Here is a 95,370-nt window from a genome sequence, read left to right on the forward strand (position 1 = left end):
AAGGTCGGCGTACCCCAAGCCGTGGCCGTCGGCGTGCCCGTGGCCGTCGGCATCGGTGTGCCCGCGCCCGTCACCGTAGGCGTGTCCGTCACCGTCGGCATGCTCGTGTCCGTCACCGTCGGCATGCTCCTGGTCGTCGGCGCCGGCGTGCTCCGCGGGCCGTCCGTGCTCCGCGGGCCGTCCGTGCTCCGCGGGCCGTCGGCCGGTGCGGGTGGTGGCCGCCGTCAGGGCGAGCAGCAGCAGGACCGCCCCGGACCCGATCAGCAGCGGGCGCAGTCCGGCCTTGACGTAGCGCAGGTAGAGGTCGGTGATCAGGGCCGCGTGCAGCAGCCCCGCCCCGGTCAGGGCCGGCAGCAGGATCCGGGCGGGGTATCTCACCACAGCGCTGCCCCGGTCAGGACGCCGGCGGCGACCGCCACGACGGTGGTCGCCGTGCAGAACCGCCAGGCGAAGGCGCGGCCGAAGGTGCCGGCTTGCAGCGCGAAGAGCTTCAGGTCGACCATCGGGCCGACCACCAGGAACGCGAGCCGGGCGGTCGGCGAGAACCCGGTGAGGGAGGCGGCGACGAACGCGTCCGCCTCCGAGCAGACGGCCAGCAGCACGGCCAGGCCCGCCAGGAACGGCACCGACAGCCACGGCGAGCCGGAGAAGGCGTCGAGGACGGCACCCGGCACGGTGACGTTGAAGGTGGCCGCGGCCATCGCGCCCAGCACCAGGAAGCCGCCGGCGTGCAGGAAGTCGTGCTGGAAGCCGAGCCGGAACTCGGTCCGGCGGCTGTGGCCGGGCCGGTGCCCGGTGGCGCGGTGGCGCAGCAGGGGGCGCAGCCATTCCTCTTTGCCGAGCCAGAGCCACAGCCAGCCCATCACGGCCGCCGTGGTGAGGGAGGCGAGCAGCCGGGCGGCGACCATCGCGGGGTTGTCGGGGAAGGCGACGGCGGTGGCCGTGAGCACCACGGGGTTGACGGCCGGCGCGGAGAGCAGGAAGGCGAAGGCGGCCGCCGGCGGCACGCCCCGGCGGATCAGGCTGCTCGCGACCGGTACGGAGGCGCACTCGCAGCCGGGCAGGACGGCGCCGGCGGCCCCGGCGACCGGTACGGCCAGGGCGGGCCGCTTCGGCAGCACCCTGGTGAACAGACCGGCCGGCACGAAGGCGTTGATCGCGCCGGACAGCGCGGTGCCGAGGAGCAGGAACGGCAGCGCCTGGAGGGTGATGGCCAGGCAGACGGTCCGCCAGGCCTGGACGGCCGGATGCTCCAGCCACCGGGTGCCGACGGCCACGAGTACGGCCGCGGACAAGAGGGCGGCGCCGGGCAGCCACGGCCGGACGCCGAACGGCCGGGACCGGATCCGGCGCACGGGCGGACCGGAGGATACGGCGGTCACGCACCGGGCCGCACCGGCCCGGTCATCCGTTGTCTCCATCGTCGTCGCTCCGGAGGTCGATGTCGGGGCGACGATAGGCGAGCGGGCGGGCCCGGCCGCGCGTACACGCCGCCGGGCAGGCGGGCCGGGCGGCACGATGCGCCCATCGGTGGCTCTTCTCACAATCCGCGCGAACAGGGCCGGAACGTGACGGCGGCCATGCCGCCGGACGCGCCGGTTGTCTACGTTCGTGACCCATGTCGTCCCGCCCCTCCCGCACCGCACGTACCATCGCCGGCGCCCTCGTGGCCTCGACGGCCGCCCTGCTGGCCGCCGGCCTTCCGCACCCGGCGGCGGCCGCGACCCCGCCCGCCCCGTCCGGGAAGCCCTCGGCGCACGCCACGGCGGCGGTGCTCGACCTGGACGGCACCGGCCGCACCACCGTGGTGCGCGGCGCGGACCGGGCCTACGACACCGCCAGCATCGTCAAGGTCGACATCCTCGCGGCGCTGCTGCTCCAGGCGCAGGACGCGGGCCGTCCGCTGAGCAAGACCGAGCGGGATCTCGCCGAGCCGATGATCCGGCGCAGTGACAACGCGGCGGCGGACGCCCTGTGGCGGCGGATCGGCCGCGCCTCCGGGCTGGCGGCGGCCAACGAGCGGCTGGGGCTGACCTCGACCACGGGCGGGCCCGGCGGCAGGTGGGGGCTGACCCGGACCACGGCGAGCGACCAGATACGGCTGCTGCGGGCCGTGTTCGACTCCGGCGGCACGGTGCGCCGGGGTTCCGGCGGGCTCGACGCCGAGTCCCGCGCCCGCATGCGTTCGCTGATGAGCCGGGTCGTGTCCGGGCAGACCTGGGGCGTCTCGGCGGCCGGGGACCCGGGCTCCCGGCCGGTGCTGAAGAACGGCTGGCTGCGGCGGAGCGCCACGGGCCGCTGGGACGTCAACAGCGTCGGCGAGATCACCGCGAGGGGCCACCGCTATCTCGTGGCGGTGCTGTCCGACGGGAACGCGTCCATGGGTGACGGCATATCCCTGGTGGAGCGCACGGCGCGGGCGGCGCTCTGACGCCTTGGGCCTCGGGTCCGCACCGCACGGCGCGGCACCGGCCCGGGGCCTTCGGTCCCCACGGTCGGCGGCGGGGGCTTTTCGGCCGCCGTGGAAGGGGCACGCGGTCGGGGTACGACTTCCGACCGGAAGGGGCGCTACCACGATGTCCGAGTACGAACGTTCCCGCACGTTGCCCGCGCAGCCCGAGCACGTCTTCGACCAGGCGGCCAACGTCGCCCAGCTCGACTCCTGGCTCCCGGACGCGCTGCACGTGCACGTCGAGGACCCGCCCGCCGTGACGGTGCACGAGGACCGGTCCGGCGAGGATATGCCCGCCCTGCTGCGCGCCGAGCCGGACCAGATGCGCCTGGAGTGGGGCACCCGTGAGCAGGGCGGTTACACCGGCTGGCTCCAGGTGGCGGGCATCGGCAGCGGCGCCAGCGAGGTGACCGTGCACCTGTCGTTCTTCGACGAGAGCCACGATCCGGGCGAGCGGGCGGTGGGTGACGCGCTGGACGGCAGTCTGCGGCGGCTGGAGCAGCAGGTGCGCATGCGGGTCGACAACGCGGCCGGCTGACCCGCGACGCGTACCGGCCGGGTACCGATCAGTCGGAGACCGCGGGCCTCCCCCCGGTGCGGCAGAGGCCCGCGGTGTGCGTGGACGGCACGGTTCCGGCGACGACCACGGCCCGCACTCGCCTTACGCCGTCGACACCCTGGTGGACGGCGACCGGCCGGGCGGTCACGCCGCGAGGGGCCGGTCCGGGGTGAGGCGGTCCAGGAGCTGGTCGTGGTGCAGTCCGGCCACGGGGGCCAGCAGGTCGGGGTGGCGGAGCAGGGTGGCGGCCCGGCGGTCGCTGTCGTCGGGGGCGAGCAGCCGGCGGTACTCGGCCGGGGCGTGGGCGGTGTGCTCGCCGTCGGCGAGCGCGGCGACGGCGAGGGCGGCCAGCCGGGGGTCGGTGAGCAGCGCGGCGGCCCAGCTGGCGACGACCTCGTCCACCCAGGTGCGCCAGGCCCACTCCTCGGCGGGGTGTTCGCCGGCCGGTTCCGCGCCGGCGATCCAGTCGAGGCGGGCGGCGCCGCCGGGGCCGGCCAGGGTGACCAGGCCCGCGTCGATCTCGGTGGGGTAGCGCAGCCGGGCGGCGACCGTCACCGCCTGCCGGGCCTGCGCCTCGCACAGCGCGGCGGCGAGCGCGCCGCCGCTGGGCGGGTAGGCGACCGTCAGCCAGCGCGCCGTGGCGGCGATCAGGGGGGACAGGTCAGTGAGCACAGCCGGGCCGTCCGAGGTGAGGGGTACAGGGGCTCCACGCCACGGTAGCCGGGCGCCCGGCACGCCCGGGAGGGGGTGCGAACCAGGTCATATGTGAGGTGACGCACGCCCGCCGGGCGCTGGTGTCAGGGTGTGCTGCTGGGGATGACGCAGTTCCTCGGCTGCGGTGCGCCGGTGGGCCAGCCCAGGCCGACGTACTTGAGCGTGCCCTCGCCCTTGCGGCCCGGGTCGAGTTCGACCACCGCCACCGGCTTGTCGTACGGGTTTCCGCCGCCGGTCAGGCAGATCAGGCCGCTGGTGCCCGGCACCCGGTGCTGGGCGTTCAGCCGGACCCACTCCTGGCCGACCTCCTCCAGGGCGGGCACCTTCTCGGCGGGGCCGCTCTGCACCTGGTGCAGTGCCGTGCCGATGGTGACCATGCCGTCGTACACGAGCATCGTGCGGGAGTCCTCCAGGCTGGGCGTGCCGCCGAGGTCGGCCCCCTGGCGCCGGGCGGTGTCGATCACGTTCCGCAGGCGGTCCAGGGCCGCCTTGGGCTCCGCGAGGTACTGGGGCAGTTCCTTCGCGGCAGGCTCCCGGCCGTGCCGCTCGCGCCACTCCTTCCGCCAGGCGGTCAGCTCGGTCTCCCAGGCCTCGGGGTGCGCGGGGGCGGCGTACTGCACCGTCACCTTCGCCTCGCCGTCCGTGCCGCGCAGCTCCTGCCAGTCGTCCTCGCTCATGTACTGCCGCAGCGAGGCGGCGTCGGAGCCGCTGATGATGGTGTAGTGCCGGTTCTGGCAGCCGACCTCGGCGAGCTTGAGCGCGAAGAGCCGCAGGTGCAGGGTGCGCCCCGCGAAGTAGACGGTGTCGGCCTCGGAGCTGCAGATGTTGTTGGCGATCTGGGTGAACTGGTTGCCGGTGGCGCCCGGCTCGTCGATCGCCGGGGAGGTGAAGGACATCTCGGCGGGGCCGGCCGGACCCTTCTCCTCGATGCTGTCGAAGGCCTTCGCCAGCGACTCGTTGTAACTGTCCTGACGGGTGTCGTGGACCAGCACCGTCCTGCGGTCCTCCCGGTCCTGTCCGCCGGTGAAGGCGGCCAGCGCCCGGGCCACCTGGTAGTTGGTGGGGATGATCCGGGCCAGGCCGGGGAACTTCGGCTTCGCCACCGCGTCCAGGCCCTCCTCGTTCGCGATGCCGTCGCCGGTGATCCGGGAGGCGAGGACGGGGATCTTGTTCGCGGTCAGGCGTCCGACGGCCTCCGTCGTGGCGTCGAGGCTGAGGTTGAAGCCGGTGACGGCGCGCAGCCGGTCCTCGGGTGAGCGGGCCATGCGCAGCAGGGTGTCCACGACCGGTGCCTGGTGCGCGTACTCCCGGCCGGGGTTGGCCAGCACCAAGCGGATCTTCGGCGGTTCGCCCTCGCCCTCGTTGGCCTGGAGCTGCCCCAGGTACGCCCCTTGGAGGTCGCTGCGTATCTGCCGGCGCAGCGCCTTGCTGTCGGACTCCAGCGGCAGCATCATCGCCACCGTCACATAAGGGTCCTTCTCGATCCTCTTGTTCTCCCGCGCGATGGCCTGGGCGACGCCGGCGATCTCCTCGGTGTCGAAGTCGTAGCCCTCGCCGTTGACGCCGACGCATTCGCCGCCGATCCGCTCGACGCCCTCGGCGCAGGTGTCCGGCCGGTGGAGGAAGGTCCAGCCGAACAGGCCTCCTGCCACCAGGGCCGCCGTGACCAGCAGGGTGTACAGGATCTTCTTCCACCTGGGCATCCGCGTTATCTCCTTCGCCCGAGCTGATCGGTGCAGGTGCAGCGCAGCAACGGCTGGTCGTTCTCCGCCAGGCCGCTCCACTCGGTGGCGGTCCGGCCCAGCTGCCCGGCGCCCTCGAACTCCATGATCGACAGGAGGTCCAGCAGTTTGGCCAGCGTGCGGGCGGTCTCCCGGCCGGTGGGCCTGGTCCGTTCCTCGCACAGCCAGACCGCGTGCAGCAGCTGGTCGACCGTGCGGCGCAGCGCCGGTCCGTCCACCGCGACCAGCCCCTGGGCGCGGTCCCGGCGGGTGTCCGCGCCCGACGGGTACGGCGCCTGGGCGATCTCCAGCAGCTCCGCGCACCACTGCCGGGGGCGGCCGGGCAGTGTGCCGGCCAGATGGCGGACCACGTCGTCGACCCCTCCGGAGACCAGGTGGTGGTTCATCCGGTGCGCCATGACCGAGTGGAAGGCGGCCCCGCTCGGCGCCGCGTCGTCCGCCGCGCGTCCGGTGTAGTGGTCGCGCAGCAGGTGGTGGTCGGCGTACCAGGCGGCGCCGTCGGGGCGTAACGCGTACAGCCGGTGCACCAGCAGCTGGCGCAGGCCGAAGTCCCCGATGAAGTGCCGTTCGCAGGCGGGCCATCCGGTGTCGGTGAGCAGCTGCGCGACATGATGGGCCGTCAGCCGGTGGACGCGGCCGCGCTGGTGGTGACGGAGCAGGACGTCCGCGCACTCCGTGTCGTGCGCCACCGACAGATGGGTGAGCAGGTCGAGCCAGTGGTCGTGGTGTTCGGCCGGCAGCCGCACGGGGAGCTGGTCCAGCACCAGTTCGCGCAGCAGCACCTCGGCCACGGGCCGCTCGGCGGTGCCGTCGCCCGCGAGGTTCAGCGGGGCGTCCAGGATGGCGCGGTCGTTGGCGTCGGCGGGCATGCGGAAGGCGGCGGCGGCCTCGGCCAGCCGGATCACCGTGTGCGGGCGTCCGCCGCTCAGCCGTGCCACGGCGGCGTCGATCCGGCGGCGGTTGGTGCCGCCCTCCGGCTCGGCGCGCCGCTGCCTGCGCTCGGTCTCCCGGCGCAGCTGGTCGCCGGTGAGCAGGGGCATCCGCAGCAGCAGGACCCCGTCGGCCAGCGGTGCCCGGCCCGCCGTCGCGTCGGTGCGCCGGGACCAGGCGGGCGGGGCGCCGTCGGCCGGCCGGAACTCCGCCGGGGACGGCACGCCCTGGGGCGGCAGGCCCTCGTACAGGAAGGCGCCGCCGTCCGCGCGGCGCGCGGTGCCGACGATCACCACCCGGTCGTGCCGGCCGCCGCGGCGGTCGATCAGCACCGCGCGCAGCAGTTGCTCGCCCAGCGGCGTCTCGGCGCGGTCCAGCAGCACCGCCGGGCGGCCGACCCGGCGCAGCCAGCCGACGGCGCCCGTGTAGGCGGCTTCCAGGTCCTCGCGCAGCGCCTGGAAGAGGAAGCGCTCGGCGACCTCCCGTCCCTCGCCGCCGGCCTTGAAGTCGGCGGCGAGGTCGCGCAGGCCGTGCTCGGGCTGGCCGGCCGCGCCGGGGTAGGCGCCGTAGATACGGGCCAGCTCCGCCTTGCCGCGGGGGGCCAGGCCGGAGACGAGGGCGTCCACGAGCGCGGTGCTCACCGCGGCCGAGTACGGGTCGAGGGCCTGTCCGGACAGGGTGGCGAGCAGGTTCCGGATGGCGCCGAGGAGGGCGCCGCGCCAGAAGTCGCCGGCGCCCAGGCCGCGGAAGCGCTGCCGCTGGGGTAACTCCGCGTACCGTTCGACCTCTGCCGCCACGGCCTCGGGGGTGCCGTCCGCGACACCGGTCGCGATCATCGCAAGGCCCGCGAAGAGGCGGGGGAAGGTGAAGGAGCCGCCGGTGCCCTGCCAGGTGGACAGCCGGCGGGCGGCCTCGACCAGGACCTCGGTGGCGGCCGAGCGGGCGCCGGGTTCCGGCTCGGCCCGGTCGGCGTAGACCGGTGAGCCGCAGTCCAGATAGATCACCGGCAGTTTGGTGGCGAAGCGGTCCCGTACCGCGCGCAGCAGTCGCCCTTTGCCCATGCCCGGGCCGCCGGTGAGCAGCACCACCGGGAGATCCGGTCCGTACAGCGGTTCCCGGCCGGCACCCGAGGGCGCCCGCCCGAGCATGCGTGCGAAGAAGCCTTCCTCGCCGAGGAGCCTCTCGAACCCCAGGTCATCACACACGGATCCCTCTGGTTGCTCTCCCGCCCGGGAGCGGGTGATCGTTGTGGCGGAAGGAGATTAGTGGAACACGGAGCCTTCCGCTCCGACAACGGTGCTTACAGGAAAGAAAGATGCCGGTGTCCCGGACCGAACGGACGGGCGTGGAGGGGCGGATGCGCCGGGACGGACGGCGAAGGCCTATTGGTGCTGTGGGTGCTGATGGGGCCTGAGAGGACTGTGAAAGCGGCAAGCCGACAAGCTCTGGCTGGTGCGCTTGCCGGCAGCTATTGCGCTTGTTGACGAGGAAGCGTGCCTTCTTCTCGCGGTTTCCGCATGTGTTCATGCCGCACCATTTCCGTGTGCCGGGCGCATCGGAGTCCCGTCGGGATTTTTCCATGCACGACTCACCGGCTCGACGAAAGCGACGGCTGTGCTGAATTACGCCGCGTCCGCCGTTTACGTTGCGCTGGGCATTGCGATCACCGTCGAGGTTTTCCTGGGGCAGGCTCAAGCGGGACGGCGGACCGCCTCCGTCGGGGGCCGCTCCCGCATGGCGCCGTAGGCGAGGAAGTACGCGGGGAGGCGGCGCAGCCAGGGGGCCGCGGTGACCAGGGCCGCGACGCGTCGGGCGCCGTCCGTGCCGCCCGGAGGCGGGCCGCCCCGCAGGACCGGCGCGACGAACCGGGCGTGGGCGGCACGCTGGAGCGCCTGCGTGGCGACCGTGGTGGGACGGCGCCGGCGCTGCACGGCGCGCACGTCCCGCAGCCGCACCCTCCCCCGCCGCAGCGGCCCGGCCAGGTGGCGGGCGGCGGCGACGGCGTCCTGGACGGCGAGGTTGATGCCGATGCCGAAGACCGGGGACATGGCGTGCGCCGCGTCACCGATGCACAGCAGGCCCGGACGGTGCCAGCGGCGCAGCCGGTCCAGGTGGACGTCGAGCAGCTTGACCTCGTCCCAGGACCCGAGGGCTCCGGCACGGCCGGCGAGCCAGGGGACGGCGGCGGTGTAGTCGGCCCGGAAGCGGTCCAGGCCGGCGGCGCGGCGCTCGGCGTCGGTGCCCTTGGGGATGAGCGCCGCGCACTGCCAGTAGTCACCGCGGTCGACCATCGCGGCCAGCAAGCCGTCACCGGCGCTGCCCACGAGCCCGGACGGGTCGCCGTCGCGCCGCGGCAGCCGGAACCACCAGGCGTCCATGGGGCAGTCGAAGCGGCGCAGCCGCAGTTCCGGCCGGGCGCGCGCCAGCGATCCGCGGCCGTCGCAGGCCACCGTGAGGACGGCGCGCAACGTGCCGGTGCGGCCGTCGGCGGTGCGGTAGCGCACCCCGGTGACCCGCCCGGACTCCACGAGGAATCCGGTCGCCTCGGTGTTCATCCGCAGCTCGAAGGACGGTTCGCGCCGGGCCTCCTCGGCCAGCAGGTCCAGCAGGTCCCACTGGGGCACCATCGCCACGTAGTCGTAGGGGCCGCGCAGGACCGAGAGGTCGGCGACCGTGACCGGCGCCCGTCCGGCCCCCACCGGCAGCCGGACGGTGCGGACCCGGCGCTGCGGCAGCCGGGCGAAGCGCTCGGCCAGGCCCAGGTCGTCCAGCAGGGCCAGGGTCGACGGGTGGACCGTGTCGCCGCGGAAGTCGCGCAGGAAGTCGGCGTGTTTCTCCAGCACCGTCACCCGGACCCCGGCGCGGGCCAGCAGCAGCCCGAGCACCATGCCCGCCGGGCCGCCGCCCACGACACAGCATGTGGTCTTGTCGTCCATCGCCGCGCCGCCCTTCTCAAGAGCCGTTATTCATCATGTGATGAATAATAGGTCCTACCGGCCGCCGCCACAAGGCCGCGTGTCGCCACCGGCCAGGAGGGCACTCGTCCCGCGCCCGGTACGGGGCCGCAGGACACCGGTGATCTGGGAGGTCTCGATGACGACGGAAGCCGAACGCTACGACGACGGGGACGGCCTGCCGCTGGGCGGGTACGCCACCCTTGCCTCCGTGTTCACGGCGGGCATCGGCTCCTTCGCACTGGTGGCCCGGCGCCGGGGCGTACGGCTGCCACCGGACGTGCCGCCCTGGGACGTGCTGCTCATGGGCACGGCGGCGTACAAGGCGTCCCGGGTGGTGACCAAGGACAAGATCACCAGCTTTATCCGGGTGCCGTTCACCCGCCGCGCCGACGAGGGCGAGGCCAGCGAGGTCATGGACGAGCCCAGGGGCTCCGGGCTCCGGCGGGCCGTCGGCGACCTGGTCTCCTGCCCGTTCTGCACCGCGGCCTGGGCCGCCGGCGCCCTGGCGTGCTCCTACGCAGCGTCGCCCCGGCTCACCCGGCTGGTGTGCGCCGGTTTCGGCGCGCTGACCGTGGCGGACTGGCTCCAGTACGCCTGGACCGCGACCCAGCAGACGGTCGAAGGCTGAGCCGGCGACTCCGCGGACGCGTCGGACGCCATGGACGCATCGGACGCCGGGGACGCATCGGACGCCGTGGGCGCCTGCCCCGGCGTCCGCGTGTGCGCGTGTGCGCGTGTGCGCGTGTCCGCGTCCGCGACCGCCGCGGGTCACTCCTCCTCCGACGCGGTGGACAGCTCCACGTCCAGCACACCGTCGTCCCGGAACAGCTCCGACGCCAGCCCGGAGGGGTCCGCGGTGCCCTCCAGTTGCAGCAGCACCCGCGCGGCGTCGTCGGTGCGGCCGGGCAGCCGTTCCACCTTGACCTGCACGATGCGGAAACCGCGCCGGGTGCACGTCTGCAACAGGCGGGGCAGCAGGGCCGTCCCGGTCCGGTAGGTCAGGCGCGCCTCGAACGCGGTGGCGGCCCGGCCCGGGACCAGCCGGGACGACAGCAGCGGGTACCCCCGGACCACCAGGAAGTGCAGTGCCGTCACCGCCAGCGCGAGCACGGGCAGCCCGCCGCCGCACGCCATGCCGACCGCGCAGGTCAGCCAGATGGTGGCGGCCGTGGTCAGACCGCGTACGGCGTCCCGTCGTACGAAGATCAGGCCGCCGCCGATGAAGCCGATCCCGGAGACGATCTGCGCCGCGACCCGCGAGGGGTCGAAGGACACGTTCGGCAGGCCGAGCACCGCGGTGAAGCCGTGCTGGGACACCTCCATCATCAGGGCGCTGGCGATGCCGACCAGCGTGTGGGTGCGCAGTCCCGCACTCTTCTGCTGGGCCTCGCGCTCCCAGCCGATCAGGCTCGACAGCAACAGCGCGAGCCCCAGTTCGGCCAGTTGCCGCGGCCCCTGCCCGCTCTGGAGGTCCCACAACGGTGCCGCCAGTCCCACAGCCGCCATGCGCACCTCCTGCCTCGGCGTTCACAGATGTCCCGCTGCCGACACGTACCCCGCGCCGGGCGGCCGACGCAACCGCAACGGCGGCCCGGTCGCCGGTGACCCGGGGCGGGCGCGGGGTACCCGGCGCACGGGCGCCACGCCCGCGGGACGGGCGTACGGCGAGCGCATCGGGCGGAAGGGACCGGTCTCATGCGGCACGACGAGATGATCGGCAAGGTGCAGGCGCTGGCCCAGTTGCCGGACCGGGGTACGGCCGAGCGGGCCACGCACGCGGTCGTCAGCACGCTGGCGGAACGGCTGCCGTCCGGGCTCGCCCGGCATGTGGCCGCCCAGCTGCCGCCGGACATGGCGGCGGCCATGCGGGAGGCGGCCGACGCCTCCGCCGGGCGGGACTCGGGTGCCGCGGGCGAACGGTTCGGGCTGACCACCTTCACCGGACGGGTCGCGGCCCGGGCCGGCACCGACGAGGACAGGGCGCTGCGGGACGCGGCCGCGGTGCTGGAGGTGCTGGACGCCGCGCTCGCCCCGGAGCTGACCGAGCGGATGGCGGGCGCGCTGCCCGCCGACATCAGGGAGCTGCTGCCAGTGGCCCGCGCGACCCAGGACACGGGACGGTTCGGCTGACACCGGCGGCTGCTCGCCGCCCGGCGCACCGCACCCCGTGGCCCGCTCCCACGTGACGGCGGGTCGCCAGACCGATTCGATTCGTGTGCGGGCGCCCGCCGGGGGCATGCGTAGGCCGTAACGCCCTCCACCCCGAAAAGGTGCTCCATGGCCTTCTTCGCCCTCTCCCGGATCCAGCCCTTGGCCCTGCACTCGGTGACCGACCTCGCCGTGGAGTACGACCGGCTCCTGGAGGAGAACCAGCACCTGCGGCGTGCCGTGACCTCCCACGCGGTGATCGACCAGGCGATCGGCGCCGTCGTGGTCCTGGGACAGATCGCCCCGGAGGAGGCCTGGCGGGCGCTGCGGGACGTGTCCCAGCGCACGAATGTCAAGCTGCGCACGGTGGCCGAGCACGTCCTCGGCTACGTTCAGGGCGGTCCCCTTCCCGAACCCGAGCGGATCGAGCTGGCGAAGGCGATCGTCCGCTACCGCCGGTGCGGCGGGCGGCCCGCGCCGCTCGGTGACGGCGCGGGAAGCGACGCGGCGCCGGACGGGGAACGGGGAGCGGCGGAACCGAGACGGTGATCACCGGCAGCTCTCCCGCCGCCTCCACCCTCCTCCCCCTCCCCGACGCCCCGCCGACGCTCCCGCCGGATGCCCTGACCCCCGTACGGCCCGCGCCCGCTGGAGCCCGCGCCTGCGTACCGGGGGGCGCCCGGGCGCAGCCGGGTACGGCCACACGCGCGCCGGGCGCGCCGCCCGCGTCCGGTGTGCTTACGGTGCTGGGGAGGTGACCGGCCGTCAGGCGGAGAGGAGCGGCGGCGATGGTGGGTGATGCGCGCCGGCCGAGGGGCGGGCGGTCCGGCCGGGCCCGGGGCACGGTCCTGGGCAGCCGGCCGGCGTACTCGGTACGGCTGCCGGGCCCGCCCCGTCCGGAGCCCGTGGCGGTGCCGGTGCGGGCGGCGGAGCGGACGGTGCCCTGGCTGCGGGTGGCCGCGGCGTACGCCTGGCGGCTGATCCTCGTCGGGGTCGCCGTCTACGGCGTGTTCAGCCTCCTGGGCAGTTTCCACCTGGTCGCCGTGGCGCTGTTCGTCGCGCTGGTGGTGACGTCCGTGCTGCGCCCGCCGACCGATCTCCTCGCCCGGTTCCTGCCCCGGCCGCTGTGCGTGGCCGTGACCCTGGTGGGCAGTGTGGTGCTGCTGCTGGGCCTGCTCGCGCTGGTGGGCAGCGCGGTGGCGGACGAGTCGGGGCGGCTGGCGGATGAGTTCCGCGGCGGGGTGGACCGCATCGAGCGATGGCTGCGACGGCCGCCGTTCCGGCTGGGTCCGGGCGCGCTGTCCCGGCTGCAGGAGCAGGTGACGCATTACGTGGCCACCCACCGGTCGGCGCTGATCGGCAGCGTGGTCGGCGAGCTGGGCCGGGTGGTGGAGCTGGTCACCGGTGCCGCGCTGGCGCTGTTCGCGTCGGTGTTCTTCCTGCACTCCGGGGAGCGTCTGTGGGCCTGGGCACGGGACCGGCTGCTGCCGAGCGGTGCCCGTCCGGTGTGGGACCGGGCGGGCGGGGCGGCCTGGCGGACCTTCGCGGGGTACACGCGCGGCATCATCATCGTGGCCGCCACCAACGCCGTACTGGTGGGTGTGGTGCTGCTGGTGCTGAAGGTGCCGCTGGCGCTGCCGCTGACGCTGCTGGAGTTCTTCGCCGCGTTCGTGCCGCTGGTGGGCTCCCCGGTGGCGCTCGGGGTGGCCACGGTGGTCGCCCTGGCCGGGCGGGGGCCGCTGACGGCGGCGGGGGTGCTGGTGCTGATCGTGGTGATCGGCCAGTTGGAGGGGCATGTGCTGCATCCGCTGGTGATGAGCTGGGCGGTGCGGCTGCATCCACTGGTCGTGGCCGTGTCGGTGATCGCGGGCAGCATCGTCGCGGGGGTGATCGGCGCGGTGGTGGCGGTGCCGTTGGTGTCGGTGGTGTGGTCGGTGCTGAACGCGCTGCGGGCGGCGCCGCCCTGAGCCGCCGGGCGCCCCGGACACCACCCCGTCGGACGACCCGAACAAGGGATCAGTTGTTCGCTGGAACAGGTGATCATCGCTCGTGTGACCACCGGGACCGGTGTGCCGGGACGACACTCGTGATGTGCGAACGGACGGGCTGCAGACCGGAGTTCACACGTGTCCCACTCGGAAACACCGCAAGGAGCAGCACGACATGAACCTTCTCACCGACATCCTCGCCGGCCTCGCCCACTTCCTCGGGTGGCTGATCTGACGCCGCGAGGCGTGTTCTGACGCCGCGAGGCGTGTGAGGAAGGCGGCGCCGTCTCCCCGTCCCAGGGAGGCGGCGCCGCCGTCGTGTGCGCCGCCCCGGGAAGGGGGTGCCGTCGTGTGCGCCATCTCAAGAGGGCGACGCCGGCATGGAATGGCGCGGGAGGTGGCACCCGGGCCCGCGTGCGTGGGATACGACTGACCTGGCAGGCTCTGCGGCGCGATCTGTCGGCCGCGGCGGGCGCGGCGCGGCGGGCCTGGGCGGGACCCGGGCGGGAGCGGGACCTGGCCGTGCAGGCCGTGAAGGCGGCGCTGGCCGCATGGGTGGCCTGGGCGGTGGCGGGTTGGTGGCTGAAGGCTCCGGTGGCGTTCGTCGCGCCGTGGGTCGCGGTGGTGCTGGTGGAGTCGACCGTGTACCGGTCGATCGCGCACGGGCTGCAACAGCTCGCGGCGATCGCGGCCGGCACGATCGCGGCCACGGCGGTCGGCCTGCTGCTGCCCAGCGAGGTTGCCGCGATGGCGGTGGTCCTGCCCCTGGCGATGTTGCTGGGCCAGTGGCGACGCCTGGGCAGCCAGGGGGTGTACGCGGCCACCGGCGCCCTGTTCGTGCTGACCAACGGATCGGTGTCCGTGACCACCTCGGCGGCCCGGCTCGCCGAGGCCCTGTTCGGGGCGGTGGTCGGCATCGCGGTCAACGCGCTCGTCCGGCCGCCGCTGTATCTGCGGGACACCCAGGCGGCCCTGCGGGACGCGGTGGCGGAAACGCACCGCATCCTGCGGGACGTGGCGGACGGGCTGGCGGCGGGCCGCTGGGACGCCGCGGAGGCCGGCGCCTGGCACGACCGTGCCCTGCGGCTGCCCCGGCTGGTGGAGCAGGCCCGCTCGGCGGTGGAGCGGAGCCGGGAGAGCCTGCGCGCCAACCCGCGCCGCCGCGGCGGTGCCGCCCCGCAGCCGGGGAAGGGGTACGAGGACGCGCTGGTGGTCCTGGACTACGCGGCCGTGCACACCGCCGAGGTGACCCGCACGGTGCTGGAGGCCGCCGCCGAGGACCGCTCGGCACCCCGGCCGGACCCCGCGCTCGCCCGGCGGTACGGGCAGTTCCTGTGCCGGACCGCCGACGCGCTGCGGCACTACAGTCACAGCCGGTTCGGCGACGACCGCGAGGAGGAGCTGCGCGAGGCCGTGGCGGACCTGCGCGACTCCCTGACGGTGCTGCGCCGGGACCTGGCCCGCGCCGCCTCGGACGATCCCGACGAGGTCGCCACCTACGGCGTGCTGCTGGCCCAGGCCCACCGGCTGGCCGAGCAGTTGCTCGCCTCGGGCACCCGGCGGCGGGGAGGAATGCGGCGACCGGAGAATCCCGGTGCGCGGCGCGCCTAGCCGATGGCGTCGGTCCCCGCCGGGCGGCCGCTCGGCTGCCACTCGAACATCAGGATCGTGGCGTCGTCGCGGAGCCGGCTGTCCTGGGAGTCCAGCAGCGAGTGGATCAGGCGTCTGAGCGTCTCGGGCGCGATCTCGCCGGTGGCGCTGGCCCGGATGACGTAGTCCGCGAACCGTTCCAGGCCGAGCAGTCTGCCGTCGGCCGTCCGCGCCTCGGTGACGCCGTCGGTGTAGAGCAGCACGCGGTCCCCGGGCCGGAGCCGCGTCTCGTGCACCTGGCGGTCCCGCGCGCTCAGCAGCGACCGCAGGCCCATGGGCGGATCGGCTTCGCGGGAGAGCTCGTCGGCGAACAGCCGGTGGTCGCGGATCAGCAGCGGCGCGGGGTGGCCGCAGTTGACCCATTGCAGGACGCCGTTGCAGAAGTCGAGGCGGGCGAGGATCCCGGTGCAGAACTGGTCCGGCAGCCACTGGCTGAGCGCCTCGTCGACGCCCTCCACCAGGGAGAGCAGGTCGGCGTCGACGCGCCGGGCGTTGCGGCAGGCGGCCAGGGCGACCGCGCTGGTCAGCCCGGACAGCAGGTTGTGCCCCATGGCGTCCAGCACGACGGCGTGCAGGGTGTCGGTGGTCAGGGCGTGGTCGAAGGCGTCGCCGCCGAGGTCGTAGGCGGGTTCGAGGACGGCCGTGGAGACGACGTGGGGGTTGCCGATGGTGCGCGGGGGCAGGAAGGCGCGCAGCATCTCGGCGGGCAGGTGCATCGCGCGGGTGCGGGTCCGGCGGACGAAGGTGTCCTTGTACGCCCGTTTGGAGGAGGTCATCATCGCGAGCAGGGCGGCCATGGCCCGGCCCTGGCGCAGGGACTCGGCGGTGAGCGTGTGGGTGTGAACGGCGAGGACGCCGAGCCGTTCGGCGCCGTCGATCAGCGGGAACCACGCGGTCATGCCGTCCCGCTCGGACTCCTCCACGCGCAGCGACTGGGTGCGGTAGCACCAGCCGGCGAGCGTTTCGTCGATGGGCAGGGCCGCGGTGACGTCGGTGAGCGGCACCAGGTGTCGCTGCTGGATGTCGGCGAGGTAGACCACGGCGTGCCGCAGGCCCAGCGCCTTCGCGCAGTGGGCGACCACGCTCGTCATGTCCAGGGTGCAGCTGGCGGGGTCGGCGAGGAAGTCCTCCAGCGGGGACCCGCCCGGTTCTGCGGTCACCTCTGCATCACCACCCAGGCAGCGGTCGTCTTCCCAGCAGTCTCGCCGCGGGGCACGCGTCCCGCAGGGCCGGTACGCCCGGCCGGGTCGGGCCGCTCCGCCCCCGGGTACCCCACCGGAGCGGGCCGGGCACACCCGTCCGGGCGGCGCGGCCACCCCGGCCACCGGTCCGCTCCCCCGCCGCCGGTGTACGGCAACCGCTCGGGGAACGCGGACGGTTCGGTGTCGAAGGCATCCGGGTTCTCCCTGTCCGAGTAGGGGATGGCGCCCGGGACGGTGACGCGGCGACCGTCCGGGACGGGGCCCGCGAGCGCGACCTGCCGTGCCGGGCCGGCGTCGGCGCCTGCCCGCGGGTGCTCGGCGCGGCGCCCCGTTCGACGACGTGGACGGGGACCGGACGCGGGCCGGAAGGCTCAGCCGGTGGCGAACTCCCGCAGCTTGTCCTGGGAGCCGTTGAAGCGGTCGTGGTCTCCGACCACCGGGCCGGAGGAGGTGTACTGCCACATGGTGTACGACGACCAGCCGGCCGGCAGCGTCCCCACGGTGGAGGCGTAGCGGGCGATCCACAGCGGGTTGACCGGTCCGAAGCCGGCGTAGTTCCCGGTGCACTCGGACCACCAGCTGGTGGCCGTGTACACGACCGCCGCCCGGCCGGTGCGGGACTTGTAGCGGTTCAGGAAGTCGCGGATCCAGGCGACCATGGCGCTCGCCGACTTGCCGTAGCAGGCGTCGCCGTACGGGTTCCACTCGATGTCGAGGACGCCCGGGAGGGTCTTGCCGTCGGCCGACCAGCCCCCGCCGTGCGCGAGGAAGTAGTCGGCCTGCGCGGCGCCGCCGGCCGTGTCCGGGGTGGCGAAGTGGTAGGCGCCGCGGACCATGCCGGCGTCGAAGGAGCCGTCGTACTGCTGGGTGAAGTAGGGGTTGGTGTAGTACGTCCCCTCGGTGGCCTTGGTGTACGCCCAGCGGACGCCGCTGTCCCACAGCGACCGCCAGTCGACCTCGCCCTGGTGGCTGGAGACGTCCACGCCCTCGGTCTGGGTCGCGCGGGAGGCCGGGGGGTCGGAGGCGCCGTCGTGGGCGAGGACGCCGATGCCCATGTAGGCGTTGCCGCGGGTGAGTGGGCCCCCGGTCGGGTCGGGTGTGGCCGACGCGGCCGGGGGGCCGGACAGGAACAGGAGGAGGCCGGTCAGGGCACCGGTGAGGCGGAGCCGGGACCGGCCGCGGAGTCGGTGTATGGGGGTCAGCACGAGTCCATCTGACCCGGGGCGGGCGCGCGCCGCACCCTGGGCTGGGCCGGGCGAAGCCGTCCGCGGCCGGGGATTGGTCCATGCGGGTGGCCGTCGTCCCCCGACGCGCTGCCGGGACCGGAGGAGTCCGGCGGGCGTGGTGGACGCGGGGTTCAGGCCGTGCGCAACGTCATGAGGACGGCCCACAGCCGGCCCTCGTCCGGGCCCGGCCAGCCGGTGGCGACATGGCCGAGCGCGTCCCGGGGCGCCGGCGGACGCTGTCCGGTGACGGGTTCGAGGACGCGGTGGACCCGGAGCACCGTGCCGTTCGGCGTGGGCAGCCGCGTGCCGTCGGCGTCGTCGGACGGCTCGGGCGCGAACCCGTCCAGGTGCAGCGGGGCACCGGTGTACGAGCGGGTCACCTCCCGGTCGGGGGTGTCGCTGACGCTCTGCGCCATCGCCGGGACCCGGCCCTCGATCAGCGCGAGCAGCTCGGTGACCAGCACCGGGTCGTGGCAGCCGTCGTAGACCCAGCGCGTGCCCAGCACCCCGTGCTCCGTGGTACCGACGAGGGCGTGCTCGGCGCCCTCCAGCGGCGCCCCGCGGTAGGTGAGCGGCGCCAGGTACGCCGTCCGCCCGGGGCTCGCGGTGTCCGTGGCGACGATGAACTCGATGCCGACCTCGCCCTCGGGGTCGTCCAGCCGGAAGCCGCCGGACTTCTCCGGCACCGGGGCGGGGCCCCCGCGGTACCACGGGCGGCCGGGCAGCCACGCGGCGAGCAGTTCGGTCTTGGTCGGCTTGAGGGTGGTGCGGTGGATGACGGCCATGCCGGTGTCGCTTCCTTGCGTGCGCGGATGCTGGTCGGCTCAGCCTTGCACACCGTTCCCGCCGGTCAGCGCGGGGGTCAACGCGGCCCAGGGGTTGGGGGGTTCGCCCGTCACCGGCCCGCACACCGCCGCGCCCCGCTCGTGCGCGGTGCGGACCGCGAGCGGGACCAGGACCCCGGGGACGCCGTAGACCAGGTGGCACAGCCGCTCGGGCGGCTGCCGGGCGGTCCAGGCCGGCCGGGTGAACGACGACACATAGGTGCTCCAGTGTCCCTCGAAGGTGACGGTGAGGTCGGCGAGGCGGACGTAGCCGGGCGCCGGATGGACGCCCGGGTTGAGCACGACGGTCCCGGTGCCCGACCGCCTGAGGTCCCGCACCAGCCGGCGGCAGGCGGGCAGGCCGTCCGGGCCGGCCGTCACCCGGTCCAGGAAACAGCCGTCGGTCGCGTACCACTCCCGGTGCCGGCGCACCTCCTCGGTGATACGGGCCCGCTCCCGCACCCCGTAGTCGGTGTCGACGTAGCCGAGCAGGCGGGCCCCGGCCGCGCGCAGCGCCCGGGCCGCCGCCCGGAACGCGGGGTCGGGGGCGGTGCCGGGCCCGCTCGCCGGGTTGAGGACGACCGCGTAGGTGCGGTCCGCCGCCGCGACCAGCCGGTGCCAGGCGCCCGGATCGTCGGCCGGATGCACATACAGCGGCACCAGCAGGCTCACGGCACCCGCTCCCCGGTGGCCGCCCACAGCGCGGCGAGGGCGTCGTCCAGGCTGTGCGCCGGCCGCCAGCCCAGGGCCCGGCCGGCGGCGGAGCTGTCCGAGCACTGCCAGGACACCCGCGCCGAGCGCGCCGAGCCGCCCGCGCTCTCCTCCAGCCGGCCCCGGAAGCCGGCGTGCCGGGCCAGGCCGTGCGCCAGCTCCCGTACCGGTACGGCCGTGCCGCCGCCGATGTTGAGCACCCTGGGCAGCGGGGCGGGGGCGGTGACGGCGCGCTCGACCGCCCGGGCCACGTCGCGTACGTCGACGAAGTCGCGGTGGGCGGACAGGTCCCCGAGGCGCAGCACCGCCTCGGGGTCGCGTCCGGCCGGGCGGAGCAGGGCGGCCAGCCGGCCGGGCAGGCTCGCGGCGGGCGCTCCGGGGCCGACCGGGTTGCCGATCCGCAGCACCACCGCGTCCAGGGCGGCGGAGGTCACCGCGAGGGTGCCCGCCAGCTTGGTCGCGCCGTACGGCGTGACCGGGCAGGCGGGTGCCGTCTCGGTGACCTTCACGTCCGGGGTGCCCGGCCCGTACTCGGCGGCCGAACCCAGGTGCACCAGGCGGGCGGTGGGAGCCGCCGCGCACAGTGCCGCGCACAGGGCGGCGGGGCCGCGGGCGTTGACCTCGGCCAGGGTCACGGGGTCGCCGCCGGTCGTGCCCGCGCAGTTGACGACGGCGTCGGGGGCCGCCGCCGCCAGGGTCTCGGCGAGGCGTTCCGGGCGGTCGCGGGCGAGGTCGGCGGCGAGTCCGGCGCCGGCCGAGCGGCCGGCGGCGAGGACGCGCGCGCCCGGCAGGGCGCGCAGCCGCTCGGCCACATGGCGGCCCAGGTATCCGGTGGAGCCGAGGACGAGGATGCGCATGCGGTACTCAGGCTCCCTTGAGCAGCAGGGACTTGCGGCTGGTGAACTCGGCGTTGGCCCGGTCGTAGTCGTCGGGGCGGCCGATGTCCAGCCAGTATCCGTCGAAGTCGTAGGCGTGCGGGGGATTTTCGGCCTTCAGCAGGTCGAGGACGAGTTCGTCGAAGCCGAGCGGCAGGCCGGGCGTGTAGCCGTCCAGGGTGGCGCGGCTGAGGCCGTAGACGCCCATGGAGACCCGGTAGTCCATGCTGGGCTTCTCGGTGAACGCCACGACCTTGCTGGCGTCGGTGGTGAGCACACCGAAGTCGATGTGCACCTTGCGGGCGTAGGTGGCGATGGTCAGCGGCGCGCCGGAGTCCCGGTGGCGGCGCAGCACGTCGGCGTAGTCGAGGTCGGTGAGGACGTCGCCGTTCATCACCAGGAAGGTCTCGGGCAGCCGGTCTCTGAGGCCCAGCAGCGGGCCCATGGTGCCGAGCGGGCTGTCCTCGGTGGCGTAGTCGACCGTCATGCCCCACTGGGAGCCGTCGCCGACGTAGGCGCGGATGATCTCGCCGAGGTGGCCGATCGCGAGGGTGCAGCGGGTGAAGCCCGCGGCCGACAGCTGGCGCAGCACGATCTCCAGGATGGCGTGCTGGTCGCCGATCGGGACCAGCGGCTTGGGCAGCGCGGTGGTGTAGGGCCGCAGCCGGACGCCCTTGCCTCCGGCCAGGATCACTGCGTGCATGGGGCTCCTCCTTGGTGGGGCGGTGCGTACCGGACGGGGTCAGATGTTGTAGATGCCGGTCTTGTAGCGGGCCAGGTTGGCCGGGTCGCGGAAGAACTCCACGGTGTGGCCGAGCCCTTGCTCCAGGGTGTGCGCGGGCTGCCAGCCGGTGGCCCGGGTGAGCCGGGTGGCGTCGCAGACCAGCCGCATCACCTCGGAGGTGGCGGGCCGGATCCGGGCGGGGTCGGCGCGGACGTCGAGGGCGGTGTCCATCACCTTGCCGATCAGCGCCACCAGGTCGCCGACGGAGATCTCGCCGCCGGTGCCGGCGTTGAAGGTGCGGCCCACGACCTGTTCGGCGGGCGCGGTGCCGACGGCGAGGAAGGCCCGCGCGGTGTCCTTGACGAAGGTGAAGTCCCGGGTGGGCCGCAGATCGCCGAGGGTGAGGGTGCGCTCCCCCGCCGCGACCTGGCCGATGACGGTGGGGATGACCGCGCGCATGGACTGCCGGGGTCCGAAGGTGTTGAACGGCCGCAGGGTGACGACGGGGGTGCCGAAGCTGGCGTGGTAGCTGTCGGCGAGCCGGTCCCCGCCGGCCTTCGAAGCGGCGTACGGGGACTGGGTGTTGATGGGATGGTCCTCGGTGATGGGCACCGTCCGCGCGGTGCCGTAGGTCTCGCTGGTGGAGGTGTGCACGAGCCGGGGTGTGCCGAGGGTGCGGACGGCCTCCAGGACGTTGAGGGTGCCGGTGACGTTGGTGTCCACGTAACTGTGCGGCGCCTGGTAGGAGTACGGGATCGCGATGAGGGCGGCCAGGTGGTAGGCGGTGTCGGCGCCGTCGAGCAGGGCGCGGACCGAGCCGGGGTCGCGGACGTCGCCGAGGACGATCTCCACCTGGTCCAGCACGTCCGGGGCGAGGGTCTCCAGCCAGCCGTAGGAGGAGAAGGAGTTGTACTGGGCCATGGCTCTGACCCGGTGTCCGGAGGCGACCAGGGCCTCGGTGAGGTGGGAGCCGATGAAGCCCTCGGCTCCGGTGACGGCGGCAAGCGGCAGGGAGGTCAACTGAGGTGTCCTTCCGGTGGGTCGGCGGGGCGGGGACGGGGTCACAGGTGCCGGGCGGGCCGGCCGAGCAGCAGCAGCGCGTACGTCACCAGGGCCAGGACCGCGGCGGCGCAGCACAAGGACAGGGCGGCGGGACCGGACGGCGGCCGGAGTACCGGGGCGAGGCCGGCCACCGTGGCGGCGGCCAGGCAGATGACGGCCGGCGGCCAGGCGGTCCCGAACGCCTGGAGGAGCAGCGCGGTCCACAGGGTGGCCGCGAGGAGCAGCAGGGGGGCCGGGGCGGCGCCGGTCAGCCGGGCGGCGGGCAGCAGCGGCAGCAGGTAGGCGCCCAGACAGCCGGCGAGGACGGCGGCGGAGCGCAGCAGGAAACCGGCCGGGGTGGCGGTGGCGCGCAGCGCGGCCACGGACAGGCCCCGGTAGCGGTACAGCAGCCATTCGGCGGGGCCCATGCTGACCGTCAGCACGATCAACGCGTACGGCTCGTGCCGTCCCTCCAGCAGCACCAGCACCCCGGCGGCCAGACCGAACAGGCCGTAGGGCAGGGACCACAGCGGCCGGGGGCGGGTGCCGCCCGCGGTGGCGGCCGGGGTCGCGAGGGCGCCGCGCAAGGCGTGGCCGGTGGCGGCGAGGGTGGCGGCGAGGGCCAGCAGCGGCAGCCCGGCGCGCACCCAGGTGCCGGGTTCCCACCAGGGCAGGACGGCGGCGCCCGCGATCAGCGGGGTCAGCGCGGCGAGCAGCAGCCGCTCGCGGGCCAGCACGAGCAGTACGCCGGCCGCCGCGAGATACAGCGACTGGGCCGCCGCCGCGAGCAGCACGGGGCCGGGGCCGGCGAGCGGGGCCGCGGCGGCGGTGGCGAGGGCGGCGCCGAGCGGGGCGCCGGTCAGCAGGGTGCGGGCGGCCTCCCGGCGACCGGTGACCAGCCGCAGGTGGGCGCGGTGGCCGAGGGCCTGGCCCCAGGCCCAGGAGACCAGGCCGGCGACGATCGGTGCGGCGGCGTGCCGGCCGGGGTGCCACAGCGGCGCGGTGAGCAGGTAGGCGAGGCCCGGCAGGGCGAACAGCACCCCGCGCAGCAGGCAGCGCAGGGTGTCCGGGCGCCAGGGGTCGGCGGCGGGCGGGGGCTCCGGGTAGCTGCGGGGCACCTGTTCGTACAGGGCGGTGGCGAGGGAGAAGAGGTTCGGATGGCCGTAGCGCTGCTTGATCTGCTCGGCGGTCAGGCCCTCGGCCTCCAGCAGGGCGGCGACCTCGTAGGGGTGGACGGCGGGGCCGATACGGTCGGCGAGGGCGGCGGCCAGCCGGCTCACCGCCTCCGGGTCGGGGACGTGGCCGGGCAGCCGCAGGGCGAGGGTGCGGTCGTCGCCGCGGACCGGTGCCTGGGCGAGTCGCAGGGCGAGGGTGTCCTGTTCGGTGCCGCCCGGTTCGAGCGCCATGGGCCCGCTCATCCGGCCAGGCTCCCCGCGGCGGCCCGCAGGCGCTGCCCGCGTGCGGCGGTCTCGGGCAACGGCCGGGCGTGGTAGGGAAGTTCGAGGTAGATGGAGCGGAAGGTGTCGATGGTCTGGCGCAGGGTGAACTGTTCGATCACCCGCTGCCGGGCGGCCTCACCCATCGCCCGGCGGCGCCCGGCGTCGCCGAGCAGTTCGAGCGCCGCCGCCGCCATGCGGTCCGGGTCGCGCGGCGGGACGACGAGGCCGGTGTCGCCGACGGCCTCGCGGACCCCGCCGACGTCGGTGGAGACGGTGGCCCGGCCGCAGGACATGGCCTCGATCAGGGTGAACGGGAAGCCCTCGCTGATGCTGGAGAGCATCACCACGTTCCCGGCCGCGTAGGCGTCCTTGATGTCGTCGACCCGGCCCTCGAAGGTGACGGCGTCGGCGTGGCCCAGGTCGGCGGCGAGCGCCTCGCAGCGTTCCCGGTACGCCTCGCCGCCGCGGGGGGTGCCGCCGAACAGGCGCAGCCGCGCCTCGGGTATCTCCTTGCGGACCAGGGCGAAGGCGCGGATGAGGGTCTCCAGGTCCTTGATGGGGTCGACCCGGCCGGCCCAGCTGAGGGTGGGCGCCTCGGGTTCGGGGCCGGCGGGCGGGAAGGCGGCCGGGTCCACGCCGTTGTAGACGGTGCGGATGGACCGGGGGTCGGCGCCGCCCTGTTCCTCCCACAGCCGGTTGTAGCGGTTGCCGGGGGTGATCAGGGCGGCCCGCCGGTAGCTCTCCTCGGCCAGCAGCCGGAAGAAGCCGAGGACGACGGCCTTGACCGGCCAGCGGTAGGGGGCGGTGCGATAGCCGAGGTAACGTTCCCGCAGGTAGACGCCGTGCTCGGTGAGCAGCAGCGGGACCTGGTGGCGCTCCAGGCCGGCCAGGCCGGGCAGGACGGCCACCCCGCCGCTGACCGCGTGGGCCACGCCGTGCCGGGGCGGGGGCGCGGCGAGCGGGCGCAGGGCGTGTTCCAGCAGGGTGGTGGCGGTGACCGCGTCGTGCAGGGTGGGCCGGGCCTCCCGGACGGCGAGGCCGGGGCGGTTCCACACCCCGGCGAGCAGGGAGATCGCCCGGTCGCCGCGCAGGAACGCGCTCAGCGTGCCCTCGGCGGCGGCCTGGGCCAGGGCGTACAGCGCGGCCGGGAACCGGTCCTCGGCCCGTGGGTCGAGCAGCGCGGTGAGGAAGCGTTCGTAGGCGTCGGCGAGCCGGGAAAGGGCCCGGCCCCGGGGCGGGCGGCCCTCGGGCGGGGCGCCCCACATGGGCACGGACAGCACGCTGTGGACGTGGCCGGGCAGTTCCCAGACGACGGGTTCGCGTCCGGTGCCGGTGACGGCGACGACGTCGAAGTCGAGGTCGGGCATGCCCTGGACGAGCTGGTCGCACCAGACGCTGACGCCGCCGTGGCTGTGCGGGTAGGTGCCTTCGGTGAGCAGGGTGACGTGCGCCGTGCCGGAGCGGCGTGCGCCGTGCTGAGCGTGCATCGATGGGGCTCCACGGCCGAGGTGTGGGGTGGTCGTGTGGTCCGGGGCCGCCGGTGGGCGGGCGGGACCGGGGCCCGTCCGCGCCGTGCGGGAGCGGACGGGCCCTGGGGTCGGTGCGCGTTCAGCTGTCCGGGGTGGAGGAGACCCGCTCGGTGACGCCCGCCGGGACCTCGGTGCGCGGGGCCGGGGCGGTGGTGGCGGCGGTGCCGCCCGGGTGCGCGGCGGGCGCGGCGGCGCCGGCGGGCAGGGTGAAGGTCAGCGGGGTGCCCGAGGAGGCGGTCCAGCCGGAGACCGCGCCCGCGTACGCGGTGCCGTAGGCGGTGTTGCCGAGGGTGGTGCCGGTGGGCAGGGTCGCCGGGACGGCGGTGCCGCCCGGACCCCGCACGGTGACGGTGGTGCCGACGCGGTAGGCGGTGACCCGGCCGGCCTGTACGGCGCTCTTCCAGGCGGCCCGGCGCTGGAGTTCGGCGCCGATGGCCTTCATCCGCAGGTTGACGACGGGGGTGTTGTCGGCGAACAGGGCGTCGTAGCCGTCGAGTACGCCGTTCAGGACCGGGTAGGCGATGCGGTCCTCGGCGAGGTTCGACTGGTGGATGAAGTGCGGCTTGGGGTCGTTGGAGAGCACGTGGCCGAGGGCGATGCGGGTCTCCAGCGGCACGATGTGGTCGGTGTAGCCGGTGGCGGGGTCCAGCGGGGCCGGCAGGCAGGTGGTGGTGGCCGGGTTGTCCTCGCAGATGCCGCTGCCGCCCTGGGCGCGGCTGGTGTAGAGCCAGTTGTACTCGTCGACCTGTTCGGCCGCCCGGCCCGCGTTGTAGAAGACGTTCATCGGGTAGCGGGAGACGGTGGTGGCCGGGCCGACCTTGCGCTGTTCGGGGTCGCGGGAGTTGTCGGAGGCGAGCCATGTGACGCCCTCGGCGGTGAGCGCGAGGCCCAGGTTGGGGTTGTCCTGCGGCTGCTGCGGCAGGATCCTCAGGCCGGAGTGCTCGCCCGTGACCAACTCGTCGGTCTCCAGCGGGAGTCCGGCGACCTGGCCCCAGGCGCGGTTGGTGGCGATCTCGTAGTCGATCGTGGCGAGGCTGACCCACTTGGTGCTGCCGTCGTAGTCGGTGGCGCAGGTCCAGGGCACGACGGTGACGTTCTGCTCGCAGCCGAGGAAGGCGTGCGTGTAGGTGTGGTTGATCCAGCGGAACTTGTTCCGGTCGGCGATCAGCTTGTCGGCGAGCTGGTCGACGCCGTTGTTGTCCTCGCGCTGGTCGACGCTGCCGGCGGCGTTGTAGGCCAGGTCGAGGGTGAAGCGGTGGCTGTTCTGCCAGGCGATGGCCTGGTCGACGTCCGCCGGGGTCATCCGGATCGGGTCGGGAGTGCCCTCGCCGTTCGCACAGTCGACGTCGCCGGGCGTGCAGTTCAGCTGGGTGTCCCAGCGGTCGTCGGCGGCGAACACGTCGTCCACGTGGACGGCGAAGTAGTTGCGGGAGGCGCCGAGGTGCACCCCGCCGGTCATCCATTCCACGATGCCGCGGGCCAGCAGCCGGAACTGCTGCTGGTACCGGTTGTAGACAAAGGTGACGACCAGTTCGCGCCGGCCGTCGTGCCGGTACTCGCCGACCAGCGAGCCCTGTTTCGTGGTGCCCGGGACGGCTGCCTGCACGTAGGGGGTGAAGTCGGCGCCGGCAACGGGTGTCGACAGGTAGGCGTAACTCTCGCCGACCGTAGGCAAGTTGTCCTCGAACGGGACCGCGCCGTCGAGGTAGCCGAAGGGGCCGGCCCGGCCGGCGGCGGTCACCTGGGCGCGGACGCCGTCGACGCTGCCCGAATAGCCGCCGAAGGCGGGGACCTGGAGGCCGACCTGGGGCCGGGCGTAGGTGTAGGCGTCGACCTGGGGGATCGCGTAGGTCTGTTCGTAGGCGGCGAGCGCGCTCATCTCGGCGCTGCCGGCCGCGAACGGGTTGTCGTTGGGCAGGACGACGGCCTGGTACTTGGCGCGCGGGCGGCCGTCGACGGTGTCGGCGAGGAAGGCCGCGTCGATGGTGGGCCGGTCGGCGCGGGTGAGATCGACCTCGGTGTACGGCGTCCCGGCGGTGTCGAGTTCGGCGGCGATGGCGTCGGTGGCCGGGCCACCGTCGCTCACCACCAGGACTCTGAGGTCGATGCGGGCTGTGGCGGTGGTATCGGCCTGGGCCGGACCGGCCGGCAGGGCGAGCGCGCCGATGAGCGCGCCCACCGTCAGGGCGGTGGTGCGTATGGTCCGCTTCATCGCGGTGAAGTCCCCTCCCCGGACAGGGGTGAGCACGGCTCCCATGGAGCGGACGCACCCCCTCGCGCGACGCCGGCGTCCCCCTCAGAAGCCGGTCGTCGACGCATCCGTCGCGTCACATGGTGATGTCTCTGTGGAGCTTTTGTGGTCGAGTTACGGAACATGACGGAAAAAAGCACATGTTGACCGCCGGTCGAGGCAACCCGGCGAGCCGTTTTCCCGTCGACGCCGCGCAGTGGTACAGGACGCGAGGCGGGTCCGGCTGGCTGGTCCGGCCGCTGGACGACGCACCGGCGGACCATGCGGTCCGCCGGGCGGTGTGTCGCGGCGCGCCCCGCGGAGGGCGCGCGGCCAGGGGTGTTTCCGGTCATCGGCGCACGGTCGCCGCCGCGCCCGTCAGGCGCAGAGCACCCGGGTCTCGGGGGTGTAGACGGGTCCGCCGTTGGTGTTGCTGCTGTCGCTGAACTCGGCGTAGTAGTACGAGTAGAAGCCGATGTTGCCGTTGCAGCCGGAGTCGGCGGCGACCTGGAGGGTCAGCGTGACGGTCCGGCTCTGGCCGGGCGGGATGGTGGCGCCGTAGTTCGCACCGAGGTTGCTCGGGCCGGTGCCGGAGCAGGGGGTGCTGCCGGCCACGGTGGCCAGGCTGCAGCCGGTGAAGCTGTACTTCAGGTCCGGGCGCTGGGTGGTCAGCCAGGTCGGGTCGATGGTCTGGTACACGAACCAGACGTCGTAGGTCTTGTTGTTGGTGAGCGTCATCGACAGCTTCACCGTGCCGCCGGGGGTGGTGGTGGCGGAGTCGGTGGCGAAGGTCAGGGTGGTCGGCGCGGGGTCGGCGCTCGCGCTCGGGGCCAGGCCGAAGACGGCGAGGAGGAAGGCGAGGACGGCGGTGAGACCGAGGCGTCTCGGCAGAGGTGATCGCATGGCCCGGGAGGCTAGGCACGGGCCCGGTGCGGCGTCTGCACCCGTGCACGGTCCCGGAGCCGGATCGGCCGAAAGTGATCGCTGTGTGAAGAAGTTGCGATGACGCCGTGATGGAACCCCGCCTTTCACATTCGCGCACGCCGGACGTGGTGGACACGAGGGCGGGGCGGAGCGCCGAGGCGCCGTGACGCACGGAATGCCGTTGGCGTGTACGCGCCGTCCTGGCGGCGCCGGAATAGCGGCTACCGCTTGTAAAGCGGGCCGTTTCCGGCCATCCAGCGGATTCCGGCCGTCGAACGTCACACGGGCCGGGGCATGTACCCGTGCCGCGGGGGTATCCGGCCTGCGAATTCGTTCGTTCGGCGGATCATCAGGAGGCAAAGCGCATGCTCATGGCACACCCCGCGGTACTGAAGGACCTCATCGCCCAGTACGAGACCCTGTCCCTGCTCGGGGCGGAGGAGAGCACCCCCGAGGCCCGGCAGCGACTCGCGGACATCTCCTACACGCTGTGCGTGGCCACCGGCACCCGGGATGTCGACATGGCCCTGATCGCCGCCCGCCACCGCCTGTCCGGGGCCCGCCCGGAGGACGACTCCCTGCTCCAGACGTCCGGGGCCTGATCCGCCCCTCCCCCGAACTCGTCGCCTCCCGCTTCTGGTCGGCGGGACGTATCGGACGGTATGCAGATCCGGTCGGACCGCGAGGGCGAGCACAGGGGGAGGGCGCATGGCGCGCGAGAGGCGACCGGCGAGGTGGCGGGTCGCCGCCGTGGCGGCGGTGCTGGGCGGCTGCGTCCCGGCCGCGGCCGGCACGGCAGCACCGGCCGGCGCGCACCCCGGCCCACACACCGACGCGTACTCCGGCTCGTCCACTATGACGTCGTTCGATAGTTGGCCATCTCGTTCGACAGTTGGCCGGCACTAGGTGCTCACGTCATCGGAGTCGGTAAGGCGCAGGCCGCGGCGCCATGTCGTCGGACACGACGGCAGGTCCGTCCGCTGCGCGGGCCAGGAGCCCGGCGTCGTGCAGGCCGGCGACGAGGGCCGCAGTCGGCTCCTCGCGGGCAGCCGACGCCTGGAACAGCGCGGCCCCGTCCTGTCGGCCGCCCTCCGGCCCCTGTGTCGCCGGGATAAGGGCCACGGCCACCACTAGTTGATCTTGCACGGTTTGCGGTCAATGACAGCCTCGGGATCAAGGCTGAGGCCCCCCTTGGCGGATGCACCGTTCTTGAAGAGCAGGACCCGCTCGAACGCGTCGCCCGGCCGGCCCTCGGGGCCGTAGCCGTGCACGCGGTCCACCTCGTCCTCTGCATACCATCGCCCCGGCAGTGGGGTGCGCGGACGCCAGGGCCAGCACAGTGAACGTGATCACAAAAGATGGTCGGCTCCCTCTCTACCGGCCGGACCCCGCATCATCCACAGCACCGAGGCGGCGGCGACCGCACCCAGGGCGATCGTGTGGAACGGTCCGCGGTGCGGCCACACCAGGACCGCCACGGCAGCAGCCATCCGCAGCCCGAACAGAACAAGGACCGCAGGGTAGGCGAACACCGCGTCTTCGAAGGCGGCCCGGCGGCGCCCGTGCAGGCGCAGCAGCGGCCGGCTGGCCAGCGACGTGTCGTTCGACAGCGCCGGCCGGGTGAGGAACTGCACCTGCGTGCCGGCCGCCGGCCCGGAGCCTGCGACGGCGGCGACAGCACGATTGAGAAGCAGCAGATAAGGAACAGACAGCACCGTCGAGGACGCCTCGCACCATGGGTCCGTTCTGGGCAGGTAGTCGGCGAGGTCGGCCATCTGCTTGTGCTCCCGGTGGCCCGGATTCCACACCCAGTCCCACCGCCTCCGTACCGGCTCACCGGTCAACTCCCGCCAAAGCCCGGGAACCTCTTCCGCAGAGCGAAGCCGCACCAGCAGGTGCGCGTCGCTGGTGCCCGGAACAGGGGCGAAAAAGTTGTAGGCAGGAAGCACAAGACGCAAAGGCCCCGCCGACAGCGCTTCACGCACCCCCGGCACCGCCGCACCGAGCTGGGCCACCGTCGTCAAGGCCAGCCACAGCCCCAGCACGGTGGCCAGCCCGGCCTCGTACACATCCATCGGCTCGAGACCCGCAGCGCTCAGCCCCGCAGCGCCCGCTCCCGGGCGGCCATCAGATCCGCCATTCCGGCGTGCATCCTTTCGCGCACTCGGTTCCTGGTGCCCTCCCAGCAGACGGCACCGGACAAGGCGGCAAGGAGGAGCGAGGGCACAGGATCCACGAGGGACACGAACGGCACCTTTGCGCGAAGCTATGCCCGCTCCTTGCTCGTCTCGCCCTCAGGCTGAAGTTGTCGTTTCGCACCCTCATGGGGGCAGACAGGCGGATCACACGGCTTAGACGTCGTTTTCCCCCGATGTCTCATCCCGGAATCGGTGTTCGGATCATGGCTTCGGAGCGGGCGGGCAGGGTCTCGTAGTCGCGGGCCAGGCGGCGGTGGAGCATCAGCCAGCCGTACGTGCGCTCGACCGCCCAGCGTTTCGGGATCGGGGTGAATTCAGTGGTGCCGGGGGTGCGTTGGACGACTTCCATGTCGATGCCGGGGCAGGCGGCGTGCTCGACGAGGTGGTGTCGGTAGCCGCCGTCGACCCAGACCTTGCGGATGGTGGGGTGAGCGGCCGCGACCTGGCCGATCAGGTCGGTGCCGACGACGGAGTCCTGCACGCTCGCCGCGGTGACCAGCACCGCGAGCAGCAGTCCGAGGGTGTCGGTGACGATGCTCCGCTTGCGGCCCACGATCTTCTTCGCCGCGTCCGTGCCCTGTCCGGCGGTCGGGACGCCGGTGGAGGTCTTGACGCTCTGCGCGTCGGTCACGCACGCGGATGGCTCCGCGCCCTTGCCCTCACAGTCCGACCAGCTGATCGACGCCCTCCTGCCCAACGCTGGGACGCGTGTGGTCGACGGGAGGGCCCGGGAGGTGATACGGCACGCGGCGACAATCCGCCCGGCGCGTCGATCTCCGGTCCAGCCCGGGCGGTTCGGGAAAAGGGCGGCCCGGCCCGGGTCGCGCGAGGGCCGGCAGAACGGCACCGGCTACGCCCGAGTTCGGCGTCCACCCACTTGGCGGCCGCCGTCAGGGCGAGGCTCCGCGGTATGGCAGGGAGCCGGTGCTGACGGCCCGGCTCCGCAAGGTGTCCGGGTACTCCCTGTACGACCTCATTTCCACCGCGGGGAGCCGACACGACGACGGGATAGTGCTGCGGTATCGCCTGCGAACCGGTGAAGCAGGGACTCGCAGCAAAGTGCGATCGGCCGGCCCGGCGCAGGGCGCTGTAGACGCAGTTCATGGAACTGGCGGATCAGGCAGCACCAGGGGTGGAACGGCATGTCAACAGGTCGCCGAGCCGGGGACGGGCAGTCGCCGAAGGGATCAGCGGCGTGCCAGGTGCGACCGGACGGTGTAGCTCCCGGGGGCGGGGACCGTCACCGTGTAGTCCGACACGTTGATGCAGGTGTAGATGTCTTCACCCGGCTCTTTCGTGGCCTTGTGCCGGTACGCCCTGAACGACAGCGGTCGTCCGTCGGCTTTCACACCGGTGTAGGAGACGGTCACCGCGGGGATGTCCGCGCAGGTGCGGATGCCGTCGAACTTCTCGATGAACGCGTTGGCCGAGTTCTTGAAGCCGGCGAAGTTCCGCGGGAGGCGCCAGGCTCCGATCGTCCGTAGCTTCCCCGTGGCGACGTCCTTGATCGTTCCGGTATAGACCGGCCCGGACGTGCTGTTCGTCTTCTTGGTGGTGATGGTGTACTTCCGCCCCACCACGTACTTCAGGTCGTCGATGCCGCAGGTGACACCGTCTTCGTCATCGGCGCCTTGGTGGCAGTTGGAACGGAGCGGGGTGGCGCCGGCGCCGAAGAAGGAGAATCTGACGCCCGCCTTGCCGTTGGGGTGCGGCTGGATGCCCGAGTAGAAGCCCCCGCCGTTCTTCGCGTACACGAAGTGCGCGTAGTAGATGGAGTCGGTGGCCAGGCGGGTGCCGACCCTGACGGTGTACGTGTAGGTACTGAAGTTCCCCGGGACGGCGAAGTCGAAGTTGATGAAGTGCTGAGGGTTCTCGGCGGGAATCGACCCGGGATCATCGGCTCGCGCCATAGTCGGGGAGAGGGCCAGCACGGCGGCGGCTGCGACGATCGCAGTCAGCCGGGCGCGCCGCGGCAGGAAACGCTGCACAACAGTCCTTTCGTGTCGTGATGCCCGCGGCAGAGCACGGGGCACCGTGGGTCCGCTTTCCGCCCCTGAGCTGCCGCGACCCCTGAACCCGGCAGGTGGCCGCATGCCGGACGTCACTCCTCAACAGGCCGGGCAACTCGGTACGCACCGCCGTCAGCAGCTGATGAGGGTCGGACAGCCCGGAACCGAAAGGAGGGTTTCCTCGTCCGCTGCGGGCTGCTCCATCTCGCCGGCCTGCCCGTCCAGCTCTTCGTCGAGAGTGTCCGGTTCGATAACGGGCATGGCTGCCTCCGTGGTGAAGACGGATCGGTGACGGGCTCCCGGCGAAGCCCGCCCAAGAGCGCGCCACCGAGCGGAAGACCGCTTGACGCTGACCGAGAACGGTCTCTGCGTCACCAGAGTCGGTGCCCTGCCAGCAGCCCGGCGAAAATAGTCCAAATGGCTACATAAGGCGCACAACCGCGCAAAAATTTCCCTCTCGTGCTCGTAGGCACTCCCGGCTGGGCGAATCACCCCGCCTGCGGTGTACGAACCTGCGAAACGGTTGTGCGAGCTGGTCGCATCACCGCTGCCCGCCCTTTCGCCGCCGAGGGCGCCATCATTTGACGACAGGAGGGGGTGCCGTCAACGAACGTCGGACGCGCCGGCTGGAGCGGGAGCGCGGGCGCGGCCGAGCCGGGGCGGCCCCGCCGGGAGCCGCCCCGTGAGCCCCGTCGGCCCGCCCGCCCCGTCAGCCGCCGAGCGCGCCCAGCACCACGGCCTGGGCCTCCTCCTGCACCCGGGCGAGGTGGTCCTGGCCGAGGAAGGACTCGGCGTACACCTTGTACACGTCCTCGGTGCCCGAGGGCCGGGCGGCGAACCAGGCGTTCTCGGTGGTGACCTTGATGCCGCCGATCGCGGCGCCGTTGCCGGGCGCCTCGGTGAGCACGGCCGTAACCGGCTCCCCGGCCAGCGTGTCCGCGGTGACCTGGGCCGGCGACAACTTGGCGAGCAGCGCCTTCTGTTCGCGGGTGGCGGGCGCGTCGATGCGGGCGTAGGCGGGGGCGCCGAAGCGGCCGGTGAGCCCGGCGTAGTGCTCCGACGGCGTCTTGTCGGTGACCGCCGTGATCTCGGCGGCGAGCAGGGCCAGGATGATGCCGTCCTTGTCGGTGGTCCACACCGAGCCGTCCCGGCGCAGGAAGGAGGCGCCGGCCGACTCCTCGCCGCCGAACCCGAGGTCGCCGCCGACGAGTCCGTCCACGAACCACTTGAACCCGACCGGCACCTCGACCAGCCGGCGGCCGAGATCGGCGGCGACCCGGTCGATCATGGAGGAGGAGACCAGGGTCTTGCCGATGCCCGTGGCGGCCGGCCACTGCTCGCGGTGCCGGTAGAGGTAGGAGATGGCGACCGCGAGGTAGTGGTTGGGGTTCATCAGGCCCGCGTCCGGGGTGACGATGCCGTGCCGGTCGGCGTCGGCGTCGTTGCCGGTGGCGATGCGGAAGCGGTCGCGCTGCTCGATGAGGGAGGCCATCGCGTACGGCGAGGAGCAGTCCATCCGGATCCGGCCGTCCCAGTCCAGGGTCATGAACCGCCAGGTCGGGTCGGTGTGCGGGTTGACCACCGTCAGGTCGATGCCGTGCTGTTCGGCGATCCGCCCCCAGTAGGCGACGGAGGCGCCGCCGAGCGGGTCGGCGCCGATGCGCACCCCGGCCGCGCGGACGGCGTCCAGGTCCAGCACGTTCGGCAGATCGCCGACGTAGGTGCCCAGGAAGTCGTAGCGCCCGGTGGTGTCCGCGGCGAGCGCGCGGGCGTACGGCACCCGGCGTACGGCCTTCAGGCCGCCCGCGATGATCTGGTTGGCGCGGTCCTGGATCCAGGCGGTGGCGTCGGAGGCGGCCGGGCCGCCGCTCGGCGGGTTGTACTTGAAGCCGCCGTCGGCGGGCGGGTTGTGCGAGGGGGTGACCACCACACCGTCGGCGAGGCCCGAGGTGCGGCCCCGGTTGTACGTCAGGATCGCGTGCGAGACGGCGGGGGTGGGGGTGTAGCCGTCCGCGTCGTCGATGAGCACGCTCACGCCGTTGGCCGCGAAGACCTCCAGCGCGGTGGCCTTCGCCGGCTCGGACAGGGCGTGGGTGTCGGCGCCCAGGAAGAGCGGGCCGTCCGTGCCCTGGACGGCACGGTATTCGCAGATGGCCTGGCTGGTGGCGGCGATGTGGTCCTCGTTGAAGGCGCTCGCCAGGGACGAGCCTCGGTGCCCCGAGGTGCCGAACGCCACCCGCTGTGCCGGGTCGGCCGGGTCGGGGTGCAGCGTGTAGTACGCCGTGACCAGCCGGGCCACGTCGACAAGGTCCTCGGGACGGGCCGGCCGGCCGGCTCGTTCGTGCGGCATGAGTACCGTTCCTCCGCATCGGTGGGTCGTTCGCTCACCGCACATCTTTCCTCGTGGCGGGCGCGCCGGGCGAGTGCGCCCCACCGACGGTGCGGCACGGCCGACGGGGCGCCCGGTGCGGAGCCGGGCGGGCGGCCCGTGCGAAGCCAGGCGAACGGCCGATGTGGAGCCGGGCGAACGGCCCGTGCAAGGCCCGGCGGACGGCCGATGCGAAGCCAGGCGAGCGACCAGCGCGAAGCCAGACGGACGGACAGCGCGAAACCCGGCGGACGGCCCCTGCGAAGCCCGGCGGACGGCCGATGCGAAGCCAGGCGAGCGACCAGCGCAAAGCCAGACGGACGGCCGGCGCGAAGCCAGACGGGCGGACGATGCGAAGCCGAACGGGCGACCAGCGCGAAGCCCGGCGAACGGCCGATGCGAAGCCAGGCGGACGGACAGCGTGAAGCCAGGCGGACAGCCGATGCGCAGCCCGGCGAGCGACCAGTGCGACGCCCGGTGGACGGCCGGTGCGGAACCGGGCGCGGCAGGTGGGCCGGCCCGGTTTCGGGCGGGCTCAGGATCCGGCGCGCACGCGGGCCGCGGCGCGTTCCGCTTCCCGCACCACCTCGGCCGTGTCGACGTCCACCAGTTTCCCGCGCAGCTTCCGTGCCCGCCCGTCGACGTACACCTGACTCACGTTGCCCGGCTGGCCGTTGAGCACGATCTGGCCGACCCAGTCGAAGCGGGGCGCGAAGTTGAGCGTGCCCGGGTCCAGGACGACCACGTCGGCGCGTTTGCCGGGGGTGAGCGAGCCCACCTGGTCGGCCATGTGGAGGCACTCGGCCCCGCCCAGCGTCGCCATCCGCAGCACGGCCGGGATCGTCGGGTGCACGTCGGCGTTCTGGTGGAGGGCGCGTTGCAGTCCGACGGCCGCCTTCATCACGCCGAACATGTCCGAGGTGTCGTTGGTGCCGCCGTCGTGGCCGAGTCCGGTGCGCACCCCGCGCCGCTCGAACTCGGGGAGCCGGATGATGCCGGAGGCCAGCCGCATGTTGCTCAGCGGGCAGTGCGCCACCCGCACATCGGCGTCGGCGACCTGCGCGATCTCGTCGTCGGTGAGGTGGATCGCGTGGTTCATCAGCAGGTCCGGCCCGAACGCGTCCGCGGTGCGCAGGGAGCGGATCGGCTCCTGCGCGCGGTCGCCGCGGTGCTCCAGCACATGCGAGTTGATCATCAGCCCCAGATCACGGGCGACCTCGCGGGATCTGCGCAGCAGGTCGAGCCCGTCCATGCCGGCGTGCACGGAGACCTGGGCGGAGGCCAGTGGCAGCGGGTCGAGGAGTTCCTTCTTCACCCGCGGGACGAGGTCGAGGTTCGCGGTGTTCTGCGCCATCGCGTACACGAAGCGCAGTCCGGTGTGGTCCAGCGCGCGGATGTACTGCTCGCTGGTGTCGAACGGAATAGGGTGCACCCAGTCGACGAGGGTGGTCACCCCGGCCTGGAGGGCGTCGAGCGCGGCGAGCCGTACGAACCGGTACATGTCCTGCGGGCCGATCTTCGGCAGAGTGGCCCGGTTGCACCCGGCCAGCCAGCCGTACAGGTCCTGGGTGGCGCAGCCGCCGCGGATGCTGGACTGCCACAGGTGGTTGTGGAGGTCCACGAAACCCGGCAGTACCAGCATGCCCGAGACGTCCACCACCCGGGCGCCGGCCGGTGCGGGCAGCCGCCGCCCCACCCCGGCGATCCGTCCGTCCCGCATGAGGACGTCGGCGTGCTCCAGCGTGCCGAGCTCGCCCGTACCGAGGGCGGGGTCCATGGTGAGGACGAGTTCGGCATCCCGGAGCAGGGTGGTGGGCGCGTGCCCGGCGGCCCGGTCCGGGCGCGGGGCCCCGGTGGACGCGCTGGCCGCGCCCGTCAGGGGGACGGCGCCGATTCCGGCCAGCACCGTCCGGCGGCGCGGTGGCCGGGGAGTCGCGGGGGAGCTCGTGGTGGGGGTCATTGCGGTGTTGTACCGCGGGTAACACCCGCACGACACGACCAATTTCAGCCAACGGAAAGGCTCTTCCGCATGACGGATGCTCCCGGGGTGTGCGGAGGCCGCCCACGACCGTGAACAGCCAGTGGGTGGCCAGGGGCGCGCTGCTTAGCCCCGCCGCGCCCGCTCCCGAGCCCGCTCCTGATCCCGCGCGAAGGCGTACAGCTCCTTGGAGGTGGCGATCAGTTCGCGCCGCTCCTCCCGCGAACCGACCATCGGCTGCGAGCCCTTGAGCGGCACCTGGGCGCTCTCCGGCAGGAACCGCACGGTGAGCAGACCGATGGCACCGGCCAGCATCAGGTAGTAGGCGGGCATGAGGTCGTCACCGCTCGCCTCGACCAGTGCGGCGGTGACCAGCGGGGTGGTGCCGCCGAACGCGGCGACCGCGACGTTGAAGCCGATGCCCATGGCCGCGTAGCGCACGGCGGTCGGGAACAGCGCGGGCAGGGTGGCCGCGCTGGGCGCGGCGAAGCAGGCCAGCAGCGTGGCCAGAAGCAGCACCCCGGCGATCGGCGGCCAGGTGCCGTCCGCCTTGATCAGCAGGAAGGCCGGCACGGCGAGCACGATCATCGCGGCGGCGCCGACGGCGTAGAGCGGCCGTCGGCCCACCCGGTCGCTGAGCCGGCCGAGAAAGGTGATCAGAAGGACGATCCACACCATGCCGACCAGCACCAGCAGATCGGCGGAGCCGCTGGAGCGGTGCAGCGTCTCGGTCTGATAGGTCGGCAGATAGCCGGTGACCATGTAGTTGGTGACGTTGTAGAGCAGCACCAGGCCCATGCAGACCAACAGGGCCCGCCAGTGGTTGCGGACGATGTCCTTGAACTCGCTGCCCGCCGACTCCTGCGCCAGGGCCTTCTCGTGCTCGTCCAGCTGCTGCTGGAAGGCCGGGGACTCCTCCAGCTTCATCCGCATGTAGAGGCCGATGACACCGAGCGGTCCGGCGATGAGGAACGGCACGCGCCAGCCCCAGGACAGCATCTGGTCGTCGGTCAGGGCCAGGTTCAGCGCGGTGACCAGGGCCGAGCCGAGGGCGTACCCGGCGAAGGTGCCGAAGTCCAGCCAACTGGAGAGGAAGCCGCGCCGGCGGTCCGGGGAGTACTCGGCGACGAAGGTGGTGGCCCCGCCGTACTCGCCGCCGGTGGAGAAGCCCTGGACCATACGGGCCAGCAGGAGCAGTACGGGCGCGGCGATGCCGATGGTGGCGTAGCCGGGGATGATGCCGATGGCGAAGGTGCCCACGGCCATCATGATCATGGTGGTGGCGAGCACCTTCTGCCGGCCGATCCGGTCGCCGAGCGGCCCGAAGACCAGTCCGCCGAGGGGCCGTACGACGAAGGCGGCGGCGAAGGTCGCGAACGAGGAGATGACCTGGGCGGCCGGGGAGGCGCCGGGGAAGAACACCTTGCCGATGGTGGCGGCGAGGTAGCTGTAGACACCGAAGTCGAACCACTCCATGCAGTTGCCGAGCGCCGAGGCGCCGACCGCGCGCCGCAGCAGCGGGGGCTCGACCACCTGGACGTCGTCGGCGCGGAAGGCCCGCCGGTTGCGGCGCAGCCTGCGGCTCAGCTCCTCGCGTACCTGGCGCGGCAGTCGTGCCACGGCCTTCGGCACCCGCCGCGCACCTCCCTCCCCGCCGGGTACGGGCTCCCCGCCGGACCTCTCATCGCTCATGAGCGCCTCCTTCCGCACGCCTTGTTGATCACCCGCCTGCCCGTCTCGCCGGGCCGGAAACGGAACGCCCCGCTCCCTGTCCCGGCGCCGGGATCCGGGCGCACGCCACAGGCGTAAGGAAAAAATAGGACATACTGGAGGTCGCCGGACGACGTTGTCAGCCCGGCCTTCGCGCGACCCGCGATCCCAAGGAGCCGTTTCCCGTATGGCGCACGGAGCCCACGGCAGCCCTCTGCTGCCGCCCCGACCCGACCCGGTCCTCGCCCGCGACTGCGATCAGTGCCTCGGCTGGGGCTCCGTCGTCACCCGCGACGGGCACCACGAACTGTGCCCCGCCTGCCAGCCGGGCCCCACCGGGCGACAGCCCGGCGACCCCCGCCCGTAGCACGGCTCCCGCCCCCCAACCCTCGCCCCACCCCGGAAGGATCATCTTCCGGATAAGCTCGGGTAACGGTTTCACCAAGAAACGTTCGAGGCCGAGGGGCAGGGGACCGCCATGAGTACCGCACGCACCAGCAGGACACCGTTGCCGGGCATCGGCGTCCGGTACGACCTGACGACCCGCGAGCACCGCCAGCTGTCGGTGGTCGCCCACCGGGACGGCTCGCGCACCCTGAGTGCGTACCGGAGCGACGACCCCGACGCCTGCGCGCTGTCGGTCCGGCTCACCGGGCAGGAGGCGGAGGCCCTGGTGGACGCCCTGAAGCCGACCCATCACAGCCCCACTCTGCTGTCCACCACGGAACTCGGCCTGGTGGCCGAACGGATCGAGCTGTCCGGGACCTCGCACTGGAACGGACGGCTGCTCGGCGACACCCGGATGCGCACGGAGACCGGTGTGTCGATCGTGGCCGTACTGCGCCGCGCCGAGGCGATCCCCTCCCCCGGCCCCGGCTTCCGGCTGGCCGGCGGGGACACACTGATCGTGATCGGCACCCGCGAGGGTGTGGACGCCGCCGCCGCCATACTCGGCCGGGAGTGATCGCCGATGCACTCCTCCGCGGTCTTCCTGATCGAGTTCGGCGCGATCATCCTCGGCCTCGGACTGCTCGGCCGGCTCGCCGCCCGCCTGCGGTTCTCGCCCATCCCGCTGTATCTGCTGGCCGGGCTGGCCTTCGGCGAGGGCGGGCTGCTGCCCCTCGGCACCAGCGAGGAGTTCGTGGCCATCGGCGCCGAGATCGGTGTCGTCCTGCTGCTGCTGATGCTGGGCCTCGAATACACCGCCGGCGATCTGGTCTCCAACCTGAAGACCCAGTACCCGGCGGGAATCGTCGACGCCACCCTCAACGCCCTGCCCGGCGCCGTCATGGCCCTACTGCTGGGCTGGGGCCCGATCGCCGCCGTCGTCCTGGCCGGCATCACCTGGATCTCCTCCTCCGGGGTCATCGCCAAGGTCCTCGGCGACCTGGGCCGGATCGGCAACCGGGAGACACCCGTGATCCTCAGCATCCTGGTGCTGGAGGACCTGTCCATGGCGGTCTACCTGCCCGTCGTCACCGCCCTGCTGGCCGGGACCGGGATCGCCGCGGGCAGCGTCACGCTGGCCATCGCGCTCGGCGTGGCGAGCGTGGTGCTGCTGGTGGCGGTGCGCTACGGCCGGCACATCTCCCGCTTCGTCTCCACCGACGACCCCGAGAAGCTGCTGCTGGTGGTGCTCGGCCTGACCCTGGTGGTGGCCGGGGTCGCCCAGCAGCTGCAGGTCTCCGCGGCGGTCGGCGCGTTCCTGGTGGGCATCGCCCTGTCCGGGGAGGTCGCCGAAGGCGCGCACAACCTGCTGGCACCGCTGCGGGACCTGTTCGCGGCGGTGTTCTTCGTCTTCTTCGGCCTGCACACCGATCCGGCGAGCATTCCGCCGGTGCTGCTGCCCGCGCTCGCCCTGGCCGCCGTCACCACCCTCACCAAGATCGCCACCGGCTGGTGGGCGGCCCGCCGCGCGGGCATCTCCGGCCGGGGCCGCTGGCGGGCCGGCGGCACCCTCGTGGCCCGGGGCGAGTTCTCCATCGTCATCGCGGGACTCGCCGTCACCTCCGGCATCGACTCCGACCTCGGCCCGCTGGCCACCGCCTATGTGCTGATCCTGGTCATCGCCGGCCCGCTCACCGCCCGCTACACCGAGCCGCTCGCCCTCCGGCTGACCGGCCTCCGGGGCGGCGCCCGCCCGGCACCGGACCCCGAGGCCGAAGCCGAGGCAGAGAGCGAGGGCGAGGGTGGCCCGGAGTCCGTCTCCCCGGGCCAGGAGACCCCGGTCAGCCGGTCCTGATCACCTCACGGCGGCACCGACGTACCGTGGGGGCATGTCGTCGCCTCCCCTTCCGGGGCCGCTGGCCCACCTGGAACCGCTGCTCGGCCACTACGGCTACTGGGCCGTGGGGGCCGTGGTCCTCGTGGAGGACTTCGGGGTCCCCGCGCCCGGAGAGACGATCCTCCTCGCCGCGGGCGTGTACGCGGGCGCGGGGCGGCTGAACGTGGCGGCCGTGGCACTCATCGCGTTCGCCGCGGCCGTCGCCGGGGACAACCTCGGCTATCTGATCGGCCGGTCCGGCGGACGGGCCTTCGTACACCGGTGGGGCCGGTACGTCTTCCTCACCCCGAAGCGGTTCGAGGCCGCCGAGGGGTTCTTCACCCGGCACGGCGGCAAGATCGTGACCGTCGCCCGGTTCGTGGAGGGGCTGCGCCAGGCCAACGGCATCATCGCGGGCACTACCGGCATGCGCTGGCACCGCTTCCTCGCGTTCAACGCCCTCGGCGCGGCCCTGTGGGTCGGCCTGTGGACCACCCTGGCCTACCTGGCCGGCAGCCACATCACCGCGATCTACGACGAGATCAGGCGCTACCAGCTGTACGTCGTCCTCGCCGTCGCCGTGGTGATCGCGGGGTTCGTCGTACGCCACCTCGTACGGCGGCGGCGCGCCCGCTGATCCGCCTCCGGGTTTGGACGGCCGCGCAGCGGCAATCCGGAGGAGGACCACAGACCGCGTCCGAAGTTGGGAAGTGACACACGATGGCCGGCAACCAGAAGGCGAAGGCCAAGGCGGAGCAGGCCAAGGGCAAGGCGAAGGAGGCCCTGGGCCGCGCCGTGGGCAACGAGCGCATGGAGGCCGAGGGCCGCGCGGAGGGCGCCAAGGGAGACGCCCGGCAGGCCAAGGAGAAGGGGAAGGACGTCTTCAAGCACTGAGGAGACGGCTTCGACCACCGAGGCGTGTGCCGGTCACCGAGATGTGTACCGGTCCGGCCACCGAACGGGCCCGGGAGTTCCAGCGGAAGCGGAGGTCCCGGGCCCGTTTACGCGCGGCGGAACGGGGCGTTCCTGCCCATCCGGGAGATTCCTCGCAAACGTCCCCTTGACCCGCCGCCCAGCGGGTAGCCGAGCAGGGACGGCACGGTACCCCTGTGCACAGGAAGGGCCCCTGACCCCAGAGGAAAAGGGCAACTAGGTATGGACATCCCGCTCAGGACCCACGCGACGACGACGCGGGACCGCCCGGCGGTCCTGCGGTACAGCCGCACCTGGGACGCCGGCGTCTCCAGCATCGCCGAGGCCAGAGACGCCGTCGCCGACCTGCTCGCGCGGGCGCGGCCGGCCCCCGCACGGCGTCCGGTGCAGGATGCCCAGCTGGTCGTCAGCGAACTCGTCACCAACGCGGCCAAGCACGCGCCCGGCCCCTGCGCGCTGGCCCTGGAGCTGCTGCCGGGCGCGCGGGCACTGCGCGTCACGGTCACGGACACCTCCCGGGAGCCACCCCGCAGGCGTCCCCCCGATCCCCGCCGGGTCGGCGGCCACGGCCTGCACCTGGTGGCGATGCTCGCCCGCGACCTGGAGGTGACCTGGCTGGCCCACGGCAAGCGGGTCACGGCGACCGTACCGCTGACCGCGGAAGCGATCGGCTGACCGACGGCGTCCCACCCGTACGCCGGCCCGGCGCCCCCGCGCAGGGCCGCCGACTAGGCCGGGCGGCCACCCGCAGCGGCTCCAGGCTTCCGGACGCGGCTGCCCCAGGCTTCCGGACACGGCTCCCCCGGCCCGGCCCGGCCGCGTCCCCACCCAGGAACCGCCACCGGCCGCGCACACGATCCGCCGCCCGACCGCGGCACCAGCCCCCCCCCCTGCACGGCAGCCACCCCTGCCCGCCCCCGTCGTCGGATTCAGCCGGCCAACCCCAGGAGCCAGGAGTCTGCCCAGGGCCTTCGGCCAGGGCGGTTACGTGCTCGCTCCGACCGCACAGCCCGGCGGCGCCCCACTGCCCACCATCAACCCCAGCGGCAGCCGAGCCCGCTCAGGCCGGCGCCACGCGGGGCGCCGTGGCCGACGAGAGATCACCCGGACGGTCAGGGACGCGGGGCGGCGAACCGGCGTCGACCGGTCAGCGGCGCGGGGGCGGCGAACCGCGTCGACGCCAGATCCGGTACGCCGTGCACCCGGCCCACCCCCGCTTTCCGCAGCCGGCCGGCGAGCCTGTCGGACACCCCTTCGGGCAGAGCAGGGCGGGGCGGGGCTGCCGGTGCGGGTGGTGGAGCTGCTGACGGCGGGCGGGCGGCCTTGGACCTGTGCTCCGCGCGGGACCGGTGTAGGGTCTCGAAAGCCTTGGCAGAATCTCACGGCAGTTGGCAGATGGATGGCAGAAATGCCCCTGTCGTGAGACTCGCAGTTGTCCTGTCGCACTGAAGCTGTCGGATTCTCACTGCTTCTCGTTCGCGCCGTCGGATTCTCATTGCGGGGGGTAGCGATGGATCTGGGTCTGGTCGATGTCGGGTGGGCTGACGGTGAGGGCGACGGGCTGCGGAAGTTCGTGCTGGAGGCTGTGTCCCGGGTTCGGTTCGAGTCGGGGCTCCCGGTGCGGCAGTTCACGCCGTACCGCGGGCACCGCCATTGGAACCCAGGACCCCCTCTACCGGGGGCTCTGCCTCTAACGAGACCGCGACTTCCGTGAAAGCCAGGGAACTCGAGAATCCAGGGCTGCCGCCTTCTCGAACGACCTGGCATTCCGGCAGGTCAACGGCTCGTCAGCTGACAGATGCACTTCGACAGGACAGCAGTTCAGAGGCTTCAATCGTTTGGGTGGCTCGGGCGGTAGTCCGGGTCATGAAGCATTTCGGGTTTCGGGAGTGTCCGGTCGCGGATGCGGAGAAGCTGACCGAGTGGCTGGCAATAGGCTCAGCAGACCCGGCATCGGTTAGGAGGCTCGGATATTGCGGCGCACGGCGTCGAGGTAGTCGGTGATGGCTTGGTGGTTCTTGGTGAGACATTCGATTTTTTCGGCCATGCGATCGCGTTCGCGTTCGAGCGTTGCGACCATGTCTGGCGTGACGTAGGGCATGTGGATCGTGCGGGGACTGTTCAGACAGGGCAGGATCTGCTTGATGATCCGTGTGGGCAGCCCTACATCGAGCAGGCCTCTTACCTGGAGAACCCGGTCAACGACGTACTCCTCATAGTCCCGGTATCCGTTGGGCAGTCGATCTGACGCGATCAGTTCCTGCTCCTCGTAGTAGCGCAGCAACCTCACCGGAGTCCGCGTGCGCGTCGACAACTCACCGATCCGCATATCCCTCTCCTCGCCCTCTGTGGCCGGCGTTCTGTGACTTGGCGCACACCGGGTTGACCTTCACACTGATGTCACCCATCGATGGTAGGGACATGACACGACCAGATACTCTGCCACCTCGCTCGATAACGAACGCCCGGCTCCCGCTGGCGGGTCTTCTGGCCTTGGCCACCACCGGGTTCATTACGCTCCTGACCGAGACGATGCCCGCCGGGATGCTTCCCGAGATGAGCCGAGACCTGGGTGTGAGCGAGAGTGCTGCCGGACAGAGCGTCACGGGCTTCGCGATCGGGGCGATCCTCGCCGCGATCCCGCTCACCAAGGCGACGATCGGCTGGCCGCGCCGACACCTGCTGCTGTTGGCGATCGCAGGATTCGCGATCGCCAACACCGTCACCGCGCTCTCCGAGAGCTTCGCACTTACGCTAGCCGCCCGGTGCCTCGGCGGCATCGTCGGCGGGTTGCTCTGGGCGCTGTTGGCCGGGTACGCGGTACGGATGGTTCTCCCACATCAGCGCGGCAAGGCAATGGCGATTGCGATGGCGGGCGCAATCGTTGCCCTGTCCGTCGGAGTTCCTGCTGCGGCGCTTCTGGCCAAGCTCGTCGAGTGGCGATACGCGTTCGGGATCATGACCGTCCTCACGCTCGCGTTGATCGTGTGGGTCATCGCGGCGGTGCCGAACTTCCCCGGACAGCCCAAGGGCTCACGGCTCCCGCTCACCCGTACCTTCCGCATTCCCGGCGTAGCGCCCGTGCTCCTCGTGACCCTCACATTCGTGCTCGCCCACAGCATCCTCTACACCTACATCGCCCCGTTCCTCACGCCGCTCGGCATGGCAGGTCAAGTCGACGCCGTGCTGCTCACCTTCGGCCTGGTGTCGCTGGTGAGCATCTGGATCGCCGGAGCGCTCGTCCATCGGCACCTGCGCCTCCTCATGATCCTCGCGTGTGCGCTCTTCGCGACATGCACGCTGCTGCTCGGCATCTTCTCCGGCGTGCCTACGCTCGTCTACGCCAGCGCGGCGCTCTGGGGGCTCGCGTTCGGCGGCACCTCCACCCTGTTGCAGACCGCAGTCGCCGAAGCAGCAGGCGACGCCGGCGACGTCGCCCAAGCACTCCTCACCACCGGATGGAACGTCGGAATCGCCGGTGGTGGCATCATCGGAGGCCTCGTCCTCAGCGGATTGGACGCATCCTGGCTGAGTTGGGTCGCGCTCGCGCTGCTCGTCCCTGCACTCGCCACTGTGCTCACGGCACGCGAACACGGGTTCACCAAGGGAGAACTCGGCAGCCGCTGAACCACTGCTGCCCGCGACCCAAGAAATGCCATGACTGTCCTGCAGATCAAGGTCAGCTACACGGGCACCGGGAGCGGATGGTGGATGTAGGGGTGTGTGTACGGCTCGCCGAGGACGAGGTGTCCGAGGGCCTCGCCTGGGAGTCGGCACCGGTGGAGATGCTGTACGCGGCCGAGCCCTGGCGGACGTTCCGCTGGTACATGGGGCAGAAGCACTACTCGGGTTCGTACTGGTCGAGTACGCAGTCGGATCACGTGATCTACGAGCCGCGGCTGGAGCTCTCGCGGCTGCTGTACCTGATGGCCACCACCACGGGCCCGTTGGTCGTCGACGTCAAGCCGCGCCACCGGGTGGCCCGGGCGGAGCACGCGTTCGCCTTCGCCTGGACCCGCGAGGCGGTCGGGTCCCGCGGCTGGCGCTACGAGGTATGGAGTGAACCGCCGGACGCCGAGCCGACATCCGTTTCCTGGCGGGCTACCGCCGCGACTGGCTGTTCGAGCCGAACCCGTCCGAGGAGATACCGGGTCTGCCCGAGGACATACGCGACGAGGAGGTGGACGAGGAGCCGCCGTCGGAGCGCCCTTTCGCGCACCATCCGGCCGGCCCTGTCGTGCTACCTCCTGCTCATCGGCGGCGCGAGAGGGGACCTCAGCACAGCGGCCCGGCTCCTTTGGTCCCCGGCGGAAGACCGGCTCGGTCCCCACATGGCGCACCGGCTCACGAAGCAGGGGCACTGGCCGGCTGGCGGAATTCCGTGACTGTCTGTCATTTTCGCCGCTGTCGGCCCGGACCGGCCGTTCCTAGGCTCACGGTGACCAGTCGCTCGTGAGAGGAACGCGCAGATGACCGAGGCCCACACAGACGAACGCGACGTCACCCGGCGCACGCTGCTCCAGCGCGGGGCCGGCGTCGCCGCGGCCGGCGCGGCGACCGCGCTCGCCGGCCGGCTCGCCGCCGCTGCGGACCGGCCGGGTCCGGCCGCCGCCCTGCCCGCGACGGTGGCCGGGGTCCGCATCCCCGACACCGAGGTGGCCCGGCACACCGTGGCCTTCGCCCGCGATGTCAGCTCCCCGTCGCTCTTCCACCACGTGCTGCGCAGCTATGTCTTCGGCGCGCTGGTGTTCGACCGGCAGGGGGCCCGCTACGACCGGGAGCTGGCGTTCGTCGCCACCGTGCTGCACGACCTCGGTCTGGTGGAGGCGTTCCAGACCCCGTCCGAACGCTTCGAGGTGGACGGCGCCGACGCCGCGCGCCGGTTCCTGCACCGGCTGCGCGTGCCCGCCGGGCGGGTGGACGTGGTCTGGGACGCGATCGCCCTGCACACCAGCGCCGGTATCGCCGCCCGCAAGAGGCCGGAGATCGCGCTGGTCTCCGTGGGTTCGGCACTCGACTTCACGGGGAACGGGCTGGACCGGATCCCGGCCGACGTGCTGGCGGAGGTGCTCGGCAACTTCCCCCGGCTGGAGTTCAAGAAGGTCGCGCTGGACACGGTGCTGTCGCTGTGCCGCACCAAGCCCATGGGCGAGCTGATGCACCCCTTCGCGGAGGTCGGCCGCCGTCACATTCCCGGCTTCCCGGTGCCCACCGTGGAGGACCTGCTGATGAACGCGCCGTTCACGGAATAGGCGGGCCACCCCCCGCGGCCGGAGATGCCGCACGCGTCACGGATCCACTGGGCCGCGGGGCCGTCGGCGGCGGGCAGCCGGGGTCGCGCAGCAGGGCGTCGGTGCGAGGGATGCGGCGGCGCGCGACGGTCGGTTCCGACCGCGGTGGCGTGCCCGCCGGGGTGTCTCCGGCTGCCCGTCCTGGTGCCGGCCGCTGCCGCATGGCGCCCCGCCCCTCCCGGCCCGGCCCTGCGCCCGTGCGAGACCGGCTCCCTCCCGGCCCGGCCCTGTGCCCCGTACGCGTCCGGCCGGTCGTCCCCCGCAGCCCGCGCGGCGCCGCCCGATACGCCGGGACACACGTTGGCGGTGGCCGCCGCCCGGGTACTCGGCGCCGCATGAACGCACACGAGCACGAGCAAGAACACGACCGTCGCGACGAGGACGCGACGGCGGCCGGGCGGGCCGCACGGCGCCGGCGTGAGGAGGAGCGCGAGCGAGCCGGTGCCGAGCCGTTCGACTACCCGTACCCGGAGCGCCGGGCCGGCGTCCGGGCCCGGCGCCACATCAGCGAGGCGCAGGCCGCCGCGGACACCCCGCCGGGGATCCCCGGGGGCTACGGCACGACGGGCGGCGGCCAGCCGGGTGCGACCGGCGCCGCCCACCCGCCGGTTCCCGAGCGCCGGACCACCTCGGCCCGGACCCCGGCCACCGAGCCCGGCAGCGACGACGAGGGGCCGACGAACCGCTCGAAGCCCTGACGCGCCCCCGCGCGGGCGGGCCGGCACCGTGACACGGGGGACGCATGCCTGGCTCCGGCCGCGCCGCACCGGGATCGTTACGCGATGCCGGTCGGGCGGGAGCGGTCACCCGGGCCGTCGGTGTCGCCGGGCTCGTCGGTGTGCGGGCGTGGCCGGGGCGGCGGGGCCTCGCCCGCGGTGAGGTGTTCGAGGACCTCGACCAGTTCCTGGCAGGCCTTCTCCACCGAGTCGCGGGTGTTGCGCTGCTCGATGATCACGGCGGACAGCAGCAGCGCGGTCAGGGCGGTGGCTCCGTTGAACGCCTGGAGTTTCAGCATCACCTCGATCCGGTTGAGCCCCGCGAACGCGCCGACGCCGTCGGTCGCGGCGACGGTGGCCGCCACGGACGTGAGCAGTGCGCAGAGCACGCTTCCCACCAGCTGGAAACGGAGGGCCGCCCAGATGACGACCGGGTAGACGAGGAAGAGCGTGCTGATGGGACTGTAGACGGCCGGCGGTACCAGCAGGCAGGCGACGACGGCCAGCGCGCTCGCCTCCTTCCAGCGGCCCGGGGGCAGCGGCAGGCGCACCCGGCGCAGCGACAGCAGCAGCGGCGTGACGATGAGCACGCCCATCGCGTCCCCCACCCACCAGGCGAGCCAGACGGGCCAGAAGCTGCGGGCGGGCAGACCGTCCGTGAGGACGAGGAAGCCGGCCCCGACGGTCGCGCTGATCAGCGTGGCCGCCAGCGCGGCCAGGAACACCAGGGCGAGGCCGTCGCGTAACCGGCTGAGGTCGGTGCGGAACCCGGCCCGGCGCAGCAGGAGCGCCGCGCACAGGGGCGCCACCGTGTTGCCGAACAGCACCCCGAGGACCTCGGCGTCGGGTGTGGTCAGGGACAGGACGGCGAAGAAGGCGCCGAGCGTGATGCCGGGCCAGCAGCGCAGGCCGAAGATCAGCAGGGCGGCGACGGCGACGCCGGTGGGCGGCCAGATGGGGGTGACGACGGCACCCTCGACGGTCAGCTGGCGCAGCAGGCCGAGCCGGGCCGCCGCGTAGTAGCAGGCGGCGACGGCGGCCACCTGGACGGCAAGGCCGCCCGGTCGGCGCAGCTCCTCGATACCCACCACAGCAGCCATCTCACACCGGCGGGCGCCGGTCGGCGAGGCGAGGCACGGTCTCGTCCGGCCCTATGGCTGAACGCCGGGCCGTCACGGAACCCGGACGACCGAACGCCGCGCCACCAAGGGAGCCGGCCGCCCGACACCTACGCGCCAGGCCGGCCGCGTCGAAACCCCGCCGGAACACCCCGCCGCCCACGAACCCGACCAGCCGAACACCCCGCCACCACGAACCCGGCCGGACGGACGCCCCACCACCGCGAACCCGGCCGGGTTGGGAGCCCACCGGGTCCCGGTCAGGCCAGGGTGCAGGGACCGTCGAGGCCCACGACCAGGACGGCGGCGTCGTCGTCGTGCCCGACGCTCTCCGCGCCCTTGATCACGGCCGCCGCGAGCGCGTGGGCCTCCAGGCCGGCGACGGCGGCTATGCCCGCGAGCCGGACCACCTGGTCCAGACCGTCCTCGATATTGAGCGAGGGCCCCTCCACGACACCGTCGGTGACCAGCACGAACACTCCCCCGGTGGTGAGCCGGTGACGGGTCACCGGGAACTCGACGCCCCGCTCGATGCCGAGCGGCGGTCCGCCCTCGTCGTCGACGACCCCGGATTTCCCGTCAGCCGTGGCCCACACGAACGGGATGTGGCCGGCCCGTGCGCTCTCCAGCACCCCGGTGGCCGGGTCGAGCCGCATGAAGGTGCAGGTGGCGAACAGCTCGCTGCCCAGGGAGAGCAGCAGGTCGTTGGTGCGGGCCAGCAGTTCGCCCGGCTCCCCGGTGACCGAGGCGAGCGCCCGCAGTCCGGCCCTGACCTGGCCCATGAAGGCCGCTGCCTCGATGTTGTGGCCCTGTACGTCGCCGATGGACAGCCCTATCCGGCCGTCGGGCATGGTGAAGGCGTCGTACCAGTCGCCGCCCACGTTGAGGCCGAGGTTGGCGGGCGTGTACCGCACCGCCACATGGATGCCGGGGGCGTCGGGCAGGTCCCGCGGGAGCATGCCCCGCTGGAGGGCGAGGGCCAGCTCGACCTGGGTGCGCTGGAGCTGAGCGCGACGGCGCGCCTGGGCGGTGAGCGACCCGAGTCGGGCGAGCAACTCGTCGCTGTCGTCCGTGGAGCGCTTGCGGGGCATCGATCACTTCCGGCGGGGCGGTGTCTCTCGGCGGGCCGGTAGCCCGAATTTTCAGCAAACGCCTAGATTTTACCTATTAAGGATGATCAGCGGATCTCGGAGTCGATGCCGGTGACCACCGCGGGCCCGAGCGGTGCGCTCCGCTCGTCCAGTCCCGCGTCCCGCAGGGCGTCGCCGGCGAGCCGGCGGGCCGCCTCCTCGGCGTGCGGGCGGGTGTCCGCGTCGACGGTCAGGCGCAGGGTGAAGGTGTTGTCGTCGTTGACGCTGAGCACGTCCAGGTCCTCCGCGCTGCCCATGCGGGTGCCGTGCGGGTCGGCGGGCCGGAGCGCCCTGGCCAGCCGGGTGCGGGTGTCGGCCTCGATCCCGGCGGTGAAGGTGCCGGGGACGCTGATCACGTAGGTCGTCATGGGACGGTCCTTTCCTCGGGCGTCCCCTCGTCTACCCCGATTCCGGGGCTTCGCACGGCCCCGGCAGGGCAACGCGGCCCAGCCGGTCACCGGGCCGCCGTCTACGCCGGGCCGCCCGCCGTCACTCGAACGGTGGACCTGCCCATGTCGGCTCCGGGGGCGGTCCGGGCCGGGGTGGGAGATTGCCGGGGTGGGAGATTACGGAGGCGGCCCGGCCCGCGCCCGTGGGGCCCGCAACGCGACGAAGAAGACGCTCGTCGTCTACGCCGAGAAGCGGTGCGAGGGGAACGGCGACACGGCTCGCCCCCGGCAAGTCGACGCCCAGCGGCGCCCGCTTCGCCAGCGTCATCTTCAACCCGCGCTGACCCGCACCTCCGACACCGTCCGGCACCATCCGGCACCAGCGACTCCGTCCGGCACCGTCCGGCACCAGGGGCTTTGCCCCACACACCCGTGCGCGCCTCCGTGGAAAATACGGTGGCGCGCGCCCTGGTCCGCGCGTTAACGTGCGGGACATGTCCAGCCCCGAGGCATCCAGACACTAGCCACCGGCCGTCCGGTGGCTTTTCGTCGTTCGCACGCCACCACCGGGCTGCCGTCCTCCGGGTTCCGGACCGGCACGCACCTCTTCTCCTGTTCTCCTCGTGCCTCCTCACTCGTCCGTGTGACGCGTCGCCCTCGTGCGGGCGGCGGTGCCGGCCGGGCCCGCACGCGATGCCCCGCGCGCTCGGCCGTCCGTCCGTCCCAGGACCGCACTCACCGGTCGTGACCGTCGCGGGTCCGCGTGCTCGCTACCCGTCCGCGACACGGTGTGTGGAGTCTTGATGCCTTTCGCTCTCTATCTGCTCGGGCTGGCCGTCTTCGCCCAGGGCACGTCCGAGTTCATGCTGGCCGGCCTGGTGCCGGACATCGCCCGCGACCTCGGGGTCTCGGTGCCCACGGCGGGCACGCTCACGTCCGCCTTCGCCGTCGGCATGGTCGTGGGCGCGCCGGCGGCGGCGCTGCTCGGCCGTCGCCGGCCGAGCCGGCAGTCGCTGCTGGTGTTCCTGGGGGTGTTCCTGGCCGCCCATGTCGTCGGGGCGCTCACCTCCGACTTCTCCGTCCTGCTCGCCACCCGGGTGGTCGCGGCCCTGGCCAACGCCGGCTTCCTCGCCGTCGGCCTGACGGCGGCGACCGGCATGGTCGCGCCGGACGCCAAGGGCCGGGCCACCGCCGTCCTGCTCGGCGGCACCACGCTCGCCTGTGTGGCGGGTGTGCCGGCGGGCGCCGCCCTGGGCCACATGCTGGGCTGGCGCTCGGCGTTCTGGGCGGTGGCCCTGGTGTCCGCCCCGGCACTGGTGGCGATCGCCCGGTCGGTGCCGCGCGACCCGGCGGCCGGGGGACCCGTCCCGGGCGCGTCGGCGGAGCTGCGGGCGCTGCGCCGGCCCCGGCTGCTGTCGGTGCTCTGCCTCGCCGCGCTCGTCAACGGCGCCACCTTCTGCACGTTCACCTACCTGGCGCCGCTGGTCACGGAGGTGTGCGGACTCGGCGCCGGCTGGGTGCCGGGGGTGCTGGCGCTGTTCGGCGCGGGGGCGTTCGCCGGTGTGACGGCGGCGGGCCGGCTGGCGGACCGGCCGGCGGACCGGAGGGCCCGGCCGGTGCTGCCCCTCGCCGGCGCCGCGCTGCTGGCCGGGTGGACCGCGCTGGCCCTGGCCGCCGGACGGCCCGGCGTGGCCGTCGCCCTGGTGCCGGTCCTCGGCCTGCTGGCCTTCGGGGTCGGCTCCACGCTGGTCGCCCGGGTGCTGTACGAGGCGGCCGACGCGCCGTCCCTCGCCGGCGCCTTCGCGACATCGGCGCTGAACGTGGGCGCCACGCTGGGCCCGGTCCTGGGCGGTGCCGCGCTCGACGGCGGGTTCGGCCACCGCTCCCCGGTGTGGGTCAGCGCGCTGCTGATGGCCATGGCCGGCCTGGTCGCCCGCCGCCGGACGCGACGGTCGGAACAGCCCCTGTGACACCGGGCGTCGACGCATCGGCGCGGTGGCCCGGAGGGGGCTACAAACCGGCCAGGACCATATGGTTATCATATGAGCGCTGCCTAGCTCGAAAGATGGATCTGTGACTGTCAACGACGACTCGTTCACCAACTGGAAGATCCGCGAAGAGATCGCGGAGTCGATGATCCCGCTCATCGGGAAGCTGCACCGCGAGCGGGACGTGACCGTCCTGCTGCACAGCCGCTCCCTGGTGAACAAGTCGGTGGTCAGCATCCTGAAGACCCACCGCTTCGCCCGGCAGATCGCCGGCGCCGAGCTGTCGGTCACCGAGACCATGCCGTTCCTCCAGGCCCTCGCCTCCCTCGACCTCGGGCCGTCCCAGATCGACCTCGGCATGCTGGCCACCATGTACAAGGCCGACGAACGCGGCCTGAGCGTCGAGGAGTTCACCGCCGAGGCGGTCGCCGGCGCCACCGGAGCCAACAAGATCGAGCGCCGCGAGCCGCGCGATGTCGTCCTCTACGGCTTCGGCCGCATCGGCCGGCTCGTCGCCCGCCTGCTGATCGAGAAGGCCGGCTCCGGCAACGGCCTCAGGCTGCGCGCCATCGTCGTGCGCGGCGGCGGCCCCCAGGACATCGTCAAGCGCGCCTCGCTGCTGCGCCGCGACTCCATCCACGGCCAGTTCCAGGGCACGATCACGGTGGACGAGGACAACGGCACGATCGTCGCCAACGGCAACGCCATCAAGGTGATCTACGCCGACGACCCGACGTCCGTGGACTACACCGAGTACGGCATCCGGGACGCCATCCTCATCGACAACACCGGCAAGTGGCGCGACCGCGAGGGCCTGTCCCGGCATCTGCGCCCCGGCATCGAGAAGGTCGTGCTGACCGCGCCGGGCAAGGGCGACGTGCCGAACATCGTGCACGGCGTCAACCACGACACGGTCAAGCCGGAGGAGCGGATCCTGTCCTGCGCCTCCTGCACCACCAACGCCATCGTTCCGCCGCTGAAGGCGATGGACGACGAGTACGGTGTGCTGCGCGGCCATGTGGAGACCGTCCACTCGTTCACCAACGACCAGAACCTGCTGGACAATTACCACAAGTCCGACCGCCGTGGCCGCTCCGCGGCGCTGAACATGGTCATCACCGAGACGGGTGCCGCCTCCGCCGTCGCCAAGGCCCTGCCCGACCTGAAGGCGAAGATCAGCGGCAGCTCGATCCGCGTCCCCGTGCCGGACGTCTCGATCGCGATCCTCAACCTCCAGCTGGCCCGTGAGACCACCCGCGAGGAGGTCCACGACTATCTGCGCGAGGTGTCGCTGACCTCGCCGCTCAAGCGCCAGATCGACTTCATCACGGCGCCCGACGCGGTCTCCAGCGACTTCATCGGCTCGCGCCACGCCTCGATCGTGGACGCCGGCGCCCTCAAGGTCGACGGCGACAACGCGATCCTCTACCTGTGGTACGACAACGAGTTCGGCTACTCCTGCCAGGTCGTCCGCGTCGTCCAGCACGTCTCGGGCGTGGAGTACCCGACGTACCCGGCGACGGCGGTCTGACCCTCCGGGCGCCACGCGTACGTACGGCCGCCGACCGGGGTTCCGGCCGGCGGCCGTTCCGTTGCCGGGACGGGCGCGGTCAGGCCGTGGCCGGCCGGTGAGTCGACCGGTGTGTGTCCTCGCGCCGGGGGCCGAAGGGCGCGCGCCTTCCGCCCGGCCCCGGCAGGCGGGGGCCGTCAGCGGCCTATCCGCGCCACGGGCCGGTCACGGCGAACGTGGTGCCGGGTGTATAGCAGTTGAGGAACAGCGTCGTCCCGTCGGGGGCGAAGGTGACCCCGGCGAACTCCCCCCACTCCGGCTTCCGGGCCGTGCCGATGTTCTGCCGGCCCCGGGCCAGCGCGTACACCTCGCCCCGGCGGGTCAGCCCGAAGACATGCTGGGCGCCGTTGCCGTCCTCGCAGACCATCAGGCCGCCGCCGGGCGCGAGGCATATGTTGTCCGGGGACTCGCCGGGCAGCCGCACGTCGGTGTCCGGGCCGAACACGACGGCCAGGGTCAGCCGGCGGTGCGCCGGGTCGTAGCGCCAGACCTGGCCGTAGTGGTCGGCCGCGGAGCCGTCGGTGCCGCGCGCGAAGGACGACACGAAGTACACGCTGCCGCCGCCCCAGTAGCAGCCCTCCAGCTTCTGGGCGTGGGTGATGCCCCCGGGGCCGTAGTCCTGGAACCTGGTCGGCGTGGCGATGGCCAGCGGGTCGGGCACGTCCACCCACTCGATGCCGTCGAAGCGCGCCCCGGTCTCGCGGATCGCCGACAGGTCCGGCACACCGGGCACCCGCATCGCCTGGAGCCGGCCGCCCGCGCGCAGCGAACCGACGCCGCCCAGCGGCCGGTGTGGCAGGAAGCGGTAGAAGAGGCCGAACGGCTTCTGGAAGGCGTCCTCGGTCTCGTAGAGGACGCCGTCGCGCGGGTCGATCGCGACCGCCTCGTGCTGGAACCGGCCCAGCGCGGTCAGCGGCACGGCGCCGGTGCGGTGCGGGTCGGTGGGGTGCACCTCGAAGACGAAGCCGTGGTCCTTGGTGTAGCCGTTGGTGCCGGCTCTGTCCTCGGTCTCCTCGCAGGTCAGCCAGGTGCCCCACGGGGTCGGTCCGCCCGCGCAGTTGACGGCCGTGCCGGCGATGGCGACCCTCTCAAAGAGCACGCGGTGTCCGTCGAGCGTCAGGGCCGTACAGCCGCCCTTGCCCGCCGGGTCGTAGGTGAGACCGTCGACGGCCGGCACCGGGATCCGTGCGGTCGCCCCGTTCTCGTGGTTGCGGACGAGGTGTGTACGGCCCGCTCTGCCGGCGAAGGCGGCCATGCCGTCGGGGCGGGTGGGCACCGGGCCCTCCCCGGAGCGGAGCAGGTCGCCCTCGCGGGACAGCACGGTGTAGCGGAAACCTTTCGGCAGATCGAGCAGGCCGTTCGGATCGGGGACGAGCGGGCCGTAGCCGGCGTGACCCGGACTCTGCGCGGCGGCCGTACCCGCGAAGACCTCGGACAGGGCTCCGGTGAAGGCGATGCCCACTCCCAGGGCGCTCGCTGCGGACAGGACCTGACGGCGTGTTGCAGACATACGGCGGTGACCTTCCTGCTGGCGGACAGGAACCGTGACCCCGCCGTGTCTACCACCTGGTGGGGGCGACGGGAACCACGCGCGGCACATGTGTCCCGCCGTCCGGGACCGCCGGTTCTCCCGCGGTGGCGCGGCGGAGCGTCCCGGATCGCGGTGGACGGGCAGGACCGCGTGACCGTTGCGGTGTTTCCTTCTACGCGCCGGCGGCACTCCAGGTGCGGGAGGCCCAGGTACGCAGGTGGGGGGCCTGGACGACGAGATCGCGGTAGGCGTCCGTGGCGGACCGGACCACGGTCTCCACGAGGTCGTCGGAGAGGGTGTCCGGCCGCCAGGCCAGCACATAGCGGCACCACAGCGGGGAGCCCGCCAGCGGCTTGACCACGACGTGCGGGATCGGCCGCAGCGTCGGCTGCACCAGGGACACCCCGAGACCGTCGGCGATCATGCTCTGCAACTGCGTCTGGTCGCCGAGCCACTCGTGCACGGTACGCGGGGTGAACCCGGCCGCCGCGCAGGCGTCGTAGAACACCCCCGGCCAGCCGGCGCCGTCGTCCGGGGTCACGAACCAGGCGTCCTCGGCGAGGTCGGCGAGCTGCACCTGGGGGCTCTGCCGCAGCCGGTGCCGGGCGGGCAGGGCGACGAAGGTGGGCTCGGTGACGATCCCGCGGTGCCGTACGGCGGCCGAGTGCCGTAGCTCCATGCCCGGGTAGTCGGCGGCGATGGCGGCGTCCACCGCGCCGTCCTCCAGCAGCTCCACGATCCGCGAGGACGCGTAGACGCTGGTCACGGCCAGGGACAGTTCCGGCAGCCGGGTGCGGACCCGGGAGACCGTCCCGGACAGCATCGGCGAGTTGGTCGCGGCCACCCGCAGAGTACGGCGGGGGCGGTCGGCGGCCGGGCGGTGCCCGATCGCGGCGGCCCGCGCGAGCACGTCCCGGGCCTGCTCGACGACCTCGGCGCCGTACCGGGTCGGCCGGACCCCGCCCGGCCCGCGCTCGAAGAGCGGTTCGCCCAGGTGCCGTTCGATGCGCCGGAGCTGCGTGCTCACGGCGGGCTGCGAGTAGCCCAGCTGGGCGGCGGCCCGGCCCACGCTGCCCGCGTCGGCGATCGCGCACAGCACCCGCAGATGCCGCAGCTCCAGCTCCATCGGCCCACTCCCCCGTTCGTTCCCGCGGCCGGCCCGGCGGCAGCGGGACGGCGTGTGCCGGCCGGGGCCTCGGCGCGCCCGAGGGCACGGCCTTCGCGCCGCCGCCCCGCACCCGTGCCACCGCAGGTGTTCCGCGCACCCCGGGGCGAACGCGGTGCCGGCCGGCGGACCGAAGCGTTCCATGACGTTCCGCACGGCACAAGTCACGGGCCCGCACGGGCGCGGACACCGAACGCGCGATGACCGAACGGCCCCGGGCGAACCGGACCCCAAGCCCGCACCGCCGGTCACCCGATCCGCGCCGCCGGCCCCGGTGTCCGTGCCCTCAGCCGACCGGCCCCGCACGCCCCGGATCAGTGCCGTCCGGACCTCTCCGCCACCCGGGGCGGTACCGACCCGGGTGGCGGAGAGGTCCGGACCAGTACCGCCCCGTCCGCACCCGGATCAGTGTCGGCCCAGTATCTCCGCCACCCGCATGAACCCGTCCCCGCCGTGGCCCAGGCCGATGACGCGTCGGGCCAGGCCTTCCACGGAGCGCATCACGCCCGCGTCGATGCCGTGGGACTCGGAGAGGTCGATGACGTGGGACATGCTGGAGACCGCGGAGGTGATGGGGTTGATCCGGCCGGAGTAGGTGCCGTCGTCGGCGTCCTGTGCGAACTCCTCGAACAGGGGCGGCAGGATCGCGGCGATGCCCTGGGCGAACGGGGCCAGCTCCCCGGCGGTGACGCCCTCCGCCCGGGCGATCGCCACGGCGTGCGCGTAACCCGCCATCGCGGTCCAGAAGATGTCGAGCAGCGCGATGTCGAAGGTGGCCGCGCGCCCGGTCTCCTCCCCCAGGTGGGTGTGCGTCCCGCCGAGCACCTCCAGCACCGGCCGGTACCGCTCGTACAGGTCGCGCGGTCCGCTGTGCAGGAAGACGGCATCCGGGGTGCCGATGCTGGGGGCGGGCGTCATGATGGCGCCGTCCAGGTAACCGATGCCGTGGGCCGCCGCCCACTCGGCGGTGTCCCGAGCCCGCTCCGGGGTGTCGGCGGTCAGGCTGACGACGGTACGTCCCTTCAGCGCGCGGGTGACCTCCTCGCGGCGCAGGATCGCGTCGGAGGCGTCGTAGTTGACCACGCAGACGACGGTCAACTCCGAGGCGGCCACCGCCTCTTCGGCCGTCGCCGCGGAAACCGCGCCCTGCTCGGTCAGTTCCCGGTCCCTGCCGGGCGTGCGGTTCCAGACCGTGGTCCGCAGTCCGGCCTTGAGGAACGCGCCCGCCAGCGAGCGGCCCATCGGGCCGAGACCGAGCACGGTGACGGAAGGAAGATTCACAGCTGTCGACATGTTGCGACTCCGTAAGTGGTGATAGTGAACAGTGGACAAGAGCGGCCGCGGTGGCCGCGGGAAAGATGAAGAGGACGACGATGACGCGCAGCCGTGCCCAGGACCCGAACGTCTGCGGAGTGACCGCCGCGATCGCCGTCATCGACGGCAAGTGGAAGACGTCACTGCTGTGGCTGCTGGAGTCCGGCCCGCACCGGCCCGGCGAACTGCGCCGCCGGCTGCCCGGGTTGAGCGAGAAGGTGCTGACCCAGGCACTGCGCGAGATGGAGCAGGACGGTCTCGTGCACCGGGATGTGCACGATGTGCTGCCGCCGAAGACCGTGTACTCGCTGACCGAGTTCGGCCAGGACCTCGCCACGGCGCTGAACCCTCTGGCCGAGTGGGGTTACCGCCGTCTGGACCGGCTCCGCCCGAGCGAGGCGGCAGCGTCCTGACGGGCCTTCGGCTGTCACCTCCTCGTCCGTTGTCCGGCAGCCCCTGACCTCGGGAAACAGCTTCTCCCAGGCGGCCGGGGCTGCCAAGTACCCACAAAAAAGTGGGTGTCCGGGCACCCCGGCGGGAACGGGGGACGCCGGCGTGGACCGGGCGGCCCTAAGTATTGATCCCGTTTGCCTAAACCCTTTAGGAAACTGCATACTCCTCTCCGGCGGACAGGAGGGAAGACGATGGCGCGCGCGGGACTGACCACGGACCGGCTGGTCCGGGCCGGAGCGGAACTCGCCGACGAGGTCGGCTTCGACCAGGTGACGGTCTCGGCGCTGGCCCGGCGGTTCGACGTGAAGGTCGCGAGCCTGTACTCGCACCTGCGCAACTCCCAGGACCTGAAGACGCGGATCGCGCTGCTCGCGCTGGAGGAGATGGCCGACCGCGCCGCCGGGGCACTGGCCGGCCGGTCCGGCAAGGACGCCCTCGCCGCCTTCGCGAACGTCTGCCGGGACTACGCCCGCGCCCACCCCGGCCGCTACACGGCGGCCCGCCACCCGCTGGACGACGCGACGGCGGCCGGCAGCGCGGGGGTCCGGATCGCCCAGCTGACCCGGGCCATCCTGCGCGGCTACGACCTCGCCGAACCGGACCAGACCCACGCCGTACGCCTCCTCGGCAGCGTCTTCCACGGCTACGTCGACCTGGAGACGGCCGGCGGCTTCGCCCACAGCGCCCCCGACTCCGAGGAGTCCTGGGACCGGATCCTGGACGCCCTCGACTCCCTGCTGCGCAACTGGCCCGCCCGCCCCTGACACCCCTGGCAGACACGATGCACACCATTGCCCTCACCGCCGGTCTGATCCGCGGCGCCCTCGAACTGGAGCGCACCGCGCGCGGGCTGCTGCCGCACCGGCTGCCCGCCCGGGCCCGCGCCCAGTGCGCCGACCCGCAGCTGGCCCTGGCGGAGTCCCAGCCATCCGGCGTACGGCTGGTCTTCCGCACCCGCGCCACCGCCGTCGAGCTGGACACCGTGCCGACCAAGCGCGTCTACACCGGCGCCCCGCCCCGCCCGGACGGCGTCTACGACCTGCTGGTGGACGGCCGCCCGGCCGGCAGCGCCTCCCTCACCGACGGCGACACCCTCACCATCGACCTGGCCACCGGCTCCGCCGAGCACCGGCCCGGCCCCGTGGGCACCGTGCGTTTCGCCGGCCTGCCGGACACCGTCAAGGACGTGGAGATCTGGCTGCCGCACAACGAGACCACCGAGCTCGTCGCGCTGCGCGCCGACGCCCCCGTGGAACCCGTACCCGACCGGGGCCGCCGGGTGTGGCTGCACCACGGCAGCTCGATCAGCCACGGCTCCGACGCGACGAGCCCCACCGCCACCTGGCCGGCGGTCGCCGCGGCCCTGGGCGGGGTGGAGCCGGTCAACCTCGGGCTGGGCGGCAGCGCGCTGCTCGACCCGTTCACCGCCCGCGTCCTGCGCGACATGCCCGCCGACCTGATCAGCGTCAAGCTCGGCATCAACGTGGTCAACACCGACCTGATGCGGCTGCGTGCCTTCGGCCCGGCCGTGCACGGCTTCCTCGACACCGTCCGCGAGGGCCACCCCGACACCCCGCTGCTCGTCGTCTCGCCGGTGCTGTGCCCGATGCACGAGGACACGCCCGGCCCCACCGCCATGGATACGGCGGCCCTGGGCGAGGGGCGGCTGCGGTACCGGGCCACCGGGGATCCCGCCGAGCGGGCGGCCGGGAAGCTCACGTTGGAGGTCGTCCGGGAGGAGCTGGCCCGGATCGTGCGCGAACGGGCCGCCGGGGACCCCCGGCTGCACTACCTGGACGGCCGGGAGCTGTACGGCGAGGCCGACTTCGCCGAGCTGCCGCTGCCCGACGGCCTCCACCCGGACACCGCCGGCCATCGCCGGATCGGCGAACGGTTCGCGGCGCTGGCCTTCGCCCCGGACGGCCCCTTCGCGGCCGGCCCCGCCGCCTGACCGGTACCCGGGCCGCCGGGCGGGCCCCGGCCACCCGGCCCGGGCCGTTGGTGGCGGCAGCTCAGACCAGGTGGGCGAAGACGACCAGGTTGTCGGTGTAGTCGCGCACCGTACGGTCGTAGTCCCCGGCGCAGGTGATGAGCCGGGCCTCGGGACGGTCGGCGTCCGCGTACACCCGCTCGCTGGGGAAGTCGTCCTTGGCGAAGGTCTCGGCGCTGTCGACGACGAACTCCGCCGTACGCCCGTCGGCCCGCTCCACGGAGAACCGGTCGCCGGGCTCCAGCCGGTATAGGTTGGCGAAGACGGCCGCCGAGGTCACCGTGTCGACGTGCCCGGCGATGATCGCGGTGCCCCGTTCACCGGGGGAGGCGCCGTCGGCGTACCAGCCGACGAGGTTGGTGTCGCCCGCGGGCGGCGGCTCCAGGTGGCCCGAAGGGCCGAGGGCCAGGGTGGTGAAGGGGGCGTCCACGGAGATGCCGGGGACGCGCAGCCGGGTCGGCGCGGAGCGGGGCAGCGCCTCGCCCGACTGCCGGGGCAGCGCCTCGCCCGACTGCCGGGGCCCGGCCGGGTCTACGCTCCCGGCACCCGGGGACCGGGGCGGCCCGGCCTCACCGGCCGGCTGGTGACCGCCGAACAGGCTGACGGCGAGGAAGACCGCCGCCGCCCCCCACAGCGTCAGCCGCCCGCCGTAGCCGGAGCGCCGGTCGTCCGCCGACGGCGGGGAGGTCACGGAAGGATCTGCTGCCATCGGACACCACCTCACTCGGGCACGGCAGCACGGGGATCGGGGCAGTACGGACACGGGTGGGGCGCCGCGACGCGCGGAGGCGGGCGGGAGCCGGTCCGCGCGCGGAGGCGAGCGGTAGCGGTCCGGGCGCGGGCGGTCCGGGCGCGCTGCGGGGGCGCGGGGGGGCGCGGGCCGCCGGCCGGCCGACGCACCGGCGGTGTCCGCGACCCCTGGCGCACGACGGCGGCCGTCAGGACGCCGGGCCGGCCGCCTTCTTGCGGCGCAGTGTGTACGCGCCGGTGGCGGCCACGGCCAGCACGGCGAGACCGCCCGCGGTGACACCGGGCGTGGCGAGCCCGCCGCCGCCGGTGTGCATGCCGCCGCGCGGCTTGCCGCGCTCCTCGTCCTCGCCCCACTCGCTCTTGCCGCTCCTGCCCCCCTTCTCACCCTTGCCGCCGCCCTTTTCCTCCTTGCCGCCCTTCTCCTCGCCGTCGTCGTCCCCGCTCTTGTCGCGGTAGCTCTCGGGGTCGAACCTGCTGTCGTCGTCTCCCGAGCCCCAGCCGCCGCTGCGTACCGCGGCGAGCGCTCCGCCACCCGTGTGGATTCCGCCGCGCGGTCCGTCGTGTTCTCCTTCGCTGTCGCGCTTGTTGCCGTAGTCCTTGTCGTTGTCGCTGTCGGATCCCTTGTCACGGTCGGAGTCGCTGTCGTGCTCCCTGCTGTACGAGGAGTCGTCACGACCGCTGTCGTGTTCGGCCGGAACGGCGAACGCGGCTCCGGGCGTCGCGAAGGCGAGGGCGGCCGTGGTGGCCGCCGTCGCCAGGAGCATGCGGGCAGAGCGCATAGTGATGTCCTTCCGCCGTGACCGGGCAGCGGATACCTCATCAGCTGGATGGACCCGGTCTCGACATGAACCACCGTCAGTGAGGCTCCCGGCGGACACCATCCGAGCCACCCAGCCGGGTCACCATGCCACCCGTCTGCCCCAGCGCGCCCGCTTCGCGGCCCCTCGTCCGGGTCAATCGCCGGCGCGGCCGTACGCCTGCCGGAGTGAGCCGGGGAAGGCACGCCCAGGCCTGCCGGCCGGACCGGCGCCGGGTGGCACCGGCACCCTTGTTATGACCGGCGTCATAACGCAGGCTTGGTTCCGTACGGCGGTACGGCAGGCGGACCCGGCGGGAGGAAGCGGTGGCGGAGGGAAGGGCGCGCGCGCTGTGGGAGCGGTACGAGCCGGTGCACGACCTCGTGTACTTCGCGCCGGAGGCGCACCGGGCGGCGGACGCGCTCGGGCTGCGCGGGTTCTGGATGGGGTACTTCGCGCTGCGCGCCGCCCCGCTCGGCGCGGCGTCCCCGTCGGTGGTGACGAGCTGTTTCTACGTCTTCCACCCCTCGCGGGTGGCCCGGGCGCTGCCGGACGCCTGGGCGTACGCGGCCCCGGAGGAGGTGCTCGCGGCCCGGCTGGACGCGATGGACGCGGCGATGGCCCGGCTGTTCGGAACGGACGTCGTCGGTGGGACCGCCTTCACGCAGGCCGCGGACCTCGCATGGGAGGCCGCCGCCGCGGCGGACACCACGGGCCGGGTGCTGGGCGCCGCCAACCAGGCGCTCGACCGTCCGAAGCGGCCCGCCGCCCGGCTGTGGCAGGCCCTGACGACCCTGCGCGAGCACCGGGGCGACTCCCATGTGGCGGTGCTGGTCGGCCTGGGGCTGGGGCCGGTGGAGGCCATGGTGCTCAAGGCGGCGGCCGGCGAGTCCGACGGGGACTTCCTGCGCGAGACGCGGAAGTGGCCGGACGAGGAGTGGGCGGCGGCCGAGGCGCGGCTGCGCGCGGACGGCCGGCTCGCGGCGGACGGTTCGCTCACGCCCGCGGGCGCGGACCTGCGCGCGCGGACCGAGGCGCTGACCGACGCGGCGGCCGAGCGGCCGTGGGCCGTGCTGGGCGCCGAGCGCACCGAGCGGCTGGCCGTGCTGCTGGAGCCGATGGCCGGCGTGGTGGCGGAGTCGGGGCTGTTGCCGGCCGGGAATCCGGTCGGAACGACCCGGGGGACGGGGCCCCTCGGACGCTGAGGTCCGGCGGTCGCCGGCAGCGGCTCGAAGCCCTCGCCGGTCACCTCATCCGTTTGCCCGGCATCAGCCGTACCAGTGGTTGAACGGCCTGGCGAGGCACCCTTGTTGGGGGCCGTACTCTGGGGCCGTGGTCAACCGTGAAGAGGATCCAGGACAGGTGGCGTCCCGGCTCACCGGGCGTCCCGCCACCAGGACCCGGCCGTCGTCCGGCGCACCCGCCGAGGTGCTGCTGGACGACGGTACTTTGGTGATGGTCAAACGGGGCGACGGGCCGGGGGCGGTGCGCGCCGAGGTGGCGGGGCTGCGCTGGCTGGGCGCCGCGGGCGCGGTCCGGGTGCCGGCCGTGCTGGGGCACGACGAACACTGGATGGTGACCGAGCGGGTGCCGACCGGATCCCCCGGCCCCGGGGCGGCGCTGCGCTTCGGCCAGGACCTCGCCGCCCTGCACCAGGCGGGCGCGCCGCGCTTCGGGGCGGCGCCGCCCGGCGGGCCCGAGGACGCCCGCATCGGCCTGGCCCCCATGCGCAACGCGCCGGGCACCGACTGGCCGGCCTGGTACGCCGAGCACCGCGTGCTGCCCTATGTGCGCGACGCGGTCGACCGCGGCACGCTCCGCCCGGCCGAGGCGGCCGTGTTCGAGCGGGTCTGCGCGCGGCTGCCGGAGGTGGCGGGTCCGGCCGAGCCGCCCGCCCGGCTGCACGGCGACCTGTGGAACGGCAATGTGCTGTGGGGCGCCGACGGCGAGGTCCGGCTCATCGACCCGGCCGCGCACGGCGGACACCGGGAGACCGACCTGGCGATGCTCCGATTGTTCGGCTGCCCGCACCTGGACCGGGTACTCGCCGGTTATCAGGAGGCGGCCCCGCCGGCCGACGGCTGGCGGGACCGGGTGGGGCTGCACCAGCTCTTCCCGCTGCTGGTGCACGCGGTGCTGTTCGGCCGCGGGTACGCCGAACAGGCCCTGACGGCGGCGCGGGAGACGCTCGCGCGGTAGGAGTCCACGGCGCGCTCCGAGCCGTGGCCACGGAGAGCGAGGCAACCAATCACTCGTTCGATTCGTATAAGGACGTGACAGCCTAATCAGGGAGAGACCATGCAACCGTTCACGCTCAACTACGCGCGGCCCGCTGTGCAGTTGGACGTCACCACGCCGTACGCGTACGACTCCGGGCTGCAACTGAACGTCCTTCCGGACGGGCGGATCGCCGCGACCGACCACGCGACGTTGAGAGCACTGGGGACCACGACCTCGACCGCCGGCTCCAAGACGCACTTCGACGACTGAGCCGCGGCCGCCACAGATGACCGTACTCATCCTGACCAGTGAGGAAGACGTGACGGCGGACATGGTGGTCCTCCGGCTGGGCGAGACCGGTGTGCCCGTCGTCCGGCTCGACCCCGCCGATCTGACCAACGGGGTGGCGCTGTCGGGCGAGTACGTGCGGGGCGCCTGCCGGGGGCATCTGTCCGTCGGCGGGCGCCTGGTGAGCATGGACGGTCTGCGCTCCGTCTGGGTGCGCAGACCGGGCACCCCGGCCGCCCGTGCCGCCCAGCCCTCCGCCTGGCTGGCGGAGGAGTCGTCGCAGGCGCTGTACGGCATGCTGCGGTGCACCGACGCCCGCTGGATGAACCATCCGGACGCCGCCCGCCGCGCCCGGCACAAGCCCTGGCAGCTGGGCCTGGCCCAGCGCAGCGGTCTCGCGGTGCCGGCCACCCTCATCACGACGTTCCCGCAGGCGGCGCGGGAGTTCGCGGACCGCTTCCCGGATCTGGTGGTCAAGCCTGTCTCCGGGGCGCACCCGCAGGAGCCGCCCCGGTCCGTGCCGACCAGCCGGGTCGCGCCGGACACCGACTTCACCGCGGTGGCCTACGGCCCGACCCTGCTGCAACGGCGGATCGCCAAACGGGCCGACATCCGGCTCACCGTCGTCGGCGACACGCTGCTGGCCGCCCGCAAACCCGCCGACCCGGACGCCCATCCGGACGACGTGGACGTCCGTTTCGCCCCGTCGGTCTCCCCCTGGCTGCCGGCGGACGTGCCGGCGCGCGTCGCCGAGGGTGTGCTGCGTTACATGGCGGGTGCGGAACTGGCTTACGGCGCCTTCGACTTCGCCGAGGACGCGGACGGCGTCTGGTGGTTCCTGGAGTGCAACCAGTCCGGTCAGTTCGGCTTCGTGGAACTGGACACCGGTCAGCCGATCGCCGCCACCATCGCCCAGTGGCTCGCGGGGCGGGGACGTACCGGCGACGGGTGTGCGCGGGGCGTGCGCGGCGCACCCTCCTGAAGAGGTGGTGAACGGCTGTGAGAGGGGAACGTGAGATGCGCATCGGACTGCTGGGGACGGGCCCGTGGGCGCGGGCGACGTACGCACCCGCCCTCGCCGGACACCCCGGGCTGCGGTTCACCGGGGTCTGGGGGCGCCGGCCGCAGGCGGCCACAAAGCTCGCGCAGCGGTACGGCGTCACCGCGTACGCCGACGTGGACGCGCTGCTGGCCGACGTGGACGCGGTGGCGGTGGCCCTGCCGCCGTCGGTGCAGGCGGAGTTGGCGGTGCGGGCGGCCGGCGCGGGCCGTCATCTGCTGCTGGACAAGCCGCTGGCGGTGTCGGCGGCCGAGGGCCGGGCCGTGGTGGAGGCGGTGGAGCGGGCCGGGGTGGCGTCGGTGGTGTTCTTCACCGCGCGCTTCCAGAAGGAGCCGGATGCCTGGATCGGGGAACAGGCCGCCGTGGCGGGCTGGTTCACGGCGCGGGCGCACTGGCTGGGCGCGGTGTTCACGGGCGACAGCCCGTTCGCGGCCTCGCCGTGGCGGCGGGAGAAGGGCGCGCTGTGGGACGTCGGACCGCACGCCCTGTCGGTACTGCTGCCGGTCCTCGGCGACGTACGGCGGGTCGCGGCGGCGGCACACGGTCCCGCGGACACCGTCCATCTGGTCCTCGACCACGCCACCGGCGCGTCCAGCTCGCTCACACTGAGCCTGACGGCCCCGCCGGCGGCGGCCGGGGCCGAGGTGGAACTGCGCGGCGAGGCGGGCGTGTCGGTCATGCCCGGGAGTTCGCAGGGAGCGGTCGCCGCGCTCTCCCGGGCCGCCGACGCGCTGGTGCTGGCCGCCCGCACGGGCCGTCCGCACCCCTGCGATGCCACGTTCGGTCTCCGGGTCACCGAGATCCTGGCCGCGGCGGAGGCCCGGCTCACGGCCGCCAGGGAGTAGGCGGCCGTTTCCCGGGACCCTGCCCCCGCTCGGGGCCCGGCTCTCGGGCCTCCGGCGCCGCCGGCACCGCGCCCGGTCACCGGTGGCCGGGCGCGGTCCGGGTGCTCGGCGCCGTCAGCGCCTCACTCCGTCACCGGCCGTCGGGCGTGGCCCAGTAGTTGACGCGTTCGCATACGACGGGATAGCCGGCCGTGGTGAAGTGCGCGGCCATCGGGAGGTTGCCCTGGTCGGTGGCGGCGGCGATGAACCGCGCGCCCTGTCCGGCCAGGAAGTGGGTGCAGTCGGCGAGCAGGTCGTAGGCGTAGCCGTGGCCGCGCTGGTCCGGCACCACTCCGATGAAGCCGACGCAGGGACCCGAGGGGTTGCGGGCCGGGATGTGGATGCCGACCGGCTCGCCCTCCGGGGTACGGGCGACCCGCCACCACTCGCGGGGCGAGGGGAACCAGTGGAAGATGTCCAGGTCCTCCTGGGCCGCCCGGTCCACACCGTGCCGCTCGATGGTCCGGCGGGCGTGGGCGTCGAGGGTGCCGGAGTGGATGCGGCGCAGCAGGTCGTAGAAGACGCCGTCGTCCGGTTCGGCGGTGAAGACGAGCCGTCCGGGCCGCTCGGGCAAGCCCCGGTCCGGGGTCCAGCGGTAGACGAAGCGTTCCACCAAGGGGGCGTAGCCGGCCCGGCGCGCGGCGGCGGCGCGGATGTCCGCCGCCGCCCGCAGGTGCGGGTCGTCCCGCCAGCCGGCGGGCAGGTCGAGTTCCAGCTCGGGGGTCTGCCAGGGCGCCGTGCGCAGCAGTGCGGCGCCCGCCTCCTGCTCGCCCTCGGCGACGTCGAACCAGTTGATCAGCAGGGGCTCGGCGTCCTCGGGCCGGGCCCACCAGGCGGCGCGTGCCACGGTGCGGCCGTCGCGCAGGGCGACGCGCTGCCAGTCGGGGCGGTAGCGGGTACGGCGGTGCCGCTCGCCCAGGGCGAGCGGGTCGGGCATGGTGTGGAACAGGTCCGCGCTGCTGTCGTCGAGCGCGCGGATGACCAGGTCGGTCATGGATTCCTCCGGGATGCGTGGGGTGGGCGACGCTCCCGGTCGGATCATCGGATCAGACGTGACACGCCCGGGGCACGGGGAGGGGGGAGCGCCTGTTGCCGTTCTCCTGCATGACACTCGCCTCCTTCTTCCGTCCGGCTCGGGCGTGGCGGGCTCAGGCTAGACGGGCGGCCGGGCGGGCGTCCACCGGTTTCTCACGCGAGGCGCCGGTTGCCGGCGGCGGCGTAGCTTGGGCATGTGGGATCGGTACGCGGCCGGTGGCCGCGCGGGAACCGGAAGGAGCGCGGCTGGCTGCGGGGCGCGCCACCGCCGTGGTGGGTGCGTGTGCTGCCCGTCCTGCTGCTCGCCGCCGTCGGCTCGGCGACGCTGATCACGCCCCACGCGCGCGACCTCGGTTTCCTGCTGGGCGCGATCCCGCCGCTGGCGGTGCTGTCGTACGGCCCGCTGACCACCGGGGTGCTAGGCGTGGGCGTGGTGGCGGTGCTCACCGTGCCGGCCACGCATCTGGACCGCCCCGGCGACACCGATCTGCTGACCGTCGTGTTCGTGGCCGCGCTGAGTGTGTTCGTGTCCTATGTGCGCAGCCGCCGGGACGCCCAGCTGGACACCGAGCGGGCGATCGGCGAGGCGGTGCAGCGGGCCGTGCTGCCGCCGCTGCCGGAGCGGGTGGGCCGGGTCGGGTGCGCGGCCTACTACCGGGCCGCGCAGGACGGGACGCTGGTGGGCGGCGACTTCTTCGACGTACGGGCGGGGCCGCACGGGGTGCGCGCGGTGCTGGGGGATGTACAGGGGCACGGGTTGAGGGCGGTGGCCACGGTGGTGTCGCTGCTGGGGGCCTTCCGGGAGGCCGCGCTGGACCAGCCGGACCTGGAGTCGGTGGCGGCCCGGCTGGACCGCCGGCTGGCGGTGGATTCGGCGGACGCGGGGCACACGGAGCTGTTCGCGACGGCCCTGCTGCTGGAGTTCGCCGACGGCACGGCGGCGGTACGCGTGGTCGCCTGCGGGCATCCGGCGCCCGTGCTGGTGCGCCCGGGAGCGGCCCGGGAGGTGACCGTCGCGCCCGCCCCGCCGCTGGGCATCGGGCTGGTAGGCGTCGACCCGCCGAAGGAGGTCGCCGTGCCGCTCCACCCGGGCGACCGGCTGTTCCTGGCCTCCGACGGCGTGTGGGAGGCCAGGGACGTCGCCGGCACGTTCTACCCGCTGCCCGAGCGGCTGACCGCCCTGGCCGGCACCCCGTCCGCCGAGCTGCCCGGCGCGGTGTGGGAGGACCTGGTACGACGCCACTACGACGTCCGCGACGACGCGACCATGCTGGTGCTGACACCGGGGGCGGGTGAGGACCCGGGGCGGGCGGAGAGCGGGGTGGAGGGCGGGTGAAGGGAGCCGAACTCGGTCTGTTTCCTGGCCGGATGACACCGAAGCGGTGTGCACACGGCCGATGACGGGGTGTACTGGAGCGGGACCGCCTCAGGCAAGGCCGACCAGTCTGGAGACCGTCGTGACCGTCACCGACCGTATCGCCCTCGACCCGTTCGGCTCCGACATCGCCGCGGAGAGCGCCCGGCTGCGCGCCCTCGGCCCCGTCGTGCCGGTGGAGCTGCCCGGCGGCATCCCCGCCTGGGCTCCGACCGGCTACGACACCCTCAAAACCCTCGTCCTCGATCCCCGGGTCAGCAAGGACGCCCGCCGGCACTGGCGGCTGTGGCCGGAGCTGGACGAGCATCCGTCCTGGGGCTGGATGGCCAACTGGGTGGGCGTGGTCAACATGCTGACCACCTACGGCGCCGACCACACCCGGCTGCGCAGGCTGGTGGCGCCGAGCTTCACCCACCGGCGCACCGAGGCGATGCGGCCCCGGCTGGCCGCGCTGACGGCCGAACTGCTGGACGCGCTGGAGGCCGCGGGGGCCGACGGCGGCGTGGTCGACCTGCGCGACGGGCTCGCGCATCCCCTGCCGATGCGGATGATCGCCGAACTCCTCGGCGTACCCGAGGAGTTGCGGCCCGACGCGGCGCGTCTCATCGCCGACTTCATGGACACCTCCGACCCGAGCCCCGAGGTCGCGGCCTCCGTACGCGAACGCGTCGGCTCGGTGCTCGGCGCGCTGATCGCCTACCGGCGGGCCCACCCGGGCGACGACATCACCACGGAGCTGATCCGGGTGCGGGACGAGGACGGCGACCGGCTCTCGGACGAGGAGTTGCTGCACACGCTGCTGCTGGTGGTCGGCGCCGGGTTCGAGACCACCGTCAACCTGATCGGCAACGCGGTGGTCGCCCTGCTGACCGGTCCGGAGCAGCTGGCCGCGGTGCGCGCCGGGAAGATCGGCTGGGGCGCCGTGGTCGACGAGACCCTGCGGGTGCATCCGTCCATCGCCGCACTGCCGTTGCGGTTCGCCGTGGAGGAGCTGGCGGTCGGTGGCGTGACGATTCCGGCCGGAGACGCGATCATCACGACGTACGCCGCCTCGGGCCTGGATCCGGCGCACTACGGTCCGGACGCGGCCGTCTTCGACGCGGCGCGGGCGGCCGAGGACCACATGGCGTTCGGGATCGGTGTGCACCGCTGTATCGGGGCTCCGCTGGCCCGGCTGGAGGCGCTGACCGCGCTGCCCGCCCTGTTCTCCCGCTTCCCGGCCCTGCGTCTGGCCTGCCCGGCCGGCGAACTGCGCCACGTGCCGTCGTTCATCGCCCACGGCTGGCAGGAGATCCCGGTCCGGCTGGCGGGTTGAGGAGGGCGGATCCGTTGACTCCGACAGGCCTGTCGAACCGCACGGGTGCGCCGGTCCGGCGAGTGCGATGAGTCGGGCGGGTGCGATGAGTCCGGCGGGTTCTTGAGTTTGCCGGTTCGACTCCGCCGGGCCGGGCGGCGGGTGCCGCCGGACACGGCTCCGCCGGCGGCCCGGGGGGATGGAGCCGCCGGCGGAGACGCCGCGCCCGGGGTGGGGGGGGCCCCGGGCGTCTCGGAATTCCGGATGCCCCGGATTCCCGGATGTACGCAGCCGAATTCCGGACGATCCGAAAAACTACCCGGAGCGACCGAGAACTGGTGAGAGCGGGTCCGTGTGGGGCCGACCGGCCGGATACCGGCCAGGGAGCGCCGCCCGGCCCACCACCTCGGCGAGTGGCCACCGGCCCGCCTGGGACCGGCGCACCGCCATCGGCGAGTGACCCGACCCACCCGGGACCGGCCCGCCGCTGTCGGTGACCGACCGTCGATCCACCCGGGACCGGCGCACCGCCGTCAGCGAATGACCGTCGTCCCGCCCGGGGACTGACGCACCGCCGTCGGTGACCGGCTGCCCGCCGGGGCTCGGCCCGCCACCGTCGGCGAGTGACCACCGGCCCGCCCGGAGGCTGACACACCGCCGTCAGTGACCGACCGCCTGCCCGGGGCCGGTCCGCGACCGGCCCGCGTGTGGCCCGCGGCGGGCCTGCGTATGACCCGAGGCTGGCCGGTCGGGCCACGGCGGCGGATACACCGGTCGCCGTACCCACCGTCACGCGTCTCTCGGCGTCGGCCTCACTCCTTTTCGGCCGGTGTGCCGCTCCGCATGCCGGTCGCCGCGAGGGCCGCGCCCAGCAGGCAGAGGACGCCGGTGACCACCGCGGAGGCGTGCACGCCGTTCATGAACGCCCGGCCGCTGCCCTCGATCACCGCCGCCCGGAGCGTGTCCGGCATGCCCGGGGAGACGGGGGCGACGCCCATGGCCACCGCGTCCTTCGCCTCGGCCAGCTTCCCGGCCAGGCCGCCCGGCACGCCGGCGCCGGTCAGTTCGGTGTGCAGGGTCGAGCCGACGCGGGCGCTGATGACGGAGACCAGCACGGACGTGCCGAGGGCGCCGCCGATCTGCAGCGTGGTGGCCTGGAGGCCGCCGGCCACGCCGCCGTCCCGCACGGGCGCGTTGCCCACGATCGCGTCGGAGGAGGCGGACAGCACCATGCCGACGCCGAGCCCGAGCGCGACGAACGGCGGCCACATGGTGGCGTACGAGGAGTCGCCGGACCAGGTGAGCAGGGCGAAGCAGGCCGCGGCCTGGAGCAGCATGCCGAGCGGCATGCAGAAGCGGGCGCCGAACCGCGCGGTCAGGGCGGCGCCGAGCGGGGAGGCGACGAGCGAGGCGAGGCTCAGCGGCAGGGTCCGCACGCCCGCCTGGACGGGGGTGAGTCCGCGCACGTTCTGCAGGTAGAGCATGACGAAGAAGATCACGCCCAGCATGACGAAGAAGTTGAGCGCGGTGATGGCCGCGCCGATGGTCAGGGCGCGGCTGCGGAAGAGCCGCATCGGCAGCAGCGGATGCTCCACACGGGTCTCGTGGCGGCCGAAGAGGAGGAGCAGGAGCAGGCCGACGCCGATCGCGGCCCAGGTGCCGGCGGACGTCCAGCCCCACGTCTCGCCCTTGACGACGCCGAAGACGACGCTGAGCAGGCCGAGCGCGAGCAGGACGACACCGGTGACGTCGAAGCGGTCGTGTCCGGCGGTGTTCTTCGACTGCGGCAGCACGAACGCGCTGAAGGCGCAGGCGAGTACGCCGATGGGCAGGTTGATGTAGAAGACGGATTCCCAGCTGACGTGTTCCACCAGCAGACCGCCGACGATGGGGCCCAGGGCGGTGGACACGGCCGAGACCATGGCCCAGATGCCGACGGCCATGCCGAACTTGCGGGGCGGGAACACGGCCCGCAGCAGGCCGAGGGTGTTGGGCATCAGCAGTCCGCCGAAGACTCCCTGGAGCGCGCGGAAGGCGACGACGCCCGTGATGGAGCCGGACAGGCCGATGGCGACGGAGGACAGCGCGAATCCGGCGACGCCGACGAGGTAGAAGGTGCGTCGGCCGAACCGGTCGCCGAGCTTGCCGCCGAGGATGAGGGTGGCGGCCAGGGCCAGCAGGTAGGAGTTGGTGACCCACTGCAACTGGGCGGTGGACGCGTGCAGTTCGCGGCCGATCTCCGGGTTGGCGATCGCGACCACGGATCCGTCGAGCTGGACCATGAACAGGCCGAACGCGACGGCGCACAGGGTGAGCCAGGGGTTGGCGCGCCGCCGGGCGGCGGCGGTGGCCGGTGCCGCGGGCACGGCGGAGGGATCCACGGAGGTGGACGGCATGACTGAGCCTCGTCTGATACGGGGTGGAAAAGGGTTACGGGAAGGGTGGGGAGGACGCCGGAGCGCGCACACGCGGACAGGCGTCCGGGCCCGGACCGTGGCGGCGCGAGGGAGCGGAACGTGCGGGTGTACGCGGGTACGGGCGTGCGGGGACGGCTGGTCGCCGTACCGGCGCGGGCGTACGGGTCAGTGCGCGGCGGCGCGCAGCTCGTGCGTCAGTGAGACGAGCGCCCCGAGGGCGGAACCGAGCGCGTCCATCTCGCCCTCGGTCAGTGCCAGGAGGGCTTCGGTGAGGTGACCGACCTGGAGTGCGCGCACCTCGGCCAGGCGTCGCCGGGCGACCGGGGTCAGGTGCAGCCGTACGACCCGCTTGTCCGTGCTGTCCTGCCCGCGCTCCAGCAGGCCCTGCCCGGTGAGCTGGGAGACCAGCGCACTGACGTTGTTGGGCTTCATCAGCAGAGCCTCGGCGGCCTCCCGTACCGTGGCGCCCTCGTGCTCGGCGACGTACCGCAGCAGGTTGAGGTGTCCCTCGGGCGGCTTGGGGTGGGGGAAGTCGCGGGCGACCCGCCGGTCCAGCGCCCGGTACAGCGCGGGCAGGGCGTCGGCGAGCGCCGGAGCGACGCTGTCGACGTCCCGCTGGGGAGCGCTGGATCCGGGCATGCCCCCGAGGATAGGTATGGCAACATACCCATGTCAAACAGCTATGACTTCATAGGTATCCCTTTATCCCCCACCGGCACCCGAGGTCGAGCGAGAATGGGCGCTGCGCGTGTGCTGCGGGGGGCGGGTGGCCGTCCGTGATGCGCGTGCGGTGGCCGGGACGGCATAAGCTCGACGGGTGGCGAAGTACTTCGACGTGCACCCCGACAACCCGCAACCGCGCAGCATCGCCCAGATCGCCGACGCGGTGCGCTCGGAAGCCCTCATCGCATATCCGACCGATTCCTGCTACGCGCTGGGCTGCCGGCTGGGCAGCCGGGACGGCATGGACCGGATCCGTGCCATCCGCCGGCTGGACGACCGGCACCACTTCACGCTGATGTGCCGGGACTTCGCGCAGCTCGGCCAGTTCGTCCGGGTGGACAACGACGTCTTCCGGGCGGTGAAGGCGTCCACACCCGGCAGCTACACCTTCATCCTCCCGGCCACCCGCGAGGTGCCGCGCAAGCTGATGCACCCGCGGAAGAAGACCGTGGGCGTGCGCATCCCGGACCATGTGGTCACCCAGGCGCTGCTGGCGGAGCTGGGCGAACCGCTGCTGTCCAGCACGCTGCTGCTGCCGGACGAGGAGGAGCCGCTGACCCAGGGCTGGGAGATCAAGGACCGGCTGGACCACGCGGTGGACGCGGTGGTCGACTCCGGCGACTGCGGCACCGAGCCGACGACGGTGGTCGACTTCTCCGGCGGGGAGGCGGAGATCGTCCGGCGGGGCGCGGGCGACACCAGCCGTTTCGAGTGAGCGCCGGGCAGGTGCCGCGCACGCCGCTCACCGCGCCCGGCACCCGACAGCGCCTCGCCGGTCCCGCGTGACAGCATGGTCGCAGCCAGGGCGGCGGGAGCCACCGCCGCCCGCCGCCCGTTGTCCCGAGGGAGGGCCCGTCCACCCATGACCGATGTCCAGCGAGACGATGTCGACATCCCGACCGGGGACGGCGTCGCCGACGCCTACCTCGTCCGCCCCGCCGACGGCCGCCCCCGGCCGGGCGTGCTGTTCTACCAGGACGCCTACGGCCCGCGACCGCACCTGAAGGCGATGGCCGACCGGTTGGCCGCGGCCGGCTACACCGTGCTGCTGCCGAACGTGTTCTACCGGCTCGGCCGGGCGCCGGTCGTGGACCTGCCCGAGTTCATCGACCCGGGCGCCGACCCGACCATCTGGGAGCGGCTCGGCCCGATGCTGGCCGGTCTGACGGCGGACCTGGTCAAGCGGGACGCTGGCGCCTATCTGCGCTGGCTGGCCGACAGTCCGCTGGTGGCGGACGGTCCGGTCGCGCTGACCGGCTACTGCATGGGGTCCCGGCTCGCGCTGTGGACGGCGGGCGCCCACCCGGACCGGGTCGCGGCGGCGGCCGGTTTCCACGGCGGCGGCCTGGCCACCGACGACCCGGACAGCCCGCATCTGGAGGCCCCGCGCATCACCGCGGAGCTGTACTTCGGGCACGCCGACGAGGACGCGTCGCTGCCACCGGAGCAGATCGCGCGCTTCGAGGAGGCGCTGACCGCCGCCGACGTGCGCCACACCTGCGAGGTCTACACCGGCGCCCACCACGGCTACACCCAGGCGGACACCCCCGCCTACCACCGGGAGGCCGACGAACGGCACTGGGCGGCCCTGCTCGACCTGCTCAAGCGCACGTTCTGACGCGCGGTGCCGGTGCCCACCGACCGGTGGGCACCGGTACCGGCCCGGTCACGTCCCGTCCCGGACATTGACATGAACTCGTCGCAGCCGCGAATCTGAGAGCGCTCTCACAGTGGTACGGACCAACTCCGTACGACCCCGACCCCCCACGGAGGTGGAGAGTGCCTCACAGGCTCACGCGCGGCGCGCTGCCCCTGGCCGCTGTCACGGCGCTGCTCGGCGGACTGCTCGCGCTCGGCTCCCCCGGCCGCGCCGACGCGGCCGTCCCCGACACCATCCCCCTGAAGATCACCAACAACTCGGGCCGTTCCGAACCGGTCTACGTCTACGACCTCGGCACCCAGCTGTCCTCGGGACGGCAGGGCTGGGCCGACGCGGACGGCGTCTTCCACGCCTGGCCGGCCGGCGGCAACCCGCCGACACCCGCGCCCGACGCGGCGATACCCGGCCCGGCCGCCGGCCAGTCCAAGACCATCCGCATCCCGAAGTTCTCCGGCCGGATCTACTTCTCCTACGGCCGGAAGCTGGACTTCCGGCTCACCACCGGCGGGCTGGTCCAGCCGGCCGTGCAGAACCCGTCCGACCCCAACCGCGACATCCTCTTCAACTGGTCGGAGTACACGCTCAACGACGCCGGGCTGTGGCTCAACAGCACCCAGGTGGACATGTTCTCGGCGCCGTACGCCGTCGGGGTGCAGCGCGCCGACGGCGCTGTGACCACGACCGGGCATCTGAAGTCCGGTGGCTGGAGCGGCTTCTTCGCCGCGCTGCGCGCCCAGCCCGGCGGCTGGGCGAACCTCGTGCAGACCCGCTCCGACGGCACGGTGCTGCGCGCGCTGTCCCCGCTGTACGGCGTGGAGACCGGGGCGCTGCCGGCGAACGTGCTGGACGACTACGTGAACCGGGTCTGGCAGAAGTACACGACGTCGACGCTGACCGTCACGCCGTTCGCCGACCAGCCGAACACCAAGTACTACGGCCGGGTCTCGGGCAACGTCATGAACTTCACCAACTCCGCCGGGACGGTCGTCACCAGTTTCCAGAAGCCCGACGCGTCCAGCATCTTCGGCTGCCACAAGCTGCTGGACGCGCCCAACGACACCGTGCGCGGGCCCATCTCCCGTACGCTGTGCGCCGGTTTCAACCGCTCCACCCTGCTGGTCAACCCCAACCAGCCGGACGCCACGACGGCCGGCTTCTACCAGGACGCGGTGACCAACCAGTACGCGCGCGCGGTCCACGCCCGGACGGCCGACGGCAAGGCCTACGCGTTCGCCTTCGACGACGTCGGCCACCAGGAGTCCCTGGTGCACGACGGCGACCCGCGGCAGGCGTATCTCACGCTGGACCCGCTCGGCTGACACCGCCCGCGGTCCCGCACCCGGCGTACCGGGTGCGGGACCGCGGGCGGTGTCACACCGAGGGTTCTCCCTATCGGCCCGCCGAGGCGAACCGGGAGGTGGGCGGCGGGTGTGTCGCCCGCGGCAGCCGCGCGTTCCCGCGCCGCGCCCTCGCGTATCCCGTCACCGAGGCGGGCATCCGGCAGTTCCTGGACGTCGGCACCGGCCTGCCGACCGCCGGGAGCTGATGAGCGCGCTGCCGCCGGGCAGTCACCTCGGCGTCGTCCCGGTCACCCACTGGCGGCCGGAGCCCGGTTCCCCGGGCCCCTGAGGTCGTCGCCGAACACAGGGGACTCGCCCGGAAGCGGTGACGGCCGACGGACAACGCGCCCCGGCGGCACGGCCGTTGCGCCGGGGCCCGGCATCCGGGGCCTGCCAGGGCGTTGTTACCGTGCACCGCGTGTCTGACTCCTCACGCGATACCGCACAGGGCGCCGGCTGGGGCGCGGCCCGGCCCGGCACCTACCGGCGGCTGATGCCGGACCACGTCGAGCAACTGTCGTGGCTGAACCCGCGGACCCTGTGGGCCGCCCGCAACGGCGTTCTCGCGTCCTGGTTCGGCGACCCCACCGGCCGTACCCGCAGCCGCTGGGTGGCCCGGCGGGCGGAGGCGGGGGCGCCCGCCGACAAGGTGATCCGGCGGGACGTACCGGAGTCGTTCTCCTTCATGGTCATCGGGGACACCGGCGAGGGCGGCGACTCCCAATACGCTGTCGTACCCGGCTTCCTGAAGGCGGCTCAGGGAACCGACTTCGCGGTGCTCGCCAGCGATGTCGTCTATCCCGTCGGCAGTGCCGGCGACTACGGCGACAAGTTCTTCCGGCCCTACCAGGACTACCCGGGGCCGATCTACGCGATACCGGGCAACCACGACTGGTACGAGGATCTCGGCGCCTTCATGCGGGTCTTCTGCGCCGACACCCAGCCACCGGCTCCCGAGCCCCGGCCCCGTCCGCTGACCCGCGCCTGGTGGCGCTCCCTGCTGTGGCACCGGGCGCGCCCCGCCGACGAGCAACGGTTCGCCGCCGCACGGGCGTTGCGGTCGGCGCCGGGCCAGCGGGCCGAACAGCCGGGCCCGTACTGGGCGATCGACGCGGGGCCGGTACGGATCGTCGGCATCGACACCGGCCTGCTGGGCACGGTCGACGCCGAACAGGGCGCCTGGCTGCGGGAGATATCCCGGGGGCCCCGGCCGAAGATCCTCGTCACCGGCTCGCCGCTGTACGTCGACGGCGAGCACCACCCGTGCCCCATCGAGGGCGGCGGCACGGTGGACGACATCGTCCGGGCCCCGGAACACCACTATGTGGCCGCGATCGGCGGCGACATCCACAACTACCAGCGCTACCCGGTGACGGTGGACGGCCGCACCATCCAGTACGTCGTGGCGGGCGGCGGCGGGGCGTTCACGCACGCCACGCACACCATCCCGCGGGTGTCGGTCGGCGGCGTCAGCGAAGGCGAGTTCCGCTGCTACCCGCTGCGCGGCGACTCGCTCGCCTTCTACAGCCGCCTGTACGGCCGCCGGCTGCGGCTGCGCCGCTTCTTCCGGCTGACCGAGGAGGAGGCGGCGGCCGTCGTGGCGGAACGGCTCGGCATCGAACCGGCCCGCGCCCCCGGCCCCGACGCCCGGGTCACCCGCCGTACCCGGCTGGTCGCGGGCCTGCTCGGCACCGGCCGCCGCCCCGACCGCCCCGCCCGGTTCCGGCTGCCCGTGCGCAAGATCTACACCCAGCTGTTCTCGCCGTCCTCCGCCACCTACAGCCCGCCGTTCTTCAAGAGCTTCCTGCGGCTGGACGTCACCGCGGACGCCGTACGGCTGCGCTGTCTCGCCGCGACGGGCAACCTCGCACAGGAACTCGATCCCCCCGTCGAGGACGAGGTGGTGATCCCGCTGCCCGCGGCCCGGACGGATTGATCACACGGTTGTCACACTCGCCTGCCAGAATCGGGGCGGAGCAGCCACACGACCGCTGGAGGGACCCGTGCCGTCCACCTCTCGCCCGCTGCGCAAGCTGGGCTTCCTCACCATCGGCCTGTTCGACGCGGCGGACCCCGGGCGGGGCCACGAGTCCACGCTGGAGATCATCGAGCTGGGCGAGCGGCTCGGCTTCGACAGCGCCTGGGTCCGCCACCGGCATCTGCAGTACGGCATCTCGTCCCCGGTCGCGGTCCTGGCCGCCGCCTCGCAGCGCACCCGGCGGATCCAGCTGGGCACCGCCGTGACGCCGCTCGGCTGGGAGAACCCGCTGCGGCTCGCCGAGGACCTGGCGACGGTCGACGTGCTGTCCGGTGGCCGGCTGAACCCGGGCGTCAGCGTCGGCCCTCCCCTGCACTACGAGCACGTCAAGGACGCCCTCTACCCGGACACCGCCGACGCGGAGGACTTCGGTTTCGAGCGGGTGCGGCGGCTGCTGGACCTGGTGCGCGGCAAGCCCGCCACCGACTTCAGCGGGGTGGAGGGGATCGAGGTCTTCTCCGACGTCGTCCAGCCGCACTCCCCCGGGCTCGGACGGCGGATGTGGTACGGCGGCGGCAGCCTCCGCTCGGCGCGCTGGGCGGGCGAGCACGGCATGAACTTCCTGACCAGCAGCGTGGTGAAGGTGGAGGGCACCGAGGGCACCGAGGGCGCGGACGGGCCGCCCGACTTCGCCGCGATCCAGTCGTCCCTCATCCGGGAGTTCCGGGCCCACCATCCCGACGGGGAGGCGGCCCGGGTCTCCCAGGGGCTGGTGGTGATCCCGACCGACTCCGCGAGCCCCGCGCAGCGCGCCAAGTACGAGGAGTACGCGGCCCGGCGGCTGCCCCGCACGGCCTCCCCGCAGGGCCCGGCACGGCAGCTGTTCGCGCCGGACCTGGTCGGCACCTCGGCGGAGCTGGCCGAGCGGCTGCGGGCGCACGCCGCGTTCCGCGAGGTCGACGAGGTGGCGTTCGCGCTGCCGTTCACCTTCGAGTACGAGGACTACGCGCAGATCCTGACGGACATGGCGACGAAGCTCGGCCCGGCCCTGGGGTGGCGGCCCGCCGGGTGACCACGGCATCGGGGGCGGCGTCCCGGGTACCCGGGACGCCCGAGCCGGACGCGGGGAAGGAGCCACAGGTGGCGGCGGAGGACCGGCTGCGGACGTACCGCGCCAGACGCGACTTCGGGCGGACCCGCGAGCCGGCGGGACGGACGACGGCGGCGGACGGGAGCCGGCCCCGTTTCGTGGTGCAGATCCACGACGCGCGCCGGATGCACTTCGACTTCCGGCTCCAGGTCGGCGACGTGCTGAAGTCCTGGTCCGTCCCCAAGGGCCCGTCCGCAAACCCGGCGGACAAGCGGCTGGCGGTGCCCACCGAGGACCATCCGCTGGAGTACGAGGACTTCGAGGGGGTCGTCCCGAAGGGCGAGTACGGCGGCGGCACCGTGATCGTGTGGGACCACGGGACGTACGAACCGCTCAGCCACGACCGCCGGGGGCGCCCGGTGGACTTCGCCGAGTCCCTGGAGCGGGGGCACGCCACCTTCCGGCTGCACGGCGCCAAGCTGCACGGCGAGTACGCCCTGACCCGGTTCCGCGAGGGCGGCGCGGACGGCGAGGAGGCCTGGCTGCTGGTGCGCAAGGGACCGGCCCGGCCGGCCGGGCACGGCACGCCCGACCCCCGGCGGGCCCGCTCGGTGCGCACCGGCCGCACACTGGCCCAGGTGGCCGCCGGCACCGGCGGGGACGGAGCCCCGTCGCACGGCAGGGGCCCCGGCCACCCATCCGGATACGAGGATTCGGCCCCCAGAGGCCGGTTCGCGTTACGTTTGCGGCGGTATCCGCCCGCGCCCCGGAGGCTCGCATGCGCACCGCACTCCGTACCGCCGTGACCGGCGTCCTCACCGTCGGGTCCCTCATGACCTGCGGCTCTACATCCTGCGGGAGGCCACGATCCCGCCCGGTCAGGCCACCGGATGGCATTATCACGACGGCCCGGTGCACGGCGTGGTGCGGCAGGGTACCCTCAGCCACTTCGATGCCACGTGCCGGTCGGACGGCGTGTACGGCCCCGGCGAGACGTTCCGGGAAGCGGCCGGCCCCGGCTACGTCCACATCGGCCGCAATCTGGGCGACACCCCGGTGGTCCTGGAGCTGCTGTACGTGCTGCCGCACGGCTCCCCGCTCTACGAGGACGCCCCGAACCCGGGCTGCCCGTTCCAGTGACCCGCGCTCACCCCCGACGGGCGCGGAGGGCGGCGAGGGCCCGGTCGGCGTGGGTGTTCATGCGCAGCTCGCTGCGGACGACCTCCAGGACGGTACGGTCCTCGGCGATCACGAAGGTGACGCGCTTGGTCGGGGCCAGGGAGAAGCCGCGCCGGACGCCGAACCCTCGCGGACCGTGCCGTCGGCGTCGCAGAGCAGCGGCATGCCGAGGCGGTGCCGGTCGGTGAACTCCCGCTGCTTGTCGACCGGGTCCCCGCTGATGCCGACGGGCCGGGCGCCGACGGCCGCGAACTCGGCGGCCAGGTCCCGGAAGTGGCACGCCTCGGCGGTGCAGCCGGGGGTGAGGGCGGCGGGATAGAAGAAGAGCACGACGGGCCCGCCGGCCAGTAGTCCGCCGAGCCGGCGGGTGGTCCCGGTCTCGTCGGGCAGGGCGAAGTCCGCCGCCGTGTCCCCGACCGCGAGGGGCCTGGTCACGACCGCCCCTCTCCGCCGCGGGCCACTCCGCGCGCCCACAGCACCAGGGGCACCTGGAGGGGCAGCCGGGCCAGGGCCGCCGCCCGGAGCGGCGCCGGCCGGTGGCGCCAGTCCACGGCCATCCGTACGTTGGCCGGGAACACGCCGACGAAGAAGGCGGCCGCCGCCTTCGCGGCCACCGCGCGGGTACGGGGCGCGGCGATCCCGGCCGCCAGGGCCAGTTCGACGGCCCCGCTGCCGTAGGTCCAGGCCCGGGGCGGTCCCGGCAGCGTCCGGGGGATGATCGCGTCGAACTGCCGGGGTACGGCGAAGTGGGCGGCCCCCGCGGCGGCCAGCAGGCCGGCGAGCAGCAGGGGTGAGCGTTCGGACCGGGGCACGGTTCCTCCTCTGGTGGCCTGCCGCCGGATATTACTGGAGCGTAGGCCGGCCGGGACCCCCGGTGCCGGGTGGGTCAGGAGATGGCGGCCTTCCCGCGCCGGAACGCGGCCGGTGCCCCGGAACGCGGCAAGGCTTCTTTCGGCCGGTGATCCCGGCCTTGCCCCCGCCCGGTGCCCAAGGCAGCCTGGTCCTATGGGCGCACAGGAAGGCCCCACCCTCATCACGTCCGTGCAGCGGGCGCTCCGGCTGCTGGAGGCGGTGGGGGCGCACGAGAACGGCGCGCCGGCCAAGCAACTGGCGCGCGAGACCCGGCTGCCGCTGGCCACCGCCTACCACCTGCTGCGCACCCTGCTGCACGACGGGTATGTGCGGAAACTGGACGACGGCGGCTTCGTGCTGGGCGACCGGCTGACCTCCCTGCACGCGGCGGGCCGCCCGCAGTCGCTGCTGAGCCGGGTGCGCCCCACGCTGGCCGCGCTGCGGGACGAGCTGTCCACCGCCGCCTACCTCACGTTCTACGAGGACGGCGAGATCAGGGTGGCCGAGATCGTCGACGGCCCGCGCACCCCACGGGTGGACCTGTGGGTGGGGTTCGAGGACGCGGGACACGCCACCGCGCTCGGCAAGACCGTGCTGCGCGAACTGGGCCGGGACGCCCGCCGGGAGTACCTGTCCCGGCACCGGCTCGCCGATCTCACGCCGTGGACGGTCACCAGCCTGCCGGAGCTGCTCCGCAGGCTCGACGCGCCGCCCCTGGCGCCGGCCGTCACGGACCTGGAGGAGTACGCGCTCGGCACCGTGTGCGTCGCCGTACCCGTCTACCGCGGGGACACCCTCGGCTCGCTGGGCATCTCGCTGCCGGCGGACCACAAGGACCGGCTACGGGAGCTGCGGGCCCGGCTGCTCCCGGTCGCGAGCCGGGTGACCCGGAGCCTGTCCCTGACCACGTGACCGGGAGCCGTGGGACGGCCCCGGCCCTGGCGTACGCGGCCGTCACCCGCGCGCGGACCCGATCCGGCGCCGCTTTGCTCACTATCTGAAATTCCGCTTCTTGTGGCCACCCGCGCCCGGCCCGTTTGCTTGACGAAAGGGACATTCCGGGTGAGCGGCGTACCGGCGAGGCCACCCCCGCAGGGCGAGGACAGAGGACAGCGGAAGAGACATGAGCCAGGTCCGACACGATGACGGTCACCGCGCGCCGATACGGCGGTCCGGGAGAGGGGTGGCGCACGCGGCCGGACCGCGCCTGCTGCCGGTCCTCGTCGTCGCCGCCGTCGCCGTGGGCGCTCTGGCGGGCGGCGCGGGAGCCGTCTGGCTGCCGCTGCTGGCGGCCGGTCCCGCGCTGGCGGCCACCACCAACGGCCCGCGCGGCGTCCTCGGCACCGGTCTCCTCGCGGCGGCGACCGGCGCCGCCCTGGGCCTCGTGCACGGCATGTCCGCACCCGAGACGGCGGTCCTCCTGTGCGCCCTGCCGGCCGTCACCGCGGCGAGCGTCCTGGCCGGCGCGCTGCGGCTGCGCCGGGAGCGGGTGCTCGCCGCCGTCCGCTCGGTCGCCGAGGCCGCCCAGCACGCGCTGCTCCAGCCCGTCCCGGAGACCGTCGGCCCGTTCCAGGTGGCCGTCCGCTACAGCGCCGCCGCGGCGGAGGCGCGCATCGGCGGGGATCTGTACGCGCTGGAGTCCACCCCGCACGGCATCCGGCTGATCGTCGGCGACGTACGCGGCAAGGGGCTGCCGGCCGTGGGGACGGCGGCGCTCGTGCTCGGGGTGTTCCGGGAGGCCGCCCACGACGAGCCCGACCTGCTCGCGGTGGTCGACCGGATCGAGCGGAGCCTGGCCCGCAACCTCGGACCGGACGACTTCGTCACCGCCGTGGTCGCCGGGTACCCCCGACCCGGGGATCTGGAGATCGTCAACTGCGGGCACGCGCCGCCGTTGTTGATCTCCGCGTCCAAGGAGGTCACGGCGGTGGAGCCGGACCGTCCGACGCCGCCCCTGGGACTGCGCGCCCTGTCGGACGGGACGCCCGGCCTGCGGCGGCTGCCGCTGGCGGCGGGTGATCAGCTGCTGCTCTACACGGACGGCGTCACCGAGGCCCGGGACCGGGCGCGCGTGTTCTATCCGCTGGCCGACGGTGTGGGCCGCCATGTGTGCGAGGAGCCGGCGCGGACGCTCGGTGCGCTCCATGACGAGCTGCTGGCGCATGTGGGCGGCCGGCTGCACGACGACGCCGCCCTGCTGCTGCTCCGCCGGGATCCGTCGGGGAGACCGGTCGCCGCGGCGGCCGGGACCGGCACCCTGCCTCAGGCGGCGACGAGCTCGGCCCAGCGGGTGACCCGCCCGGGGTGAACCCGTATGCCGTGGCGGGTCGCCAGGGCGTGGACGATCGCCTCGCCCCGGCCGTGCTCGTCGGGGTCGACGCCGGCGCGGGACGCCCCCGCGGCGGGATCGGGTCCGGCGTCGGTGACCTCCACGCGCAGGGTGGGAGGGTGATCGCCGCGCATCCAGGACAGCCGGAGTTCGGCCGGCGGCCGGGCGTGCACGATCGCGTTGGTGACCAGCTCCGACACCACGAGCAGCGAGTCCTCGACGATCTGTGGGCACACGCTCCAGTCGGCGAGGAGCGCCGCCGCCCGCCGGCGTACGGCTGAGACGGCACCGGCGACGGGAGGCACCGGACACACGTGTTCGTGTGCCACCCGAAGCAGGGTATTGAGCTGGGCCACCATGTTCTCTCCCGATCTGCTGCCGGTCTCGCGCGCCGTCTCGGCGCCTTCCGGACCTCAAAGCACGTTAGGGAGACATATCGGACGGGTCAATGAACAGGGGTCGGCATTACCGAACGCCCCAGCCGGGCACGCCGTACGGGGGAGGGCGGCCGGGCCGTTCCACGGGGCGAAGCGTCCCCGGCGGTAATAGGCTCGCCTCATGGCCGGACCGGTCCAGTCGATCGAGCGGGCGGCGGCGATACTTCGGCTGCTCGCCGGCGGGCCCCGCCGACTCGGACTCGGTGAGGTGGCGGCCTCGCTCGGGCTGGCGAAGGGCACCGCCCACGGCATCCTGCGCACCCTCCAGCACGTGGACTTCGTGGAGCAGGACGCGGCGACCGGGAAGTACCAGCTGGGGGCCGCCCTGCTGCACCTGGGCACCAGCTACCTGGACGTCAACGAACTGCGCTCCCGCTCCTTGAACTGGGCCGACGCCCTGGCCGCCCGCAGCGGGGAGGCGGTGCGGCTGGGCACCCCGCTGGAGGGCAGGGTCCTCGTCGTCCACCATGTGTTCCGGCCGGACGACAGCTTCCAGACCCTGGACGTGGGCGCGCTGCTGCCGCTGCACGCCTCCTCGCTCGGCAAGGTGCTGCTGGCCTTCGGCACGGCGACGGCGGAGCCCGACCGGGGGCCGGGGCTGGAGGCGTACACCCGGCACACCCTGGTCGATCCCGAGCGGCTGGCCCGGGCGCTCGCCGCCGTCCGGGAGGCCGGGTGGGCGGCCGAGATCCAGGAGATGAGCATGGGCGAGGCCGGGATCGCCGCGCCGATCCGGGGGCAGGGCGGGCTCGTCGTCGGCGCCATCGGGCTGTCCGGGCCGGTGGAGCGGATCTGCGACAGCCGGTGCCGGCCCCGGCCCGCGCTGATCGGCCTGATCCGCGAGGCCGCCCGGGCGATCTCCAGAGACCTGGGGGCCGCCCGCTGGTAGTCCGGGACAGTTGCCCCCAGATCCGTCGGAAGGCAGACCCGATCATGGCTGAACGGTATGTGATGTCGGTCGATCAGGGCACCAACTCGACCCGCTGCATCCTCTTCGACCACCGGGGGCGGCTGGTCTCGGTCGCGCAGCGCGAGCACCGGCAGCACTTCCCGCGGCCCGGCTGGGTGGAACACGACGCCGTCGAGATCTGGCAGAACCTGCGCCGGGTGATGCCCGAGGCCCTGTCCGCCGCCGGCATCGGCAAGGACCAGGTGGCCGCGATCGGACTGGCCAACCAGCGGGAGACGACGGTGCTCTGGGACCGGCGGACCGGCGCCCCGCTGGGCCGGGCGATCGTCTGGCAGGACACCCGTACCGCGCCCCTGGTCGAGGACCTCCTGCGCCACCCCGGCGAGGCGTTCTTCCTCGACCGGTGCGCCCTGCCGCCCTCCACGTATTTCTCGGCGCTGCGGATCCGCTGGATGTTCGACCACGTCAAGGGGGTCGAACAGCGCGCCCGGGACGGAGAGGTGCTGTTCGGGACGATGGAGAGCTGGCTGCTGTGGAACCTCACCGGGGGCGCCGACGGCGGCCTGCACCTCACCGACGCCACCAACGCCGGCCGCACCATGCTGATGAACATCCACACCCTCGCCTGGGACGACGAACTGCTGGACTTCTTCGGCGTGCCCCGCCCGATGCTGCCCGAGATCCGCCCCTCCGCCGAGCGGTACGGCGAGACGCGCGCGCTGCTGCCGGGCATCCCCCTCACCGCCGCCCTCGGCGACCAGCAGGCCGCGCTCTTCGGCCAGACCTGCTTCTCCCCCGGCGAGGCCAAGTGCACCTACGGCACCGGAAGCTTCCTGCTGCTCAACACCGGCGGCGAGGTCGTACGCTCCCGGCACGGGCTGCTCACGACGGTCGCCTACAAGATCGGGGACCGGCCCCCGGCCTACGCCCTGGAGGGGCCGATCGCGGTCACCGGCGCGCTCGTCCAGTGGTTCCGCGACCGCCTGGGCCTGATCGGCAGCGCCCCGGAGATCGAGACCCTCGCGCGCACGGTCGAGGACAACGGCGGCTGCTACATCGTCCCCGCCTTCTCCGGCCTGTTCGCGCCCCACTGGCGCAGCGACGCGCGCGGGGTGATCGTCGGCCTCACCTCGTACATCACCAAGGGGCACCTGGCGCGGGCGGTGCTGGAGGCCACCGGGTGGCAGACCCGGGAGGTCGTCGACGCGATGAACGCCGACTTCCCGGTCCCCCTGCCGCAGCTCAAGGTGGACGGCGGCATGACCGCGGACAACCTGCTCATGCAGTTCGTGGCCGATGTGCTCGACGTGCCCGTGGTACGGCCCATGGTCGCCGAGACGGTCTCCCTCGGCGCCGCCTACGCGGCCGGCCTCGCCGCCGGCTACTGGCCGGGCCTGGAGGTGCTGCGCCGCAACTGGCACCGGGCCGCGCAGTGGCTGCCCGGCATGGACCCCGGGCGGCGGGAGGCCGAGTACGGCAACTGGAAGCGGGCCGTCGAACGCTCCCTGGGCTGGGCCGGACCACCGCACGCCCCCTGACCCCGCCCGTCAGCCCTCGCCGCGGAGCCGGCGGGTGGGGCCCGTTCAGGGGAACCGCGGGGGAAAGACGCGTGAGCGGGCCGGGCCCGGTCGAGATCTTCTGCCGTGACCGCCGTGCCCCTGCCGCTCATCGCGCCGATGCTCGCCACCCCCGGCGGCCTGCCGCCCGCCGCCCAGGACCGGCGGTGGGCGTACGAGACGAAGCAGGACGGCCAGCGGGTGATGGCCTACCTGCCCGGCGACGGCAGCCTGCTGTTGCGTGCCCGCTCCGGCGAGGACATCACCGCGGCCTACCCCGAACTCCGTCCGCTGGGTGCCGCGCTGGGTCCCACGCCCGCCGTACTGGACGGCGAGGTGCTGGCCCTGGACGAGCGGGGACGGGCCGACTTCCAGCTGCTGCAGAGCCGGATGGGCCTCGCGCACTCCCCCGCGCTGGCGGCGCGCCGGGCCGCCCGGGTGCCGGTGCACCTGGTGCTGTTCGACGTGCCGTACCTGACCGAGCCGCTGCTGCGGCTGCCGTACGTGCGGCGGCGGGCCCGGCTGGAGGAGCTGGCCCTGGCCGGGCCCTACTGGTCGACCCCGCGCGCGGTGACGGGGCACGGCGCCGAGGCGCTGCGCGCCACCCGTGAGCACGGGCTGGAGGGCCTGGTGTGCAAGCGGCTGGACTCGGTGTACGAGTCCGGGGTCCGCTCCCGCGCCTGGATCAAGATCCGGAACATGCGCGCCGAGGACGTGATCATCGGCGGCTGGCTGCCCGGCAAGGGCCGGCTGACCGGACTGCCCGGGGCGGTGCTGGCCGGGCAGCGCGACGCGCGGGGGCGGCTGCGCTACGTCGGCGGGGTGGGCACCGGCTGGAGCGAGGCGGAACGGGTCCGGCTGGCGGAGCTGCTGCGGGAGGCGGCGAGCGACCGGTGCCCCTTCGACCCGGTGCCGCGGATCCCGCTGGCGCGCTGGGTGGTGCCCCGCCTGGTGGGCGAGGTCGGCTACAGCACCCGCACCCGGCACGGCATGCTACGCCAGCCGTCCTGGCTGCGCTCGCGCCCCGACCTCACGCCCGAGGAGTCGGCGGCGGACCTGCCGCGGGAGCCGGGATAGGGGCGTGGGACGCGCGGCCGGCGGGCCGAACTCCCCGTGGCCCGGCGGCTCGTAGGACCGCCCGCGACCGGAGCGGGACCGGCCCAGGGTCTATCGTGTCCCTCATGTCTGCACCGGAATTGATCCGTATCGTCTCCCGCGACTCCCCCATGGCCCTGGCCCAGGTCGAGCGGGTCCGCGCCGAGTTGGCCGTGCTGCACCCGGGCGTGCGGACCGAGGTCGTCCCGGTGAAGACGACCGGCGACAAGTGGCTGGGCGATCTCTCCCAGGTCGAGGGCAAGGGGGCGTTCACCAAGGAGGTGGACGCGGCTCTCCTCGCCGGGGAGGCGGACCTCGCGGTGCACTGCGTGAAGGACGTGCCCGCCGACCGGCCGCTGCCCGACGGCACGGTGTTCGCCGCGTTCCTGAAGCGGGACGACATCCGGGACGCGCTGGTGCACCCGGGCGGGCTGACCCTGGACGAGCTGCCGGCCGGCACCCGGATCGGCACCTCCTCGGTCCGCCGGATCGCCCAACTCGCGGCATCCCACCCGCATCTGGAGTGCGTGCCGTTCCGCGGCAACGCCAACCGCCGGCTGGAGAAGCTGGCCGCGGGCGAGGCGGACGCGCTGCTGCTCGCGGTGTCCGGTCTGGAGCGGATCGGCCGGACCGACGTCATCAGCGAGGTGCTGTCGACGGAGACGATGATGCCGCCGATCGGCGCGGGCATCCTCGCCCTGCAGTGCCGGGAGGGCGACACCGGCCTGATCGACGCGGTCAGCGGGCTCGGCGACCCGGACACCTACCGGGAGGCGACGGCCGAGCGGATGTTCCTGCATGTGCTGCAAGGGCACTGCAACAGCCCGATCGCCGGGTACGCGCGCGTGGACCGCGGCGGGGAACTCTCGCTGCGGGCCTGCGTGTTCACCGCGGACGGCAAGACACGGCTGAACGCCCACGAATGGGCGGGCCGGCTCGACCCGGCGACCCTCGGCACCTCGGTCGCGGTCGCGCTGCTGCGGCAGGGCGCGCGGGAGATCATCGACGGCATCCCGCACTGAGCCGCGTACCGCATCCCGTACGGGGGCACGCAGGGGCCCGTACGGGGTGCGTACGGGCATCCCGGGCGGGGCGTGCGGGGTGGGCGCGTCAGGCGGAGCCCGGCTCCGCCTGGTCCCGCAGGAAGGCGGAGACCTGGTGGGCCAGACTGCCCTGCCCGGTGGCCGCGGGGGTGGCCGCCGGGGCCGGCTCCAGGACGCCGATGCCGCCCGCCCACAGCCGGCGGCCGGTCCAGTCGTCGTCCACCCGCAGCTGCACCTGCACGTCCACATGGCCGAGCGCGGCCTCGGGCGCGGCGGCGTAGAGCACGGCGGTGGCCCGGCGCAGCGGGTAGACGTCGAAGCCCTCGACGAACTGCGAGTTGCGCCAGTCGATGAAGGCGCCCTCGCCGTCCGGGCCCACCCGCACGTCGATCTGGCCGTCCTCCAGGTGGATGCCGTAGGGCCGCGTGCCACGGTTCTCCACGGTCACCCGGACACTGAAATACGCCAGCCCGGCGGCGGCGTCGTCCCGTCCGCGCGGCGGCTCTGCCGTCTCCAGGCGGTGGACGCGGACCCGCAGACCGGCATGCTCGTCGTACTCCTGCCAGTCACCGACCACGTTCGGCTCGTACACAGTGCCCCTCTCGACCTCCGAGAGCTGCTGTCTATCTGTGCGCCGAGCGCACTGTCAAATGACCGGCACGCAGTGTGGTCAGGGGAATTGACCCCTCCTGACCGGTGATCAAGCGCTGCCCAGGAAGAACTCGTCCGCGGCGGGTCCCGGCCGCTCTCGCGCGGGTGCCGTACATCACGTCCGCGAAAGATCGGCGATCTTTACCACTGCTTAGTCCAATTCGCCACATTTAGTATTATTTGTTTGGAGGTGTCCCTCGGCGGGAAAGGGCAGAGCAGTGCTTCGGACAGGAGGCACGTCCGTGGGAGACGGCATGGCCCGCCCCCGGTGTCCCACTCCATGGTCCGAGCGCACCTCCCACGGTGTCTGTCCCATCAGCACCTGCCGAGAGAGGTGCGCGCGATGCGTGTCACTGGCAGCACGAAGCCCCATCCCCACGACGACGCCCCGGACACGGCCGACGCCTTCGAGCGGCTCGGCCGGCTGCCCGACGGCCCCGAGCGCCGGGCGCTGCGGGACGAGCTGGTCCGGCTGTGGCTGCCCATGGCCGAGCGGATCGCGGTGCGGTTCCGGGGCCGTGGCGAGGCCCTGGAGGATCTGTACCAGGTGGCCGCGCTGGGCCTGGTCAAGGCCGTCGATCACTACGATCCGGCCCGTGGCCGCGCCTTCGAGGCGTACGCGGTACCCACCATCACCGGGGAGATCAAGCGGCACTTCCGGGACCACATGTGGACCCTGCACGTGCCCCGCCGGGTGCAGGACCTGCGCAACCGGGTCCGCGCCGCCGTGAAGGAGCTGGCGCAGACCACCACGGGCCGGGCGCCCACCGTCGCGGAGATCGCCGCGTACACCCGGCTCAGCGAGGACGAGGTGCGCACCGGCATGGAGGCGCTGGAGTGCTTCTCCGCGCTGTCCCTGGACGCCGAGGTCTCCGGCACGGACGGCTACGCCCTCGGGGACTCCCTGGGCGGCCCGGACCCCGGGTACGACCTCGTGGTGGACCGGGCCGCGGTCCGGCCGTGTCTCCAGGCGCTGCCCGAACGCGAGCGCACCATTCTCTACCTGCGGTTCTTCCGAGGCATGACGCAGAGCTGCATCGCCTCGCAGCTCGGCATCTCGCAGATGCACGTCTCGCGACTGCTGAGCGGCTGCTTCGACCGGCTGCGCGAGGAACTGCTCGCGGAGGTCCGCTGACCCCCGCGGCCGTGGGCGCTACCGCCCCTCGGTTCCCGGCACCCGTGCGGGCCCGTACCGGTCCACGGCGGCCTCCAGCTCGGCCCGGACGTGGTCCGGGAGGTCGCCGCGCCGCCCCCAGATCAGGAGCAGCTCGGCGATGTGGCGCAGCTTGATGTTGGTGTGCTGGGAGACCTCCTTGAGGATCTGCCAGCCCTGGTCCGGGGTGACCCGGGCGAGGGCCACCACCATCCCGATCGCCTGGTCCACGACCGCGTGCGAGGCCATGGCCTCCTTCAGCTGGTCGACCTCCGCCTGCAAGGCGGCGATCCGGTCCGGCTCGCTCTCTGCCATCCCTCCATCGTGCGCAGGGGCCTGCACCCCTGCCACCCGGGGTACCCGGCAGGCATGTCGACCCCTTCCGGCCGGTCACCGGTGTCCTACCGGTGACCGCCCGGCCCCGAGAGCAGGACGCGACTGCCATGAACCACGACAGCACCGCCGGCGGCGCGCCGCGCAGCACCGATGTCATCTCCACCCACTCCGTGTTCGGGGCTCCCTGCTGGGTGAGCCTGACCAGCCGTGATCTCCAGGCCACCCAGGAGTTCTACACGGCCGTGCTGGGCTGGCGCTGGCGCACCGCCAAGCTCGGCGAACACTTCCGGATCGCCCTCGCCAACGGGGTCCCGGTCGCCGGGATCGCCGCCGTCGCCTCCATGTGGCAGATGGCCGTGGCCTGGACGCCGTACTTCGCGGTGCGGGACGCGGACGTGGCCGTGGCCCGGGTCCGCGAGCGCGGCGGCACGGCGGCGGTCGGGCCGCTGTCCTTCCCGCCCGGCCGGGCGGCGCTGCTCGCCGACCGGGACGGCGCCACGTTCGGGATCTGGCAGGGCGACCTGGTGACCAACTGGGAGGCGTGGCGGCAGGCGGCCCCCACCTTCGTGCGGCTGCACACCCGGGACGCCTTCGACGCCGCGATGTTCTACGGCGAGATCCTGGACTGGGCGACCGGGCAGCCGGGCTGCTGCGAGGTGGAGTACGACGGCGGCGAGGTGCTGCTGCGCAGCGAGGGCGACGTGGTGGCGCGCATCGACTCGGGCGCGGTGGAGGCCGCCCCCGACCCCTCGGTGCGTCCGCACTGGCAGATCCACTTCGCGGTGACCGACGTGCCGGCCTGCGCCCGCGCGGCGGAGAAGCACGGCGGCAGCGTGCTGCGCGAGGACGGCGAACGGGAGGCGATCCTCCGGGACGCCGACGGCGCGCAGTTCACGGTGACGGCCCGCGGCGTCTGCTGCTGAACCATCGGCCCGTACCGCCTGGCCGCCTGACCGAGCTGACCGTCTGTTCCCGGCCCGCCGGTCACCGGGCCGGGGTGCGGGACGGGCGGGACAGCAGGACCAGGCCGCGGGCCTCCACGCGGAGCCGGGTGCCCGCCTTGCGTTCGCGTTCGTCGGGGACGCCGTCGGGGTCGGCGGTGTCGATCAGCGTGGTCCAGCGCTCGCCGAAGGACTCGTCGGGCAGGCGGAAGACGACCGGCTCCCAGTAGCCGTTGACCAGCAGCAGGAAGGAGTCGTCGACCATGCGGCGGCCGTAGGGGTCGCGCTCGGCGATGGCGTCGCCGTTGAGGAACACGCCGACCGAGTGCGCGTCCGCGCGCTGCCAGTCCCGGTCGGTCATCTCGCGGGCGTCGGGCCGCAGCCACACCAGGTCGGGCAGCGGCTGCCGGGCGTTGGTCGCGGTCTCGCCGCGGAAGAAGCGGCGCCGGCGCAGCACCGGGTGCGCGGCGCGCAGGGCGATCAGGCGCCGGGTGAACGCGGTCAGGGCGCGCTGTTCGCCGTTCGGCTCCCAGTCCACCCAGGAGATCTCGTTGTCCTGGCAGTAGGCGTTGTTGTTGCCGCGCTGGGTGCGGCCGAGTTCGTCCCCGTGGCAGAGCATCGGGATGCCCTGGGACAGCAGCAGCGTGGCCAGCAGGTTGCGCTGCTGGCGGGCGCGCAGTTCGAGGACGGCCGGGTCGTCGGTGTCGCCCTCCGCGCCGCAGTTCCAGGACCGGTTGTGGCTCTCGCCGTCCCGGTTGTCCTCGCCGTTGGCCTCGTTGTGCTTGTCGTTGTACGACACCAGGTCGCGCAGCGTGAAACCGTCGTGCGCGGTGACGAAGTTGACGCTCGCGCGCGGTCGGCGCCGGCTGTGCTGGTAGAGGTCGGAGGAGCCGGTGAGCCGGGAGGCGAACTCGCCGAGCGAGCCGGGCTCGGCCCGCCAGAAGTCCCGTACGGCGTCCCGGTACTTGCCGTTCCACTCCGACCACAGCGGCGGGAAGTTGCCCACCTGGTAGCCGCCCTCGCCCACGTCCCACGGCTCGGCGATCAGCTTGACCCTGCTGATCACCGGGTCCTGCTGGATCAGGTCGAAGAACGCCGAGAGCCGGTCCACCTCGTGGAACTGCCGGGCGAGGGTGGCCGCGAGGTCGAAGCGGAAGCCGTCGACGTGCATCTCGGTGACCCAGTACCGCAGCGAGTCCATGATCAGCTGGAGCACGTAGGGGTGCCGCATCAGCAGGCTGTTGCCGGTGCCGGTGGTGTCGTAGTAGTGCGCCCAGTCGCCGTCGACCAGACGGTAGTAGGAAGCGTTGTCGATGCCCCGGAAGGACAGCGTGGGGCCCAGCTCGTTGCCCTCGGCGGTGTGGTTGTAGACCACGTCGAGGATGACTTCGAGGCCGGCCGCGTGCAGTGCCTTCACCATGGCCTTGAACTCGTTGACCTGCTGGCCGCGGGTGCCGAAGGCGGCGTAGGCGTTGTGCGGGGCGAAGAAGCCGATGGTGTTGTAGCCCCAGTAGTTGGACAGGCCGCGGTCCTGCAGGATGCCGTCCTGGACGAACTGGTGCACCGGCATCAGCTCCACCGCCGTCACCCCGAGCGAGGTGAGGTGTTCGGTCACGGCGGGGTGCGCGAGCCCGGCGTAGGTGCCGCGGAGCCGCTCGGGGATGTCCGGGTGGGTGCGGGTCAGCCCGCGCACGTGCGCCTCGTAGACGACCGAGTCCGCGTACGGCGTCCGGGGCGGTCGGTCGTCGCCCCAGTCGAAGAACGGGTCGGTGACCACGCCCAGCATGGAGTGGCCGGCGCTGTCGGCCGGGGCGGGTCCGTCCGGGGCGCGCTCGTACAGCGAGGGGTGGTTGTCGATCTGTCCGTCCACGGCGCGGGCGTACGGGTCGAGCAGCAGCTTCGCCGGGTTGCAACGGTGGCCGAGCGAGGGCTGCCAGGGGCCGTGCACCCGGTAGCCGTAGCGCTGTCCGGGGCCGACGCCTGGCAGGTAGGCGTGCCAGACGAACCCGTCGACCTCGTGCAGCCGGACGGGGGTCTCGGCGCCGGCGTCGTCGACGAGGATCAGGTCCACGCGCTCGGCGACCTCGCTGAACAGGGCGAAGTTGGTGCCCTGGCCGTCGAAGGAGGCGCCCAACGGGTAGGGGTGCCCGCTCCAGACGGGCACCCCTGTGCGTGACGTGCGGGCGGTCACCGGCTGCCCTCCAGGGTGGCGCCGTGGGCGGGGACCGGACCGGCCAGTACGGTCACCGGCTCGTCGCGGGGCACCTTGAGGCCGGTGCGCAGCGCGGGGCCGGGTCCGAGGGGCACCAGCGGGACGCGCTGGCCGGACCGGGCGCGCTGCGAGAACCAGATGATCTTGCTGCCGGTGTCCGTGGCGCAGCAGCCCCAGCCGTCGCTCATGGCGGCGATGTCCGCGAGGCAGGACCGCAGATCCGCCTCCGGGCGCAGATCGGGGTCGTCGCCGCCGAGGGCGGTGATGAGGTGCTGGCCGTTCCACCACATCTCGATGGAGGTGTGCTTGTTCCTCGCGTGCGCGTCGATCGCCCGCAGCAGCAGTTCGGCGCCGCGGCGGACGGGCTCCACGAGGCTGTCGAGATCCCAGTGGCGCAGATGGGCGGCCAGGATGCGGCTGACCTGTCCCACCCGTTCCGGGGTGACTTCCACGTCGAGGTGGTAGTAGCAGGGCACTGCGGTCTTCATCGTCGCTTGCTCCTCACCGGCGAAGCTCTCGCTCCTCTCGCGCCGCCCGGACGGGTCTGCCGGACACACAGCGTGAGCGTTGATCGCTTCAGGGTCACCTCCACGGTGCGCGCGCTACGCCATTCGTGCAACACGAGCCGCCGGACATCACTCTCGTTGAAGCTCCAACAAGACGCTGCGTCGTCGCGCGTGCACCATAAGTGAAAGCCTCGATCGCCGTAACGGTGCCGTGCCCTCCCCTGCGCGGACACCACCCGACCGTCGGGAACGCGCCCAGTCGAGAGCGTGGAAGGTGAAGAGGGCCATGCTGCTACCCGCCAAGGCCGAGGTGGCCCGGCAGTTGCGGCGTTACCGGGCGTGGGAGCGCGTGATGCTCGCCTCGCCGCACGACCGCACGGTCCGGGCCACCTTCGAGGACTCGGGGTACACCCTGTGCGTGCTGATGGGCAAGCGCTGCGCCCGCGAGGCCGTGGACGCCGCCGAGCGCTATCTCCGCACGAACCTGGTCACCTACCTGCGGGAGCAGGACGGGCGGCCGCAGCCGCGCCGTTCGGCGAGAAGAGCGCCGCCGCCGGAGCGGCGTTCCACGGCGCCAAGCCCCTGACCTGGCACCGTACAAGGCGTGCCCTGCGGGTCCGGCGAGACGCCGGCCCCACTTATCGGATCGCGGAGCCGGGCCGGGCGCCCGGCTCCGCGCACGGCGGAGGTGAGATACATGCGCAGGAGCCCGGCCATCGGCCGTGTACCGGTACGTGACGTCCGGCCGGCCGTGGAGTGCGGCAGGCGCCCGGCGAAAGCGGTGGCCGGGGAGACGTTCGAGGTCACGGCCACCGTGTTCCGGGAGGGGCATGACGCCGTGGGCGCGAACGTGGTCCTGCGCGATCCGGCGGGCCGGCGCGGCCCCTGGACGCCGATGCGGGAACTCGCCCCGGGCACCGACCGCTGGGGGGCGGAGGTCACCCCGGACGCGACGGGACGCTGGACCTTCCGGGTGGAGGCGTGGAGCCATCCGCTGGCGACCTGGCGGCACACCGCGTCGGTGAAGGTGCCGGCCGGGATCGACACCGGCCTGGTGCTGGAGGAGGGCGCGGACCTGTACGAGCGGGCGGCCGCCGGAGTGCCCAAAGGGCCCGGGCGGGACCTGGTGCTGGCCGCCGCGCGGGCCCTCGGCGACGACACCCTGTCGGTCCACCACCGGTTGAGGGCGGCGCTGTCCCCGGAGGTGGAAGACGTCCTCGCCCGGTATCCGTTGCGGGAGCTGGTCACCGCCTCCGATCCGATGCCGTTGCTGGTGGAAC

At 73.4% G+C, this 95,370-nt stretch carries 90 protein-coding genes and 5 pseudogenes (1 of these 95 cut by a window edge); 49 read left to right on the plus strand and 46 right to left on the minus strand.

From position 1 onward, the window contains the following. Positions 1–378, minus strand: partial view of a TIGR03943 family putative permease subunit gene (locus ABD350_RS32120; protein WP_344352541.1) — the 5' portion only. Its footprint begins 564 nt before the window's first position; 378 of the gene's 942 nt are visible here — the first part of the coding sequence; its start codon is at positions 376–378; its stop codon lies beyond the left edge, outside the window. Then, positions 375–1,421, minus strand: a complete 1,047-nt coding sequence (locus ABD350_RS32125) for a permease (RefSeq protein ID WP_344352458.1) — start codon at positions 1,419–1,421, stop codon at positions 375–377. The genes ABD350_RS32120 and ABD350_RS32125 overlap by 4 nt, the downstream gene beginning before the upstream one ends. Positions 1,422–1,618: 197 nt before the next feature. On the opposite strand from ABD350_RS32125, the gene ABD350_RS32130 reads away from it, so the two are divergent. Further along, on the plus strand, positions 1,619–2,431 hold the full coding sequence (locus ABD350_RS32130; protein ID WP_344352459.1) for a serine hydrolase: 813 nt from the start codon (positions 1,619–1,621) through the stop codon (positions 2,429–2,431). Between the two features lie 145 nt (positions 2,432–2,576). Continuing rightward, a complete protein-coding gene (locus tag ABD350_RS32135) occupies positions 2,577–2,990 on the plus strand; it encodes an SRPBCC family protein (RefSeq protein WP_344352460.1) in 414 nt (137 codons plus the stop codon). Positions 2,991–3,155: 165 nt separating this feature from the next. Here ABD350_RS32135 and ABD350_RS32140 read toward each other — a convergent pair whose 3' ends face one another. The 5 genes from ABD350_RS32140 to ABD350_RS32160 all read right to left on the minus strand — a co-directional run bounded on the left by ABD350_RS32140 (position 3,156) and on the right by ABD350_RS32160 (position 9,333). Then, positions 3,156–3,683: a hypothetical protein gene (locus ABD350_RS32140; RefSeq protein ID WP_344352461.1), complete on the minus strand. Its 528-nt coding sequence runs from the start codon at positions 3,681–3,683 to the stop codon at positions 3,156–3,158. 125 nt (positions 3,684–3,808) lie between these two features. Further along, on the minus strand, positions 3,809–5,428 hold the full coding sequence (locus ABD350_RS32145) for an ABC transporter substrate-binding protein (RefSeq protein ID WP_344352462.1): 1,620 nt from the start codon (positions 5,426–5,428) through the stop codon (positions 3,809–3,811). A gap of 5 nt (positions 5,429–5,433) precedes the next feature. Then, positions 5,434–7,602, minus strand: coding sequence for a hypothetical protein (locus ABD350_RS32150; protein WP_344352463.1), 2,169 nt, complete (start codon positions 7,600–7,602; stop codon positions 5,434–5,436). After that, positions 7,595–7,978, minus strand: a complete 384-nt coding sequence (locus ABD350_RS38085; RefSeq protein ID WP_382466872.1) for a CGNR zinc finger domain-containing protein — start codon at positions 7,976–7,978, stop codon at positions 7,595–7,597. The genes ABD350_RS32150 and ABD350_RS38085 overlap by 8 nt, the downstream gene beginning before the upstream one ends. A gap of 110 nt (positions 7,979–8,088) precedes the next feature. Beyond that, positions 8,089–9,333: an FAD-dependent oxidoreductase gene (locus ABD350_RS32160; RefSeq protein ID WP_344352464.1), complete on the minus strand. Its 1,245-nt coding sequence runs from the start codon at positions 9,331–9,333 to the stop codon at positions 8,089–8,091. 157 nt (positions 9,334–9,490) lie between these two features. Between ABD350_RS32160 and ABD350_RS32165 the strand changes: the two genes are divergently transcribed. Then, positions 9,491–9,982, plus strand: a complete 492-nt coding sequence (locus ABD350_RS32165; protein ID WP_344352465.1) for a DUF1360 domain-containing protein — start codon at positions 9,491–9,493, stop codon at positions 9,980–9,982. 140 nt (positions 9,983–10,122) lie between these two features. On the opposite strand, the gene ABD350_RS32170 is transcribed toward ABD350_RS32165, so the two are convergent. Beyond that, complete coding sequence (locus tag ABD350_RS32170; protein ID WP_344352466.1) at positions 10,123–10,860, minus strand: MgtC/SapB family protein; 738 nt, start codon at positions 10,858–10,860, stop codon at positions 10,123–10,125. Between the two features lie 189 nt (positions 10,861–11,049). On the opposite strand from ABD350_RS32170, the gene ABD350_RS32175 reads away from it, so the two are divergent. The 5 genes from ABD350_RS32175 (at position 11,050) to ABD350_RS32195 (ending at position 15,101) form a co-directional block, all read left to right on the plus strand. Then, the gene (locus ABD350_RS32175; protein WP_344352467.1) at positions 11,050–11,484 is read left to right on the plus strand and encodes a DUF2267 domain-containing protein; all 435 of its coding nucleotides are present in this window, start codon (positions 11,050–11,052) and stop codon (positions 11,482–11,484) included. Positions 11,485–11,631: 147 nt separating this feature from the next. Continuing rightward, a complete protein-coding gene (locus ABD350_RS32180; RefSeq protein ID WP_344352468.1) occupies positions 11,632–12,051 on the plus strand; it encodes an ANTAR domain-containing protein in 420 nt (139 codons plus the stop codon). Positions 12,052–12,290: 239 nt separating this feature from the next. Then, the gene (locus tag ABD350_RS32185) at positions 12,291–13,469 is read left to right on the plus strand and encodes an AI-2E family transporter (RefSeq protein WP_344352469.1); all 1,179 of its coding nucleotides are present in this window, start codon (positions 12,291–12,293) and stop codon (positions 13,467–13,469) included. Positions 13,470–13,593: 124 nt separating this feature from the next. Continuing rightward, complete coding sequence (locus ABD350_RS32190) at positions 13,594–13,725, plus strand: hypothetical protein (protein ID WP_268257564.1); 132 nt, start codon at positions 13,594–13,596, stop codon at positions 13,723–13,725. Between the two features lie 179 nt (positions 13,726–13,904). After that, complete coding sequence (locus ABD350_RS32195; protein ID WP_382466869.1) at positions 13,905–15,101, plus strand: FUSC family protein; 1,197 nt, start codon at positions 13,905–13,907, stop codon at positions 15,099–15,101. Here the strand turns inward: ABD350_RS32195 and ABD350_RS32200 are convergent. The 11 genes from ABD350_RS32200 to ABD350_RS32250 form a co-directional block, all read right to left on the minus strand. Beyond that, the gene (locus ABD350_RS32200; RefSeq protein ID WP_344352470.1) at positions 15,098–16,300 is read right to left on the minus strand and encodes a PP2C family protein-serine/threonine phosphatase; all 1,203 of its coding nucleotides are present in this window, start codon (positions 16,298–16,300) and stop codon (positions 15,098–15,100) included. The two genes, ABD350_RS32195 and ABD350_RS32200, sit on opposite strands and share 4 nt — an antisense overlap. A gap of 413 nt (positions 16,301–16,713) precedes the next feature. Beyond that, positions 16,714–17,547, minus strand: coding sequence for a lysozyme (locus tag ABD350_RS32205; protein WP_344352471.1), 834 nt, complete (start codon positions 17,545–17,547; stop codon positions 16,714–16,716). A 152-nt stretch (positions 17,548–17,699) separates the two neighbouring features. After that, positions 17,700–18,353, minus strand: coding sequence for a maltokinase N-terminal cap-like domain-containing protein (locus ABD350_RS32210; protein WP_344352472.1), 654 nt, complete (start codon positions 18,351–18,353; stop codon positions 17,700–17,702). A 39-nt stretch (positions 18,354–18,392) separates the two neighbouring features. Next, positions 18,393–19,064, minus strand: coding sequence for a spherulation-specific family 4 protein (locus ABD350_RS32215; protein ID WP_344352473.1), 672 nt, complete (start codon positions 19,062–19,064; stop codon positions 18,393–18,395). Continuing rightward, on the minus strand, positions 19,061–19,960 hold the full coding sequence (locus tag ABD350_RS32220; RefSeq protein ID WP_344352474.1) for an NAD-dependent epimerase/dehydratase family protein: 900 nt from the start codon (positions 19,958–19,960) through the stop codon (positions 19,061–19,063). The genes ABD350_RS32215 and ABD350_RS32220 overlap by 4 nt, the downstream gene beginning before the upstream one ends. A 7-nt stretch (positions 19,961–19,967) precedes the next feature. Next, complete coding sequence (locus ABD350_RS32225; protein WP_344352475.1) at positions 19,968–20,681, minus strand: nucleotidyltransferase family protein; 714 nt, start codon at positions 20,679–20,681, stop codon at positions 19,968–19,970. Between the two features lie 39 nt (positions 20,682–20,720). Then, a complete protein-coding gene (locus ABD350_RS32230) occupies positions 20,721–21,722 on the minus strand; it encodes a GDP-mannose 4,6-dehydratase (protein WP_344352476.1) in 1,002 nt (333 codons plus the stop codon). Between the two features lie 41 nt (positions 21,723–21,763). After that, complete coding sequence (locus tag ABD350_RS32235; RefSeq protein ID WP_344352477.1) at positions 21,764–23,161, minus strand: hypothetical protein; 1,398 nt, start codon at positions 23,159–23,161, stop codon at positions 21,764–21,766. Next, positions 23,158–24,669 carry a GT4 family glycosyltransferase PelF gene (pelF, locus tag ABD350_RS32240; protein WP_344352478.1) on the minus strand — a complete coding sequence of 504 codons (1,512 nt, stop codon included), beginning with the start codon at positions 24,667–24,669 and terminating at the stop codon, positions 23,158–23,160. Before pelF ends, ABD350_RS32235 begins: the two co-directional genes overlap by 4 nt. A gap of 121 nt (positions 24,670–24,790) precedes the next feature. Further along, positions 24,791–26,923, minus strand: a complete 2,133-nt coding sequence (locus ABD350_RS32245) for a hypothetical protein (protein ID WP_344352479.1) — start codon at positions 26,921–26,923, stop codon at positions 24,791–24,793. A gap of 396 nt (positions 26,924–27,319) precedes the next feature. Continuing rightward, positions 27,320–27,844 carry a hypothetical protein gene (locus tag ABD350_RS32250; protein WP_344352480.1) on the minus strand — a complete coding sequence of 175 codons (525 nt, stop codon included), beginning with the start codon at positions 27,842–27,844 and terminating at the stop codon, positions 27,320–27,322. A 386-nt stretch (positions 27,845–28,230) separates the two neighbouring features. Here ABD350_RS32250 and ABD350_RS32255 point away from each other — a divergent pair, with 386 nt between their 5' ends. Next, complete coding sequence (locus ABD350_RS32255) at positions 28,231–28,467, plus strand: DUF5133 domain-containing protein (protein ID WP_344352481.1); 237 nt, start codon at positions 28,231–28,233, stop codon at positions 28,465–28,467. 528 nt (positions 28,468–28,995) lie between these two features. Here the strand turns inward: ABD350_RS32255 and ABD350_RS32260 are convergent. The 8 genes and pseudogenes from ABD350_RS32260 to proP form a co-directional block, all read right to left on the minus strand. Further along, positions 28,996–29,136 carry a hypothetical protein gene (locus tag ABD350_RS32260; RefSeq protein WP_344352482.1) on the minus strand — a complete coding sequence of 47 codons (141 nt, stop codon included), beginning with the start codon at positions 29,134–29,136 and terminating at the stop codon, positions 28,996–28,998. Between the two features lie 78 nt (positions 29,137–29,214). After that, positions 29,215–29,940: a hypothetical protein gene (locus tag ABD350_RS32265; RefSeq protein WP_344352483.1), complete on the minus strand. Its 726-nt coding sequence runs from the start codon at positions 29,938–29,940 to the stop codon at positions 29,215–29,217. Positions 29,941–30,241: 301 nt separating this feature from the next. Then, positions 30,242–30,724, minus strand: a pseudogene (locus ABD350_RS32270) (transposase); the annotation flags it as partial. Between the two features lie 526 nt (positions 30,725–31,250). Beyond that, entirely contained in the window at positions 31,251–32,051 is an 801-nt protein-coding gene (locus ABD350_RS32275) for a DUF3472 domain-containing protein (RefSeq protein ID WP_344352484.1), read from the minus strand. 153 nt (positions 32,052–32,204) lie between these two features. Continuing rightward, positions 32,205–32,333: a hypothetical protein gene (locus ABD350_RS32280; RefSeq protein WP_344352485.1), complete on the minus strand. Its 129-nt coding sequence runs from the start codon at positions 32,331–32,333 to the stop codon at positions 32,205–32,207. Positions 32,334–32,781: 448 nt separating this feature from the next. Then, entirely contained in the window at positions 32,782–34,422 is a 1,641-nt protein-coding gene (pgm, locus tag ABD350_RS32285) for a phosphoglucomutase (alpha-D-glucose-1,6-bisphosphate-dependent) (protein WP_344352486.1), read from the minus strand. Positions 34,423–34,975: 553 nt separating this feature from the next. Further along, positions 34,976–36,400 carry an amidohydrolase family protein gene (locus ABD350_RS32290; RefSeq protein WP_344352487.1) on the minus strand — a complete coding sequence of 475 codons (1,425 nt, stop codon included), beginning with the start codon at positions 36,398–36,400 and terminating at the stop codon, positions 34,976–34,978. Positions 36,401–36,544: 144 nt separating this feature from the next. Further along, entirely contained in the window at positions 36,545–38,110 is a 1,566-nt protein-coding gene (proP, locus tag ABD350_RS32295) for a glycine betaine/L-proline transporter ProP (RefSeq protein ID WP_344352488.1), read from the minus strand. Between the two features lie 205 nt (positions 38,111–38,315). Between proP and ABD350_RS32300 the strand changes: the two genes are divergently transcribed. The 6 genes from ABD350_RS32300 to ABD350_RS32325 all read left to right on the plus strand — a co-directional run bounded on the left by ABD350_RS32300 (position 38,316) and on the right by ABD350_RS32325 (position 41,999). Beyond that, positions 38,316–38,495: a hypothetical protein gene (locus tag ABD350_RS32300; RefSeq protein WP_344352489.1), complete on the plus strand. Its 180-nt coding sequence runs from the start codon at positions 38,316–38,318 to the stop codon at positions 38,493–38,495. Positions 38,496–38,606: 111 nt separating this feature from the next. Beyond that, positions 38,607–39,092, plus strand: a complete 486-nt coding sequence (locus ABD350_RS32305) for a cation:proton antiporter regulatory subunit (RefSeq protein ID WP_344352490.1) — start codon at positions 38,607–38,609, stop codon at positions 39,090–39,092. Between the two features lie 6 nt (positions 39,093–39,098). After that, complete coding sequence (locus ABD350_RS32310) at positions 39,099–40,370, plus strand: cation:proton antiporter (protein ID WP_344352491.1); 1,272 nt, start codon at positions 39,099–39,101, stop codon at positions 40,368–40,370. 34 nt (positions 40,371–40,404) lie between these two features. Then, positions 40,405–41,028, plus strand: coding sequence for a DedA family protein (locus ABD350_RS32315; protein WP_344352492.1), 624 nt, complete (start codon positions 40,405–40,407; stop codon positions 41,026–41,028). An 83-nt stretch (positions 41,029–41,111) separates the two neighbouring features. Further along, positions 41,112–41,285, plus strand: coding sequence for a CsbD family protein (locus ABD350_RS32320; protein WP_344352493.1), 174 nt, complete (start codon positions 41,112–41,114; stop codon positions 41,283–41,285). A 261-nt stretch (positions 41,286–41,546) separates the two neighbouring features. Then, the gene (locus ABD350_RS32325; RefSeq protein WP_344352494.1) at positions 41,547–41,999 is read left to right on the plus strand and encodes an ATP-binding protein; all 453 of its coding nucleotides are present in this window, start codon (positions 41,547–41,549) and stop codon (positions 41,997–41,999) included. A gap of 1,282 nt (positions 42,000–43,281) precedes the next feature. Here the strand turns inward: ABD350_RS32325 and ABD350_RS32330 are convergent. Further along, complete coding sequence (locus ABD350_RS32330; RefSeq protein ID WP_344352495.1) at positions 43,282–43,653, minus strand: MerR family transcriptional regulator; 372 nt, start codon at positions 43,651–43,653, stop codon at positions 43,282–43,284. A 164-nt stretch (positions 43,654–43,817) separates the two neighbouring features. Between ABD350_RS32330 and ABD350_RS32335 the strand changes: the two genes are divergently transcribed. From ABD350_RS32335 to ABD350_RS32350, 4 genes are all read left to right on the plus strand, one after another. Next, on the plus strand, positions 43,818–44,951 hold the full coding sequence (locus ABD350_RS32335) for an MFS transporter (RefSeq protein ID WP_344352496.1): 1,134 nt from the start codon (positions 43,818–43,820) through the stop codon (positions 44,949–44,951). Positions 44,952–45,028: 77 nt separating this feature from the next. Next, complete coding sequence (locus ABD350_RS32340; RefSeq protein WP_344352497.1) at positions 45,029–45,709, plus strand: hypothetical protein; 681 nt, start codon at positions 45,029–45,031, stop codon at positions 45,707–45,709. A gap of 84 nt (positions 45,710–45,793) precedes the next feature. Continuing rightward, complete coding sequence (locus tag ABD350_RS32345; RefSeq protein ID WP_344352498.1) at positions 45,794–46,576, plus strand: HD domain-containing protein; 783 nt, start codon at positions 45,794–45,796, stop codon at positions 46,574–46,576. A 374-nt stretch (positions 46,577–46,950) separates the two neighbouring features. Beyond that, positions 46,951–47,313, plus strand: a complete 363-nt coding sequence (locus tag ABD350_RS32350) for a hypothetical protein (RefSeq protein WP_344352499.1) — start codon at positions 46,951–46,953, stop codon at positions 47,311–47,313. A 77-nt stretch (positions 47,314–47,390) separates the two neighbouring features. Here the strand turns inward: ABD350_RS32350 and ABD350_RS32355 are convergent, their stop codons facing one another. From ABD350_RS32355 to ABD350_RS32365, 3 genes are all read right to left on the minus strand, one after another. Next, positions 47,391–48,422 carry an MASE1 domain-containing protein gene (locus ABD350_RS32355; protein ID WP_382467067.1) on the minus strand — a complete coding sequence of 344 codons (1,032 nt, stop codon included), beginning with the start codon at positions 48,420–48,422 and terminating at the stop codon, positions 47,391–47,393. 287 nt (positions 48,423–48,709) lie between these two features. After that, positions 48,710–49,540: a PP2C family protein-serine/threonine phosphatase gene (locus ABD350_RS32360; protein ID WP_344352501.1), complete on the minus strand. Its 831-nt coding sequence runs from the start codon at positions 49,538–49,540 to the stop codon at positions 48,710–48,712. An 86-nt stretch (positions 49,541–49,626) separates the two neighbouring features. Continuing rightward, on the minus strand, positions 49,627–49,947 hold the full coding sequence (locus tag ABD350_RS32365; protein WP_030784573.1) for a hypothetical protein: 321 nt from the start codon (positions 49,945–49,947) through the stop codon (positions 49,627–49,629). A gap of 824 nt (positions 49,948–50,771) precedes the next feature. Here ABD350_RS32365 and ABD350_RS32370 point away from each other — a divergent pair. Together ABD350_RS32370 and ABD350_RS32375 are read left to right on the plus strand one after the other, a co-directional pair. After that, the gene (locus ABD350_RS32370) at positions 50,772–51,938 is read left to right on the plus strand and encodes a Cmx/CmrA family chloramphenicol efflux MFS transporter (protein WP_344352502.1); all 1,167 of its coding nucleotides are present in this window, start codon (positions 50,772–50,774) and stop codon (positions 51,936–51,938) included. Between the two features lie 103 nt (positions 51,939–52,041). Then, a complete protein-coding gene (locus tag ABD350_RS32375) occupies positions 52,042–53,487 on the plus strand; it encodes a glyceraldehyde-3-phosphate dehydrogenase (RefSeq protein ID WP_344352503.1) in 1,446 nt (481 codons plus the stop codon). A 184-nt stretch (positions 53,488–53,671) separates the two neighbouring features. On the opposite strand, the gene ABD350_RS32380 is transcribed toward ABD350_RS32375, so the two are convergent. From ABD350_RS32380 to ABD350_RS32390, 3 genes are all read right to left on the minus strand, one after another. Then, the gene (locus ABD350_RS32380; protein ID WP_344352504.1) at positions 53,672–55,036 is read right to left on the minus strand and encodes an alkaline phosphatase PhoX; all 1,365 of its coding nucleotides are present in this window, start codon (positions 55,034–55,036) and stop codon (positions 53,672–53,674) included. A gap of 193 nt (positions 55,037–55,229) precedes the next feature. Next, the gene (locus ABD350_RS32385) at positions 55,230–56,183 is read right to left on the minus strand and encodes a LysR family transcriptional regulator (RefSeq protein ID WP_344352505.1); all 954 of its coding nucleotides are present in this window, start codon (positions 56,181–56,183) and stop codon (positions 55,230–55,232) included. Between the two features lie 444 nt (positions 56,184–56,627). Next, complete coding sequence (locus ABD350_RS32390) at positions 56,628–57,515, minus strand: NAD(P)-dependent oxidoreductase (protein ID WP_344352506.1); 888 nt, start codon at positions 57,513–57,515, stop codon at positions 56,628–56,630. An 80-nt stretch (positions 57,516–57,595) separates the two neighbouring features. Here ABD350_RS32390 and ABD350_RS32395 point away from each other — a divergent pair, with 80 nt between their 5' ends. From ABD350_RS32395 to ABD350_RS32405, 3 genes are all read left to right on the plus strand, one after another. Then, entirely contained in the window at positions 57,596–57,949 is a 354-nt protein-coding gene (locus ABD350_RS32395) for a winged helix-turn-helix transcriptional regulator (RefSeq protein WP_344352507.1), read from the plus strand. Positions 57,950–58,180: 231 nt separating this feature from the next. Continuing rightward, positions 58,181–58,753 carry a TetR/AcrR family transcriptional regulator gene (locus ABD350_RS32400; protein WP_344352508.1) on the plus strand — a complete coding sequence of 191 codons (573 nt, stop codon included), beginning with the start codon at positions 58,181–58,183 and terminating at the stop codon, positions 58,751–58,753. A 17-nt stretch (positions 58,754–58,770) separates the two neighbouring features. Next, the gene (locus ABD350_RS32405; protein WP_344352509.1) at positions 58,771–59,940 is read left to right on the plus strand and encodes a GDSL-type esterase/lipase family protein; all 1,170 of its coding nucleotides are present in this window, start codon (positions 58,771–58,773) and stop codon (positions 59,938–59,940) included. 61 nt (positions 59,941–60,001) lie between these two features. On the opposite strand, the gene ABD350_RS32410 is transcribed toward ABD350_RS32405, so the two are convergent. Together ABD350_RS32410 and ABD350_RS32415 are read right to left on the minus strand one after the other, a co-directional pair. Further along, positions 60,002–60,688, minus strand: a complete 687-nt coding sequence (locus ABD350_RS32410; protein ID WP_344352510.1) for a class F sortase — start codon at positions 60,686–60,688, stop codon at positions 60,002–60,004. A gap of 229 nt (positions 60,689–60,917) precedes the next feature. Next, complete coding sequence (locus tag ABD350_RS32415) at positions 60,918–61,508, minus strand: hypothetical protein (protein ID WP_344352511.1); 591 nt, start codon at positions 61,506–61,508, stop codon at positions 60,918–60,920. Positions 61,509–61,852: 344 nt separating this feature from the next. Between ABD350_RS32415 and ABD350_RS32420 the strand changes: the two genes are divergently transcribed. The 5 genes from ABD350_RS32420 to ABD350_RS32440 all read left to right on the plus strand — a co-directional run bounded on the left by ABD350_RS32420 (position 61,853) and on the right by ABD350_RS32440 (position 65,939). Next, positions 61,853–62,731 carry an SCO6745 family protein gene (locus tag ABD350_RS32420; RefSeq protein WP_344352512.1) on the plus strand — a complete coding sequence of 293 codons (879 nt, stop codon included), beginning with the start codon at positions 61,853–61,855 and terminating at the stop codon, positions 62,729–62,731. A 157-nt stretch (positions 62,732–62,888) separates the two neighbouring features. After that, the gene (locus tag ABD350_RS32425) at positions 62,889–63,725 is read left to right on the plus strand and encodes a fructosamine kinase family protein (protein WP_344352543.1); all 837 of its coding nucleotides are present in this window, start codon (positions 62,889–62,891) and stop codon (positions 63,723–63,725) included. Positions 63,726–63,824: 99 nt separating this feature from the next. Further along, positions 63,825–64,016, plus strand: coding sequence for a putative ATP-grasp-modified RiPP (tgmA, locus tag ABD350_RS32430; RefSeq protein ID WP_020938095.1), 192 nt, complete (start codon positions 63,825–63,827; stop codon positions 64,014–64,016). A 16-nt stretch (positions 64,017–64,032) separates the two neighbouring features. Next, positions 64,033–65,016, plus strand: coding sequence for an ATP-grasp ribosomal peptide maturase (gene tgmB, locus ABD350_RS32435; RefSeq protein ID WP_344352513.1), 984 nt, complete (start codon positions 64,033–64,035; stop codon positions 65,014–65,016). Positions 65,017–65,051: 35 nt separating this feature from the next. Further along, positions 65,052–65,939: a Gfo/Idh/MocA family protein gene (locus tag ABD350_RS32440; RefSeq protein WP_344352514.1), complete on the plus strand. Its 888-nt coding sequence runs from the start codon at positions 65,052–65,054 to the stop codon at positions 65,937–65,939. 130 nt (positions 65,940–66,069) lie between these two features. On the opposite strand, the gene ABD350_RS32445 is transcribed toward ABD350_RS32440, so the two are convergent. Continuing rightward, complete coding sequence (locus ABD350_RS32445) at positions 66,070–66,972, minus strand: GNAT family N-acetyltransferase (protein ID WP_344352515.1); 903 nt, start codon at positions 66,970–66,972, stop codon at positions 66,070–66,072. Between the two features lie 237 nt (positions 66,973–67,209). Between ABD350_RS32445 and ABD350_RS32450 the strand changes: the two genes are divergently transcribed. Further along, positions 67,210–68,349, plus strand: a complete 1,140-nt coding sequence (locus ABD350_RS32450) for a PP2C family protein-serine/threonine phosphatase (RefSeq protein WP_344352516.1) — start codon at positions 67,210–67,212, stop codon at positions 68,347–68,349. 121 nt (positions 68,350–68,470) lie between these two features. Next, on the plus strand, positions 68,471–69,703 hold the full coding sequence (locus ABD350_RS32455) for a cytochrome P450 family protein (protein WP_344352517.1): 1,233 nt from the start codon (positions 68,471–68,473) through the stop codon (positions 69,701–69,703). Positions 69,704–70,494: 791 nt separating this feature from the next. Here ABD350_RS32455 and ABD350_RS32460 read toward each other — a convergent pair. Both ABD350_RS32460 and ABD350_RS32465 read right to left on the minus strand, forming a co-directional pair. After that, positions 70,495–72,078 carry an MFS transporter gene (locus ABD350_RS32460; protein ID WP_344352518.1) on the minus strand — a complete coding sequence of 528 codons (1,584 nt, stop codon included), beginning with the start codon at positions 72,076–72,078 and terminating at the stop codon, positions 70,495–70,497. A 186-nt stretch (positions 72,079–72,264) separates the two neighbouring features. Beyond that, the gene (locus ABD350_RS32465) at positions 72,265–72,738 is read right to left on the minus strand and encodes a MarR family winged helix-turn-helix transcriptional regulator (protein WP_344352519.1); all 474 of its coding nucleotides are present in this window, start codon (positions 72,736–72,738) and stop codon (positions 72,265–72,267) included. A 178-nt stretch (positions 72,739–72,916) separates the two neighbouring features. Here ABD350_RS32465 and ABD350_RS32470 point away from each other — a divergent pair, with 178 nt between their 5' ends. From ABD350_RS32470 to ABD350_RS32505, 8 genes and pseudogenes are all read left to right on the plus strand, one after another. Beyond that, positions 72,917–73,537, plus strand: coding sequence for an L-threonylcarbamoyladenylate synthase (locus ABD350_RS32470; protein WP_344352520.1), 621 nt, complete (start codon positions 72,917–72,919; stop codon positions 73,535–73,537). A gap of 147 nt (positions 73,538–73,684) precedes the next feature. Then, the gene (locus ABD350_RS32475; RefSeq protein WP_344352521.1) at positions 73,685–74,440 is read left to right on the plus strand and encodes a dienelactone hydrolase family protein; all 756 of its coding nucleotides are present in this window, start codon (positions 73,685–73,687) and stop codon (positions 74,438–74,440) included. A gap of 161 nt (positions 74,441–74,601) precedes the next feature. Beyond that, positions 74,602–75,801: a glycoside hydrolase family 64 protein gene (locus ABD350_RS32480; RefSeq protein WP_344352522.1), complete on the plus strand. Its 1,200-nt coding sequence runs from the start codon at positions 74,602–74,604 to the stop codon at positions 75,799–75,801. A gap of 113 nt (positions 75,802–75,914) precedes the next feature. Next, positions 75,915–76,019, plus strand: a pseudogene (locus tag ABD350_RS32485) (SAM-dependent methyltransferase); the annotation flags it as partial. Between the two features lie 221 nt (positions 76,020–76,240). Next, positions 76,241–77,758: a metallophosphoesterase family protein gene (locus ABD350_RS32490; RefSeq protein ID WP_344352523.1), complete on the plus strand. Its 1,518-nt coding sequence runs from the start codon at positions 76,241–76,243 to the stop codon at positions 77,756–77,758. Between the two features lie 67 nt (positions 77,759–77,825). Further along, positions 77,826–78,872, plus strand: a complete 1,047-nt coding sequence (locus ABD350_RS32495) for an LLM class flavin-dependent oxidoreductase (protein WP_344352524.1) — start codon at positions 77,826–77,828, stop codon at positions 78,870–78,872. A gap of 68 nt (positions 78,873–78,940) precedes the next feature. Then, positions 78,941–79,546, plus strand: a pseudogene (locus ABD350_RS32500) (DNA polymerase ligase N-terminal domain-containing protein); the annotation flags it as partial. Positions 79,547–79,722: 176 nt separating this feature from the next. Beyond that, a pseudogene (locus ABD350_RS32505) lies at positions 79,723–80,030 on the plus strand (cupin domain-containing protein). A gap of 7 nt (positions 80,031–80,037) precedes the next feature. Here the strand turns inward: ABD350_RS32505 and ABD350_RS32510 are convergent. Both ABD350_RS32510 and ABD350_RS32515 read right to left on the minus strand, forming a co-directional pair. Continuing rightward, positions 80,038–80,504, minus strand: a pseudogene (locus ABD350_RS32510) (peroxiredoxin). After that, positions 80,501–80,881: a DoxX family protein gene (locus tag ABD350_RS32515; RefSeq protein ID WP_344352525.1), complete on the minus strand. Its 381-nt coding sequence runs from the start codon at positions 80,879–80,881 to the stop codon at positions 80,501–80,503. The pseudogene ABD350_RS32510 and the gene ABD350_RS32515 overlap by 4 nt, the downstream one beginning before the upstream one ends. 193 nt (positions 80,882–81,074) lie before the next feature. Here ABD350_RS32515 and ABD350_RS32520 point away from each other — a divergent pair, with 193 nt between their 5' ends. Together ABD350_RS32520 and ABD350_RS32525 are read left to right on the plus strand one after the other, a co-directional pair. Further along, complete coding sequence (locus tag ABD350_RS32520; protein WP_344352526.1) at positions 81,075–81,833, plus strand: IclR family transcriptional regulator; 759 nt, start codon at positions 81,075–81,077, stop codon at positions 81,831–81,833. Between the two features lie 211 nt (positions 81,834–82,044). Next, positions 82,045–83,229 carry a PP2C family protein-serine/threonine phosphatase gene (locus ABD350_RS32525; RefSeq protein WP_344352527.1) on the plus strand — a complete coding sequence of 395 codons (1,185 nt, stop codon included), beginning with the start codon at positions 82,045–82,047 and terminating at the stop codon, positions 83,227–83,229. Here the strand turns inward: ABD350_RS32525 and ABD350_RS32530 are convergent. Further along, entirely contained in the window at positions 83,184–83,579 is a 396-nt protein-coding gene (locus tag ABD350_RS32530; RefSeq protein ID WP_344352528.1) for an ATP-binding protein, read from the minus strand. The two genes, ABD350_RS32525 and ABD350_RS32530, sit on opposite strands and share 46 nt — an antisense overlap. A gap of 229 nt (positions 83,580–83,808) precedes the next feature. Between ABD350_RS32530 and ABD350_RS32535 the strand changes: the two genes are divergently transcribed. From ABD350_RS32535 to hemC, 4 genes are all read left to right on the plus strand, one after another. Beyond that, complete coding sequence (locus ABD350_RS32535) at positions 83,809–84,576, plus strand: IclR family transcriptional regulator (RefSeq protein WP_344352529.1); 768 nt, start codon at positions 83,809–83,811, stop codon at positions 84,574–84,576. Between the two features lie 44 nt (positions 84,577–84,620). Further along, the gene (gene glpK, locus ABD350_RS32540) at positions 84,621–86,135 is read left to right on the plus strand and encodes a glycerol kinase GlpK (protein WP_344352530.1); all 1,515 of its coding nucleotides are present in this window, start codon (positions 84,621–84,623) and stop codon (positions 86,133–86,135) included. Between the two features lie 114 nt (positions 86,136–86,249). Beyond that, entirely contained in the window at positions 86,250–87,230 is a 981-nt protein-coding gene (locus tag ABD350_RS32545; RefSeq protein ID WP_344352544.1) for an ATP-dependent DNA ligase, read from the plus strand. 104 nt (positions 87,231–87,334) lie between these two features. Then, positions 87,335–88,270 carry a hydroxymethylbilane synthase gene (gene hemC, locus ABD350_RS32550; protein ID WP_344352531.1) on the plus strand — a complete coding sequence of 312 codons (936 nt, stop codon included), beginning with the start codon at positions 87,335–87,337 and terminating at the stop codon, positions 88,268–88,270. An 88-nt stretch (positions 88,271–88,358) separates the two neighbouring features. Here the strand turns inward: hemC and ABD350_RS32555 are convergent, their stop codons facing one another. After that, positions 88,359–88,883, minus strand: a complete 525-nt coding sequence (locus ABD350_RS32555) for a hypothetical protein (RefSeq protein WP_344352532.1) — start codon at positions 88,881–88,883, stop codon at positions 88,359–88,361. Between the two features lie 402 nt (positions 88,884–89,285). Between ABD350_RS32555 and ABD350_RS32560 the strand changes: the two genes are divergently transcribed. Continuing rightward, positions 89,286–90,077, plus strand: coding sequence for an RNA polymerase sigma factor SigF (locus ABD350_RS32560; RefSeq protein WP_344352533.1), 792 nt, complete (start codon positions 89,286–89,288; stop codon positions 90,075–90,077). Between the two features lie 18 nt (positions 90,078–90,095). Here the strand turns inward: ABD350_RS32560 and ABD350_RS32565 are convergent, their stop codons facing one another. Further along, on the minus strand, positions 90,096–90,410 hold the full coding sequence (locus ABD350_RS32565; protein ID WP_344352534.1) for an ANTAR domain-containing protein: 315 nt from the start codon (positions 90,408–90,410) through the stop codon (positions 90,096–90,098). A 128-nt stretch (positions 90,411–90,538) separates the two neighbouring features. On the opposite strand from ABD350_RS32565, the gene ABD350_RS32570 reads away from it, so the two are divergent. Continuing rightward, positions 90,539–91,354 carry a VOC family protein gene (locus tag ABD350_RS32570; RefSeq protein WP_344352535.1) on the plus strand — a complete coding sequence of 272 codons (816 nt, stop codon included), beginning with the start codon at positions 90,539–90,541 and terminating at the stop codon, positions 91,352–91,354. A gap of 61 nt (positions 91,355–91,415) precedes the next feature. Here ABD350_RS32570 and glgX read toward each other — a convergent pair whose 3' ends face one another. Together glgX and ABD350_RS32580 are read right to left on the minus strand one after the other, a co-directional pair. Next, positions 91,416–93,563 (minus strand): glycogen debranching protein GlgX, encoded by a 2,148-nt coding sequence (gene glgX / locus ABD350_RS32575; protein ID WP_344352536.1) that lies wholly within the window; start codon positions 93,561–93,563, stop codon positions 91,416–91,418. Beyond that, complete coding sequence (locus tag ABD350_RS32580) at positions 93,560–94,072, minus strand: pep a2 (RefSeq protein ID WP_344352537.1); 513 nt, start codon at positions 94,070–94,072, stop codon at positions 93,560–93,562. Before ABD350_RS32580 ends, glgX begins: the two co-directional genes overlap by 4 nt. Before the next feature lie 304 nt (positions 94,073–94,376). Here ABD350_RS32580 and ABD350_RS32585 point away from each other — a divergent pair, with 304 nt between their 5' ends. Both ABD350_RS32585 and ABD350_RS32590 read left to right on the plus strand, forming a co-directional pair. Next, positions 94,377–94,676, plus strand: coding sequence for a DUF5133 domain-containing protein (locus ABD350_RS32585; protein ID WP_344352538.1), 300 nt, complete (start codon positions 94,377–94,379; stop codon positions 94,674–94,676). Positions 94,677–94,787: 111 nt separating this feature from the next. After that, positions 94,788–95,370 (plus strand): maltotransferase domain-containing protein (locus tag ABD350_RS32590; RefSeq protein WP_344352539.1); only part of this gene is annotated, 583 nt, incomplete at its 3' end.

Source organism: Streptomyces nogalater, assembly GCF_039532885.1.
GTDB lineage: Bacteria > Actinomycetota > Actinomycetes > Streptomycetales > Streptomycetaceae > Streptomyces > Streptomyces nogalater.

Coding starts and splice junctions, on each gene's coding strand:
- ABD350_RS38085 (WP_382466872.1), bottom strand. CDS start 7,978: ATGGAAAAATCCCGACGGGACTCCGATGCGCCCGGCACACGGAAATGG.
- ABD350_RS32570 (WP_344352535.1), top strand. CDS start 90,539: ATGAACCACGACAGCACCGCCGGCGGCGCGCCGCGCAGCACCGATGTC.
- glpK (WP_344352530.1), top strand. CDS start 84,621: ATGGCTGAACGGTATGTGATGTCGGTCGATCAGGGCACCAACTCGACC.
- ABD350_RS32290 (WP_344352487.1), bottom strand. CDS start 36,400: ATGACCCCCACCACGAGCTCCCCCGCGACTCCCCGGCCACCGCGCCGC.
- ABD350_RS32255 (WP_344352481.1), top strand. CDS start 28,231: ATGCTCATGGCACACCCCGCGGTACTGAAGGACCTCATCGCCCAGTAC.
- ABD350_RS32440 (WP_344352514.1), top strand. CDS start 65,052: ATGCGCATCGGACTGCTGGGGACGGGCCCGTGGGCGCGGGCGACGTAC.
- ABD350_RS32175 (WP_344352467.1), top strand. CDS start 11,050: ATGCGGCACGACGAGATGATCGGCAAGGTGCAGGCGCTGGCCCAGTTG.
- ABD350_RS32390 (WP_344352506.1), bottom strand. CDS start 57,515: ATGTCGACAGCTGTGAATCTTCCTTCCGTCACCGTGCTCGGTCTCGGC.
- pgm (WP_344352486.1), bottom strand. CDS start 34,422: ATGCCGCACGAACGAGCCGGCCGGCCGGCCCGTCCCGAGGACCTTGTC.
- ABD350_RS32165 (WP_344352465.1), top strand. CDS start 9,491: ATGACGACGGAAGCCGAACGCTACGACGACGGGGACGGCCTGCCGCTG.
- ABD350_RS32250 (WP_344352480.1), bottom strand. CDS start 27,844: ATGCGATCACCTCTGCCGAGACGCCTCGGTCTCACCGCCGTCCTCGCC.
- ABD350_RS32395 (WP_344352507.1), top strand. CDS start 57,596: ATGACGCGCAGCCGTGCCCAGGACCCGAACGTCTGCGGAGTGACCGCC.
- ABD350_RS32300 (WP_344352489.1), top strand. CDS start 38,316: ATGGCGCACGGAGCCCACGGCAGCCCTCTGCTGCCGCCCCGACCCGAC.
- ABD350_RS32310 (WP_344352491.1), top strand. CDS start 39,099: ATGCACTCCTCCGCGGTCTTCCTGATCGAGTTCGGCGCGATCATCCTC.
- ABD350_RS32160 (WP_344352464.1), bottom strand. CDS start 9,333: ATGGACGACAAGACCACATGCTGTGTCGTGGGCGGCGGCCCGGCGGGC.
- ABD350_RS32520 (WP_344352526.1), top strand. CDS start 81,075: ATGGGCGCACAGGAAGGCCCCACCCTCATCACGTCCGTGCAGCGGGCG.
- ABD350_RS32415 (WP_344352511.1), bottom strand. CDS start 61,508: ATGCGCTCTGCCCGCATGCTCCTGGCGACGGCGGCCACCACGGCCGCC.
- ABD350_RS32130 (WP_344352459.1), top strand. CDS start 1,619: ATGTCGTCCCGCCCCTCCCGCACCGCACGTACCATCGCCGGCGCCCTC.
- ABD350_RS32380 (WP_344352504.1), bottom strand. CDS start 55,036: ATGTCTGCAACACGCCGTCAGGTCCTGTCCGCAGCGAGCGCCCTGGGA.
- ABD350_RS32585 (WP_344352538.1), top strand. CDS start 94,377: ATGCTGCTACCCGCCAAGGCCGAGGTGGCCCGGCAGTTGCGGCGTTAC.
- ABD350_RS32465 (WP_344352519.1), bottom strand. CDS start 72,738: ATGCCCGGATCCAGCGCTCCCCAGCGGGACGTCGACAGCGTCGCTCCG.
- pelF (WP_344352478.1), bottom strand. CDS start 24,669: ATGCACGCTCAGCACGGCGCACGCCGCTCCGGCACGGCGCACGTCACC.
- ABD350_RS32580 (WP_344352537.1), bottom strand. CDS start 94,072: ATGAAGACCGCAGTGCCCTGCTACTACCACCTCGACGTGGAAGTCACC.
- ABD350_RS32265 (WP_344352483.1), bottom strand. CDS start 29,940: ATGGATGTGTACGAGGCCGGGCTGGCCACCGTGCTGGGGCTGTGGCTG.
- tgmA (WP_020938095.1), top strand. CDS start 63,825: ATGCAACCGTTCACGCTCAACTACGCGCGGCCCGCTGTGCAGTTGGAC.
- ABD350_RS32305 (WP_344352490.1), top strand. CDS start 38,607: ATGAGTACCGCACGCACCAGCAGGACACCGTTGCCGGGCATCGGCGTC.
- ABD350_RS32280 (WP_344352485.1), bottom strand. CDS start 32,333: ATGCCCGTTATCGAACCGGACACTCTCGACGAAGAGCTGGACGGGCAG.
- ABD350_RS32460 (WP_344352518.1), bottom strand. CDS start 72,078: ATGCCGTCCACCTCCGTGGATCCCTCCGCCGTGCCCGCGGCACCGGCC.
- ABD350_RS32125 (WP_344352458.1), bottom strand. CDS start 1,421: ATGGAGACAACGGATGACCGGGCCGGTGCGGCCCGGTGCGTGACCGCC.
- ABD350_RS32245 (WP_344352479.1), bottom strand. CDS start 26,923: ATGAAGCGGACCATACGCACCACCGCCCTGACGGTGGGCGCGCTCATC.
- ABD350_RS32315 (WP_344352492.1), top strand. CDS start 40,405: ATGTCGTCGCCTCCCCTTCCGGGGCCGCTGGCCCACCTGGAACCGCTG.
- ABD350_RS32325 (WP_344352494.1), top strand. CDS start 41,547: ATGGACATCCCGCTCAGGACCCACGCGACGACGACGCGGGACCGCCCG.
- ABD350_RS32320 (WP_344352493.1), top strand. CDS start 41,112: ATGGCCGGCAACCAGAAGGCGAAGGCCAAGGCGGAGCAGGCCAAGGGC.
- ABD350_RS32330 (WP_344352495.1), bottom strand. CDS start 43,653: ATGCGGATCGGTGAGTTGTCGACGCGCACGCGGACTCCGGTGAGGTTG.
- ABD350_RS32535 (WP_344352529.1), top strand. CDS start 83,809: ATGGCCGGACCGGTCCAGTCGATCGAGCGGGCGGCGGCGATACTTCGG.
- ABD350_RS32475 (WP_344352521.1), top strand. CDS start 73,685: ATGACCGATGTCCAGCGAGACGATGTCGACATCCCGACCGGGGACGGC.
- ABD350_RS32385 (WP_344352505.1), bottom strand. CDS start 56,183: ATGGAGCTGGAGCTGCGGCATCTGCGGGTGCTGTGCGCGATCGCCGAC.
- ABD350_RS32400 (WP_344352508.1), top strand. CDS start 58,181: ATGGCGCGCGCGGGACTGACCACGGACCGGCTGGTCCGGGCCGGAGCG.
- ABD350_RS32235 (WP_344352477.1), bottom strand. CDS start 23,161: ATGAGCGGGCCCATGGCGCTCGAACCGGGCGGCACCGAACAGGACACC.
- ABD350_RS32145 (WP_344352462.1), bottom strand. CDS start 5,428: ATGCCCAGGTGGAAGAAGATCCTGTACACCCTGCTGGTCACGGCGGCC.
- ABD350_RS32370 (WP_344352502.1), top strand. CDS start 50,772: ATGCCTTTCGCTCTCTATCTGCTCGGGCTGGCCGTCTTCGCCCAGGGC.
- proP (WP_344352488.1), bottom strand. CDS start 38,110: ATGAGCGATGAGAGGTCCGGCGGGGAGCCCGTACCCGGCGGGGAGGGA.
- ABD350_RS32525 (WP_344352527.1), top strand. CDS start 82,045: ATGAGCCAGGTCCGACACGATGACGGTCACCGCGCGCCGATACGGCGG.
- ABD350_RS32445 (WP_344352515.1), bottom strand. CDS start 66,972: ATGACCGACCTGGTCATCCGCGCGCTCGACGACAGCAGCGCGGACCTG.
- ABD350_RS32405 (WP_344352509.1), top strand. CDS start 58,771: ATGCACACCATTGCCCTCACCGCCGGTCTGATCCGCGGCGCCCTCGAA.
- tgmB (WP_344352513.1), top strand. CDS start 64,033: ATGACCGTACTCATCCTGACCAGTGAGGAAGACGTGACGGCGGACATG.
- ABD350_RS32225 (WP_344352475.1), bottom strand. CDS start 20,681: ATGCACGCAGTGATCCTGGCCGGAGGCAAGGGCGTCCGGCTGCGGCCC.
- ABD350_RS32185 (WP_344352469.1), top strand. CDS start 12,291: ATGGTGGGTGATGCGCGCCGGCCGAGGGGCGGGCGGTCCGGCCGGGCC.
- ABD350_RS32135 (WP_344352460.1), top strand. CDS start 2,577: ATGTCCGAGTACGAACGTTCCCGCACGTTGCCCGCGCAGCCCGAGCAC.
- ABD350_RS32340 (WP_344352497.1), top strand. CDS start 45,029: ATGGTGGATGTAGGGGTGTGTGTACGGCTCGCCGAGGACGAGGTGTCC.
- ABD350_RS32210 (WP_344352472.1), bottom strand. CDS start 18,353: ATGGCCGTCATCCACCGCACCACCCTCAAGCCGACCAAGACCGAACTG.
- ABD350_RS32365 (WP_030784573.1), bottom strand. CDS start 49,947: ATGACGACCTACGTGATCAGCGTCCCCGGCACCTTCACCGCCGGGATC.
- ABD350_RS32220 (WP_344352474.1), bottom strand. CDS start 19,960: ATGCGCATCCTCGTCCTCGGCTCCACCGGATACCTGGGCCGCCATGTG.
- ABD350_RS32565 (WP_344352534.1), bottom strand. CDS start 90,410: ATGGCAGAGAGCGAGCCGGACCGGATCGCCGCCTTGCAGGCGGAGGTC.
- ABD350_RS32345 (WP_344352498.1), top strand. CDS start 45,794: ATGACCGAGGCCCACACAGACGAACGCGACGTCACCCGGCGCACGCTG.
- ABD350_RS32560 (WP_344352533.1), top strand. CDS start 89,286: ATGCGTGTCACTGGCAGCACGAAGCCCCATCCCCACGACGACGCCCCG.
- ABD350_RS32350 (WP_344352499.1), top strand. CDS start 46,951: ATGAACGCACACGAGCACGAGCAAGAACACGACCGTCGCGACGAGGAC.
- ABD350_RS32360 (WP_344352501.1), bottom strand. CDS start 49,540: ATGCCCCGCAAGCGCTCCACGGACGACAGCGACGAGTTGCTCGCCCGA.
- ABD350_RS32170 (WP_344352466.1), bottom strand. CDS start 10,860: ATGGCGGCTGTGGGACTGGCGGCACCGTTGTGGGACCTCCAGAGCGGG.
- hemC (WP_344352531.1), top strand. CDS start 87,335: ATGTCTGCACCGGAATTGATCCGTATCGTCTCCCGCGACTCCCCCATG.
- ABD350_RS32410 (WP_344352510.1), bottom strand. CDS start 60,688: ATGGCAGCAGATCCTTCCGTGACCTCCCCGCCGTCGGCGGACGACCGG.
- ABD350_RS32180 (WP_344352468.1), top strand. CDS start 11,632: ATGGCCTTCTTCGCCCTCTCCCGGATCCAGCCCTTGGCCCTGCACTCG.